Below are 115,343 nucleotides of genomic sequence, written 5' to 3' on the forward strand. Positions count from 1 at the left end.
CTACACCGACCTCGGCCGCCCGTGGCCCGCCCTGGTCAACTTCGGCCAGGCCCTCCGGATCCGTCGGGAGCTGGGCGACCGCGTCGGCCACGCGTGGAGTCGCGTGGGGATGGCCCGTGCTTTCCAGGCGCTTGGGGAGGTCACCCGCGCGGCCCAGGAGATGTGCAGCGCCATGACCGAGTTCGACGCCCTCGACGACCGTCTCGGTTGGGCCATCACCATCTCCTACCTCGGGGACATGTGCATCGCCATGGGCAGACCGGATATCGCGGTGACCTACTCCGAGCAGGCCGCCGACACGCTGCACGACCTCGGTGACTTCACCGCCGAGGGCTGCGCCCGCGACACCCTCGCCGAAGCGCACCGCAGCCAAGGCGACCTCACCGAGACCATCGCCGAGCTGCTCCGCGCGCTGGCTGTCCGACGCCACCTCGGCGACATCCGCGAGCAGGCCCGCACCCTGACCCGGCTCGGCGAGGTCCACCACGCCCGCCGCGACCACGACGCCGCCTTCCGCGCCTGGCGGGAGGCGCTCACCCTCTACGCCCGCGTGGGTGACCCCGCCGCCGCGGACCTGTCCGGCCTGCTGGAGAACGAGGAAGGTGGACGCCATGCTCTCCCAGAACCCCGAAGCGACTCCAGCGTCCTGCGCTGAGCCCCGGCTCCTCACCGCCGAGGACGACCTCGCGGCCATCGCCGACGACTTCGGCCACCTGGTCCACCACCGCCCCCGCGCCATCGCCCCCATCACCAGCACCACCGACGCCGCCACCGCGATCCGCTACGCCCGGCGCCACAACCTACCCGCGGTGCCCCGAGGAACCGGCCACTCCACCGCCGGACAAAGCCAGGCCCGCGACGGCCTCATCCTCGACATGCGCCCCCTCAACACCATCGGCGAACCCCAGGACATGCGGATCACCGTCGGCGCCGGAGCCACCTGGCACGACCTCACCCTCGCCACCCTCCGCCACGGCCTGGCCCCACCCGTGCTCACCGACTACATCGACATCACCGTCGGCGGCACCCTCTCCGTCGGCGGCATCAGCGGCACCACCCACCACCACGGCCTGCAGACCGACAACGTCCACACCCTCGAGGTCATCACCCCCGACGGCGAAACCACCACCTGCAGCCGCGAGACCCGCCCCGACCTCTTCGACGCCATCCGCGCAGGCCGAGGCCGCAACGGCGTCATCACCCACGCCACCCTCACCCTCATCCCCGCCCACCACCGCACCCGCCTCCACCACGCCTACTACCGCGACCCCCACACCTTCCTGCAAGACCAACACGACCTCATGACCAGCGGCACCGCCCACTACATCGAAGGCCACGCCAAACCCACCCCCACCGGAACCTGGCGCTACCGCATCGAAGCCGCCTACCACCACAACCCACCCACCCCACCCGACGACGCCCTACTCCACACCCTCGACCACGACGAACTCGACACCACCGACATCACCTACTGGGACTTCACCAACCGCCTAGCCGAAGGCGAACGCCTCCTCCGCGCGATCGGCCACTGGACCGCACCCCACATCTGGGCCAACCACCTCCTCCCCCACCACCAAGCCGCCCACATCATCACCACCGTCATGGCCGAACTCACCACCGACGACATCAGCGAATCCGGAACCGTGATCATCTACCCCTTCCCCACCACAAAGATCCACACACCCGCCTTCCCACTACCCGCGGCGACGGACACCACCACCCTCTTCGCCATCCTCCGCACCATCCCCGACGCAGACCCCGCCACCATCCACACAATGACCACCGCAAACGACTCCATCACCCAGCTCGTCACCGAACTGGGCGGAACCCTCTACCTAGATTCCCTAGACACCACGCCGTAGGCAGCGGCTCGGTACCGCGATCCCTGACCCAGATGTGCCGTCAGCTGTTGAAATCCTCAACCCGGGTGGGTCACTGGTGCTGGAGGGCAGTCCGACCTCGCGAGCCTCTTCCTCGGTGTTGAGAGCCTCACCGACCCCGGGTGGGTCGGTGCTGCCGGCGACCCAGTGCCCGAGGATGAACCGCTTGTAGTTGAGATCCTCACCGACCCGGTGGGTCGGTGCGGCCAGGTCGACCAGCTCCGGCGTGTCGTCGCCGGGCAGTTGAGATCCTCACCGACCCAGGTGGGTCGGTGCTGCCCGGCCGACGTCGGCACGAGTGCGCCATACAGCGAGTTGAGATTCTCACCGACTCGGGTGGGTCGGTGCTGCGACAACGCACGCCGGATCACCGGCGTGCAGTCCCAGTTGAGATCCTCACCGACCCGGGTGGGTCGGTGCTGCTCCCCGATGAGGCGCGCACCCACTAGGCGGGCACTAGTTGAGATCCTCACCGACCCGGGTGGGTCGGTGCTGCCAGCGACGGCGCGCCGCTGACCGAGGGCTGGTTGAAGTTGAGATCCTCACCGACCCGGGTGGGTGGGTGCTGCTCTCGGATGACCGGGGAGACCCACGACATGCCGCGGTTGAGATCCTCACCGACCCGGGTGGGTCGGTGCTGCCGCCCGGGCGTGACATCGCGGAGTGGCTGGCCGCCGTTGAGATCCTCACCGACCCGGGTGGGTCGGTGCTGCCCCCGCCCCACACCGAACCGAGCACAAACCGAGGGTTGAGATCCTCACCGACCCGGGTGGGTCGGTGCTGCCGGTGAGCAACGCGCGGGAAACCCCGGTCACATAGTTGAGATCCTCACCGACCCGGGTGGGTCGGTGCTGCCACCGCGAAACCCGGACCACAACCCGACCCAGGGAGTTGAGATCCTCACCGACCCGGGTGGGTCGGTGCTGCCGGCCAGCGCCATCTCGTTGCCGTCCACCGCCCAGTTGAGATCCTCACCGACCCGGGTGGGTCGGTGCTGCCTCCAACCCGGTGCCCGAGAACGAGATCGTGAGCGAGTTGAGATCCTCACCGACCCGGGTGGGTCGGTGCTGCCGCATCGTCGGCACCGAGCTGGAGATCGCCGCCCAGTTGAGATCCTCACCGACCCGGGTGGGTCGGTGCTGCCACCGACGCGATGAACTCGGTGGTGACGTGGGAGTGGTTGAGATCCTCACCGACCCGGGTGGGTCGGTGCTGCCGGTCGTCCGGGTCGTAGGTCTGGGGCACCTCGGCGTTGAGATCCTCACCGACCCGGGTGGGTCGGTGCTGCCGCCGCCCCTTCCCCGTCGACCCCCGACCCCGAGGTTGAGATCCTCACCGACCCGGGTGGGTCGGTGCTGCGCTCTTGTTCATCAGCGAACCGAGCGCGTCCCGGTGTTGAGATCCTCACCGACCCGGGTGGGTCGGTGCTGCCCCAGTAGACCAAGCCCTCGACCGGCCCGCCCGAGAGGTTGAGATCCTCACCGACCCGGGTGGGTCGGTGCTGCGGTTGAGCCGCTCGGTCACGTACGCGTGGCCCACGTTGAGATCCTCACCGACCCGGGTGGGTCGGTGCTGCTGCGGCACCGGGGCCACGACCTGCTGGCGGACGAAGTTGAGATCCTCACCGACCCGGGTGGGTCGGTGCTGCCGGTGGCGTCCGCCTCCAGCGAGGCGTACACCTCGTTGAGATCCTCACCGACCCGGGTGGGTCGGTGCTGCCCGACTTCCTGCCCCAGTGGGGCGGCAAGGCCGAGTTGAGATCCTCACCGACCCGGGTGGGTCGGTGCTGCCCGCCTGGCCCTGCTGGAGGGCGGGGCCAAGCTGACGTTGAGATCCTCACCGACCCGGGTGGGTCGGTGCTGCGATCACCCGATGGTGCGCCTGCTGACCGACGAGGCGTTGAGATCCTCACCGACCCGGGTGGGTCGGTGCTGCCCTGCTTTAGCTGGGCAAATGAAAGGTTACCCGCTCCTGGGCAGGCCGAGTTCGGCCCCGCAGGTCGCGACTCGCCGTCGTTTGGTTCGGAACCTCCCGGCGTGTTTGGTCGCACTTGGGGTTCCGAACCTAGGGAGAAGACCTGAGTAGGCCCGCCGCGACCTTCACCAGCAGTCCCGTGCAGCGGTCGTGCTCGGACGTGCCGCGAGGCATCGGTGGCCATTCCTTTGCCATGCCCGAGGCAGTCGACGCATAGCACCTCCAGGCCCTCTGTGATGGCCATCCGCTTGTTTACGCCTTGCGACTGGCCTCCTCGACCAGTTAGTTCGTAAGCGCGACAGAGCCAGGTATACCCGGGCCTTGCCCTGGATGGACCTCAGCGTGCTCGCGGGCGGCACTACGACCAAGGTGAGCGGGGAGGACGCCGCATCACCGAAGGCACACCATTAGCCTGTGCCGCGCAATGGACGCCCTCCGCTCTCACCTCGGCACTACCGATCACCTGGTCAGCATCTCGAACGCACGCTGCTTGATGTCTCGTACGGTGGTGCTGGCGATGACCCGTCGTGCGCGGATGTCGCGGTTCTTCGCGGGCTGGTAGTGGTCGAGGTACTCGGTGAGCGCCATCAATCCGGCCCACCGGGAGCCGCGGATGGGGGCTTGAGTCTCCGCGCTGGTCCACAGGCGGATCAGGTCTCCGCGGCGGCGTTCGGCGTTCGCGCGGGCTCGGGTCGGGGCGTCTTCCTTCACCGGCCACAGTTCGGATACGACGTCCGTGAACTCCGTGGTGGTCATCGGGGTGTTCAGCAGCCTCCGCGCTTGTTCCTCGAAGGCGTCGGCTCGCCGATACAGCAGGCCCAGCTTGCTGCGGATCTCGCTGACGTTGATCCCGCCCTTGCTGGTGTGCCTGATCGACACCGACGACAACGCCTCGCGGCCCGCCAACGGGAGTTGGTTCGCGCAGAACGGCCTGAACGGGATCACCATCACCCGGAACTTGCCCGAGCCGTCATGCGAGTTGAACACCACCAAGTAGAGATCCACCTGGTCGACGCCAGCCAGACACATCGTCTGGGGCATCCGCATGCTGACGAACGTCACCCTGCCGTCGTTGATCGATCCCGCGTCCGAGAACCCCGCGGCACCCGACTCGGCCACCAAAGCGTCGAGCACGGCCGCCTGGTCCTCATTCTGGTAGATCCCGTAGTTGCGCCCGACCGTGCTCAGGTACCGCGTGCGCCCGGTGGCCGGGTCGGTCCGTACCAGCATCACCGACTCCGGATTGTCGAGCCGCGTCGCGCCCTGCTCGGTGATCTCCGTGGCCGACTGCTCCAGCTTCCTCACGTTCCACCCCGCCAAACCAGCAGCCACGAGAGCGTCATGCGCACTGCCGCAACCCTCGATGCCCGTGCCGAGCTGACGCCACGGACGCTGACGGGTCGGGTCGAGCGGCATCGCCTGGAGTTCATAGGACATCGCAGAACCTGCCTTCGGTTAGGAGACGATATGGCCCGTCACGACCGAACTGACTGGTCTCGGTCGTGGACAGCACTCGTCAGCCCTGGTCACGTTCCTTTGTCCAGCCACGTTTTCCAGGCTGGACAAAGGAACGTGACCAGGGCAGAGTGCGGTGGCCACGACCGAGGCCATCCGGCAGACCTGATCAACCTGCCCTAAAATGGGGCTCCCGACCGGTGGCAAGGAGCACGGGAATGCCAGCGAAGCAACCGACCATTCTGGCGACATCGATGGGATTCAACCGGGCGCGGGATCCATGGCAGCCGTCACCAGTCTTCCAGTACGCCTTCGACTTGGCGGGCACTAACCGCGCACGGCTGTGCTTCATCTCCACCGGCACTGGCGACCGGCCTGACTCGATCGCCAACTTCACGTCGGCCTTCGAAGGCACGGACGTCCAGTCCAGCCACCTCACCCTGTTCGACAAGCCCAACGTGGCAGACATCGCAGAACATCTGCACCAGCAGGACGTCATTTGGATCGACCGCGGCAGCTTGGCGAACCTGCTGGCAGTTTGGCGAGTTCACAAGGTAGACACCATCCTGCGCGAGTGCTGGGAGCGTGGAGTCGTGCTGGCAGGAGAATCGGCTGGCTCGCTGTGTTGGTTCTCCGGCGGCACGACCGACTCATTCGGCGAGGTCTCCGTGCTGAACGACGGACTCGCGCTCCTGCCGTACAGCAACGCGGTGCATTACAGTGATCGCCGCGAACAGTTCCAGGCAGCAATAAAGCGCGACGAACTACCCGATGGTTACGCCACGGACGCTGGCGCCGGACTGCATTTCGAGGGCACGCAGTTGGTGGCAGCAATCTCTGACAGGGCGAATGCGGGCGCTTATCACGTCAAGCGGACGACGCGCGACGAGATTGAGGAGACGCCGCTGCCTGTCGAACGGCTCAAACGATCGGCTTGAGCCTGTCGAGGACCATTTGAACATCCTCGCGACCATGCCAATAGCTGAGCACGGGAACCGCGCGCCGTAGCTCGCTGCGGGCCGACAAGGAACCGACGCGCTCGATGTCGTCCAGCACGGCCAGGGACATTCGGCTCGCTTCTTCGGGTTGACCTGCGTTCGCGTAGGCCCGGGCCAGCTTGGCGCGGGTGATGGTGGCCGTGCGAGCCGAGGACGACGACAGCGACGGGAGGCGCGGTTCGAGCACCGGAACGACCCGCTCGCCGCGGCCCAGATAGACGTCGCAGGTGGCCTGGAAGATCGTGAAGAGATCGTCGTTGACCACACTGCGCTGCCCCAGCACGGCGTCATCCTCGCGACTGTCCTCAGAAAGCAGTCGCATAGCGTCATCAAGGGCCCTGTTACTGTTCGCCTCGTCACCAGCCAGGGCATGCCCGAAAGCCATCTGCTTGGCCGCTAGGCCCCGAATTCTTGGCGAGACGTCCGTCATCGCGAAGACCGCCGAAGCGTTATCCACCGCCCGCTTTCCGTCCCCGGAGAAACTCACCACCATCATAGAACGACGAACGAATCCGTAGGCCGCCATCGCATTCCAATCACCGGCCTGCGCCCACTGACTGGCTCGGTCGATCCAGTACATCGCTCCCGTCAGATCGCCAGCCTCTTCGCTGAGCCAACTGAGCGTCTCGGCGTACCGTGCCTGCATATGGCAATATCGCGGACGGACACCGGCGCCCGCACGCCGACGCAACCCATCTAGCACGGCAACATTGCCAGTGAGGGAATCGATGAGTCGTGACGGCGGCAGGGTGCGCGCTGCGGTCTGATAGCCCGCGTATGCGTCCTCAAAAGCCTTCAGCGTGTCGTCGCCGATCCGGACGGCGTCCAACGCTTGTTCGAAGTGTCGATACAAAGGGCCGCCCGCGATGCCGACTCCAAGCGCGGTGAATAGTTCACGCCGTGACAGCGGCATCGAAACACCTCCTTGGGGAAGCTCCACTACCACTGTGTCCCTAGAAGCTACCCCCTCCTGACCGTTCTCAACCTCTTGATCCACCCCATGCAGGAGCGATGCGATCACAGCGCCGGTTTGGTATATCCCGTCCAGTTTGCTGGCGAGCCATGGGTGGAGCTGGCGCTTACCGGATTCCACGTAGGAGATGAGCGACTCAGCGCAGCCCGCCTGACGGGCCACGGCGGCGAGGGTCATGCCCCGCGCCTTCCGCAGTTCCCGCAGAACCGCGCCCAACTCCCTGTTTCCTGGCACTGCCGTTGCCCCTTGACACTTCTTCACAACTGCCTGCGAGCGGTCGACCACAACCAGTGAAGCACAGCACGCTAGTCCCAGGCACCCGGCGTCGGAAGGTCCGAACTCGCCTCCTCCGACGGGCTTCCCGTGGCAGTGCGGACCGCGTCCGGCGTCGGGTGTCATCCAAACGGTCCGAACGGATCTGGAGGTTTGCGTGCCTGCGCCGGTGGTCTACGGCTACGTCCGGGCCTTGGTCGAGGACGACGCCTACGTACGGGATTGCAAGGAGCAACTGGCGACCTGGTGCGCCCGGGAAGGATGGGCGCTCCAGGCGGTGTTCACCGACTGCGGCGGAGCCTTGGACGATGACCGCGTCGGCTTCCGAGGGTTGCTGAACGCACTGGCCATGCCGGATTCGTCGGCGGCTGTGGTCCTAGGGAGTTTGCACCTGTCACCTCGTGCCGACGTGGTTGCCCGCCTCGTGCGAGCAGTTCGGCGCACTGGCTGCACGCTCGAAGTTCGCGACAAGGACCTACCGGAGATCGCTCGGAGACTGTGCCTGGCCCGGCCCTGAGGCTGTCTCCCCTCTGTCCCTGAACTTTCCGCAGCAGGAATCCAGGCTGCGGCACAAACCACGACGTCGTCTTGGCCGTACGGTCGCCCTTCCCCACCGTCGCGCGCCTGGCCGGTTCGGCGTCCTCCAGCCGGTTCGTGCGGCGCCTCTCGCGCTGTCCCGCTCGATGGGACGGGCGCCGCACGAACCGGCCCTGGCGAAGGGAACCGCTCATGCCTCATCGAGGCACCGAAGTCACACCGCACTACGACGCGCTCGGCTGGTTCATTCCACCCGCAACTGCCGTCATCGCTGCCGTTCGCCGCGCCCTGCACGCGAGGAAGCGATGACGGTCGACGGCATCAACCGCTCCCTCGCGTGGGCCCTCACCCTGCGCCGAACCGCCCGAGGTGGCTTGACCATGCACGGTGACGGCCGCGTCAGCGACCACGGTTTCCCCGTCCCCCGCTACGTCCAACGCAGCGCTCAGGAGTTGGCCCAGCTCGATCTGGTACGCCCTGGGCAGGAGATCGGGTGGCAGCAGCGGCGCCTCCGCCTGACCACGAGCGGCCATGACGTCCTGGTCGACCTCATCATCCAGCACCCGAAACTCGCCCTCGACCCACCGAACGTCATCGGCGAACGCATCATCTCCTGCCTCCGCGACCTCCCCGGACGACCTTGATGGACACTCTCCTGACCTTCGTGTGGGCCATCAGCGACTACTACCCCCGACGGGCGCACCTGATCGTCCGAGGGCATCGCTTGTCGCTCTGCGGCATGCAGGTCCATCACTTCCTGTCCGACCGCCCCATGACGGCCCTGGTCTGCCCGGAGTGCGCCATCTCCTACACCTGCACCATGTTCCCCGCCGGGACACCTCAAGGATGAACTCCATGCCACCCCGGGGAAGCGCGGCCTTTGGCGCGTTTGTCGCCGAGTTGCGGGCGACCGGATGGATTCCCCTGCCCATCGGCCCGCCCTTCGCCCTGTTTGTCGCCGTGAGGTTCGGCGTAGATGGTTCGCAGGACTCCTTCATCGTCTACGACCTGGACCACGTCGTGTCGCAGCGCCAGTACGCCGACGGCTCGAGCGGGTGGAGTGTCGTCGGTGATCTGCCCACAGTGGTAGCACGACTGATTGGTGATCAATGAGGCGAGTGGACCGTAAGACACCGCATTCTCGGGACCGGATGTTGGGCGCGCACCTTCGAGCCCTCCGGGTAAGGCATGCGGGCTTGACCCTGGAGCAAGCGGCAGAGCTGGCACAGGTCTCCCTGGCGTCCATGAGCCGAACCGAGAACGGCAGACGACGGATCACCAGCGAGGAACTCGCCGGGCTGTTGGCGTTGTACGGCGCGCCAGCGCGACTCCGCAAGGTCCTCCTCGCGATGGCCCGGTTCGACGAACAGGCGGGTTGGTGGCATCAGGAACTGGACGACGAACTGCCTGCGGCGGACGCTCTCGACAGCTACGGGAGCAACGCCCACACGGCCACGGAGTGGGCGATCACGTGCGCGCCAACGCTGCTGCAGACAAGGGCCTACGCCCTTGCCCGCATGCACGCCGACGGCCTCACCCGGGAAGCCGCAGCAGCAAAGTGGAAAGGGCAACGACAGAGGCAGCGGCTTCTCCATCGGGTGGATCACACAGCGTTCATCCACGAATTCGTACTCCGGACACCCTTCGGCGGCGCAGCCGTGTTCAAGGAACAACTCGAGCACCTGATCGGCGCGCCTGATCGAGGAGTGGGCGTCCGACTGGTGCCTGCGGGAGCGCCGCTAAGCGCACTCACCCACTCGTGGTTGATGCTCGACTTCCCGAAGGACCCGTCCGTCGTGTACCTGGAACTTCACGGCAGCAGCGTCTACCTCCACGAGCCCGCGGTCGACCTCTACGCCCGAGTGCGGGAGGAACTGCGCCGGGCGGCCTGTTCGGTCGCCGACACCCGCAGCGTGTTGAAGAGGTTCGTCGGACAGCTCTGACCCATGACCTTCAACCCTCAGCTGAGAGGGAGGTCCCACTTGGTCGTAACGGAAAGCGGGGTGGCGATGATGGTCTATTAACCCTTGTCGAAGGGAGCAGCATGCGTGCCGCACATGTCATGGTCGATCACCCGGCTTGGCAGACCGCCGAGGACGGAACCGCGTGGCGGGCGGTTCGCCACCGCGACGAAGTCCTCGCGGTCGTCGCCCGACCAAGCGCGGATGGTGTCTCGGTGAATTCTCTGCCCGACGCGCCGCAGCTGTTCCACCTAGCCGATCCTGGCCGCTTGGTCGGCGAGCCCGCGTTGCTGGATCCGCTGCGGACCAATGGAACCGTGATGCGGCTGGCCAACCCCGATCTCTGGGATGCGCTCGCCACCGGGATCGTACGGCAGGTGATCCGTGCCGGGCAGGCACGGCTGCTGTACCGGGAGTTCTGCCGCGCACACGGCGATAGCGTCGAGACTCCGGCGGGACCAGCGTGGCTGTTCCCGTCCCCGGACACCGTGTTGGCGCTGCCAGACGCCGAGTTCACCCGACTGGGTATGTCCTTCAAACGCGCTCCCTTGCGCGCGGCAGCCGATGCCTACCTGGCTCGACATCGTGATTGGGCCGCTTTGACCGCCTCCGACCTGGTGGCCGCAGTGCAGGACGTGCCGCGCATCGGACCGTGGACCGCGGGCGCCGCCGTCGCGGACGCGACCAACGACTTCAGCCTGTATCCGTTCGCCGACCTCGCCGTGCGTACTTGGGCGCGACGGCTCGCCCCGGCCTACCAGTGGCCGCAGAGCGAGCCCGAGTTCGCCGCCGTGTGGCGCGGGTTGGCCGGTGAGCAGCTCTCCGACTGGACGCTGCTCACCCTCGCGTGGGGAGTACGCCATGCCCAAGCCCAAGGAGCCGCCGCGCTCTGACGCCCTCATCGCCGGAGCGGACCTGACGCGCCCGGTGGACGCGGTCTTCGTCAACGCCCCGCTTCGCGACTACGCCTCGCGACCGCGAGTCAACGACTTCACCCTGCCGGTCCTCGGCCTCGCCTACATCGCCACCTACGCCGCCCATCAGGGATTCAATGTCGGCGTCCTCGACGCCGAGGCACACGGGCTGGGGGTCGAACAGACCGTCGCCCTCGTCAACCAGGCCCGGCCGCGCTGGGCAGGGTTCAACCTGCTCGCCCCGACCTACCACCTCAGCGCCCACGTGGCCGAGGGCCTAGACCCCGAGATCAAGGTCATGCTGGGCGGCCATCACGCCAAGGCCATGCCCGTGGAGGTCCTCACCGACCCGCGCATGTCCCGCTGCGCCGCGCTGGTGCTCGGCGAAGGCGAGACCCGCGTCGCCGAACTCCTCGCCGACCACCGCAGCCGAGCCAATCTGCCGGGCGTGATGTGGATCGACCCGATCCTGCGCACCCCGGTCACGGGCGGCACGCCTGGCAACAGCCACCACCTCGCGCCCGACATCGACGCCCTGCCCTTCGTCGATCGCGTGTTCCTCGCCCAAGACCCCTACCTCGCTCCGGACGGCAGGCTGGAAGCGAACATGGTCGGAGCCCGCGGCTGCCCGTACGACTGCTCCTTCTGCGGGGCAGCGGTATCGGCCAACCCGGACGTCACCATCCGCACGCGCGACCCGTACAACATCATCGCCGAGATGCGTCAGCTCCAGGCTGACGGCGTGGAGGCGTTCCGGTTCGTCGACGACCTCTTCCTGGGCGCCCGTCGCGTCATCGATCGGATGATGACCGCGTTCACGGCCGAGCAGGTCGGTTCGTGGGCGCGGTGGGACGCGACTGGGCGGATCAACGTCTTGCACCGCTGCCCTGACACGCTCCTGGACACCCTCGCTACGAACGGGCTGCGCGAGGTCGCTCTCGGCATCGAGTCCGGAAGCCCTCGGATGCTCGAACTCATCGACAAGCGCATCACCCCGGACATGGCCGCCGACGTCGTTCGGCGGCTGACGGAACGCGGGATCGACGTCAAGGGCTACTTCATCCTCGGTTTCCCCAGCGAGACCGCGGCCGAGATCGACTCGACGGTGGACCTCGTCCATCGCCTCTGGAATCTGTCCGACCATCAGCCAGGCCGCTTCCGGGCCAGCGTGTTCGAGTACCGGCCCTACCCCGGCACCCCTGACTGGCACCGTCTGATCGCCACCGGGCGATACCGGCCTGAACAGCTGCTCGACTACCAACCGGTCGACCTCACCGACCAGGGCCTGAACGAGGCGATGCGCGAGCGCGACGAGTTCAACTTCTCCGTCAACCTTCCCCTGGCCGACGCCCCGATCGACTACATCCGTGACCGCCTCACGCACCTCACCCAGGCCCAACACGATCGGAGGACCTCGGCATGAACGGCCTCGGCCTGCTGATCACCCTCGACGGCCCCGGCGGAGCGGGCAAGACCACCACGTCCCGCCACCTGGCCCGCCTCCTCGCCGACCGCGGGCACCACGTCCACGCCATCGCGCAACCCTCCACCGACGAGCTCGGCCGCATCGCCCGCGCCCACAGCGACCGCTACTCCGGTTACGCCCTGGCCTGCCTGGTCGCCGCCGACCGTTACCACCAGCAACTCACCGAGATCCGACCCCACCGCGCCGCGGGACATACCGTCGTCTGCGACCGGTACGTCGCCTCCAGCCTCGTCCTGCAGCACATCGACGGCGTCCCCCTCGACTTCCTCACCGCCCTCAACGCCGCCGTCGACCCACCGGACCTCTCCGTCATCCTCACCACCACCCCCGATACCGCCGCCGCCCGCGTCGCCCAACGCGGAACCCACCACCGCTTCCACAACGGCCCCGCCTCGGCCGCCCGCGAGATGGACCTCTACCTCCTGGCCCGCCACCGCCTGAACCACGCGACCCTGCTCGTCGACACCACCCAGCAGGACCCCGAGCGCGTCGCCGAGATCATCGCCAGCCGGGTCGCCGAACCCCGAACACCTGTCGAGCCCGGCCCGGCGACTGCGTAAGGTTCCGGGCTGAGTCACCGGCGATTAGGCCGTTTGGCTCAGTCCGCACCTCGCAGCCCGGAAGGCCCGCCCACATGGCTGACCGCCACTTCATCGACGTCCACGTCCTCCTCCTGCGCGACGACCACGTCCTCCTGTCCCAACGCAAAGGCGGCGCCTGGGACGGCATGTGGCACCTCCCCTCCGGCAAACTCGACGCAGACGAACCCGCCACCACCGCCGCCGCCCGAGAAGCCGCCGAGGAGATCGGCGTGCTCATCGCCCCCACCGACCTCACCTGCGTCCACACCATCCACGTCAACGGCTCCGGCCCCGAACCCCGCCTCGGCCTGTTCTTCACCACCAGTCGCTGGATCGGCGAACCCACCAACCAGGAACCCGACAAGTGCTCGGCCCTCGCCTGGTTCCCGCTCCACGACCTCCCCCACGACACCATCGACTACCCCGCCCAGGGCATCCACGCCTACCGCGACGGCACCACCTTCAGCGAACACGGCTGGCTCCCCCAGCACGCCCACGTCGGATAACGCCCCGCCTCTACCCATACCCCGAGTCACTCGAACGTGTGTGCGAGACGCGAGGTAGTGTCCCGCCCATGTTCGACGATCGGGAACCAGACGGCGAAGTCCGCTACCACCGCGACAGCATCGGCGCACGGGTAGGCGTCCTCCCCGCGACCTGCAAAGTCGGCATCCACAGCGTCAGCAAGACCGGCTACCGCGCCATCGAACGCAACGGCGTCCTCTACCTGTCCTGCACCGCGTGCTCCGAAGACCTCGACCCCGACCACTTCTGGGCCCTACGCACCGACGGCCCGTCCCCGAGCCGCATAGAACTCGACGATGCCCCCTACCTAGCCATGACCCGCAACATGGTTGTTCCTGACAGAAGGCGCCTCTAGCGTCTCGCCTCTAGGGAGCAAGAGCGGCGCTAGCGTCTGTTGAAGCCTGAGCAGACCAGGAAGATCATTTACAATCGGGATGCGTGATCGTGCCGCCGAGGCACCTGGAGCAGGCACGGTCCCGGGGTTGAGGTCCTTACCGACCCGGGTGTGTTGGTGCTGCCACGTCGATGAAGTCGAGCGCCTGCGCGCGCCGCGTGTTGAGACTCTCGATCTACGTTGACCGGTACTGCGGCCGACCGCCCGATTGGCGTAGTGCACGCCACCGCGTTGATCTCGCCGACCCAGGTGCGCCGATGCTACTCCTGCACCTCCGCGACACCAGGCAAGCGGACAAGTTGAAGATCCTCACCGGCCTGGGTGGGCCGGTGCTTCTCGGCCACCGCGGGCAGCCGGTGGTGGGCGGCCTTGCCGTTGAGATCCTCACCGGCCCAGTGGGCCGGTGCTGCCTCCTTGGGCGGTCACATCGTCGTCATGCCGCACGTGTTGAGGTCCTCACCGGCCCGGGTGGGCCGGTGCTGCCCGCGGTCGAGCTCGACAACCTGACCACCGGCGAAGTTGAGATCCTCACCGGCCCGGGTGGGCCGGTGCTGCGCAACCGCCGCCGGGCCGGGCTCCCCTCATCCCAGGTTGAGATCCTCACCGGCCCGGGTGGGCCGGTGCTGCTCGTGGCCGGACACCTGCCACCCGGCGGGCTCCGGCGTTGAGATCCTCACCGGCCCGGGTGGGCCGGTGCTGCCAGGAACGTCGACCCCGGGAGCTCGCAAGGGCTGTCGTTGAGATCCTCACCGGCCTGGGTGGGCCGGTGCTGCCTCCCGCTTCAACGAGTACGCCGAGTGCGGGGAGTTGAGATCCTCACCGGCCCGGGTGGGCCGGTGCTGCCGGCACGACACCACCGGGTCGGGGATCTCCACCGTGTTGAGATCCTCACCGGGCCGGGTGGGCCGGTGCTGCCGCCCTCCCTCTCGGAGCCTCATCGTGACCATCCCGTTGAGATCCTCACCGGCCCGGGTGGGCCGGTGCTGCATGCGCGCTTCGGGGTTGTCGACGGAGTGGCGGTAGTTGAGATCCTCACCGGCCCGGGTGGGCCGGTGCTGCCCTGCTTGAGCTGGCAAAACTGCCTAGCCAGGTTGAACGACGGCCATGAGGAGGCTCGACGAGCGTGAACACGCCCGGGAGCTGGTTCGGAACCTACCGGCCGTCGAGCCGCACTTGAGGTTCCGAACCTGCGGCCAGAGTGCTCAGGCGGGTCGAACGGCCCATGGTTCGAGAGGGAGCCCTTCACAGATCATGCTGAGAGAGCGGTCGCGGTAGCAGATCGGCGGGCGAGCGTCTGCTGCGGGCGAGTCAAAGGATGAGCGGGCCGTGGTGGGGCGGAGTGTGGGCGTTGCCAAGGTGCACCGTGCTGGCAAAGGTACCTCGGTCAAGGTGATAGATGCGGATGCTGTCGGTGGCGTGGTCGATGAGGTCATTGAGGGTGGCTTGGAGGGTTAGGCGTTGAGCGGGAGTGCACACAACCTCGAAGACGGACTTCTGGACGCGATGTCCGTAGCCCTCGCAGGTATTGGCAACACGGCGGAGGCGACGTTCGCCTTGTGGGGTCGTGGTGTCAATGTCGTAGGTGACGAGAAGTTCCATGGGTCAGGTGAGGGTCCAGGGGTGGTAGGTGGGGGTATCGCCGCGGAGGTGCCGTGCGAGAAGGCGGGCTTGGAGCAAGGGAAGCAGTCCGGCCGGGACGTCACGATTAAGTGCTGCGTGGTGCCACGTGCGTTCCCTGGCCGTTGACCAATGCTGAAGAAAGGCTTTGCGACCGTCGTCGGTGAGGGTTACGGCGCCGCCGGGTTCGGCCTGGGTGTGGCGGTGGTTGAGTTGGCCGCGGTTGAGCAGGGTGAAGACGAGACGGTCCACGAGGAGGGGACGTAGTTCTTCCATCAGGTCGAGGGCGAGGGCGGGTTTCGCGGGGCGGATGCCGTGGAGGTACCCGATATGGGGGTCGAGGCCGACCTGCTCGCAGGCTCCGTGGACTGCGATCCGGAGCATGGCGTAGCCGAAGGAGAGCAGGCAGTTGACCGGGTCGAGGGGCGGTCGCCGAGTTCGTCCCGGCGGGGCGCCGGCCGCGAGATGTGGCAGGGCTTGAAAGTAGTCGCGGGCGGCGCGGCCTTCGATTCCGAGGATGGTCTCGGGGCTGTTGGCGTTGGGAAGTTCGAGTAGTGCGGTGGCATGGCGTTCCGCCACGTCGCGGAGCGTCGTCTGGCGTGGCCCGGTCGCGTCGCGTGCCGTGCGGAGCAGGAGCTGCCGGTAGTTGTGCAGCTTTCCGGCGACGAAAGCGCGGGAGAGGGCAGCTCGATGATCGGGATCGTCATGCGCGCGGGCTTGTGCCAGGCGCAGTAGGCCATTGCCGTTGTGTGGGCCGTGCGCACGTGCAAGGAAGCGGCCGTTGCGAGTAACCCAGGTGACCGGCCGGGTGTCAGCGGCGCAGCGGTGCAGCAGGTCGTCGGTGACAGTAACCCCGTTGAAGGCGACAATGTCGCTGAGTCGCACCAAGGGCAGAAGGTGGCGACCGGGTTTGTCGGGGTGGACGACGCGGACGGTGTCACCCTCGAGGTGCAGGCTCGTGCCTGGCGTGGTGACGTAGAGGGTGCGCAGCAGCTCGTTCATCAATCCTCGTCGGGCCAGTCCGCAGCGGTGCGCGGGCTGAACAGGTCGGCAGGCCCGGTCGGGATGTCCGGCACGCAGCCAGCCTGCAGGGAGCAGCGGACACAGCGACGGTCGTTGACCGGCGCGGGTAACTCGGTGCGTTGGAGCGCCGCACGCAGCCGGTTGACGATGTCCGTGAGTCGGTCGACCATGTCAGCGTCGACAACCACCGGATAGCGGCGCCGGGTACGTCCTGAGTACACCTCGCCGTGGTCGACATCGGTTCCGTGCATCTCCCGCAGACACACCACCTGGGCGGCGACCTGCAGGTCAGCTGGCCCTCCGGGCCTGTAGGTACCCGACTTGTGCTCGACCGGCACAAGCAGGCCATCGCGCACGTGCACGGTGTCGCATACTCCGTGCAGGCCAAGGGTGGCGCTCCACACCTGCACCGATCGCCAGACGGTGGCGTCGCGGCCCACAATGGCACCGCCGCGGTCAACGGCCGCGTGGGCGAGGTCGCCTCGAACGGTGTCGACGTTGGCGTCGAAGTAGTTCTCTTGGTGGATGAGCAGGGCTTGGCGAGGGCAGTAGGCGAAGTGCTCGATGGCTGAGATCGGGATGCTGCCCGGCGGGGTGAGCGTCGTCCAGCCCTGCTCATCCGTCACGTCAGACCATCAAGCTGGTCAGAGTGACCCCGTCGGGAAGGCTCGTGTCGTCCACGGTCACCTTGTAGTCGGTGAAGGCGCGAGCCGGAAGGTCCGTACCGCCATTCTCCGTGGTCGCTTCGGAGGGGCGGCTGGTCGCCCGTTCGACGCGGACGCGGTCGATCAAGCGGTGTGCGGGTGCTGAGCCGAAGGCGTCTCGGTGGGTGAACACGTAGAGGCCGCGGGGGCAGAGCTTGCCACGGGTCGCGGAGCGGTCGTGGTCGAACATCATCTCCAAGGCGCGGTAGAACAGCTCGAAGTCACGCGTGTCGACGCCGGTCTGCGAGCCGCGGTTGGCGGAGTAGTAGATCTCGGCCTTGTAGAGGCCGTAGGGGACCGTCCACTTACCGCCCATCTCGGTGCTTTCGCCCTTGTCGATGTCCTCCTGCTTGGTCTGGGTCACGCGCGTGATCGCGTGGTCGGTGGGATAGACGGGGTCGATGCTGCGTGCGATGCCGATCTGCAGGGGGCCGCGGACCTGGCCGAGGGCGCCGGTCTTGCCCACGGAGAGGACTGCCCCGAAGAGGCGGATGTCGACGTAGTGGTCGCAGAGCCAGGCGCGGGCCGCCTTGGCCTGCTCGGGGGTGATCTTCTTGTCGCCGAGGGTGAGGCCGGTGGCCGCGTAGGAGGCTTCGAGGCGCGGGTTGAGCGCGTGCCCGGCCTGGACGAACACCCCGTACCGGGAGTCGTCGCCCGCGGCGAGGGCGAGGGTGTCGCGAATCTTGCGCTTGAGGGCGACGTCGGTGACCAGGCCGTGCCCTGTCTCGTCGTCGGTGCGCGGCCGGTTTCCCGCGTCGGGGTCGCCGTTGGGGTTGCCGTCGGTGACGTCGAAGAGGAAGACCATGTCGTGGCGGACGGTCGGGTCGAGGTGGCTGGTCATGCGGTCGGGTCCTCCGAGGCGTTGCCGGTCGAGGGGTCGGGGGTGCTGGAGCGGATCTCGGCGAAGGTGTGAGCACGCTGGTGGTGGTAGCCGAGCAAGAAGGTCGCTTGCTGAGCGATGCTGGTACGAGCGGGAATCCCTCCAGCGACGGTCAGCAGGTTGAACAGCTCATCGAGCGCCTTGTCGAGCTTGACCGCGGCACCACGGTTGATGCGGCGGAGCTTGCGCAGCCAGGCGTTGGCGTCCTTACGGCCGTTGACGAGGGCAGCGCGAGGGTTGCTGATCGCGCCTGCGAAGTAGCGGTCGCCGTAGGTGGTGTTGAGCTTTCCGCCCAGAGCCGAGTACTGCAACGACTCCAGGGTGGCGAAGATACGTCCGGCGACGTACGACGAATCTCGGTTCGTGGTGTCCAGCGATGGCATGGGTTTCTCCGCAGACAAGGGGAAGCGGGTGAGCAGCAGACGGATGAGCGAGGATCGGGCAGTGTCGAGGTGACCGTCGGTGCGGACCCGGTTGACCATGTGGGCAAGCAGCGCCGGGGGCAGCGGGGTCTTGCGGAGCAGGGCGCGCAGCAGATCGCGTTGCACCGCTTCCGGTCGATCCGCGGCCTTGGCTCCAAGGAAGGCGTACCGCTTCTCCTGGCGCAGCCATCGACCGGTGACCAGGACCAGCCGAGGCAGGGACTGCCACGGGCTGTCGGTGGCCCACAGGGGGGCGATCCGCTGGTCGTCGAACCAGGCGATGATATTGGCGTCGAGAGCGTGCAGGGGCATGTCGATCCAGTCCCGCACCATGATCCGGGCGACGTTGCCGCCCACGCTGAGGGCGCAGAACCGGGTGAGGTCGGTCGTTCCGCGCAGCTGGTGGAAGCCTGCACGATCACCGCGGCGGGCCGCCTCAACGTACTTTTCGATCTTGCTCGGGTCACCCTCGAAGACGAGGTTCATCGGGTCGAACGCCGCGGGCTCGGTAAGCCACCAGGCCAATCGGCTGTCCTGACCGCCGTAGTTGACTGCCTGGTCAGAGGTCAGGACGCGGACAAGGCCATTGGACGCGGCCTCGCCACAACCGACACAAATGGGGCTGCACACCAGTTTTGTGGTCAGGCCGTAGCCGAAGACGCGCTCGTTCACGCTGACGAGCGCGGCGTCGTTGCTTGCTCCGGGCACCCAACGCGCGGGCACCTTGCTGGGGATGGTGTCCAGCAGCGGGCCGATCTGCCCGCAGACCAGGCACAGGCCGCTGCTCGTGCCGCCCTTGCGTCTGCCGACTTCCCGAGCCCAGAAATCGGGCGCCGACGGGGAGCGGTAGGCCGCGTCGCCTGCCACCGTGACCAACACTCGGTCCTTGCTCGCGACGCCCTCGGTTTGCTGGATGAGCTCTGGCCCGTTCTGCCGGTAGAAGGCTGCCAGCGCGCGCGCCGCCGGATCGTCGGGATGTTCGTCGTGCCACCGCCTCGTCAGGTCAACGAACGCTTTATGGCACTGGTCGACCCGCTCGGGCTTGCTCTCTTCATCCGACCAGCCCAGCACGTACTGCACGTCGTCGGCGGCGAGGTTCGCCGCCACCCCAAACGCGCGCACTGCGGCGGGGACGGTGTGCTCGGCGGGTCGTGAACGGCCCTTCTCGTCGGACTCGACCAGGCTCTCCAGCTCCGTGGACATCGGCGTCCCGTCGGCGTCCAGCCGCAGCTCCCACCGGAACGCGAGCTTGCGGTGGAACGGCTTGCCCTCCGGGTCCTGACGGGCGTGCTCTGCCAAACGCTGCAAGAGCATCAGTCCAGCACCCCGGCCCGGATCCCCGTTGCCGGGACGTGCAGGACGCCCTGGTCCAGCCGGGCGGTGAACCACGTGAAGGACGGCGGCGAGGTCGTGTAGTCGATCCCGTGCAGCATGATCCCCAGGTCTTCGGTGACCTTGATGGCTTCCTTGTCGTCCGGTGGTCCGAAGGATGCCGGGAACTCCTTCACACCGAGAAACGGTTGGGAGAAGCAGCTTCCCCGGGTCACCCTGCGCCGGAACTGGTCGCGATAGGCGGACTCGGGCTTGTTCGCATGCTCGCGAAGCCGCACATGGGCGTGGATGCGGTAGGCGACATCACGCAGGCACACGGCGTTACGCTGCACTCGGTTGGCCACGGTGTTCACCCGGCGGCGTCCGGACGCGGCGTCGGCGAGCGAAACCAAGTCCGTGGTCTCGTTGCGGCGCTGGGTGAACTGCCGAATCTCGCGCAGTACCTCAATGGCCACCACCTGCCAGGTGAACTCCGGCTTCCAGAAGATCGCCTCCAGGACGCCCATCGCGGCGGTCGGCGTCATCACCGGATAGGACACCCGCTCGGCCTTCAGCTCAGGCCGGGTGAACAGCGCCCCTTCCCCTTCCACCTGCACCACTACCGGCGGCGCGCCCGCCGAGGTCGGTAGATTCAAGCTCACCAGATCGTCTCCTCACCGATCGCGTCGACATCGATGCCGACCTGCTCGTCGTACTCGCCGAGCCACTCCCACACCTGCCGCTGGCCCGACACCAGCGGCCTGCACAGGGCCGCAACAGCGGAATCCCCGGTGGCCATGCGACGCGGCAGCCGCACCATGTGCCCCCTCAGTTCGCGGAAGACCTCCCGCAGCGGCCCTTCACTCGCCGCCACGCGGCGGATTAACTCGCGAATCCGGTCGGTGTCCCCGAAGTCCGTCACGACCACGGGCACGGAGTCGTCGTCGATCATCCTGAACGCGAGGCTGCTATCCCGGGTCTGGGTGGCTCTCTCGCGGTCATCCTTGATCACTGGCCCATCGGCGACGACGCGGAAGTCCAAGTCACTGCGGGCCTGAGCGATCGTCTGCGGGCGCTTCTGCTCCTCGGGGTTGAGTCCGGTGAAGAAGGCTCGGTAGTAGCTCTCCAGCACCACCGGGTCGTCTGGATCGACATCCGGCCCGAAAAACGAAAGCGTCTTAGCCACGCCTGCCCGGTAGAACTGAGGGGTCGTCGCGTCCGCGGCGTCGAACACCACGACGCGACCGGGCTCCGGCAGCCGACCTTCCCGATTCGCGCGCCCTGCGGCCTGCTGCAGCGACTCCGCGGGAGCCAACGCCCGGAATACGACGGGGAAGTCGAGGTCAACTCCGCACTCCACCAACTGCGTGGAGACCACGACGACTGGCTTCCCGTCGCCCAGCAGGCTCCCGACCTCCTTCAGAACGTCGCGCCGATGCCGGGGCACCATCCGGGTGGACAGGTGGAACACCGCTGCCTTCGGGTCTGCCTCCTCGACCAGGCGGAACAGCACACGCGCGTTGTCGACGGTGTTAACCACCACCAGCGCCTGGTTCTGCCGCGCCACCTCATCGGCGATTTGGGCCAGCGTCGGTTTCGGATCCACTCGCCACTCATACCGAACCCGCTTGAGCGAGCCATACAAGCGCACCGGATCAACCACCAACGGCTTGATCTGAGCCTTCTCCCCGGCCTTGAAGTACTCGAACGCGGGCTGAGTCGCCGAGGCCAGCACGACGCTGGCGCCGAAGTAGCGGACAAGCAGTCGAAGGCCGTCCAGGATCGGCTCCAGCAGCGGCACCGGCAGCGTGTGCACCTCGTCCAGCACGATCACCGAGTTCGCCAAGCGGTGCAGCTTCCGCGAACGCGCAGGCTTCCGACCAAACAACGAGTCGAACAACTGCACCGTCGTGGTTACCACGAACGGCGCGTCCCAGTTCTCCGCCCCCAGCGCCACACCGCGCCGACCGAACCCGCACTCGCTGCCTTCATCCACCTCAGTGTTTGAGTGGTGCTCCAAGACGATGTCCGACCCCAGCAACCGTCGATATACCGCAGCGTTCTGTTCAGTGACCGTCGTGAACGGCACTGCCACCACTACACGGGACATCCGATGATGCGCAGCGTGCCGCAGCGCGAACGCGCCTGCGGTCAACGTCTTGCCAGATCCAGTGGGAGCAGGCAAGCGGTAGACGCCGCGCTCACACTTAGCCGAGCCCATGACCTCGTCGAACAAGGCTCCGCGGACGGCGTCGACCTTTGACGACCCGCGCCCCTCCAACAACTGTCGGCGCCCCGCGTCAAACCGCGCCATCAGGTCGCGCATGTCCACAGGTGGTCGAAGCCGCACCGGCACCCCATCGAAGTGGGCGGCAGTGTCCAGGTGGTCGGCGTCGACCAACGCCGAGAAGGCCATCCTGATGCCGAACTCCTGGGCGCCGCGCTCGGCACTCCATGCCTCGGGCACCAGCGAGGGACCGTCCACCAGCGCCTCGGCCTCAGGAACGATCGCGAAGAACCGCCTCAAGTCCCCCTGCACATCCCCGTCGTGAACCACAGTCTGCAGATCACGCGCGTCGACCAAACCACCGTGGTGTCCCCACACCGCCAACGACGCGCCCAACGCGCGCTTGAACAGCAACTGTGTGCCCAACGCCTTGTGGTCCGAGCCAACCGAGCTGCCTGACGCGGCGACCTCGCTCAGCCGCCTTTGCCAAGCGTCCCTCACTTTCCCGGCATCGTGGGCAATCCCCAGCGCCCACGTCAGATCACCCGCGCCGAACGCCTCACCAAAACTCCGCGCCAGATCCGCCGTGGCACGCACATGAGCAGCCAACGGATGCCAGGCACCAGCACGACCAGGACTATGCGCCCACAAACAACTAACTCCTTCAGCAACGTCTCCCCGACGAGCACCGCGACCTTAAGCCCACCCACCGACAAGACGTCGCCACAGGGGTTTCCAATCGATTCGATTCACCCGAGTAGCCGAGCCTCTCAGTCCTCAGGAGGTTGAAGAGCTCTCGGCTTGCAACCGGAGGGCAGGAGATGTTCACACGAACGGTTGATAACCGTTGAGTTTCTCACGAGCCAGGAACGAGTGCCAGTCCCGCCTGGCCGGTGCTGCACGCCCACGGGAGTCTTACGGCCCCAGCGGGCCGAGGTTGACATCCCGCCGTTCTGGCTGGCCGGTCCTGCCGCCGCGCCCAGACGGCAACCGCCCACACTTGGGGTTGAGATCCTCACCCGCCTGGTGGGCAGATACCCTGCTACACCTCCGAAGACTAGTCAATTCGCACACACTCATCGTAGCCGACCGTGACCAGCCAGCTACGAATCGGCATCACCGTGAATGCGCGCTCTCACCTAGTGGAGGAAAGCGGCCTGTCTGGTTGGCGGGTCAGCTCGTGATAGAACGAGCGCTGAGGGACCGGGCGCTATAATGGTTGATTAGAACTGCAATGAGCACACAAGGCCGTCTTGGCGCCGGAGGTGTCTGTGAGTCCACGCCGTGGCGGCGAGTCCGATAAGCTAGGGAATTACTACGAAACTCTTTGGACCGCTCGCCAGATGCTGGAGGTCATCGCCGGAAAGGCGGACTCCATTACCGTCGAGCCGCTTGGAGAGCTAGGCGAAGGCGCGGAATTCGCCGTACGACGAGGCGGCGGTGTAGAACTTCATCAGGTCAAACGCCAGATTCGGAACGCGAACGAGTGGACACTTGGCTCTCTTAGGGAAAAGGGCGTTCTGCGTCACGCCTCCCGCCACACCGCCATGAGACGAGACTTTCACTTCGCATCAATGGTTCCTTCCCAGGTTCTGAAGGAGCTCGCTGACCGTGCTCGCGGTTCGACGGATGTCACCTCATTTGCTGCGGATTTGGCGGCAAACAAGAAGCTACACAGCGAATTCAAGGGCCTGAGCGCGGACGTGGACTTCGGGTCCGAGCTGGCAGCTTGGGAGTCCTTGCGCAGGGTATGGGTGCACTGGCCCGACGAGCAAGTGCTGCTGGAGCTCAACGCGGCGCTAGCCGCAGCGCATCTAGAAGGGCTACCGCCGGAAGCGGCGATCCTTGCGTTGGGCGAGATTGCCAGTACCAATCTCGGTCGCGAGCTTGACGTGGCAGCACTCGATGTTGAACTTGCAAAATTGAATCTGCACCGCATCAAGGCCGAGAGGCGCGCGGCCGCGCGGGACAAGGTGGACGCGCTAGTCGCTACCTGGACGGCGGGCGTTGAGGCCGAGCTGCTTGACCCGGCGATTCCGCGGCTGGCCTCCGGATCGATCACCGAAGCACTCGGCAGTGATGGGCACCGCGTTGTCTTCGTCGCCGGTCACGCAGGGAGCGGGAAGACAGCGGTGCTGTACCAAGTGGCCACGCAGCTCCAGTGCGACGGCTGGATTATCGCCCCCATCCGGCTCGACCGACTGGAGCCGTTCGCTTCGACGGCACAACTGGGTGCTCTGGTCGATCTTGGCGCTTCACCAGTGGTTACCCTGGCGAGAGCGGCGGCCGGTGGTAAGTGCGTGCTGATCATCGACCAACTCGACGCCGTCAGCAGAGCCTCGGGCCGGGCCCCCGGTGCGATGGATGTGATCGCCGCGCTCGTGCAGGAGGCCGAGGCGTTCCCGGAGATGCGCGTTGTTCTCGCCTGTCGCAAATTCGATATTGACAATGACGCCCGCATTCGTCACGTCTCCAGCGACGCCCGCGCACGGCAGATCGACGTTCCGCAACTTGCCGACGACGATGTAGCGTGGGCATTGGAGGCTATCGGCACCACCGCCGAAACCCTGGAACCCCGGCAGAGACAACTGCTGCGCACGCCGCTCAATCTGAAGCTGTTCTGTGATCTGACACGCCATGCTGACGCACCGCTGTTCAACACCTCGAAAGACCTTCTCGATGCCTACTGGGAGCGGAAGCTTGAAGACTGTAAAGCGCGATACGGCCCATCGTTTCCTTTCGTCGAGATAATCGACGCGCTCGTCGAAAGTTTGAATGCCCGACAGCACCTATCGACACCCATTAGCGTTCTTGACACGCAAGACCTGTTGCTAGCCTCCCAACAGTTGACGTCGGAGAATATTCTTGTACGCACCGGTGGCCAGGTGGCGTTCTTCCACGAGTCATTTTTCGACTACGCGTTCGCTCGGAGGTGGTTGGCACGTAACGTCGGTCTCGTTGATTTTCTCGTTGCAGGCGAGCAAGAGCTCTTTCGACGGACACAGGTCCGACAAGTGCTCCTTCACCTTCGAGACTTTGACCTACAACGCTTCGTCGGCGAAGTCGAAAGGCTGCTCGACAGCCCGCAGGTTCGGTTCCACATCAAGGATGTGGTTGTTAGCCTGCTGCGGCTGATCGAGCAGCCGACAGCGGCTGAGTCCAGCATGATCGCACGGCTCGTAGATCAGAATCCGACCTATCTCAGGCAACTTGGTCAAGGTTTGCGGAATGCAGGTTGGTTCACCGCGCTCGACGCTGAAGGCGCACTGGAGGACTGGCTGGCGAGCGACGAAGACCAAGTGCGGGCAACCGGTTTCTTCGTGCTTACCGAAGGAGTGTCCGCTAACCCGGACCGCGCTGCAGAAATCTTGACACCATATCTAGACCGGGAGACCCATCGCGCTCAGATCACTTGGGTTCTGCACTTTTCAAATGTTGGCGATTCGCGAGCACTTTTCGAGTTCGTCCTCCAGATGGTGCAGCGTGGACACTACGACACCAGCGAACACGATCTGTGGTTGCTCGCGGCCCACCTGCCAGCGCAACAACCGTCCTGGGTGATCGAACTGCTGGACATCTGGCTCACCCGGTGCGTCGCGCGGATGGACCCGATGGAAGGAGTCGTCGTAACGGCGTTGAAGACACGTGATGGCCAAGCGACCGAGGTGGCGATGGCCAGCGCACAAGCCGACCCCATCCGGTTCTGCAGAGTAGTTGTCCCGCACCTGCTCGGAATTATGGCTCGCACGGCCTACCCGAGAGACCATCCGCCGTACGCGGATCGGCACTTCGCTCATTGGCGCCCAGGCGGCGAGGTCCACGACGTGGACGATGGGCTCATCGAGGCAGCGGTGGTGGCGGTTCGACTGGGCGCGCGTCAGGACGCGGAAGCGTTGCGTCCAGTCCTCGAACTGTTGGAGGCCGACGACCACGCCGCAGCGCAGATGTTGCTGTACCAAGCGTTTGCCGCCGCGCCGGAGCAGTTCGCCGATTGGGCCGGTAAGACGCTGCTGCAGGGCGATCATCGGTTGGAATGCGGATACGACGGGGCCTCGATGTGGCTTACGCGTGAGCTGCTGCTCGCCGTGAGCCCGTTCATGGCCGACACATCGTTCACTGCCATTGAGGAGCGGGTTCGAGACCTGCGCTTTCCGTGGGAAGGACGCCCTGGCCCTCCTGCCGGGTTCTATGCCTTCACGCTCCTCACCGGGTTGGCCGCGGAGCGCTTGTCCGAGCAGGGTCGTCGACGGCTCGAAGAGCTACGCAGGTTGTTCGGCGCGAAGGAGCCCACCGAACCGTTGTCGACGCATGTCAGCACCATCGTCTCACCCATTCCACCGTCTGCTGTACGGCACATGTCGAACGCCAACTGGCTCCAGGCGATAGCGAAGTACGACGCTGACCGTGCGGACTACACCACACACGTCGGAGGCGCCGTCGAACTCGCCCACATGTTGAAGGGCGAAACAACCAGCCATCCTGATCGCTTTGCCAAGCTGGCGCTACTCCTGACCCCGGACCATCACCCTGCTTACGCTGAAAATCTGCTCATAGGTCTCGCGGATGCAACCAAACCCGTGGATATCTCGGTCGTCTGCGACGCGATCCGGCACATCGCTTCACTCGCACAACCGTCGACGGAACGCTGGCTCGCCTACCCGCTTCGCCGCCATCTGGACGGGGACATCCCGGATGACATCATCGAACTGGTACTTGACCGCGCCCTGCACGCCCCCGACCCGACAACAGATGTCTGGTCGAGATCGACCTCGTCCGATGACCGGCGAAGCGTGGGAGAGACCATCTACGGCAACGGCATCAACGTCGCTCGCGGCCAAGCGGTCGAGATGCTGGGTGACCTGCTCGTGCACGATGCGGACGGTCACCGCACGGCCCTCATCGAGCCTCACCTCCTACAGCTCGCTGCCGACCCCTCAGTCGCCGTTCGCTCATGCACCGCTCATCTGATCGGCGCATCCCTTCGCCACGCGCGACCTCGCGCAATTGAAGCCTTCGCAGTACTCGTCGAGACCGACGACCGCCTACTCGCAACACACACCGTCGAGCGCCTCACCCTCTACATCACCAACGGCGACGGCTCGGACCTGACCATGCCCGTGATCAGGCGCATGCTGACATCCCCGCAGGGCGATGTCCGAAAGGTAGGAGGCCGATTCTCGGCCTACCTTGCCCTCAGAAACGATGAAGACGAGCTACTCCAGCAGCACAGGTCAGGACCCGATCCGGCCATCCGACGCGGCATTGCGGAAGTCACTGCAGACTTGCTGACAAGAAACCTCAACGTCCCACTTGCCATGGACGTTCTCAGCCAGCTGTTCAACGACGCCGACGCGACAGTAAGAGAGGCAGCAGCTGGGGTTGCCGCAGCCCTCCGGGGCCAGCGTCTAAGGCCCTTCAGACCAGTACTCACCGGGCTGATCGACTCAGCCGCCCTCGTTGACGCTCAAGCCCAGCTGCTCATCACACTGGGCCGCGCGCCGGACCGGGTGGACGACCTCGTCATGCACTACGCTCAGCGGTTCGTGGCACTCCATGGTGACGAGCTCGCCAGCTTCGCGCTCACTTCGGCCAGCGACACACAGCAACTCGCCACCCTGCTCGTCCGTGCCTACGCCCAAAGCGCCAACACCCAGATACGCCGACAAGCACTTGACCTCTTCGATCAACTGCTCCTGCTCGGCGTATACGGCGTCCAGGAGACGATGGACACCGTAGAACGCGACTGTTGAGCCATCCCGCTGTCCCCGGTTAACTGGCAACAGCCGAAGCCCGGCCAGCAGCGTCGCGCCACCCTCTCGGCTCACGGCTCCGGCGCCGTTCGACGAGCTGTGCCGTCGGGTCGGCGTCGGCGGCACCCCCGACTCCGCGGCCGGAGCGGGGCACGCGGAGCCTGGCGAGTAGGCATACCCGCTTCCGGCCGCGGAGCTGCGCCTAAGCCGGCGGCGCCATGCCCCGTCATACCTCCGCTTCGGCCATGTCGCCGAGTACACGGTGGAGTCCTCCGCCTGCCAGCGGAGCGGTGACGTTCTCCACGAAGACGAGCGCGGGTCGTAGTAGGCGAATGCCCACCACGATGTCGGCTCTGAGACCACTGCGGCCTCCCTTCTCGTTTCCCGCGCTTCCCGCGGAGATGCCCCGGTACGGGACCGGCGACGAGCATGTCGACCGGCCCGAGCGCACGCCAGGCGATGTGCTGCTAGATGGAGACGTAGGGGGTCGGCGACGTTGAGGCGGTTGAGATCCTCACCGGCCTCGGTGGGCGGGCGCTGCCTTCTGGTTAGGCTTCTGTTCGGTGTTCTTAATGATTGAGATCCTCACCGGCCTCCATGAGCCGGTGCTGCCCATTTAGCGGGCCGTCTGCCCGCCGACCAGGTCGTTGAGATCCTCACCGGCCTCAGTGGGCCGGTACTGCCCTGCTCCACCTGCGAAGACTAGTCAACCGCCTTGCCTGGCCCGCGCCGAAATCGCACCAGAACGGCCGCACCGCGTGACGATCGTCCTCGCACCTCCGGCCTAAGCAAGACGCCAGCCGCTGGGGTCTTCGGGTAGTGCTGCCCGGCGGCTCGGGCTTGCCGTTGTTGATCAACAGGTCATCTGGTTCCACCACCCACTCATGTGATCGTCTCGAGCGAACAGTCCCGTCGGTGTGGTAACTCGGCTTGGCTGGAATGGGCGATCTTTCGCTCGATCGTCGCTGCGCCGACACGATCGGTGTGGAAGCCGAGACGACCCGCCCAGCTTCGGCAGCGGGTGCTACCTTCTGGGCACTGGGGTACCGATGCAGGCGAACCGGCCGATCTGTGCGCTATCCAGTTTCCCGCTGATCATGGCTTGGGCAGTGAACCCAGCCCTGTAGGCGCCACCCCTCTGGATCCGGCAGTCCTGGGTCGCTTGGAGTAGGAGCGGGTGTGGGTCCGACTCGAATGATGACTGTCAAGGAGTTCTGCGAGGAGATGGGCGTTTCGCGCTCGACGTTCTACGAATGGCGGGCTAAGCGGCGCGCGCCGAAGTGCATCAAGTTGCCTAACAGCGAAATCCGTATTAGGAGGAGCGATTATGAGCGATGGCTTGAGCAGCGCGAAGAGGGGGTCTGATGAGCACGTCATTCGACGTGAAGATCTACTCCATTGAGAAGAGGGAAGGGAAACGGAAGTCCACTTACCGGTTGGTCTGGACGGTGGGCGGCAACAGGTATCGCCACAGTTTCGACACCGTGGCGTTGGCCGACAGCTTCCGGTCGGGGCTGGTGTCGGCGACGAGTAAGGGCGAGGCGTTCAGCATGGAGGACGGCCTTCCGGTCTCGCAGCGGCGCGCCAAGAAAGCGATGAGCTGGTACGACTTCATCGTTCACTATGCGGACATGAAGTGGGATCGGGCGGCGGCCAAGAGCCGGGCGGGCACTGCCGACGCCTTGGCCACCGCCACTCTCGCCATGCTCACCAGCGGGGACGGGCCGTTCGACACGCCGACGATCCGCAAAGCTCTGATCGGTTGGGCTCTGAACAAGAAGAACCGCGTTGAGCCTCCGTCCGATGAAGTCCACTCGACGATCCGCTGGTTGAGCGCCAACACACTAGCGGCCTCGCACTTGGAAGAGCTTCCGATCCTGCGAAAACTGATGGATCAACTGTCGAAGAAGATTGATGGTTCGCAAACAGCGGCGAAGACCTTCATGCGGAAGCGAGCCGTCATCTACAACCTCCTCGAGTACGGCGTCGAACTCGGAGTAATCGGAGCGAACAGGCTCGGAGAGTTGAAGTGGAAGTTGCCGAGGACCGTTCGGGCGATCGACAAGCGAGTGGTCGCGATCAACCCCGAACAGGGCGCGAGACTGCTGGCCGCGGTCGGCGACCAGAAGGTCGACGGGCAGCCGAGACGCTCGTCCGGGCCGATGCTGAAGGCGTACTTCGCGTGCATGTACTACGCCGCACTGAGGCCGGAGGAAGCGGCCATGCTCCGCAGGTCAGACCTGCTCCTCCCCTCCTCCGGGCACGGGTGGGGCGAACTCCTCCTCTCCGACACCGCGCCAATAGCAGGCGCCCGATGGACCGACTCCGGCACACGGCGCGACCACCGCCATCTCAAGCAGCGCGCCAAAGGAGAAGTCAGGCCCGTGCCATGCGCCCCTCCCCTGACGGCGATCCTGCAGGACCACCTCACCCGGTTCGGCGTCGCCGCCGACGGCAGGTTGTTCCGGAACCTGACCGGCGGTGAACTGGCCGAATCAACCGTCGGGCGGGTGTGGGACAAGGCGCGCAAAGCCGCGTTGACCGCGGAGGAGTACCGATCAGCGTTGGCGCGCAGACCCTACGACCTACGCCACGCCTGCGTCTCCACCTGGCTCGCCGCAGGCGTCTCCTCAGCGCAGTGCGCGGCCTGGGCCGGGCACTCGGTGCAGGTCCTCCACGAGATCTACGCCAAGGTGATCGCGGGCCTCGAGGGCATCGCCCTCGACCGCATCGCCACCGCGCTGGGCCTCGACCACACCGACGAGGCCCAGAACTCGGGGACAAATAGGGAACAGACACCCGGGGACGACCGGGGTCAACCGCTCACAGCCGGACAGCACTAGATCAACTATCAGAGGTGTTCGCGCAGGTCACGGCGGTTTTGAGCTGGTGCCCCCGGTGCGATTCGAACGCACACTGGACGGGTTTTGAATCCGTTGCCTCTGCCGATTGGGCTACGGGGGCCGTGGGGGTCACTCTACGGGATCGGGGTTGGGGTGGTGGTGGGGGGTCTGGGGTGGGGTGGGTGAGGGATTACCGGCAATTTCGTGTGTCAATCATGTGCCGGTTGAGCGGGGGTTCGGGGGTCGGTACCGTGCCCGTAAAAGGTCGTTCGGAGTGAGGAGTCGACATTAACCTGCCCAGGATAGCCAGCCGGGAGGAATGGTTGGTTGCGCGGATGGAATTGCTGGCCGCCGAGAAGGAGGCGACCAAGGCGCGGGATGCGCTCAATGCTCGTCGGCGGGATCTGCCGATGGTTGAGGTCGACAAGGAGTATGTGTTCGACTCGCCGGGTGGCAAGATTTCCTTGGCGGAGTTGTTCGACGGGCGGCGGCAGTTGCTCGTGTATCACTTCATGTTTGATCCCGAGTGGGAGGCGGGGTGCGTGGCCTGCTCGTTCCTGGCCGACAACCTGCCCCATCTCTCCCACCTGCGGTCGCGGGAGACGAACCTCGTGGTGGTCTCGCGGGCGCCTCTTGAGCGGATCACGAAGTTCAAGGAGCGGATGGAGTGGACCTTCCCGTGGGTGTCGTCCTACGGGTCGGACTTCAATTACGACTTCCACGCCACGCAGGACGAGTCGGTCGCTCCGGTGTTCTACAACTACCGCGACAAGACCGAATTGGAGGCGACCACGCCGTGGCACGCGCAAGGCGAGCAGCACGGGATGAGCGTCTTCTTCCGTGACGGCGAGCGGATCTTCCACACCTATTCCAGTTACGGCCGCGGCCCCGATCTGCTCCTGACCACCTACAACCTCCTGGACCTCACCCCGCTGGGCCGCCAGGAAGTGGGCACGGGGATCGCGAACTTCAAACACCACGACCAGTACTGATCAGCGCCGCAGCATCAGGAACAGCACGCGGAGGACCAGGACGCCGCAGAGGACCAGCAGGTTGTAGCCGAGGACCTGGAACAGGGTGACGTCGCGGGTGACCGACGGGCCGCCCGTGGTGCCCAGCAGCAGCACGGCCATGATGCCGGTCGTCCCGCCCAGGAACGCCGTGAGGACCTGGTCGAGCATCGCCGTCACGGCGCGGCGGTCGTCGCCGTCGGACAGCAGGCGGATGCGCATGGACAACTGGCCGCGTTCCAGGGCCCCTGTGATGCGGTCCAGCCTGCGCGGGAGGCGCCGCAGCATCGGCAGCACGGCCAGGGCCTCGTCGGCGGCCGAGCGCCGCAGGGACGTGGCGGTGAACTTGTCGGCGAGCAGGGCGAAGGCTCCGGTGCGGGAGCCTTCGACCAGGTCGAAGCCGGGGCTGATGGCGGTGAGCGTGCCGTCGAGGGTGACCAGGCAGCGGAACACGGCGGCGACCTCCGGCGGCACCGCCAGGTCGAAGCGCGCGGTCAGCCGCAGCAGCGCGGTGAACATCTCCAGGTCGGGCCCGGTGCCGCCCGCGCTCAGGTGCGCGGCGAGGTACTGGCCCAGCGCGCGTTCGAGTTTGGCCTCATCGATGTCGTGCGCGGGCACGACCAGTTCGAGCAGGGCGTCGCGGAGTGCGGCGGGGTCGCCGCTGTCGGCGGCCAGGAGGACCCGTTGCAGGGCGGCGCGGGTGGTGGCGTCCAGCCGTCCCACGGAGCCGTAGTCGAGCAGGGCGAGCCTGCCGTCGCTCAGCAGGAGGACGTTGCCGGGGTGCGGGTCGGCGTGGAAGACGCCGGTGACCATGATCTGGCGGAGCAGGCAGCGCAGCAGGGCGTCGGCCAGCCCGACGCGGGCGTCCGGCGGGACCACGGTCTGGCCGATGGGCACGCCGTCGAGGCGGTCGAGCACCAGGACGCGGGCCGATGACAGTCCCGGATGGACAGTGGGGATGACCACGTCCGGCTCCTCCCCCGCCGCCACGGCCAGGGTGTTGCGCAGCTCGACGCGGAAGTCCAGTTCCTCGCGGAGCGCGACGGCGAAGCCGTCGGCCAGTTCGCGGACGCCGATCGCGGCGCCCCAGCGGGTGCGGTTGTGCAGGGTGCGGGCCAGGCGGGACAGGATGTCGAGGTCGCGGACGACCTCGGTGCGGATGCCCGGGCGCTGGATCTTGATCACGACCTCGCTGCCGTCCAGCAGCCGGGCCCGGTGCACCTGGGCGATCGCGGCCGCGGCCATCGGCTCGGGGTCGACCTCGGCGAACACCTCCCCGATCGGCCTGCCCAGGTCCTCGGCGAGCACGTCGCGCACGCGCTCCCACGGAACGGGGGTGACCTGGCTGTGCAGGCGGGACAGCTCGTCGATGAAGTCTGCGGGGAGGAGGTCGCCGCGGGTGGCGACCAGCTGGCCGAGCTTGACGAACGTGACGCCGCCGTCCTCCAGCGCCATGCGCAGCGCGCGGGCGAGGCCGTCACCCGCGCGGCCGCGGCCCCACAGGTGCGGGCCGAGGCCGTGCCGGACCGCGATCTTGGTGATCTGGGAGTACCGGCGGGTCCTGGCGAGCCTGCGGCGGGCCGCGCGGAGCCAGTCGTTGGGCCAGCCGAGCGCGCCGGTCGGGACGACGGCCTCGGCGACGACCAGGAACACGACCGCGACGAGCAAAGCGACGCCGAACTGGATGGTCGCCAGCACCGGCTGCTTGACGGTGAGGGCGAACACGGTCTGCCCGACGAGGCCGAGCCCGCCAGCGACCAGGGTCCGCAGGACGCCGACGCGCAGGCCGAGCAGCTTGCGCGCGAGCGCGGCCAGCACCGCCACCGCGGCGAGTGTCCCCGCCACGAAGAGCAGCCCTGAGGTGAACGCGCTCATGCGTCAACTGTGACTCCGGGCGGCGGGGTTCGGGTGGGGGTAGCAGGTTCCGGCAGAGCGCTCCGGGGCGGTTCGCAGGCGTGGAACAATCGCTTGCCCGCGCGCGTCCAGGAGGGCGGAAGCCGCGAGCTCGTCGGAGAGGAGTTCGCGGGCTTCCGGCGCCGGACCTGCCACGTGATCGGACGGGGTCAGAGGGTCGCCCGATCGTATTTGCGTTCCACGTAGGACAAGGCGCTCAGCAGGTCGGCGCTGGGGGTGGATCGGCCTGGGCCGGGGTCTGGGGGACGGGGTAGGGGCATTCGGCCTACACGCGACCAGCGGAGTCTGCCGGAGTCGTCGAGAACCCCGCGGGACAGGCCCGCGTTGTCCGGGTGCAGGCAGTACGGGACGTCCAGGACGCCTCGGGCGAAGGCCAGGCGGAGCGCTCGGCCGATGTCGGGGCTGAGGTCCAGCACCGCGTCGACCAGGGTGCGGGCCTCGGCGTAGACGCCGGTGTCGACCAGGCGCTCGGTCTTCGGGTCGCCGCGGGCCACCTCGTCGGCCACGGCGGCGGCGTACTCCATCGCCGAGATGTTCTCCTCGATGGTCGGGATGCGAAACGCCTCGGCCGGGGTCTTGACGATGAGGCGGTCGGCGCCGCCGTGGACGGCCAGTTCGGCGGCGTCGCCGAGCAGGTCGAGGGCGCCGGAGCGGGTCCGGGGGAACACACCCATGTACGCGTACAGCACGATGTGCCAGTCCACATCGGACAACTCGACGGCGGCGATGCGGTGCATCGCGTCCATGGCCTCCATGTCCTGGCGCCGGTCCGTCTGCTGGGCGTAGCTCAGCGACACGCTGCGGAGGCCGTGCTGGCGGAAGAACATGGCCTCCAGCACCGAGATCGCCACCAGCAGGCTCGGCGGGCACAGCTGGCCGAGCATGCAGCCGCCGAAGCTCTCCAGGTGCGCCCCGGGCGCGCGCGCCAGCAGGTCGCAGGCGCGGGCCCAGTTGTCCACCGCCTGCGGCAGCGGCACGCGGCTGTAGGGCAGGCAGTACGACACCGGCCCGCCCTCGGTCGCGGCCAGCCCGCACTCGGCCAGCGCGGCGAAGATCTCCAGCGGCAGCGCCGACCCGTGCCGGACCTGGACCGGGATCCCGGCCGCGGCCAGCGGCTCGACCATGGCGCGGGTCACCGACGGCGGGTGGTTGAGGATCGGGTACCCGTTGAGCGGCACGCCGTCGCGCAGGGCCACCGCGGCGGCGGGCACGTCGTTGACCCGGGTGTAGCTGTCGAGGGTGATGGTGGCGACGGCGCGCGCGGACGCCTGCGCGACCGCCAGCAGGCCGCGGCGCATCAGGTCCGGGTCGCTGAACCCCATCCTGGGCTGCACCACCAGGACCCCGTCCTGGGCGATGAACTCGGATATCGTCACGTCACCAGCTCTCCCCCCGCCGAGGTGGGCACGAGGTCGCCGATGAACCGGCGCAGCTCCTCGGCCCCGGCGTCCGCCCCGAACACCGCGTCGAACCCGGCGGCGCGCAGCTCGTCGACCCGTTCGGGCTCCAGCGGGCCCGCGACGCCGAGCTTGCCCCCGATGACGACCGGCGTGTTCCGCAACGCCTGCTGCGCGCGCAGCGCGGTGATCACGCGCTTGCCGTCGCCGTAGCCGTGCCCGTTGACCGTGGACAGCACCACCAGGTCCGGCCCGTGCCGCAGCGCGGACTCGACCAGCAGCCCGTCGGGGACGCAGGCGCCGAGGTTGACCACGTCGTGGCCCAGTTCCTCGATGAGCAGCTGCAGGTAGACCAGGTTCCAGGTGTGCGCGTCGGAGGACACGCTGGACAGCAGGACTAAGCGCTTCATCACTGGCCTTTCAGCGGGTCGCGGCGGTGCGGTAGTTGCGGACGGCGGCGGGGACGACGACGGCGAGGATGAGCGCGAGCCAGAGCAGCGCCATCGGGACGGGGTTGCGGGCGGCGAAGCTGTCGCCCGCGGCCGCCGGGTTGCCCCACAGCTCGCGCAGCGCGCCCGCGACCGCGCTGATCGGGTTCCACTCGGCGATCGCGCGCAGCCAGCCGGGCAGGCCGCCGAGCGGGATGTAGGCGCTGGACAGGAACATCAGCGGCATCAGCAGGACCGACGGCATCGACGCCGCCGCCTCCGGGCTGCGCACCTTCATGCCGAGCAGCGCGCCGACCCAGGCCATGGTGAACCCGAACAGCAGCAGGATGCCGAACCCGGCCAGCGCCGCGCCGACGCCGGAGTCGATGCGCCAGCCGATCAGCAGGCCGACGGCGGTCATCGCCACGCAGGTGACCGCGCGCAGGGCCGTGTCGCCGACAGTGCGTCCGACCAGCACGGCGGACGGGGTCATGGGCAGCGAGCGGAACCGGTCGACCAGGCCGTTGCCCAGGTCCTCCAGCGTGCCGATCGCGGTGTTCGGCACGGCGGTGATCATGACCTGGGTGAAGATGCCCGCCATGATGAACTCGCGGTAGTCGCCGTTGGGGATGCTGATGGCGCTGCCGAAGAGCACGCCGAACAGCACCACGAACACCATCGGCAGGACGGTCGCGCTGACCAGCTTGTCCGGCATCCGGCGCAGGTGCAGCAGGTGGCGCCACACCAGGGCGCGCCAGTCCTCCAGGACCGTGGTCATGCGGCACTCCTCTCCATGGCGCGCGCACCGCCGGTGAGCGCGAGGAAGACGTCGTCGAGCGTGGGCCTGCGCACAGCGAGGTCGACGATCTCGACCCGGGCCTCGCCGAGGGCGGCCATGGCGGTGGGGATGCCGAGCATCCCGCCGGGGACGGTCATCGACACCGTGCGGCCGTCGGGGGTGACGGTGGGCGAGACGGTGGTGGCGCGGGCGAGCGCGGCGGCGACGGCGGGCGCGTCGGCGGCGTGGGCGACGGTGACGTCGAGGCGCTCCTCCCCCACCTTGCGCTTGAGCTCGTCGGGGGTCCCGTCGGCGATGACGTGGCCCTTGTCGATCACGGCGACGCGGTCGGCAAGTTGGTCGGCCTCTTCCAGGTACTGCGTGGTGAGCAGGACCGTCAGGCCGCCCGCGACCTCGGACCGGATCATCGCCCAGAGGTCGTTGCGGCTGGCCGGGTCGAGGCCGGTGGTGGGCTCGTCGAGGAACAGCACGGCCGGGTCGGCGAGCAGGCTGGCGGCGAGGTCGAGGCGCCTGCGCATGCCGCCGGAGTAGGTGCGGCTGAGCCGGTCGGCCGCCTCGGCGAGGCCGAAGCGCTCGATCATCTCGTCGGCCCTGGCCTTGGCGGCGCGGCGGCCCAGCCGGTGCAGGACGCCGATGAGGTAGAGGTTCTCGCGACCGGTGAGCCGCTGGTCGACGGCGGCGTACTGGCCGGTCAGGCCGATCTTGGTGCGCACCGCCTTGGGGTCCTTGGTGACGTCGTGCCCGGCGACCACGGCGTGGCCGTCGTCGGGGGGCAGCAGGGTGGCGAGCATGCGGACGGTGGTGGTCTTGCCCGCCCCGTTGGGGCCGAGCACGCCCAGGATCGTCCCGGCGGGCACGAGCAGGTCGACTCCGTCGACGGCCTGGTTGTCCCCGTAGCGCTTGCGGAGGCCTTCCGCGCGGATGGCGTGGTCCATCGGTCTCACCTCTCAGGAATGGGTTCGCACGGCAGACAGCAGGCCCGCGACGCGGGACAGCGGCTCCGGCAGGGTCATCTCGTCATGCGTGCACTCGATCGGGTGAACGTCGAGGTGTCCGCCGACGACGGGCTCCCACGCGGACACCTCCGGCGCCCCGGGGCCTCGGCCGAGGACCGCCTGGAAGTAGCGGACGTCGCCGTCGTAGTGGTCGGGGCGGTGGTCGGCCGCGATGCGGGCGTTGTTGGCGGCGACGCGCGCGACCCTGGCCATGGCCTCGTCGTCGAGGTCGGCGAAGGGGGTGTCGCGGAGCGCGTCGCGGAAGGACTCCGGGTTGTGGGCGGTGCGCCGGACGTGCGGGTAGGCGTCCATCAGGGACAGGTCCACCTCCGCGCCCGCCGCCCGCAGCCGGACGGCTATCGCGTGGGCGACGACACCGCCGAAGGACCAGCCGAGCAGTCGGTAGGGGCCGTCCGGGCGGGCCTGGCGGATCAGCGCGGCGTAGTCGTCGGCCATCTCGTCCAGCGACGCCGGGAGCGGTTCGTCGGCGTCAATGCCACGGGCCTGCAGGGCGTAGACCGGCTGGTCGGGCAGGTCCTTGAGGAGTCCGGAGTAGACCCAGCCGAGGCCCAGGCCGGGATGCACGCAGAACAGCGGCGGCAGGGTTCCGTCCGCGCGCAGCGGGATGAGCGGTCCGGTCTGCGGCGTCGACTCGTGGAGCCGGGCGGCCAGTTCGGCGACGGTCGGGGCCTGGAACAGCACCAGGATGCCGGGGTCGACGCCGAGGCGGTCGCGGATGAGGCCGACGAGCCGGACGGTGAGCAGGGAGTGGCCGCCGAGGTCGAAGAAGTTGTCGTCGACGCCGACGCCCTCGACGGCGAGGACTTCGCCGAACAGGCCGCAGAGGGTGTGTTCCAGCGGCGTTCGCGGCGCTCGGCCCTCGGCGCGGAAGTCCGGTGCGGGCAGGGCCGCGCGGTTCAGCTTGCCGTTGCCGGTCAGCGGGAGCGCGTCGAGGGCGACGACGGCCGCCGGGAGCATGGAGTCGGGCAGGCTGCGGGCGGCATCGGCCTTGACGGCGTCGACGTCGGACGTGCCGGTGACGTAGCCGACCAGGCGCTCGTCCCGGACGGTGACGGCGGCGTCGCGGACCCCGGGCGCGGCGCGCAGCACGGCCTCGATCTCGCCGAGCTCGATGCGGTGGCCGCGGATCTTGACCTGGTCGTCGGCGCGGCCGAGGTAGACCAGGTCGCCGCTCGGGAGCCTGCGGGCGACGTCGCCCGTCCGGTACATGCGGGCGCCGGGCGGGCCGTAGGGGTCGGCGGTGAAGCGCTCCGCGGTGAGGCCCGGTCGGTTGAGGTAGCCGCGGGCCAGGGACGCGCCCGCGATGTAGAGCTCGCCGGGGACGCCGGTCGGGACCGGGCGCAGGCGGGCGTCGAGGACGTAGGCGCGGGTGCCCGCGAACGGCTTGCCGATCGGCACGGGGCCGGGGTCCAGCGGCGCGCCCGCGGGGATCCGGTACTGGGTGCAGTTGACCGTGGCCTCGGTGGGTCCGTAGACGTTGAGGACGTCGGCGTCCGGGTGCTCGCGCCGCCACCGGGCGACCGCCTCGCCGAGCAGGGCCTCGCCGCCGAGGAGCAGTTCGCGCGCCGGGGAGTACGCGGCGGGCAGCTCGGTGAGCAGGGGCAGGTGGCTCGGGGTGGCCTTGAGGAACGTGCAGGGACGCGCGCTCAGGGCCTTGTCGGTGTCGGCGGACTCGGCGAGCGGGGCGACGTGGACGCAGCCGCCGGAGACCAGCGGGGTGTAGAGCGCGGTGACGGTGAGGTCGAACGACACCGGGGAGTGCAGGAGCGCCGCGCCGCTCGCGCTCGGGTAGGCGGCCGTGGTCCAGCCGAGGTAGTCGGCGACGGACCGGTGCTCGACCACGACGCCCTTGGGGCGGCCGGTGGAGCCGGAGGTGTAGATGACGTACGCGGGGTGCCCGGGGCGCAGGCCGCTGCGGGTCAGGCCGAGGTCGCGGGCGTGCTCGACCAGGAGGCGGGGGACGCCCGTCTCGGGGAGGTCGATCCCGGCCGTGGTGAGGATCAGGGCGGGTCGGGCGTCGGTGAGCACATAGGACAATCGGTCGGCCGGGTGGTCCGGGTCGACGGGGAGGTAGGCGGCGCCGGACTTGAGGACGCCGAGGAGGGCGACGACCAGGTCCACGCCGCGCGGGAGGGCCAGGGCGACGATGTCGCCTGGACGGGCGCCGTGCTCGATGAGCGTGCTGGCGACGGCGTTGGCGCGGTCGTCGAGCTGGCGGTAGGTGAGGGTTCGGCCGTCGCCGGTGACCGCGGGGGCGTCCGGGGTGCGGGCGACCTGGGCCTCGATGAGGTCGGGGACCGGGACGACGGGGACGTCGTGCGGGAGGTCGTCGCCCAGGGCGGCCGTGTGCTCGGCGGGGTCGAGGAGGGGGAGGTCGGTGATGGGGCGGTCGGGGTCGGCGACGGCAGCGGCGAGCAGCCGGGCGTACCAGGCGGCGATGCGGGCGGCGGTGTCCTCGTCGAACAGGTCGGCGCGGTAGGACAGGATGCCGTCGATGCCGTGCGCGGTCTCGGCCAGGCTCATCGACAGGTCGAACTTCACCGAACCGGTGGGGACCGGGTAGGGCGTGGCGGTGAGGCCGGGGAGGTCGAGGGCGGCCTGGGCGTTGTTCTGCAGGGTCAGCATCACCTGGAACAGCGGGTGCCGGGCGAGCGACCGGGGCGGGTTCAGGACCTCGACCAGGCGCTCGAAGGGGACGTCCTGGTTGGCGTACGCGGCCAGGTCGTTGTCGGCGACGCGGGCGACGAGCTCGCGGAAGGTGGGGTCGCCGGAGGTGTCGGTGCGCAGGACGAGGGTGTTGACGAAGAAGCCGATGAGCTCGTCCAGCGCGGGATCGGTGCGGCCCGCGATGGGCGCGCCGATGGGGATGTCGGTCCCGGCGCCGATGCGGGTGAGCAGGGCGGCGAAGGCGGCGCGCAGCAGCATGAACGGGCTGGCGTTGGCGGCCTTGGCGAGCGCGGCGAGGCGTGTCTGGGTGTCCTTGTCGATGGCGACGGGGACGCGTCCGCCGGTCGAGCTCGGGACCGCGGGACGGGGGCGGTCGGTGGGGAGGGAGAGCTGGTCGGGGATGCCGCGCAGGCGGTCGGTCCAGTAGGCGAGCTGGCGGGCGATGGTGCTCTCCGGGTCGTCCTCACTGCCGAGGACGTCGCGGTGCCAGAGGGTGTAGTCGGCGTACTGGACGGGCAGGTCCGTCCACTGTGGCTGGTTGTTGCGCGCGCGGGCGGTGTAGGCGTGGGCGAGGTCGCGGGCGAGGGGGGCCATGGACCAGCCGTCGGCGGCTATGTGGTGGAGGACGAGGACGAGCACGTGGTCGTCGGGGGCGATGGTGAGGAGGTGGGCGCGGAGGGGCGGGTCGGTGGTGAGGTCGAAGGCGGTGGTGGCAAGGTCTTTGATGGCGTTGTGGATGGTTTCGTCGGTTATCCACAGGGGCTGCGGCTTGCCCTCTTGACAGGGCTGATCCGGCGTATTCTGGAAAGAAGAGGGCGGTTTGCCCCCGGTTGGGGCGGGGCGTGTCCCAGTGGGGGTGTGGGGGTTAGCAGGGTTGGGGTGGGAGGTTGTGGGAGTGGTGGGGTGGGGTGGGTTTGCGTTGTGGTGGGTGGTGTCCGGTGGTTGGGGGGTGGTGCGGTCTCCTTGGGCGAGGGCGGGTGTGTTGGTGCGGTCAGCGCACGTTGCGGGGGAGTTGCGGGCGGACGTGGGTGCGGGGGTGATGCGGGCGGACGGGGGTGCGGGGGTGCTGCCGTTGGGGGCGGTGTGAGCGGACACGGGGGTGCTGCCGTGGTCGGCAGGGGTTGCGGGTGCGGGGGTGCCAGCGAGGTGGGTGTGGGCCAGTTCGACCTCGTGGGCGGCGAGGATCAGTTGGTGGGGGGTGCCGTTGTGGTCCGGGTAGATGGTGCGCAGGGATTCGTGGCGGGCCACTACGTCGGAGAGGGCTTGGCGGAGGGTGGTGGGGTTGAGGGGGCCGGTCAGGCGTAGGGCTACCGGCATGGTGTACGCGGCTCCGCCCATGCGGTTGAGGAACCACAGTCTGCGTTGGGCGTCCGACAACGGGATGGGAGTCGGGCGGACGCGGGGGGTCAGGGCTGGGCGGGTGGGGTCTTGGGGGGTGGTGAGGCGGGTTGCCAGGGATTCGACGGTGGGGGACTCGAAGAGGGTGCGGACGGTCAGGTCGACGTCCAGGGCCGCTCGGATTCGGCCTACCAGGCGGGTGGCCAGGAGGGAGTGGCCGCCTAGGTCGAAGAAGCTCTGGGCGACGCCGACCGACTCCACGGACAGGACTTCGGCGAAGAGGGCGCACAGGGTGCGTTCCGCGTCCGTCTCCGGGCCTCGGCCCGTCGCCGTGAGGTCGGGGGCGGGGAGGGCTTTGCGGTCGAGTTTGCCGTTCGGGGTGACGGGGAGTTCATCGAGGACGACGATGGCGGCGGGGACCATGTAGTCCGGCAGGCGCTCGGCGACGCGGGCCCTGGCCGCCGCCGGATCGACGGCGCCGACCACGTACCCGACCAGGCGGCGGTCGCCGGGGCGGTCCTCGCGGGCGATCACGGCGGCCTGGGCGACGCCGGGCGCGGACAGCAGCGCCGACTCGATCTCGCCGAGTTCCACGCGGAAGCCGCGGATCTTGACCTGCTCGTCCGCCCGGCCGACGAAGACCAGCTCGCCGTCGGGCGTCCAGCGCACCAGGTCGCCCGTGCGGTACATCCGGGCGCCGGGCTCGAAGGGGTTCGCCACGAACCGCTGGGCGGTGAGGGATGGGCGGCGGAGGTAGCCGCGGGCCAGGCCGTCGCCCGCGACGTACAGCTCGCCCGGGACGTTGGGGGGCACCGGGCGCAGGGCGGCGTCGAGGACGTAGCAGCGCAGGTTGGTGACCGGCCTGCCGATCGGCGGGATGCCGCCGGGGCTGAGCGGGCCGCTCACCGAGGTGGCGACCGTGGTCTCCGTCGGGCCGTAGCCGTTGATCATGCGCCGGTCGGACGACCAGCGGGCGACCAGGTCCGGCGAGCACGCCTCCCCCGCCGTCACCAGCATCGACGGGACGAGGTCCGGTGCCGGGTCGGTGGCGGCGAGCACGACCGGGGGCAGGGTGGCGTGGGTGACGCGGTGCGCGCGCAGGACGGCGGTCAGCGGCTCGCCGGGCAGCATTGCCTCGGGGTCGGCCATGACCAGGGTGCCGCCGGAGAACAGCGCCATCGCGATCTCCCAGAACGCCGCGTCGAAGCTGGGTGAGGCGAACTGGAGCACCCGGGCGTCCGAACCGACGTCCAGCCCGGCGTGCGTGCGGACCATGGCGGGCACCCCGGCATGGGTCACGACGACGCCCTTCGGCTTGCCCGTCGACCCGGAGGTGTAGATGACGTACGCGGGATGCGCGGGCAGCGCCCGCTCCCCCGGCGATTCCGCCGGGCACTCGGAGAAGTCGCCCAGCACCAGCCGGGGGACGTCGGGGATGACGGCGTCCGCGCGGGCGTCCACCAGCGCCAGGACGGGCCGGGCGTCGTCGAGCATGTACCGGATGCGGTCGGCCGGGTAGTCGGCGTCGACCGGCAGGTACGCCGCGCCCGCCTTCGACACCGCGAGCAGCGCGACGATCAGCTCGACCGAGCGGGCCGCCGACACCGCGACGATGTCCTCCGGCCCGACGCCGCGCTCGATCAGCGCGTGCGCCAGCCGGTTCGCCCGCGCGTCCAGCTCGGCGTAGCAGACCACGGTGTCGCCGAACTCCAGGGCGGGCGCGTCCGGGCGCTCCCGCACGTGCTTCTCGAACAGCCGGGGGATCGTCGCCGGGGCGACCTCCGCCGCGCTGGCGTTCCACTCCCCCAGGACGCGGCGGCGCTCGACGGAGGACAGCGGGTCCACCCGGCCCACCGCGCGGTCGGGGTTCGCCGCGATCGCCGACAGCAGCCGCACCAGACGGTCCATCGTGGACTCGATCTGCGCGTCGCCGAAGACGTCCGCACGGTAGGACAGGCGCAGTTGCAGGTCGGGTCCGGCGGTCCCGGCGGCGAAGCTCAGCGGGTAGTGCGTGCCGTCGGTCGTCGGGACGCCGCTGACGCGCAGCCCGGCGACGGTCAGCGTGTCGTCGTCGGAGTCCACCGGGTAGTTCTGGAACACCGTGACGGTGTCGAACAGCTTCTGGTGGCCCGCCAGCCGCTGCACCTCGGCGAGGTGGGTGTGCTGGTAGGGCATCAGGTCCGACTGCGCGACCTGCAGCCGCTCCAGCATGACGGCCAGCGGCTCGGCCCAGTCCCAGGAGACGCGCACGGGCAGGGTGTTGATGAACAGCCCGACCATGGACTCGATGCCCGGGATCTCCGGCGGCCTGCCCGACACGGTCGCCCCGAACACGACGTCGGAGCGCCCGGTGAGCGCGCCGCACAGCAGGCCCCACGCGCCCTGGGTGAGGGTGCTCATCGTCAGCCCGCGCTCGCGTCCGCGCCGGTGCAGCGCGGCGGCGAGTTCGGTCGGGACGACCCGGATCAGCGTCCTCGGCCGGGCGGGCGCCGGGTCGAGGTCGGCGGGCGCCAGCAGCGTCGGCTCGTCGAGGCGCGCCATCGCCCGCCGCCACGCGTCCTCGGCCGCCGACGCGTCCTGGGCGGCGATCCAGGCGAGGTAGTCGCGGTACGGCGTCACGGGCGGCAGGTCGCCGCCCTGGTAGAGGGTGAACAGCTCGCGCACCAGGATCGGCATGGACCAGCCGTCGAGCAGCAGGTGGTGCTTGGTCATCGCCAGCCGGAAGCGCCCGGGGGCCAGCCGGTAGACCGCGAACCGCAGCAGCGGCGGCGTCGCGAGGTCGAACCGGGTGGCCCGGTCGGCGGCGTGGCGGGAGGCCAGCTCGGCCTCGCGCGCCACCGGGTCCAATGCGGACAGGTCGACCTGCGTCCACGGCACCGCTACCGAGCGCGGGATCACCTGCACCGGCTCGGGGAGACCGGCGTGCTGGAAGCCCGCGCGCAGGTTGGCGTGCCGGTCCAGCAGGGCGTTCGCCGCTGCCCGCAGGGCCTTCACGTCCAGCCTGCCCTCGATGTCGACCAGCAGCTGGGAGACGTAGAGGTCCTCGCCCCGGTCGTCGAGCAGCGTCTGGAACAGCAGCCCCTCCTGCAGCGGGGACAGGGGCAGCACGTCGGAGATCTTCGACTTCACTGGACCATCTCCCACTCGTCCTCGGGCTCCTCGGCCCGCTCCTGGTCGTTCGCGGCCGTCTCGAACCGGTCGAGCTGGTCCTGGGTGAGCGCGACCAGGCCGGTGTCGGACGGCGTCAGCCCGCCCACCGCGTCGCCGGACGCGTGGGCGACCAGGCCGCGCAGCGCGTCGGTGAAGCGGGCCATGAGCACGCGCACGTCGGCCTCGGCGAGCAGGGTGCGCGGCCACGACCACACGACGACGAGCCTCGGCCCGTCCGGGTGGTCCTCGGTCACCGCGTTCACCGACAGCACGTGGGTGAGCGGGGTGGCCGGGTCCGGCCTGCTGCCGGTGAGGTCGGCGCCGCCGACCGTGCCCTCGTCGGTGACCGCGGACCAGGCCATCGTCGTGCCCGATGAGGCGTAGCGGCCGAGGTAGTTGAAGCTGATCTGCGGGTCGAGCAGGTCGGCGAGGGTGTCGCGGGTGTCGTGGTTGAGGTGGCGCAGCAGGCCGTAGCCGATGCCGTTGTCCGGCACGGCGCGCAGCTGCTCCTTGACCCGCTTCAACGCCGCGCCCACGCCGGGGCCGCCGGTGTCGAGGTCGGGCACCTCGCCGGGATCGATGCGGACCGGGTAGCGGCTGGTGAACCAGCCGACCGTGCGGGCCAGGTCGACCGGTGCTACCGAGTCCTCGCGGCCGTGGCCCTCCAGGTCGACCATGACCGAGGTCGTGTCGTCGTCATCGATCCCCCGCTCGCCGCGCCAGCGGGCGACGGCGAGCGCGAGCCCGGTCAGCAGCACGTCGTTGACGCCCGCCTGGTACAGGTTCGGGACCGTGGTCAGCAGCGGGCCGGTCAGGGCGGCGGGAAGGGTCTCGGTGGCGTAGGCGACGGCGCCGACGGTGTCCTGGGTCGGGTCCAGCGGCCGGTCGCCCAGCAGCGGGTCGTACTCGTCCAGCACCTCGGTCCAGAAGTCCAGTTCGGACACCCGCTGCTCGGTGTGGGCGTGTGCCGTCAGGTGTTCGGCCCAGCGGCGGAAGGACGTCCCGACCTCGGGCAGCTCGGGCGCGCGGCCCTCGGCGACGGCCGACCACGCCGCGGCCAGGTCGTCGGTGATGATCCGCCACGAGACGCCGTCCACGACCAGGTGGTGGGCCACGACCAGCACGCGGCCCGGGTCGAACCAGACGACCTGGAGCATGCGGCCCGCCGCCGGGTCGGTGCGGTCCCACGCCTCGTCGCTGTGCGCGGCCATGGTCTTGGCCAGCGCCTCGCCGCTCAGCCCGGTTAGGTCGACACGGCGCACGCACTCCTCGGCGGGCACCGCGCCCGGCTCGGGCACCTCCAGCACCCACTCCGCGCCGGTGGCGTCGCGGTCGAGCCGCATGCGGAGCACATCGTGCCGGTCGAGCACGGCCTGCACGGCCGCGACCAGGCCCGCCAGGTGCAGGCCGTCGGGCGCGTGCAGCAGCATCGACTGGTTGAACCGGGTGATCGGGCCGCCGCGCTCGCGGAAGCGCTGCACGGCGGGGGTCAGCGGCACGCGCCCGGTCCCGACGTCGGGGGTGGCCTCGACCGGGGTGTCCAGGGCGCCCGCGAGCGCGGCCAGGGCGGCGACCGTCTTGGCCTCGAACACGTTGCGCGGGGTCAGCACGAGCCCGGCCTTGCGGGCCCGGCTGACGAGCTGGATGGAGACGATGCTGTCGCCGCCGAGCTCGAAGAAGTTGTCGGCGATCCCGACCTCGGGCACGCCGAGCAGCTCGGCGAACAGCCCGCACAGGATCTCCTCGGCCCGGTCGCGCGGGCCGCCGCCGCCCCCGGACGCCGCGGCGACCGGCGCGGGCAGCGCCTTGCGGTCGAGCTTGCCGTTCGGGGTGAGCGGCAGCGCGTCCAGCGGCACGACGGCGGAGGGGACCATGTGCTCGGGCAGCGTGCGCGCGGTGTGGGCGAGCACGTCCTCGGGGTCGCCGCCGACGACGTAGGCGACGATGCGCTTGTCCCCCGGCTTGTCCTCGCGGACGACGACCGCGGCCCGCAGCACGTCCGGGTGGCCGAGCACGGTGGACTCGATCTCGCCCAGCTCGATGCGGAACCCGCGCACCTTGACCTGGTCGTCGACGCGGCCGACGAACACCAGGTCGCCGTCGGCGCGGCGCTTGGCCAGGTCGCCGGAGCGGTACATGCGCGAGCCGGGCGGGCCGAACGGGTTGGCCACGAACCGCTCCGCGGTGAGCGCGAACCGGTTGAGGTAGCCGCGGCCGGTCTGGCTGCCCGCGACGTACACCTCCCCCGCGACGCCCGGCGGGACCGGGCGCAGGCGCTCGTCGAGGACGTAGACGTCGATGTTGTCGAACGGCCTGCCGACCGGCAGCGCGCCCGGGGGCAGCTCGACGCCGGGGTGGATGCGGTACTCGGCGCAGTTGACCGTCGTCTCGGTCTGGCCGTAGACGTTGAGCACGGTCAGGTCGGGCTTGGCCGCGCGCACCCGCGCCAGGTTCTCGCCGACCAGCGTCTCGCCGCCGAGCAGCAGGTGCCCGCTCGGGGAGAACTCGTCGGGCAGCGCGTCCAGCAGCGCCACGTGGCTCGGGGTCGCCTTGAGGAACGTGCACTCGGCGCGGGCGAGGTCGGCGCGCACCCGGTCGTCGTCCTCCAGCGCGGCCAGCAGGACCGTGCCGCCGGAGACCAGCGGGGTGTAGAGGCCGGTGACGGTGAGGTCGAAGGAGATCGGCGAGTGCAGGACGGTGACGCCGGTGGTGCTCGGGTAATGCGCCGACGTCCAGGCCAGGTAGGCCGAGAGGGCGGCGTGCTCGATGATCACGCCCTTCGGGCGGCCGGTGGAGCCGGAGGTGTAGATGACGTAGGCGGGGCTGCCCGGCTGGGCGCGGTTGATGTCGGCGCTGTCGTGGCCGGAGAGGTCGACCTGGTCGAGCAGGACGGCCGGGCCGTCCACATCGACGCCGGTCGCGCTGATCAGCAGCTCCGGCGCGGTGTCGGAGAGCATGAAGCGGATGCGCTCGGCCGGGTACTCCGGGTCGATCGGCAGGTAGGCCGCGCCGGACTTGAGCACCGCGAGCAGCGCGACGACCAGGTCGATCGAGCGCGGCAGGGCGATCGCGACGTAGCGCTCGGGCCCGGCGCCGCGCTCGACCAGCAGGCGGGCGAGGCGGTTGGCGCGGGCGTCGAGGTCGGCGTAGGTCACCCGGACGCCGTCGTGGATGAGCGCGACCGCGTCCGGCCGCGCCTCGGCCATCGCCCGCACGCGCTCCGGCAGCGTCACGACCGGGACGTCGCGGCGGGCGCCGTTCCACTCGACGAGCAGCCGCTCGCGCTCGCCGTCGTCGAGGAGGTCGACGTCGCCGACGCGGGTCTTCTGATTGGCGGCCATGGCGGCCAGGACGCGGGTCAGCCGGGTGGCCAGGGCCTTCACGGTCGCGGCGTCGAACAGGTCGTGCGCGAAGTCGATGGCGCCGTGCAGGCCGTCCGCGCGCTCCTCGAACACCAGGGACAGGTCGAACTTGGCCGACTCGACGCCGGGCGCGACCAGCTCGACGTCGACGCCGGGCAGGGCGAAGTCCGGCTCGGGGTTGTTCTGCAGCGTCAGCAGCACCTGGAACAGCGGGTGCCTGGCCAGCGAGCGGTCCGGGGCGAGCGCGTCGACCAGCCGCTCGAAGGGCACGTCGGAGTTGGCGAACGCGGCGAGGTCCGTGCGCCGGACGCGGTCGAGCAGCTCGGCGAAGGTGGGGTCGCCCGCGGTGTCGGTGCGCAGGACCAGGGTGTTGACGAAGAACCCGACGAGGTCATCGACCGCCTGGTCCGCCCGGCCCGCGACGACGGTGCCGATCGGGATGTCGTCGCCGGAGCCCAGGCGGGTCAGCAGCGCGGCGAGTCCGGCCTGCAGGACCATGAACAGGCTGGTCCTGCTCTGCTTGGCGACGGCGGTCAACGCCCGGTGCAGGTCGGGGTCGATCGTGAACTCGACGCACCCGCCGCGGCCGGAGGCGACCGCGGGCCGGGAGCGGTCGGCGGGCAGCGTCAGCTCCTCCGGCGCGCCCGCCATCGTCTCCGACCAGAAGGCGAGCTGCCTGGCCAGCAGGCTCTCCGGGTCAGCCGCGTCACCGAGCAGGTCGCGCTGCCAGATGGCGTAGTCGGCGTACTGGACCGGCAGCGGTGTCCACTCCGGACTCTCACCGCGCAGGCGGGCGGTGTAGGCGGTGGACAGGTCGCGGGCCAGCGGGGCCATGGACCAGCCGTCGGCGGCGATGTGGTGCATGACCAGGAGCAGGACGTGCTCCTGCGGCCCCTCGGTGATCAGGTGCGCGCGGACGGGCAGGTCGACGGCCAGGTCGAAGCCGCCGCCAGCCGGGTCGGTGAAGCGGATGTCCGCCTCGACGACCTCCTGGCGCGGGGTGCCGTCGTCGTCGGGGAAGACGGTGCGCAGCGCCTCATGGCGGGCGACCACGTCGTTGACGGCCGCCTCCAGCGCCTTGACGTCGAGCGGACCGCGCAGGCGCAGGGTGAGCGGCATGTTGTACGCGGTGGAGTCGTCCTCGAACCGGTTGAGGAACCACAGCCTGCGCTGGCCGTACGACAGCGGCACCACCTCGGGGCGCGCCACCGGGACGATCGCGGGCCGCGCGGCGTCGGCGCCGCCGAGCTGCTGGGCGAGCGCGCCCGGGGTCGGGGCCTCGAAGAGGGCGCGGATGGGCAGCTCCACGCCGAACGCCGCGCGGACGCGGCTGATCAGGCGGGTGGCCAGCAGCGAGTGGCCGCCGAGGTCGAAGAAGCCGTCCTCCACGCCCACCGCAGGCACGCCCAGCACCTCGGCGAACATCCCGCACAGCAGTTCCTCCGCCGGGGTGCGCGCGGTCCGGGTGCGGGTCCGCGAGTACTCCGGCGCGGGCAGCGCCTTGCGGTCGAGCTTGCCGTTCGCGGTCAGCGGGAGCGCGTCGAGCAGGACGAACGCCGAGGGCACCATGTGCTCGGGCAGGACGGCGGAGACGTGCTCGCGCAGGCCGTCGGCGCTCGGCGCGACGACGTAGGCGACCAGGCGCCTGTCCCCCGGCTGGTCCTCGCGGACGATCACGGCGACGTCGCCGACGGCGGGGTGGCCGCCGATGGCGGACTCGATCTCGCCCAGCTCGATCCGGAAGCCGCGGATCTTGACCTGGCTGTCGGCGCGGCCGATGAACTCCAGGTTCCCCTCGACCCAGCGGGCCAGGTCGCCCGAGCGGTACATCCGCGCGCCGGGCCCGCCGAACGGGTCGGCGACGAACCGGCCCGCGGTCAGCGCGGGCTTGCCGTGGTAGCCGCGGGCCAGACCCGCGCCCGCGACGTACATCTCGCCGACGACGCCGGGCGGGCAGGGCCGCAGGCCGCGGTCGAGGACGTACACGCGCAGGTCGGGGATGGCGCAGCCGATCATGCTGCCCGGACCGGCCGCCGCGGACGGCGCGTCTAGGGCCAGGTAGCTGACGTGGACCGTGGTCTCGGTGATCCCGTACATGTTGACCAGGACAGGGGCCTGGTCGTCGTGGCGGGAGTACCAGTCGGCCAGCCGCCACAGGTCCAGCGCCTCGCCGCCGAACACGACGTACCGCAGCGCGAGGTCGGTGGCGGGGTTCTCCCGGTCGGCCTGCATGAGCTGGGAGAACGCCGAGGGCGTCTGGTTGAGCACGGTGACCCGCTCGCGGGCGAGCAGCCGAAGGAACTCCTCCGGCGACCGGCTGACCGCGTACGGCACCACGACGAGCTTGCCGCCGTGCAGCAGCGGCCCCCAGATCTCCCAGACGGAGAAGTCGAAGGCGTAGGAGTGGAACAGCGTCCAGGCGTCGTCGGGTCCGAAGTGGAACCAGTGGTCGGTCGCCGAGAACAGGCGCAGGACGTTGCCGTGCGGGATCACCACGCCCTTGGGGCGGCCGGTGGAGCCGGAGGTGTAGATGACGTAGGCCGGGTGCTCGGGCCGCAGGTCGATCTCGGGCGCGGTGGCGGGCTGGGTGATCAGCAGCTCGGCGACGTCGTCGAGGAGCAGGCAGTCGACGCCCGCCGCGGCGGTGCCGATGACCAGCGCGGGCTTCGCGTCCTCGATCATGTAGGCCAGCCGGTCCGCCGGGTACTCCGGGTCCAGCGGCAGGTAGGCGGCGCCGGACTTGATGACCGCGAGCAGCGCGACGACCATGTCCGCCGAGCGGGGCAGGGCGAGCGCGACGAACCGCTCGGGGCCCGCGCCGCGCTGGATGAGCAGGTGCGCGAGGCGGTTGGCGGCCTCGTCCAGCTCCCGATAGGACAGTCGGACGCCCTCGCAGACCACGGCGGTCGCGTCCGGCGTGCGGGCGGCCTGCTCGGCGAAGGCCTCCGCGATCGAGGCGTGCCGGGCGGGCTCGCCTGTGCTCGACTGGTCGATGACCTGGCGCAGTTCCGCCGGGGTGATGGCGTCCGCGCGGCCGGTGGGCTCGTCGAGGTCCACGGTCTCGAAGAGGTGGACCAGGCGGGCGGCGAGGGTGTCGGCGTCGGCGACGGCCTCCGGGCGGTGGTCCAGGCGCAGGGTGAGGCGGTCGTCCTCGATGCCCGCGATCAGGCCGAGCGGGTAGTGCGTGGCGTCGGTGGCGCGGACGCCGGTCAGGGTGATCCCGCCCGCGGTGGCGCGCAGCTCGGCGGGGTCGAGCGGGTAGTTCTCGAAGACGGCGATCGTGTCGAACAGCCTGGGGTGGCCCGCGATGCGCTGCACGTCCGTCAGGCCGATGTGCTGGTGGGCCATGAGCCGGGCCTGCTCGTCCTGCACGCGGCGCAGGGCGTCGGCGAGGGTGTCGGCCGGGTTCAGCCGCACGCGCACGGGCAGGGTGTTGATGAACAGGCCGACCATGTCCTCGATGCCCGGGATCTCCGGCGGGCGGCCGTTGACCGTGGCGCCGAAGACGATGTCGTCGCGGCCGGTGTGCCGGGCGAGCATGAGCGCCCAGACGCCCTGCACGACGGTGTTCAGGGTGAGGCCGTGCCTGCGGGCCTGGTCCCTGAGCCTGCCGGTGGCCTCCTCGGACAGCGCGACGGTCACGTGCCCGGGGGCGGCCCCGGTGGGCTCGGGGGCGTCCGGGGCGAAGAGGGTGGGCTCGTCGAGACCGGCCATGGCCTCGCCCCACGCCTGCTCCGCCGCCGCACTGTCCTGCTTGGACAGCCAGGCGAGGTAGTTCTTGTACGGGGTGGCGGCGGGCAGGGAGGCGCCCGCGTAGAGCTGGAACAGCTCGCGCACCATGATCGGCATCGACCAGCCGTCCACCAGGATGTGGTGGTTGGTCATGACCAGCGTGTGTCTGCCCGGGCCGCGCTTGACCAGGGTGAAGCGGATCAGCGGCGGGCGGGTGAGGTCGAACCGCTCGGCGCGGTCGGCGGCGACGGCCGCGGCGAACTCGTCCTCGTCGGGCAGGTCGAGGTACCGCCACGGCGGGTCGACCTCGTGCGGGATGATCTGCACGGGCTTGCTGAGCTTCTCGTAGCGGAACGCCGCGCGCAGGTTGGGGTGCCTGCGCAGCAGGCCGCGGGCGGCGGCGCGCAGGGCGTCGGGGTCAAGCTCGCCGTCGATGTCGAACAGCAGCTGCACGGTGTAGACGTCCATGCCCTGCTGGTCGTACAGCGAGTGGAACAGCAGACCTTCCTGCAGCGGCGAGAGCGGCAGCACGTCCGCGAGGCCGGGCTTGGTCATCTTCTACAGCCTCCAGTCAGCTTCCAGCAGGTCGATCTCGTCCTGGGTCAGCGTGACCAGAGCGAGGTCGGACGGGGTGTAACCGCCGGTGTCCTTGGCCGAGGCGATCGCGGTCAGCGCGCGGAACCAGGTCTCGGCGATGTCGCGCACGTCGGTCTCGGCGAGCAGGGCGGCGGGCCAGGTCCAGGTGGCGACCAGGCCGTCGTCGGTGTGCGCGTTCAGCTCCAGCGCGTGGCCGAACGGCGCGTCGGGGTCGGTGCCGCCGCCGATGCCGTCCTCGGCTGGCGACCACGGGCCGTCGCCGCGTTCGAGCCTGCCCAGGTAGTTGAACGCCAGGCGGGGCGCGGGGAGGGCGGCGAGCACGCGGGACGTCTCGGGGTTGAGGTGGCGCAGCAGGCCGTGGCTCAGCGCGGGCAGGGCGCGGATCTGCTCCTTGACCGCCTTGATGGCCTGGCCCGCCTGGGCGACGTCGACGACGCCCGGGTCGAGGCGCAGCGGGTGCAGCGTGGTGAACCAGCCGACCGTGCGCGACAGGTCCTGTCCCTCGCTCTCCTCGCGGCCGTGGCCTTCGAGGTCCAGCAGCAGGTCGGTGCGCCGGGAGCCGGTGCGGCGCCTGCGCCAGTCGGAGACGGCGACGGCCAGGCCGGTGAGCAGGACGTCGTTGACCCCGGCGTGGTGGGCGGCGGGGACCGTGGTCAGCAGCGCCTGGGTGGTGTCGGCGTCGAGGGTCAGCGTGATGGCCCGCTCGGTGGCGCGGGTGTGGCCGGTGGGGTCGGCGCTGTCCAGCGGGTCGGGGCTGGGGTCCTTCGCCAGGACCTCCGTCCACAGTGGCAGCTCGGCGACGCGGTTGGGCAGGGTGGCCTGCTCGCGCAGGTGCTCCGCCCAGCCGCGCAGCGAGGTCTGGACGGGCTCCAGCGGCTCCCCGGCGTAGGCCTTGGCCAGGTCGTCGATCAGGACGCGCCAGGAGACGCCGTCGACGACGAGGTGGTGCACGCGGATGCGGACGTGCCCGTCGACCAGGGCGACGTCGACCATGCGGCCCGCGTCGGGGTCGAGGCCGCTGTGCAGGTCGGCCTTGCTACCGGGCGGGTCGATGCGCAGGTGCCACTCGCGGCCGCGCACCAGCCGGGCGCGAAGGGCGTCGTGGTGGTCGATCAGGCGTTGGACGGCCTGGTCGAGCTTCTCCGGGGTGATGTCGTCGGGAGCGCGCAGAAGCATGGACTGGTGGAACTCGCCGATGGGCCCGCCCTGCTCGCGCAGCCACTCGATGATCGGGGTGCCGGGGACGCGGCCGACGCCGTTGTCCGCCTTGACGGCCTGGGTGAGCGGCCGGGCCACCCTGGCCAGCGCCTCCACCGTCTTGTGCTCGAACACCTCGCGCGGGGTGATCGCCAGCCCGGCGGCGCGGGCGCGGCTGACCAGCTGGATGGAGACGATGCTGTCGCCGCCGAGGTCGAAGAAGCTCTGGTCGGCCGCGACGTCGGACAGGTTCAGCACCTCGGCGAAGAGGCCGCAGAGCAGCTGCTCGACGTCGGTCTCGGCGTCCCGTCCGTCGGCGGTGTACTCCGGGGCGGGCAGGGCGCGGCGGTCGAGCTTGCCGTTGGGGGTCACCGGGAACTCGTCCATGACGACGAACGCCGCGGGGACCATGTACTCGGGCAGCTTGTCCTGGGCGTGCGCCCTGAGGTCGGCGGGGGCGTCGAGGACGACATAGGCGACGAGCTGGCGGACGCCGGGACGGTCCTCGCGGGCGAGCACGGCGGCCTGGCGCACGTTCGGGTGGGCGGCGAGCACGGCCTCCACCTCGCCGGGCTCGATCCGGAAGCCGCGGATCTTGACCTGGTCGTCGGCGCGGCCGACGAAGCGCAGCTGGCCGTCCTTGGTCCACTTGGCCAGGTCGCCCGTGCGGTACATCCGGGTCCCGGCGTCGAACGGATTGGCCACGAACCGCGCGGCGGTGAGCGCGGGACGGTTGAGGTAGCCGCGGGCGAGGCCGTCACCGGCGACGTAGAGCTCGCCGGCGACCCCGGGCGGGACCGGGCGCAGGCTGGCGTCGAGCACGTAGTTGCGCGTGGCGATGACCGAGGTGCCGATGGGCGGAACGTCGTCCGCGGCGTGCAGGGGGTCGCTCATGGAGGTGCAGACCGTGGACTCGGTCGGACCGTACGCGTTGATCATGCTGCGGTTCCGCGACCAGCGGGCGACGAGCTCGGCGGAGCAGGCCTCGCCCGCGGAGACGATGGTCCCCGTCGGGATGTCCACTTCAGACATAGCCGCGAGGGCGACCGGCGGGATGGTCGCGTGGGTGATCCCGTGCTGGTTGAGGACCTCGGCGAGCGGGGCGCCGGGCAGCAGCCGCTCCTTGGGCGCCAGCACCAGGGTCGCCCCGGTCAGGAGCGCTTGGGCGATCTCCCAGAAGGCGGCGTCGAAACTCGCCGAGGCGAACTGCAACACCCGCTTCCCCGGCCCGACCCCCAGCCGCTGCCGTTGCGTGGCCACCAGAGCGGCGACGCCTTGGTGAGTGACGACGACCCCCTTGGGGCGGCCGGTGGAGCCGGAGGTGTAGATGAGGTAGGCGGGGTGGGCTACTTGGGGCTGTGCGGTTGCTCTAGAGGCTGCGGTTTCCCCTTGCTGGGGGGTCTGGGTTTCCCTGGCTGTGCCCGGGACCGCGGCTTGGGCAGGGTGGCCTCCTTGGGGCTCTTCAGCTGTCCCCAAAGCCGAGGTTCCCTCTTGCTGGCGGGCGGGGCGGTCTGTCTGCATTTCCCCGGCTGTCGCCGGGACCACGCTTTCCCCTTGACCGGCAGGGTGGCCTGCTTGGAGCCCCCCGGCTGTCCCCAAGACCGCACTTTCCCCTTGACGACGGGCCGGTTGTTCCTCACTCGGAGCGTGCGGCGTGGCCAGGGAGCGCGATTGAGTGGCGACCTTCGCGTCATTCCCGCTACCACCCTGTACTTCCGCGATCACCTGCGGCCCGGTTATCCACAGCCGCGGCTGCTCCCCCTCTTGACAGACTCCGAATCCCGTACCCTGGAAAGAAAGGGCCGGATTGCCCCCGGTTGGGGCGGGGCGTGTCCACGTGTGTGGGGCGGAGGGAGGCGTCGCTGTGTGGGGGGTGGCGGGAAGCGTCCACCTGTGGGGGGTGGAGGGGGGCGCAGTGATGGTGAGGATCGGGCGGGCGTCGTCCAGCATGTAGGTGATGCGGTCGGGGGGATAGTCGGGGTCTACCGGGAGGTAGGCGGCGCCGGATTTGAGGACGGCCAGGAGGGCTACCACCATCTCGGGGGAGCGGGGGACGGCTACCGCCACGAAGTGTTCGGGGGTGGCGCCGTGGGTGCGGAGGACTTCGGCCAGGGCGGTTGAGCGGTGGTCCAGTTCGGCGTAGGTGAGGGATTCATCCTCGTAGCGCACGGCTTCGGTGTCTGGGGTGGCGGCTGCCTGGGCGGCGAAGAGGGCTGGGACGGTGGTGGGGGTGGGGTGGGGCCCGGTGGCGTTCCAGGTGGTGAGGACCGTCCGTTGTTCCTCGGGGGTGAGGATGGCGGCGGAGCTGATGGGGGCCGTGGGGTCGGTGGTCACGGACTCCAGGAGGCGGACGTAGCGGGCGGCGATAGTGCGCACGGTGTCCGGGTCGAACAGGTCAGTGCGGTACTCGATGAGGCCGTCGATGCCGTGGGCGGTCTCGGTCAGCTCGACGGCCAGGTCGAAGCGGGCGGCTCCGGTGTCCACTCGGGACATGGTGACGTCGAGGCCGGGGAGGCCGAAGGTGCTCGCGGCGTTGTTCTGCAGGATCAGCATGACCTGGAACAGCGGGTGCCGCGACAGCGACCGGTCCGGGGCCAGGGCGTCGACCAGGCGCTCGAAGGGGACGTCGGCGTTGGCGAATGCGGCGAGGTCGGTGTGGCGGACGCGGGCCAGCAGGTCGGCGAAGGCGGGGTCGCCGGAGGTGTCCGTGCGGAAGACGAGGGTGTTGACGAAGAAGCCGATCAGGTCCGACAGCGACTCGTCGGTGCGGCCCGCCACCACGCTGCCGATGGGGATGTCGACGCCCGCGCCCAGTCGGGTGAGCAGGGCGGCGAGACCGGCGCGCAGGACCATGAACAGGCTGGCGTTGTGGTCGCCCGCCAGCGCCCGCAGCCGGTCGCACAGCTCGGCGGGGATGGCGAACGCGCACGTGGCGCCGCTGTGGTCGGCGACCGCCGGGCGCGGGCGGTCGGTCGGGAGGTCGAGCTGGTCGGGTATGCCCGCCAGCTCCCGCGACCAGTGCGCGAGCTGGCGCGAGACCAGCGTGTCGTCGAGCAGGTCGCGCTGCCAGAGGGCGTAGTCGGCGTACTGGACCGGCAGCGGCGACCACTGCGGCTCCCGGCCCGCCGCCCTGGCCCCGTACGCGGTGGCGAGGTCGGCCGCCAGCGGGACCAGCGACCAGCCGTCACCGGCGATGTGGTGCAGGACAAGCACCAGGACGTGCCGGTCCGGGCCGACGGACGTCAGATGCGCGCGCAGCGGCAGGTCGGCGGCGAGGTCGAACGGCGCGCCCACCCCGCCGTCGCCGATGATCAGTTCCGGGGACCGGTCGGTGATCGCCTGGTACGGGACCCCGTCGTGCTCGGCGATGACGGTCCGCAGCACCTCGTGGCGCCGGGCCAGGTCCGCCAGCGCCAACCGCAGCGCGGGGACGTGCAGCCTGCCGTTGATCTCCAGCGCGTACGGCAGGTGGTAGGCCGCGTTCGGGCCGTTGAGCCGGTCCAGGAACCACAGCGAGCGCTGCGCCGCCGACAGCGGCACGCGCTCGGGCCGGGGGCGCGGCCGCAGCGCCGGACGGGCGGGCGGCGCGGTCTCCACGGCCTCGGCCAGCGCCGCGGGGGTCGGCGCGTCGAACACCGCGCGCACGGTCAGCTCGCGCCCGAGCCCGGCGCGGACACGGCTGGTCAGCCGGGTCGCCAGCAGCGAGTGCCCGCCCAGGGCGAAGAAGTCGTCGTCGACGCCCACGTCGGCGACACCCAGCAGCTCACCGAAGAGTCCACAGAGGACCCGCTCGGTCTCGGTGCGCGCCGCCCCGCCCGCCCCGGAGACGACGACCGGGTCCGGGAGGGCCGCGCGGTCGAGCTTGCCGTTCGGGGTCAGCGGGAACGCCGAGAGCGCCACGAACGCGGCCGGGACCATGTACTCGGGCAGCTTCGCCGCGACGTGCTCGCGCAGGTCGGCGGGCGGCTCCGGGGTCACGCACGGCGTGTTGTGCGCGGGCCGGTCCGCCCGCGGCAGGCGGGAGAAGGGCCGGGCCCCGATCAGGACGTCGAACGACCCGCGCGGGTCATCGGCGCAGAACGTGGCGGTCGCGCGGTGGCCGAGGCCTTCGACGAACGCCAGCACGTCCTCCGGGTCCACGCCCGGGTCGGGGTTCACCAGCGCGTCCAGGACGTCGACGAGCTCGGCGCCCCCGGCCAGCGCGGACGCGGCGGCCACCTCGCCCGCCGCCCGGGCGTTCGGCACGCCGGTCACCCGGACCGGCCCCGCGATCGCCCGCAGGTCGTCCAGACCCGTCCACGGCACGGTCGCCACGTCGTCGGGCGATTCGGGGCGGGTGTGCAGGATGACGTCGTAGCGGAAGCGGCTCAGCTCGTTGTCGTACCGGCCGCGCTTGAGCCGGACCTCGGCCCCGGTGATCCCCGGGACGGCCAGCCCGGTGAAGAACGCCGGGTCGAGCAGCAGTTCCTCCTCGGCGGCGGCGGCCGCGCGGGCGTCGGCCAGCAGCCGGTCCGCGCCGCGGTTGCCGTCGCCGCGCCGCAGCCGGACGGCCACGTGCAGCTCGGTCAGCAGCGCGAGGTTGCGCACGTCGCCCAGGAAGACCGTCCCGCCGGGGACGAGCAGGCGCGCGGCCTTGGCGAGCACGTCCAGCAGGTAGTCCGCGCTCGGGAAGTACTGCGCGACGGAGTTGATCACGACGGTGTCGTAGCCCGGCGCCAGCCGGTCGATCTCGTGCGCGGCGCCGACGTGCAGCTCGACGTTCTCCGACGCGCGCAGGCGGCTGATCGCGACCGGGGAGATGTCGATGCCCGCGTAGTGCTCGCAGTGCGGGGCCAGCTCGCTGAGCAGCAGCCCGTTGCCGACGCCGATCTCCAGCACGCGGCTGGGCGCGGTCTCCAGGATGGCCGCGACGGTGGCCGCGCGCCACTGCCGCATCTCCTCGACGGGGATCGGCTGACCGTCCTCCTGCGACGTCCACGCGGAGAAGTCGTCACCGGGTCGCTGCGCCTCATAGACGTGGTCGTAGACCTCGCGCCACTGGTCCACTCCCCCGTGCTCGGGCACGACGTACCCGACGAGGCTCGTGGCGCCGGACGCGTCGGCGCGGGCGGTGACGACCGCCTGGGAGACCTCGGGGTGCGCGGCGATGACCGCCTCGATCTCGCCCAGCTCGACCCGGTGCCCTCGGATCTTGACCTGGTGGTCGGCACGGCCGAGGAACTCCAGCTCCCCGTCCGGCGACCAGCGGACGACATCGCCCGTGCGGTACATCCGCGCGCCGGGCCCGCCGAACGGGTCGGCGACGAAGCGTTCCGCGGTGAGCGCGGGCCTGCGGTGGTAGCCGCGGGCCAGTCCCGCGCCCGCGATGTAGAGGTCGCCGGGCTCGCCGGGGCCGACCGGCCGCAGGTCGGCGTCCAGGACGTGCACCTGGGTGTTGGCGACGGGAGCGCCGATGGTCAGCGGCCCGTCCGCGCTCAACCGGGTCACGGTGGACCACACGGTCGTCTCGGTGGGGCCGTACAGGTGGGTGACGGACGCGCCGAGGTCGCACAGGCGGGCCGCGAGCGCGGGTGGCAGCGCCTCCGCGCCGACGAACACGCGCAGCCCGCGCACGGCGTCGGGGTCGTGGGCGACGATGGCCTGCCACAGGCTCGGCGTGGCCTGCAGCGCGGTGGCTCCGGTGGTCGCGATGAGCCGGGTGAGCGCGGCCGGGTCGCGCACGTCCTGCTTGTCGACCAGGACCAGCCGGGCGCCCGCGATCAGCGGCAGGTACAGCTCCGGCACGGCCATGTCGAAGGCGATGGTCGTGGGCGAGAGCAGCCGGTCGTCCGGGCCGAACCCGAACCACGGGCCGAGGGCGGCGACGAAGTTGGCCAGGGCCCCGCGCGGGATGACCACGCCCTTGGGGCGGCCGGTGGAGCCGGAGGTGTAGATGACGTAGGCGGGGTGGCGCTGGTCCACCGTCGCCGGGATGTCCATATCGGACGCCTCGATCGGCTGGTCCAGCCGGATGGCGGCGCCTGCGGCCAGGTGCGCGGTCTCCTCGGTCACCACGGAGAGCGCGGGCCGGGCGTCGTCGAGCATGAGCGCGACGCGGTCGGCGGGCTGCGCGGGGTCGAGCGGCAGGTAGGCGGCGCCGGACTTGAGCACGCCCAGGACGGCGACCAGCATGTCGACGCAGCGCGGCAGGGCGATCGCCACGAACGTCTCCGGCGCGGCGCCCCTGGCGACCAGCAGCCGGGCCAGGCGGTCGGCGCGGGCGTCGAGTTCGGCGTAGGTCAGCCGCTCGGCGCCGAGTTCGACGGCGATCGCGTCCGGGGTGGCCGCCGCCCGCCGCGCCACGAGCACGGACACGTCCACGTCCGGCACCTCGCGCGCGGTGTCGTTGCGCAGCGCGAGCAGTTCGAGCCACTCCGGCATCGTTGTCACCCTCTGGTCGTCGCTTTCGGACTGGGAGGTCGGGGCAGGCTCCGGCTCGCCCGGGGCCTGCCCCGCTCGGGCGGGCTACCAGCCCGCGGCCTCGCCCACCACCTGGTAGACACCCCGCAGGTTGACCATCCGGCCGAGCTCGGCCTGGTCGATGACGGTGGAGAACTGCTTCTCCAGCGAGGCGAGGATCTCGATGGCGCGCAGCGAGTCGGCGCCGTGGTCCTCCTTGAACAGGCTGGTCTCGGTGACCTCGTCGGCGTCGATCTCCAGGATCTCGCAGACGATTTCCTTGATCTGGTCCATGCGCTCGTCGACAGCGGCAGTCATTTTTCCATTCCCTTTCGGATCGGCGGAGCTATTACCAGTGTGTTGGTTTTCGTCGCGGTGGTGCCACCGCGTTTCCGGATGCTGCAGAATCAGGAGCCGATGAGGCTCTTGGGCCGCATGTCGGTCCAGTTCGCCTCGATGTATGCCACGCAGGACGCCCGGCCGGCCTCGCCGTGCACAACGGTCCAACCTGCGGGAACGGCCACGAACGACGGCCAGAGCGAGTGCTGGTTCTCGGCGTTGACCAGCACGAGGAAGGTGCCTTCTTCGTTGTCGAACGGGTTGGTCATGACATTTCTCCCTGGGATGTGCCGCGCAATTCGGCGGACAGGATGGCGCCGATCTCGGCGAGCGGGCCGGGTTTCATGAGGTCGTTGTGCTTGCGGTCGACGCGGCGGGTGATGATCCGGCCGTCGACATAGGGCCGCCAGGTTTCCGGGGTCGGCGAGATATCGATTTTGTCGAGCGTCGCGACGATCACGGTGGCATCGCCGCGGTACACCGGGGGCGCGCTTTCGTGCACCAGGTCGCGGTTGTTGGCGTAGATGCGGCCGATGGCCTCGATGTGCCGCTGCTCCAGGCTGGCCAGGGAGCTGCCGAGCTTGCGCAGGGTCGCCGACACCTTCTCGTGGGTCAGCGGCTTGCGGCCCAGGTGCCTGCGGTCGAAGCCGACCCAGCTCAGCAGGTCGGCCAGCACCTCCTGCTCGCCGATCTCGGCCAGCGTCTGCCCCGGGTAGGTGTCCAGGATGGCCAGCAGGCCGACATCGTCGCCCAGCCGCGCGGCCATGGAGTGCGCGAGCAGGCCGCCGGAGGAGTAGCCGAGCAGGTGGTAGGGGCCGTGCGGCTGGACCTCGCGGATCACCCGCAGGTAGTGCTCGGCGGCCTCGTCGAGGGACGCGGGCAGCGGCGCGGTGTCGTCGTCGAGGCCGACGGCCTGCAGCCCGTAGACCGGGTGGCCGCCCTCGATGTGCTTGATCAGCCCGGCGTAGCACCAGGCCAGGCCGCCCGCCGGGTGCACGCAGAACACCGCGGGCTTGTCCCCGTACGGGCGCAGCGGCAGGAGCACGTCGAGCGCGTCGCCGGTGCGGGCGTCGGCGTCGAGCCGGTCGACCAGGGTGGCCACGGTCGGCGCCTCGAAGACCGTGCGGATGGTGAGCGTGACGCCGAACGTCTCGCGGACCCGGCCGATGAGCCGGGTGGCCAGCAGTGAATGGCCGCCCAGGTCGAAGAAGTTGTCCTCGACACCGACCCGGGGCAGCCCGAGCACCTCGGCGAACAGCCCGGCCAGGATCTCCTCGCGCGGGGTCCTCGGCGCGCGGCCCGCGGTGGCCTTGACCTCGGGCGCGGGCAGGGCCTTGCGGTCGAGCTTGCCGTTGGGGCCGACCGGGAGCGCGGGCAGCGTGATGACCGCCGAGGGCACCATGTAGTCCGGCAGGGTCTCGGCGAGCGCGGCGCGGACGGCGGCCGCGTCGATGCCCGTGCCCGCGAGGTAGGCGACGATGCGCTGGTCGCCGGGCCGGTCCTCGCGGACCAGGACGGCGGCGGCGGCGACGCCGGGCTGCTTGGCCGCCACGGCCTCGATCTCGCCCAGCTCGATGCGCAGGCCGCGGATCTTGACCTGGTGGTCGGCGCGGCCGACGTAGTCGAGCTGGCCGTCGTCGGTCCAGCGGGCGAGGTCGCCGGTGCGGTACATCCGGCCGCCGGGCGGGCCGAACGGGTCGGCGACGAAGCGCTCGGCGGTCAGGGCGTGGCGGTCGTGGTAGCCGCGGGCCAGCTGCACGCCCGCCAGGTACAGCTCGCCGGTCGCGCCGACGGGCAGCGGGTTGAGCGCGGCGTCGAGCACGTAGGTGCGCGTGTTCCAGACCGGCGCGCCGATGTGCACGTCATTGCCCGCGCACTCCCAGGCGGTGACGTCGACGGACGCCTCCGTCGGGCCGTAGAGGTTGTGCAGCTCGACGCCGGGAAGCGTGCGGTGGAACCGCTCGACGGCGTCGGTCGGCAGGGCCTCGCCGCTGCAGACCACCCTGCGCAGCCCGGTGCACGCGGCCGCGCCCGGGTCGGCGAGGAACGCCTGGAGCATCGACGGGACGAAGTGGACGGTCGTCACCCCGCTGCCGACGATCAGCTCGGCGAGGTAGGCCGGGTCCTTGTGCCCCTCCGGCCGCGCCACGACGAGCGTCGCGCCCTGGATCAGCGGCCAGAAGAACTCCCAGACCGACACGTCGAAGCCCGACGGCGTCTTCTGGAGCACCCGGTCGCCCGGGGTGAGCCCGTAGCGGTGCTGCATCCACAGCAGGCGGTTGACGATGCCCTCGTGCGGGACCAGGACGCCCTTGGGGCGGCCGGTCGAGCCGGAGGTGTAGATGACGTACGCCGGGTTGGCGGGCTTCGGCGGCGTCAGGGCGGCGGTCGCTTCGGGGATGTCCTGATCGATGAGCAGGGTGGAGATCTCGTCGGGCAGGTCCGCGGCGGTGGCCGTGGTCGCGAGCAGCAGCGCGGGCCGGGCGTCGGCCAGGGTGAAGGCGATGCGGTCGCGCGGGTAGTCCGGGTCGATCGGGAGGTAGGCCGCGCCCGCCTTGAGCACGGCGAGCAGGCCGACGACGAGTTCCAGCGAGCGGGGGACGGCCAGCGCCACGATCCGCTCCGGACCGGCGCCGCGCTCGGCGAGGACCGCGGCCAGGCGGTCGGCGCGGGCGTGGAGTTCGGCGTAGGTGAGGGTCCGGCCCTCGAACTCGACGGCGACGGCGTCGTGGGTGTGGCGGTTCAGCAGGTCGGTGAGCGTGGCGGGCTCGACGTCGGCGTCCGTGCGGTTGAACGCCTCGACGACCTGCTCGCGCTCGCCCGGGAGGAGCGCGGGGACCGCGCCCACGGGGACGTCCGGGCCCGCCGCGGCCAGGTTGGCCAGGAACCGCACGAAACGGCGCTGGTGGGCGACGATCTCCCGCTCGGTGTAGAGGTCGGGGTTGGCGTCGAAGTCGATCTGCAGGCCCCGGCCGTCGCCGCGGTCGTACACGTTGACGGACAGGTCGTCGGACGGGCCGATGGACAGGTTGTGCACCAGGGCGCGGTGCTCGCCGAACTTGAGGTCGTAGTCGAAGATCATGACGTTGACCTCGGGCCCGACCAGGCGCTGGTCGCGGCTGCGGTCGCGGCGCAGGTCCTCGTAGCGGTAGCGCTGGTGGCGCATCGCGGCCTTCAGCCGGGCCGACGTGTGCCGCAGCAGCTCGCCCACGGTGGCCTCCGGGGCCGCGGCGATGCGCAGCGGGACCACATTGGACACCATGCCGGGGATCGACCTCGCCTTGCCGGTGCGCGTGGTGACCGGGAGGCCGAGGACCACCTCCGGCACGGAGGTGAACCGCTGCAGGTAGGCGGCGGTCGCGGCCATGACGACGCTCGGCCAGGTGACGCCGCACTCGCGCGCGAGGTCCTTGAGCGCGTCGGGCTCGTCGAGGTACTCGGTGTGCCGGACCAGGCCGTGCGCCATGCGCGGTGTGCGCGCGGCGAGGCTGGCGGGCTCGGGCGCGCCCTGGAGGGCCGCCGCCCAGTAGTCGCGGTCCTGCGCGAACCGGGCGGAGGCGCGGTACTCCGCGTCGAGTTCCAGGAGGGCGTCGAGCGGGAGGAACGGCGTCGGGCTCGGCGTCTCGCCGTTGATCAGCGCGGTGTAGACCTCCGCGATCCGCTGCGCGACGAGGGCGACGGTGTACCCGTCGACGACGACGTGGTGGTAGCGGTAGTAGAGGAGGTCGGCGTCGGGGAGCCGGTAGAGGGCGAAGTGATGCAGCGGCCCGGTCGCCGGGTCCACGGGCGTGCGGAGGTCGTCCCGCATGGCCCGCATGGCGGCGCGCTCATCGGTGTGGTGGGTGTGGAGCACGGTGTCGGGGACCGGCCGGATCACCTGCCGGGGCCCGTCGGCGTGCTCGATGACGCTCGCCCGCAGCGTCTCCGCCTCGCCGAGGACCCGCGTGATCGCCTTGTCCAGCACAGCGGCGTCCACACGGCCCGGGATGCGCAGATACTCCCCCGCGTTGTAGATCGGGTTGTCGGGATCGAGCTGCTGCGCGTACCAGATCCCCGCCTGAGCGGCGGTCAGCGCGCGTGGCCCGGTGTCGGACATGGCGGTTCACCTTCTGGGTTGGTTGTCCACGGCTCAGCCGCAGCCGCCCGCGTGGCCGAGGTCGCCGGTGGCGGCGAGGGCCGGGGTGTGGGCTTCGGCGGGGGTGGTGGGGTAGGCGGTGGCGCGGAGGGTGTCGATGAAGGCGGGCAGGCGGTCCAGGCCCCAGAACTTGTCGAAGCCGGTGGCGAAGAACGGGACGCCGAAGACGCCGTCCTGGGAGATGTCCAGCAGCGCGGCCAGCCCCCGCTCGCGGATCGCCGGGTCGTCCACGGCGTCGGCGAGGCCCCGGGGGTCGGTGTCGAGCTCCGCGGCGATCGTGGTGATCGTCAGCGGGTCGGAGATGTCCAGACCGAGCTCCCAGCGGGCGCGGTAGACCTCGGCGACGTACTCGCGGGCCAGGCCGCGGTCCGCGGCCACCAGGTAGCCCAGGTGGGCGACCTCCCAGCGCGGGGCGCGGTCGACCGGCCACGCGAAGGACAGGCCGCGGTCGGCGGCCAGGCGGCGCACGTCCTGGAGGATGTAGCGGTGCTTCTCCCGCGACATCGGGACGTACGGGAAGTCCCCGCCCGCCTCGGCCAGGACGTCGGCCATGGCGGGCTCCGGCTCCCAGAACGGCCGCCACTGCAGGGTGTCGGCGACGTCCGGGTGGTGGTCCATGAGGTCGCGGTACGCCAGCCACGAGTACGGGCTGCGGAACGAGAAGTACCAGCGGGGCGGTTTCCTGGCCATCGGCCCTCCTAGATGGTGATGCCGCCGTCGATCTGGAAGACCGCGCCGGTGATGTAGGCGGCGCGGTCGGACACCAGGTAGCCGACCAGGTCGGCGACCTCGCCCGGGGTGCCGAGGCGCCCGAGCGGGATGGACGCGACGGCCTTGTCCTTGACCTTGTCGGCGAGGACGGAGGTCATGTCGGTGTCGATGAAGCCGGGCGCGACGGTGTTGACCCGGATGCCGTAGCGGCCGACCTCCTTGGCCAGCGCGCGGCTGAAGCCGATCAGCCCGGCCTTGGTCGCCGAGTAGTTGGTCTGCGTCGGGTTCCCGTACACGCCCGCGACGGACGACAGCGTGACGACGCAGCCCTTGCGGCGCTTCATCATGTCGAACACCGCCGCCCGGCACACGTTGTACGTGCCGGTGAGGTTGGTGTCGACAACGTCGTGCCAGTCGTCGTCGCTCATCATCAGCAGCGGGTTGTCGCGGGTGATGCCCGCGGACGTGACCACGGTGTCCACCGGGCCCAGCTCGTCGGCGACCTCGGTCAGCATCGCCTTGACGGACGCGCCGTCGGCCACGTCCGCGCGCACGGCCCGCACGCGCGCCCCCAGCTCGCCTGCGTGCTTCTCCAGCTCGCGGGCGGCGTCGGCGTCGGAGCGGTAGCAGAACCCGACGTCGAAGCCGTCGGCGGCCAGCTTCAGCACGCACGCGCGGCCGATGCCCCGCGAGCCGCCGGTCACCAGTGCGACCCTGCTCATCATTTCCTCCCAAGGGAATCCGGCAGCAGCACCGACGCGGGGCGGAACGCCATGACGATGCGCGAGACGGTCAGCGCCGCCTCCCCGTCGACGGTGGAGCGGCCGGTGAACATGACGGTGTCGGTTAGCGCGCGGAACACCTCGACGTGGTGCTCGACGACGTCGCCGGGCATGACCGGGCGGTGGAACTCGATGCCGCTGATGCCGCCGAACAGCATCACCGTGCCGGTGAGCACGTCCGGGTTCGGCGACTCGCAGGTCGCCAGCACGCCCGCGGCCTGGCACCACGACTCGACCAGCAGCACCTGCGGGTAGGCCAGCTGCTCGGCGCGCAGGTCGTCGGGCAGGTCGGCGTACCAGGGCTCGTTGGCGGTGACCGCCTTGCGCGCGGTCAGCCGCTCCCCCGGCACCAGCTCGGTGACGGCGTCGACCAGCAGCATCGGGTACCGGTGCGGCAGGACGCGGCGGATGTCGGTGATCACGAAGGCACCTCCTGGTAGCGGAGCCGGACGGTGGCGGCGTCCCCGCGCGGGGAGGCGACCTCGGCTGCGCACCGCCACCCGCCGTCCACTTCGGACCACTTGATCGTCACCGTCAGCTCGTCGCCGGGGAACGTGGGGCCGGTGAACCGGGTCGACTCGATCGCGGCCAGCCGCAGCTCCCCCGGCGCGCTCGCCTGGGCGCTGCGGTGCACGCACTCGATGAGCCCCACGCCGGGGAAGATCGGGAAGCCCGGGTAGTGCCCGGCGAAGATCGGGTCGTCCGGGTCGAGCCGGATCAGCGCGCGTCCGTCGGCGGCCACGTGGATCGGCCCGCGGACCGGCGTGGTCATCGCAGCTTCTCCATCATGACCTCGTACGCGGCGTCGAGGCAGCTGATCCGCTTCAGCTCGCCCTCGCGCAGCCGCACGCCGTACTTCTTCTCCAGCACGACGACGACCTCCAGGGCCATCAGCGAGTCGACCTCGAGGTCGTCGACGAACGACGCCTCGTCGGTGACGTCGGCGGCGTCGAGCTCGAGCACGTCGGCGACGGTCTGACGCAGATCCTCTTTGTCCAGTGCGGTCGCGGTCATCGGTCTCTCCTTCTCCGGTTGGTTCAGTGCAGGCGCAGGACGGTGCAGCCGACGACGCCCTCCTGGTCGACCGCGGTCACCAGGGCGGTGCGCCCGGCGGCGGCGCGGTCGCGCTCGGCGAGGGCGAGCACGGCGGCGATCTGCATGGCCGCTGCCGCCCCCGCCGTGTCGCCGATGCCGGACAGGTCGGGCCGCACGCCGCCGTACCCGGCCAGCACCTCGGCCTCGCCGGGACCGGCGGTGCCGCAGGGCGAGACGGCCCAGACGTCGGCGGCCGTGGTGCCGGAGCGGTCCAGGGCGCGGCGGACGCAGGCGCGCAGGGCGTCGCGGTAGTCGGTGGCGAAGGCGCCGAACTCGACGGAGAGCACGTCGGCCAGGGCCCGGTCGGACCCGCCGTGCTCCACCTGCAGCATGGCGCAGCCCTCGCCGAGGACGGCGGTGTCGGTCGTCGCGCCGATGCGGTGCAGCCAGGCGCGGGCGGCGGAGTACTCCTCGACGGCCCCGCACAGCGCGGTGTTCGCGCGGCCGGTCAGCAGCAGCCTGCGGCCGTAGTTCAGCGCGTGCAGACCGGCGACCCGGCCGCCCGCGACGGTCGCGTTCGGACCGCGCAGCTGGTGCCAGATCGCGCACTGGCCCGCCGCGCAGTTCATCACCGTGTTCGGGAACCGGGACGGGTCGACGAAGAACGGCTTCTCGCTGGTCAATGAGTCCCGGGTGAAGTCCATCATGGACTGCGCGCTGCCGGTGGTGGTGCCGAGCACGAGCGCGGCGTGGTCGCCGGTCGCGGTCTCCCGGCCCGCGGGCTGGTCGTCGAGCATGCGCCCGACGGCGGCCACTGCCAGGCCGGTGGCGCGGTCCATCGAGCGGGTGCCCTTCTTACCGAGCGCGCCCGCCGCGGTGAAGTCGGGGACCAGGCAGGCGGTGTCGTCCGGGCCCGCCCACACCTGCTTGTCCAGCTCGGTGGCGGTGGCCGTGCGGGCGTGCAGGCCGTCGACGAAGGCGGCGCGGCCGACGCCGTACGGCGAGACCGCCGACCACGCGGTGATCACGGGGGCAGTGGCAGTGCTCACGGCCGGTTCTCCATTCGGGTCAGAGGAAACAGACTCGGGCGTAGTCGCCCCAGCGCCGGGCGAACTCCCCCGGCTCGGCGACGCCCACCCCGGGCAGCAGCGCGCCCACGCCGAAGGCGGCGATGTCGGGCCGCTCGACCCACACGGCGACGCCCTCGTCCTGCAGCCGCCGCAGGTCGCGGCCCGGGTCGGTGAGGGTGTCGAGCACGCGCCCGCCGAGCTTGATCGGCTCGACGCGCGCGTCGGCGGCGGCGTAGCCGACGGCGGGGCCGCGCAGCAGCAGGTCCATGCCCCCGAGCTGGCGGTGCAGTTCGACGGCGAGGTAGAGCGCGTCGAAGAACTGCTTCTCGACCGCACCCCGGTAGGCGCGCTCCATGATCGCCAGGGTCTCGCTCACAGCACACCCACCAGCACGGTCTTGGCCGCCGCGGCGACGTTGTCGGCGTAGCGGGCGGGGGCGCGCAGCGTGACCTGGGGCAGGTGGTCGACCGCGCCCCGGTCGTCGCTGCAGAAGCGGCAGCCGTACCAGAACAGCGTGTCCGGGTAGGCGGCGAGCAGGTCGGCGACCAGCGTCGCGGTGGTCGGGTAGTCGACCTCCCACTCGGCCAGGTTGCGCGGCTTGTGCTCGCCCAGGCCGCGCTGGGTCAGCAGGGTCGCGTAGCCGCACGTCCACACCTGCACCGAGCCGCCGCGCTCCAGCATCGCCTGCACCAGGCGCAGCGCCGTGGTGACGGTGTCGTCGGCGTGCGGGGCGCCCATCAGGGTCACCAGCACGTCCGTGCGGGGGACAGCGCGCATCAGTGCCACACCACCTTCACGGCGGGGTCGAGGAACAGCTCGGCGGGCTCGGTCAGATCGGCCCAGCGGGCGCCGTCCGGGAGGGGGAGCCCGGCGACGCCGCGCTGGGCCGCGGCGAAGCGGTCCACCAGGACCTCGGCACCCGCGGCCAGCAGCTCGGCCATGCCGCCCGCGATGAGCGGGACGGCGTCGGCGACGAGCAGCACCGTCACCGGCGCGCCCGTCCCGGCCAGCGCGGCGGCGTCGGCCAGGAACCGGTCGACGCCGGGTCCCGACCACGCCCCGCGCGAGGCGACCAGCAGGTGCCGGGTCATCACGCGCCCCGGAAGGCGTCCAGGACGCGCTGGTCGAAGGGCACCAGCTTCCAGTCGCGGCGGTTCTCGATCACCGCGTAGCCGTGGGTGATCGTGCCGGTGGAGGTCTGCACCAGGCGGCCGTCGCGCACGACGTAGGTGTCCATGCGGGAGCGGTAGGTGAAGTCCTTGAAGATCTCCTCGACGGTGTAGACGGTGTAGAGGTCCTCCTCCATCAGCGCCTCGTCCAGGAACTCGATCTTCGAGTGCGGCACGACCGGGATCCACCTGCGGTCGTCGAGCAGCGTCTTGATGGAGATGCCGCGCGCGGCCAGGAACAGGTCGACGACCTCCTCCATCTGCCGCAGGTAACCCGACATCTGCAGGCGCTCGTTGTTGTGGCAGTAGGGGTAGGGGATGCGCCACTTCCACCCGAAGGAGTTGCTGCCCTCGGTCAGGTGCGCGAGCACCGGGTCGTCCGAGGTGCCCCGGCCCAAGGCCAGCGCGGTCGTCTGCGCGGGCGTCACCTCGGCGCCGGGCTCGGCGGTGGCGATCCGGTCGACGGCGAGGGCCGCCAGGTCGGCGGGGAGGTCGTCGGTCGGGTCGATGTAGGTGTCCTTGCGCAGGGCCACCCGCACCTTCGAGGTGACGTCCTTGGTGGCGCCGCCCTCCTTGACGATGGTGACGGCGAAGCGCAGGTCGCCCAGCGGCTCCACGGTCGCGACGCCCACGTCGTCGAGGTGGAAGGCGTTGAGGATGCGGGTGTCGATGGCGACGATGTCCACCCCGAGCCCGAACTCCTCGTACAGCCGCCTGCTGGAGAGCCCCGACTGCCGGAAGTGCTCCAGCACGGCCTCCTCGACCAGGTAGTTGACGTGCTTGAAGCCGATCCAGGTGCAGATGTTGTTGCCCTCGTACCGGGGGCGCAGCGCCACCGTGGTGGGCTGCGAGAGCAGCGCCTGGGTGACGGACTCGGCTACGGCGGTCATCGGGTGGTCTCCCCTACTGGTAGTGAGTGGACGAATCGGGTGATCTCGGCGGCGAAGCGCTCGGGGCGCTCGGCCATCAGGAAGTGGCCGCAGTCGGGCAGCACCCGGGCCCTGGCGTTCGGCAGCGCCGCCGCCAGCGCGCGGGCCTCGGCGGGCAGGGCGGCGAAGTCGTTCTCCCCGGACAGCACCAGAACGGGCGTGGTCACCCGGTCGAGGCGCAGCCAGGGGGTGGCCAGGTAGGTCTGGAAGAACCGGGTCCAGCCGTAGGGGCCGACCAGGTCGCGCACCCGCAGCGCCAACTCCCGCCGCACACCCGGGCTGAGCCGCTGCCCGCCCTGCGCGCGGATGCCGTCCTCCATGATCAGGTGGAAGTCGTTGAGGTAGCGGGCGATGTCGGCCCACTCGAAGCCCTCCGGCTCGGCCCGGTAGAACGGCGACACCAGCACGATGCCGCCGACGCCGAGCTCCGGCGTGCGGTCGAGGAGCGAGAGCAGCAGGTTCGCCGAGAACGAATGCGCCACGACAACCAGATCGCCCCGACCAGGGCTTTTCACGCCCGTGGAATATTCGTTTGCCACCCCGAACGCCTGTTCGATAGCGTTGTTCTCGTGGGGGCTCGCCCCCGGTGCGGGTGGGGACTGTCCTGGGGCCGTGTCGATCAGGTGGGGTGTGGGGCTCGCGAAGTGGTCGGCGACGGGGTCGGGCGCGGGAGTCGCGAGGGCGTTGACTGCTTGGGCTATCCAGTCGGTGAGGTCGCCTCGGTGCGACCAGCCTGCGACGCCCTCGCCGCGCCACGGGAGGTCGGCGGCCCAGGTGGCGCAGCCGGTGTCGTGGTCGGTGAAGTTCTGCCAGACGGTGGCGCTGTTGGCCAGGCCGTGCAGGAGCAGGAGCCTGCCGTGCTCGCCGTGCCGGACGCGGCGGAGCACGATCGGGAGGTCCAGCGTGGTCGTCATGGCCGCAGCACCAGGCCCGCGGTGGCCTCGGCCGCGCCCGCCAGGGCGTACACCGGGCCCGTGCCGCCGCCCTCGAACCAGCCGATCGCGGCCGCGCACTGGAGCACGCCGTGGGCGCCGGAGGTGACGCCCCAGGTCTTGGCCAGGTCGTAGCGGGGCACGCCGGGCAGCGCCGTGCTCTCCCCCTCGGGCGCGTGCCACAGCGCCGGGGTGTCGCCGTCGGCGAGCTTGGCCAGGGTCCGGTCGATCGCACCCGTGCGCGCGTAGCGGCCGATGGTGGCGCGCACGACCGCTCCCCGCTCAGCCGCGGCGTCGGCGTCCTCCAGGAGAACGCCCACCGCGCCGTCGATCGCGCGCCTGCCGCCGAGCAGCTTGCGGACCGGCTCGTTGTCCGGCTCGACGCCGACCACCAGCATCCGGGGCGCGCGACCGGCGGCGATCATCGTGGTGGCCCAGTGGATGGCGTCCAACCCGGACGTGGCCCCGTTGCACACCATCAGGTTCGGCCCGCGCAGCCCGAAGCGGATCGCGATCGAGGTGGCGATGACGTTGCTGGACGCGTTCGGCAGCCCCATCGGGCTGGTGCCCATCGTGGACTCCGCCGCGATGGTGTCCAGCGCCTCCACGACGGTGTCCACGTTGCCCAGGTTCGAGCTGGCGACGACACCGACCGTGCGGTCGGCGACGGTCAGCTCCTTCTCGCGCAGCAGACCCGCGTCGCGCAGCGTCGCGTCGGCGGCGCAGTAGCCGAGCTGGGTCGCGCGGTCCTTGTAGCGCAGGCCCTTCTTGCCGATCCGCGTCTCCGGGTTCACCGGCTCCGCGGTGTGGGCGACCGCGGTGAGCAGGCTCTGCGGCGAGCTCGCCCTCGGCAGGGTCACGCCCACCCCGGTCACGACAACCCGCCTCATCGAACCGCCTCCACGATCGCCACCGCGTTGATGCCCCCGAACCCGAAGGCGTTGAGCTGGGCCACGGCCAGGTCGGCCTGCTCGGCAGCGCCGCGCACGAACCGGAACCGCGCGGCCTCGTCCACCGGCTCGGTGAGCCCGACGGTCGGCGGCACGATCCCCGCCGCCAGCGCCTCGAGGCCGACCACCAGGCCCATCAGCCCGGACGCGCCCGAGGTGTGGCCGGTCATCGACTTGATCGCGGTCATCAGCGGCCCGTTGACTTGCTCGCCGTAGACCTCGCCCATCGCGGTCGCCTCGACCTCGTCGTTGAGCAGCGTCCCGGTGCCGTGCAGCATCACCAGGTCCACGTCCTCCGGCTTGACGCCAGCGAGCTCGTGCGCGGCGCGCATGGCGGTCGCGATGCCCTGCGGGTCGGGCGCGGTCACGTGGTAGGCGTCGCAGTTGGCCGACACGCCGCGCAGCAGGCCGCGCACGCGGCCGGTCGCCTCGCGCCGCACGACGATCGCGGCGGCGCCGTCGCCCATGAGCACGCCGGTGCGGTTGCGGTCGAACGGGCGCACCCGGTCCGGCGGGACTGCGTGCACGCGCTCCAGGAGGCCGTGCATGCTCTCGGTCAGCACGTCGACCCCGGCCACGATGACCGTGTCCGCGGCGTCCAGCGCCATCAGGTCGGTGCCCATGGCCAGCGCGTAGAGCGAGGCCGCGCAGGCGTTGGAGAAGGTGTAGGTGACCTCGGCGCCCAGCTCGGCCCGCAGCGCGGTGCCGAAGTGCAGGTCGTCGGCGCTGAACGGCACGCCGTCGCGCCACCACAGCTCCAGCGAGCGCAGCTCGCGCAGGCCGGTGCCGACCAGAATCGGGATGTCGGTGAGGTCGTCGATGCCCGCGTCGGCGGCGGCCTCGCGGATCGCGGCGACGAGGATGTCGGTGGCCCGGTGCGGGACGTCGACGCCGGGGGCGGGCCGGTCGTCGATCTCGTAGGCGCTCTTGGCCCGGTACGGCCCCGGGTCGAACCCGCGCAGCGGGTGCAGCCCGGTCGTGCCCGCGCAGAGCGACCTGAACAGCTCGTCGACGCCGCGGCCCACGCTCGCGACCGCGCCGGAACCGGTGATGTACCAGCTCATGATGTGCGCTCCTGGTGCTTGCCGAGGATGATGACGGCGTTGTTGCCGCCGAACGCCAGTCCGTTGTTCTGCACGATCCGCAGGTCGGCGGGCACCGCGTGGTTGGGAACGCAGTCCACGTCGCACTCGGGGTCGGTCTCGGTGTGGTTGATCGTCGGCGGGATGAAGCCCTCGGTGATGGCCAGCGCGCACGCGATCGCGGCCAGCGCGCTCGCCGCGCCCATGGTGTGGCCGATCATCGACTTGATGGAGATCGTGCGCGGCGGCGCGTCGCCGAAGACCTGCCGGATGGCGCGGGACTCGGTGACGTCGTTGGCCTTGGTGCCGGTGCCGTGCGCGGAGACGAGGTCCACCTCCTCCGGCTTGACGCCCGCGTTGGCCAGCGCGCGGCGCATGCACTCGGCGACGCTGTCCTGCTTGGGCGCGACCTGGTGGTAGGCGTCGCAGTTGAGGCCGTAGCCCAGGACCTCGGCGTAGATGCGCGCGCCGCGGGCCAGCGCGGACTCCAGCGGCTCCAGCACGAGGATGCCCGCGCCCTCGCCGGTGAGGATGCCCTTGCGGTCGACGTCGAAGGGCTGGCAGCGCTCGGGGGCGATGGTGCCCAGCCGGTAGAAGCCGGTGAACGTCTTGCGGCACATGGCGTCCGCGCCGCCGCAGAGCGCGAACTCCGCCTCGCCGGAGCGGACCGCGTCGAAGCCGTAGCCGATGGCGTAGTTGCCCGCCGCGCACGCGGTCGGTAGCGTCACCGCTTCCACATCGGACAGTCCCAGCTCCTGCGCGATGGCGGAGGACAGTCGGCCGGCGGGCACGCGCGCCACCTGCACCGGGTCCATCCGCTCCGCGCCGTGGCGCACCTCGGTCTCGACCAGCTGGTCGAGGTCGCGGGACTCGCCGTCGGTGGTGCCCACGGAGATGACGCCGTGGCGCCTGCGCAGCTCGGCCGGGTCGAGACCGGCGTCGCGCACGGCCATCCCGGCTGCGGCCACGGAGAACTGCGTCGCCCGGCCCAGCTCGCGCGGGTCGAGGACGTCCATCCAGCGCTCGGGCTCGAAGTCGGTCACCTCGCAGCCGCCCGCGTGCGCGTATCCGGTGGTGTCGAACATCGAGATCGGCCGCGCGCCGCTGCGGCCGCCGCGCAGGCCGTCGACGAACTCGGCCGCGCCGGTGCCGATGCTGGAGAACACACCGAGTCCGGTGATCACCACCCGGCGGCTGTCCTTGTCGGACGAAGCTGGTGTCATGGGGATGCTCCGCGGTGTCGGTTGCTTGGGTTCACCTACTACTTCACCGCGCCGCGGGACGCGCTTCAACGCGCTTGCATCATGCTGCACTGGTCCGAAAAGGACAAAGCCGCGACCGGGAGTCCCGGTCGCGGCTTCAGGCAGGGGTGTCTCAGATAAGTCCAAGTTGGACAGCACGCACGCCAGCCTGGAAACGGCTGCGCGCCTTGAGCTTCGCCATCGTCCCGGCGACATCGTTGCGCACTGTCCGAACGCTCACGCCGATGCGCCGGGCGATGGCGTCGTCTGTCAGGCCGTCGGCGAGCAGACGCAGGACCAGCTCGTTGCGCGCGTCGGCGGGCGGTGTCTCGGGTTTGGTGCGCGCCGCGGTCACCTCGACCCCGCGCGCCCACAGCCGTTCGGCGGCACGGCTGAGGGAGTCCAGGGCGCGGGCGCCGCGGATGACCCCCGCGTGCCCCTGTTCGTCGTGCAGGACGGCGGTGATCCCGTCGACCACTGTGGCGCGCATGGGGACGGCGTCGACAACGCGGGGGGCCGACCAGCGCGCGGCCAGCCACGCGGCATGCTCGGCGGCCCCGGGCTCCTCCAGGATGGCCGAGCTCCACACCGCGCGGAGCGTGGCGCCGCGGCGCAGCACGGCCTCGGCGACCTGGCGGGAGAACTCGAACGAGCCGGGGAGGTAGGCGGGCACCAGCTGGACGACCTCGCTCTTGACCGAGGCGGTGAGCCGCTCGACGTAGGCGACGGCGTCGTCCAGACCGGAGAAGGCCTTGGGGCGCTCGGTGGCGTAGCGGGCGACGTCGACCGCGCTCTGCGAGCCCCGCGAGCGCCGGGCCGCGAGCGCGGGCAGCGCAAGGGCCGGGTCGACGGCGCGCAGCGCGTCGGGCAGTTCCGCGGACGCGGCCACCAGGCCGTCGGCGATCAGCTCGGTCACCACCGCGTCGAGCTGGTCGACCGGCCAGCCGAGCCGGTCGGCGAGGTCTTCGCGGACCCAGTGGCGGGCCCGCAGCATCGTCCGGTAGACGGTGTCCGCGGCCTCGTCGAGGCCGGGCCCGGGCCGGATGGCCATCGCGGTCATCGCGGCTCACCGCCTCCGGTGGTTCGTAAGGACGCTGACTGCCGCTGCATTGGCGTACCCCTTCCCGCACCACAACCTTACAGCAGTCATGACTGTAAGAGCGACGTCAGCGGTTCGTCAATGACTACCGAGAAAACAATCAGGTACGGTAACCCGGCAACACGGTGGGTAACCACTTCAGTTTAGCCTGGTCATAACCCTGCGATTGGTTCAGATGGCCGCACAGGAACGCGGCGGATCGGCGCAGTCCAGGGTCAGTCATGATGACCGGGAGTAAACGTCAGGATGACCGGATCTCATCGATCTCGCGCCAGAGCTGCGTGGCCAGGCGGTAGGCGGACAGCTGCTCGCACAGCTCGGCGGCCGAGCGCAGCGCGTCGATGGCCTCATCGGTGCGGCCCAATGCGCGCAGGGCCCGGCCGCGGGTGCGACGCAGGCGGACACGGTCACCCGTGGAGAGCCCGTCGGGGATGTCCGCGGTCAGTTCCAGCGCCAGCTCGGGATTCCCGCAGAGCAGCGCGTAGCGCGCCTCGACGCTGATCGCGCGGTCGCGCTCGCCGGGGATGTCCATCAGCTCGAGGGCCGAGCGCATCCAGGCGACGTAGGTCTCGATCTCGGCGAGGTCGCCGTCGGCCTCCAGCAGCGCGGACGCCGCGGCGCCCGCGAAGCGGCCCCACTCGCGGATGGAGGTGTCCGGGTGGGCCAGCATCGTCTTGGCGTGGCGGATGTGGGCCTGCGCGCGCTCGCCGTCGCCGACGCGGGCGTAGGCGATGGACGCCGCCCAGTGCGATCGGCCGAGGACGGTGCGGTTGCCCAGCTTCTCCGCCACGGCGAGCATCCGGTCGACCAGGGCGTAGATGTCGCCGGTCTCGCCGGAGTCGACCCGCACCGACAGCAGGATGCCCAGCGCGCGCACGTGTTCGGGGCTGTCGGCCAGCTCCGTGCGCGGCAGCACCGCGACCGCGCTCTCGGCCAGACCGAGGGCCTCGCCGAGGTTGCCCCGGTCGCGGGCGGCGGTCGCCATGTCCAGGCGCAGCTTGACCAGCAGTTCCTCGACGCCGAAGTCCTCGGCGACCCGGACGAGGTCGGTCAGCAGGGTGTAGCGCGCCTGGTGGTCGGCGCGCTGGTGGAGCACGTCCTGCAGGGCGATCCCGTGCTCGAGGACGGCGGCCGGGGAGCCGTCGCGCACGGCCGCGGCGTAGACCTGCTCGTGGCGGGCCTGGGCCTCGTCCAGCGCGCCCACGTCGAGCGCGCTGCGCACGAGCACGTTGTGCACCAGCTCGCGGTTGCGCTCCGCGCGCCGGTCGGCGGTGTCGGCGCGGACGGGCACGGCCTCGCCCACGAGGTCCTCGACGGGCACGTCAAGGACCTGGGCGATCTCCAGCACCACTTCCAGGGTCGGCACCCGCGCGCCGGACTCCAGCAGGGAGATGTAGCTGGGATTGACCACGTTCCCCGCGACGTCGCGCTGCGACAGCCTGCGTTCCTGCCGCAGCTTCCGCAGCCGCTGCCCGAACTCCGGTTGCCGGATGCCGACGATGCTCACTCGACCGACTTTCTCTAGCCGTGACCCCGGGGGTCACCGGTATTACAGGTCATCAACCCGCCCTGTCAGGTTGTAAAGGCAACCATAACTGGAGTCGATCTCTCCGCACAAGCCCGGATCCGAAACGGTCTCACGGTTAGGCGGCCTGCGGCACCGGCTCAACCAGCCACGGCCAGTCGCTCGGGTCGGCCGTGGTCATCGTGGCCTCGGTTAACTTGCCCGGAACCTGGGCGAATTCGGCGGCGGCGGGCAGGACGCCGCCCAGCACGACGCCAGCAGCCAGCACGGCGCCCGCCACGAGGCGGCGGAGCTGGCGGACGCAGGGGTGGCGGACTTCGTTTACTGATGTCATAGCCACTGTCTAATCGACCAGCAGTAACGCGGACAACCGGAGGTGCAGGATGAGGCAACTACCAGTTAATGGGGTGACAAACGCTCAGATGTCCGTTTTGTGGTGCAACTAGCTGCACGGGACCCCGCACCCTGGGTCACCCCGCCCTACGCTGGCCGCAGAACACGTGACGAGAGGACCACGATGCTGGACCGTCCGGCCGCGCCCGAACGCACCGCCCGTCCCTGGTTCGGCTACGCGACGGCCGCCTGGGCCTTCGCCTTCGCGCTCATCCACCTCTACTGGGCGTTCGGCGGCGGGCTCGGCCTGCCAGCCGGGTTCTCGGTCCCGGACAACACCGCGCTGCTGATCATCGACATCGTGGCGGTCCCGCTGTGCGTGGCGGGCGGCCTGCTCGGCCTGGCGCTGGTGCGGCCGTGGGGCGCGCGCTTCCCGCGCAGGCTGCTGCTCGTCGCCGCGTGGGGGATGTGCGCGCTGTGCCTGGTGCACTCCGTGCCGACGGTCATCTCGGCGGCGATCGTGCTGGCGCGGGGCACGCAGGACACGCTGTCGCTGCCCGAGCAGTTCAGTTACTTCGGCTATGAGCCGTACTGGTTCGTCGGCGGGCTCGTCGTGGGCCTCGCCGCCCTGGTCTACCAGCGGGAGCGGTGACATGCGGCTGGACGACGTGCTTCCGCGCTGGCAGTTCGGCGAGCACCACGACATCGCGTTCAGCGGGTCGGTGGCGGCCGTCGAGCGGGTGACCTGGCGGGAGGTCCCGCTGTTCCGGGCCCTGCTGTTCGCCGGGTCCCTCGGCCGCACCCGCATGCCCGCCGACCGGCCGTTCCTGACCCAGCTGACCGCTGGCGGCTTCACCGTGCTGTCCCGGACCCCGGACGCGCTGGTCGTCGGGGCGGTCGTGCGGGTCGGCGACCAGACCGGCCCCGTGCCGCTCGGCGACGACCCGGCCGCGACCTTCCGCGCCGTCGACGAGCCCGGGCACTACAAGGTGGCGTTCGACTTCCGCGTCCAGGACGGCGTGCTGCGCACCGAGACCCGGGTCCTGGCCACCGACGAGGACACCCGCCGCCGTTTCCGCAGGTACTGGCGCCTCATCCGCATCCCCAGCGGCCTCATCCGCACGGAGTGGTTGCGCGCGGCGCGACGGAGGTCGGCATGAGCGGCTGCCCTCGACAGACCACCGAACCGGGACGGGCCGCGGTGCGACGGGGGTCGACATGAACGGACGGTTCCGACCGATCACTGGACCGAGACGGGGCCGCGGTGCGACGGGGGTCGACATGAACGGACGGTTCCGACGGACCACCGGACCGAGGCCAGTGGCGGCACGCCCCGCACCCGGGCGGCCCGGAGCGGCCGTGCCCGTCGCGGCGGAGGTCGGTTTGGGCGAATGGTTGCGAGAGATCACCGGGGCCAGGGAAGGCGCGGCACGCCTCCCGCACCCGGGCGGCGCGGAGTGGTTGCGGACGGTGCGACGGAGGTCGGTATGGGTGAGTGGTTCCGGCAGGTGACCGGGCCGCGGCGGGCGGCGGCGCGGCTGGTGTGTTTCCCGCACGCGGGCGGCACGGCGGCGGCCTTCCGGGGTTGGGGCGCGCATGTCCCGCCGGACGTCGAGGTGCTGGCGGTGCGCTACCCGGGACGTCAGGACCGGATCGCCGAGCCGTGTGTCGACACGATGGAGCCGCTGGTCGCGGCGGTCACCGCGGCGCTGCCGACCGACCTGCCGCTTGTCCTCTTCGGACACAGCATGGGCGCGTCCGTGGCGCACGAGGTCACCAGGGCGCTGCCGGTCCCGCCCGTCCTGCTGGCCGTGTCCGGCCGCCGCCCTCCCCACCTGCTGCGCATCCGCGACGTCCAGGGCGACAGCGCCATCATCGCCGACGTCAAGCGGCTCGGGGAGGCCAACGCGGAGGTGCTCGACCACCCGGAGCTGCGCGACCTCATCCTCCCGGCCATCCGCGCCGACTACCACCTCGTCCGCACGTACGAGCCCGGGCCGCTGCCGCCGGTCGCGGTCCCCATCGTCGCCCACACCGCCGAGGACGACCCGGAAGCCCCGGTGTCCGACATGCGCGGGTGGGCGGAGCTGACCACCGCGGAGTTCGACCTGACGGTGTGGTCGGGCGGGCACTTCTACCTGGCCGCGCATGAGGCGGAGCTGGTGTCGATGCTGTGCGCGCGGCTAGGGGAGCTGGTCTCGGCGGAATAGTGCCGTCCAGAGGAAGTCCTTGCCGAAGTGGGCGGTGTCCTCGCGCATGCGGCGCAGCTCGACCTCGGTCAGCCGCGAGAAGATCCACCGCAGGGACTCCGGGGAGTAGCCGAGCCCGCCCTCCAGCCCACCGCGCAGGTAGAAGTCGGCGTCGGAGAGTGCTGAGCCCTCGTCCTCGGTGAAGCAGGTGAGCCCGAAGTGGCCGCCGGGGGCGAGGACGCGGTCGAGGAGCGCCAGGTAACTGACCCGCCGGTGTGGCGGCAGGTGGTGGAAGCAGCCGGAGTCGTAGACCAGGTCGTAGGGTCCGGTGATGGGCAGCGCGAAGACGTCGCCCTGGTGGTAGGTGATCCGCGCGTCGGCAGCGTGTTCCCGCGCCCACGCGATGGCGGCGGGCGAGAGGTCCACCGCGTCCACGACGTATCCCGCCTCGGCGAGGTACCGGGAGTTGCGGCCTGCCCCGCACCCGATGTCGAGGGCGCGGCCGGGGGCGATCAGGCCACGGTCGAGATAGTCCACGAGGTTCTCGTCGGGCTTGTCCACGAAGAACGGGACGGCACGGTCGCGGTCGGCGTAGAAGGCGTCCCACCACTGGCTGCCCGCCCCTCCGGTCCAGCGATCGGCGTCCACCGGGAACAGCCGATCGAGCAGCCGCAGGACGTCGTCGCCATCGCGGATGTCTCGGTCCATCTCTGGAGCATACCGATTGAGGTTTTCCTCAATGGGAGATTGCGGTAAACCGCAGAAAAGCGGATGGATCTCCTCGTGGTGGGCGGCCTGTCGAGGTCATAGCCTGGTTTTCGTCAGCATTCGCATGTCCTTTGATTTGGGGGAAGCAGTGGCGCAGGAAAACCTCGACGGCCTGGCCGGGTGGGCCGTCGATCTGATGGACACCCTCGGCGGCGCGGGCGCGGCCGTCGTCGTCGGCCTGGACAACCTCTTCCCCCCGATCCCCAGCGAACTGGTCCTGCCGCTGGCGGGCTTCTCCGCCAGCAACGGAACGTTCACGCTGGCCGAGGCCCTGATCTGGACCACGGCGGGTTCGGTGGTCGGCGCGATCCTGGTGTACCTCGCAGGCGCACTCCTGGGCCGCGAACGCACCAGGGCGCTGGTGGCCAAGATCCCCCTGGTGAAGGTAACCGACTTCGACCGAACCGAACGCTGGTTCACCAAACACGGCACGAAGGCGGTCTTCTTCGGCCGGATGATCCCCCTGTTCCGCAGCCTGATCTCGCTACCGGCAGGCGTGGCCCGAATGAGCTTCCCTTTATTCCTAGCCCTTACGGCCCTGGGCAGCCTGATTTGGAACACGATATTCGTGACCGCAGGCTACTTACTCGGCGCCAACTGGCACGTAGTGGACGACTACGCGGGCCTGTTTCAGAAGGTCGTCCTGATCGGGGCGGGCATCGCGATCGCCCTGTTCGTGGTCATCCGCCTCCGCTCCCGCCGCGGGGACCCGGAGGCGACCCAGGTGCTCAGGCCCCTGGACCGCTGACCCACTCCACACCCTTACCCGCCGCCCTTGGTACGCAGCCCGCCCAGCGCAGTGGAAGAACCACGGGCGTAGGAGGCCCCGCCCGGCGGCAGAATCACGGCAGCAACGGCAACGGCACCACCTCCAACTCCACAGGCGCGTTCACCTCGCAGAACGCAGGGAACTCCAATGAAGCGCCATGCACGCGCCGGCCCCGCCGGGTCCCCAGGGCGCCAGAACCAGCGCGGCGGAAGAACCCGCCCCGCGACAGAACCAGCCCAACGACAAACCCCACCCGACGGCGAAACCAGCCCGGCGGCGGAACCAGCCCGGCGGCAAAGCCCGTCGGTGACAATCAGCCCAGCGACAAAACCCGTTCGGTGACAACCAGCCCAACGACAGAACCCGCCGGACGACAAACCCGCCAGCGACAGAACCCGCCTGACGGCAGAGCCAGCTCGGTGACAAGCCCATCCCAGCGGGCGAGCCTGCCCAGCGGGCGAGCCTGCCCAGCGACAGAACCGACCCGACGTCAGAACCCGTCCGGCGACAGTACCCACCCGGCGACAGAAACAGCGGAGGAAGGGACCAACCCAGTGACAGAGCCAGCGCGCCGGGAGAACTGGTGCGGTGGCAGGACCACGGCAGTGACAGGTCTGCCGTGGGGTGAGAACTAGACTGAATGGGTGCCGCTGGTGTCGGGTGAGATGGTTCGGGTGGCGGGGCGTCTGGTGGTGGGGGTGGCGGTCGGTGGGGTGGCGGCGGTCGGTGAGGTGGTGTTCCTGATCCTCGCCCTCCTCGGGATGGCGGTCGGGGGGCGGCCGTGGGTGTACGGGGTGGCGCGGGGGCTGGCGGAGTTCGAGCGGGGGCGGATCCTCCGGTTCTTCGGGCAGGCGTTCACCGGGGAGTTCAGCGGCGAGCGGGCCTTGCGGTACCTCGGGGTGCGGTGGCTGGTGGGCGGGTTGGGGCTCGGGGTGCTGCTGCTGATGCTCTTCGGCGCCGTCAACGCCGTGTTGATGTTGGTGCAGTTGGCCAGGGGCGGGTCCATCATCGAGTTCGACGCGCCGGAGGGGGTGAGTTGGTATGACCCGGTGACGTACGTCCTCTTCGGGGGGCTGCTGGCGTTCGTCACCATTCAGGGGATGTTGGGGGTCGTCGAGTTGGATCGGCGGTTGGCTCGGCACTTCCTCGGGCCGACGGTGCAGGAGCGGCTGCAGCGGCGGGTGTCGGAGTTGACCGTGAGCCGGGCCGAGGTGGTCGAGGCGATCGACGCCGAGCGCAGGCGGATCGAGCGGGATCTGCATGACGGGGTGCAGCAGCGGATCGTGGCGTTGGGGATGTTGCTCGGGCGGGCGCGGCGCACCGATGACTCCGGGCGGGCGGCGGAGTTGGTGCGGCAGGCGCACGACGAGGCCGGGCGGGCGCTGACCGACCTGCGCGGGGTGACCTGGCGGGTGTACCCGATCGCGCTGGACACCGATGGGTTGCGGGTGGCGTTGGAGTCGCTGGCCGAGATGGCGGTGATCCCGGTGCACCTGCGGTACACGCTCACCGAGCGGTACCCCAGCGCCGTCGAGGTGCCCGCCTACTTCGTCGCCTCCGAGGCGGTGACGAACGCGGTGAAGCACTCGGGTGCGAGCCGCATCGACCTGGCGGTGGAGCGGGTCGGGGCCGCCATCGTCGTCCGGGTGACGGACGACGGGGCCGGGGGCGCCGATCCGCGCGGCGGCGGGCTGTCCGGGCTCGCCCGGCGGGTCGCGGCCGTGGATGGCGTGTTCACTGTGGACAGTCCGCCCGCGGGGCCGACCGTGATCACCGCGAGGTTGCCGTGCGCATAGTCGTCGCCGAGGACTCGACGTTGCTGCGGGAAGGGCTGGTGCGGCTGCTGGCCGACGAGGGCCACGACGTGGTCGCCGCCGTCGGGGACGCCGCCGCGCTCCTGGTCGAGGCCGAGCGCCACCGCCCGGACGTCGTCGTCACCGATGTCCGGATGCCGCCCACCCACACCGACGACGGACTGCGCGCCGCCCTGGAGATCCGGCGGCGGTGGCCGGAGACCGCCGTGCTGGTGCTGTCGCAGTACGTGGAGAAGCGCTACGCCGCCGACCTGATCAGCGACGAGACCGGGCGGGTCGGCTACCTGCTCAAGGACCGGGTGATGGACGTCGGCGAGTTCCTGTCCGCGCTCGACCGGGTGCACGCGGGCGGCGCCGCGTTCGACCCGGAGGTGGTGCGCCGCCTCCTCGCCCGCACCAGCCACACCGACCCGCTGTCGCGGCTCACCGACCGGGAGCGGGACGTGCTGGAGAAGATGGCGCAGGGGCACAGCAACACCGGGATCGCCGACGCCATGGCGCTGTCGCGCAGCTCGGTGGAGAAGCACATCAACGCCATCTTCGACAAGCTCGGCCTGGTGCACACCGCCGCGTACAGCCGTCGAGTGCTGGCGATCGTGCGGTACCTGCGGGACTAGCTCTCATCTGATCGGGTGAACGTCCGTCATGCTCTTGACACCCCCCGCGATGGTTCGGGTACAGGAACAGCGCATCGGGGGTGACCGATGGGAACCCGACACCTGGCGTGGATACCGGTGGTTCTGCTCGCCGTGGCCTGCGGCTCGACGGCCGGGGTGGGCAAACCCGAGGACACGAGGCGGGCCGAGCCGACGTCGTTCGGCGCCGTGGACACCGAGGAGCCCACGGAGACCGGGCGCGGCGGCGGGAGCGGCCCCGACGAGCGCACGATCCTGGTCGGCGGGCCGCGGCTCGACGGCCGGACCGACAGCGCCGACTGGCCCGAGTTCTTCACCGACCTCGACGGCGAGTTCCGCCCGCAGTGCAAGGTGTTCCGGATCGGCGAGTCGCCCGCCGAGGTCCCCTCGGTGGCGGTCTCGGTGTCCGTCTCGCTCGGCGGCCCGTTCGCCTTCGCCTCCGACGCCGACTCGTGCGCAGGCGAGTTCGAGGCCGACTGCGCGGGCTACACCTTCCCAGCACAGGCCGACTGGTACCTGAACACCTGCGCGATCCAGGCGGTGCCCACCGGCGCGGGCACGGGCGCGCTGTCGGTCACGTTCACCGCGTCCTGTCCGTCGGCACGCGGGATCCCGTGCGACGACCCGGACGTGGCCGCCGCCGGGCCCTCCGCCGCCGACCCGGTGCCGGTGAGCTGGGGACAGACGATCGAGCTGACCGCGGCGCCCTGCCCGGAGGACGACTATGACTCCCCCAGCCGAACCTGCCGCGAGGGCCCGACGACGGAGCCGACCACGACCGGCCCCGACGAGACGACCACGACGACCGAGGTCACCACGGCTGAGCCCACGGCGACCGGCTGAGGCGGACCCGGAGCAGGCGCTCGGCCGCTGGCAGACCATCGCCGCCGTCGCCACCCCGACGACCCTGGCCTCGGCGCTGCTGTTCTACTTCGGCTACGTGTCCACCCTGGCCCGCTACGAGCACTTCGGCGTCGACCTCGCGGTGCTGGACCTGTCCACGACCGAGGTGCTGATGCTCGGCACCGAGGTGGTGTTCCCGCCGCTGGCCTTCCTGCTCGTGCTCATGCTGCTGGCGCTGGCCGCGCACCAGGCGGTGATCGTGTTGCTGCACCGGGGTAGGCGCACGGTCCCATATGTCATCGCGGTCGCGGCAGGACTGCTGGGCCTGGTGATGTTCGTGCGCGGCATGGTGGGTCTGCTGTGGGTGGAACTGTCCAAACGCGAGTTCCCCGGCCTGACGCCCATCTGCCACGGGCTCGGTCTCCCCTTGGTCGCCTACGGCCTGTGGATCGTGCGCGAGCTGCGCTCCCCCGGTAGGCACACGCGTGGTGTCAACGAGGTGCTGATCCTGGTCGGGCTGGCTGGGATGACGATCATCGGGCTGTTCTGGGCGACCAACGTCTTCGCGGGCGCCTACGGCCGGGGCCGGGCCGCAGAGGCCGCCGCCGAGCTGCACACCCGCCCGATGGTCGTGCTGGACCTGACCCAGCGGCTCTACCTGCCGGAGGACCTCGCCGGGGTCGACCAGTTCGCGCTCCACGACGGCGGCTCGTTCACCGTGCGCTGCCAGGGTCTGCGGCTGCTCACCGAGGCGGGCGGGCGGCTGTTCCTCGTGCCGCCTGACTGGGAGGGCGCGGGCAGGCGGACGATCGTCGTGCCGAACGACGACTCGGTGCGCGTGCAGTTCCTTCCGGACTGAACCTGTCCGCAGTGGTCCCTACGCTCGCCGCATGCTGACCACGCGCGCGCTGAACCGCGCCACCCTGCACCGCCAGTTGCTGCTGGAGCGGTCCGACATCTCGGCGCTGGCCGCGGTGGAGCACCTGGTGGGGATGCAGGCGCAGGAGCCGTTCTCGCCGTACTTCGGCCTGTGGTCGCGGCTGCGCGACTTCAAGGCAGGCGAGCTGGCCGACCTGGTCTCGTCCGGCGCCGTGCTGCGGTCGCACCTCTACCGGGCGACGATCCACCTGGTCAGCGCCGCCGACCACGGCCGCATCCAGCCGCTGGTGCGGTCGATGCTGTTCCGGCGGCTGGCGTCGTCGCCGTTCAAGTCCGCGGTCACCGACCTGGACCCCGCCGAATTGGTCGCGGCCGCCACGGAGGTCCTGGCGGAGAAGCCGCGCACCCGACGGGAGCTGTGCGACCTGCTCGGCGCGCGGTGGCCGTCGCTGGACGCGGAGTCGCTGGGCACGGCGGTCCCGTTCCTGGTCCCGCTCGTCCAGCTCCCGCCGCGCGCGGTGTGGGGCCAGAGCGGGCGGGCGGTGTGGGGGCTCGCGCCGCCGTCCTCGGAGGAGCCGATCGACCTGGTGTCGCGCTACCTCGCCGCGTTCGGGCCCGCGACGGTCGCCGACATCCAGGCGTGGTCGGGCCTGACCCGGCTCCGCGCGGTCGTCCGCGACCTCGACCTGCGCGTCCTGGTGGACGACACGGGCCGCGAACTGCTCGACATCCCCGACGGGCCGCTGCCGGACCCCGACACGCCCGCGCCGGTGCGGTTCCTGCCGGAGTTCGACAACCTGCTGCTGGCCCACCGCGACCGCACCCGCGTGATCTCCGACGAGGACTACCGGCGCGGCATCATCATCGGCGGCAAGCCGACGCTGCTGGTGGACGGCTTCGTCCACGGCATCTGGCGGATCGGCGAGACCGGGCTCGACGTCGAGGTGTTCCGCCCGCTGACCCCGGCGCAGCGCGACGACGTGCTCGCCGAGGGCGCGCGGCTGCTGGAGTTCGCCGAGGCGGACGGACGGGTGAGCATCACCTGAGATTCACTCAGAAGGGGTCGGCGACCACCGCGTTCAGCTCGCCCGCCAAGCCGGTCACGTCGACGACGCGCCAGACGATCGAGTGGTCGGCTATCAGCACCCGCCACCGGGTGTCCTGTCCGCACGCGGTCTCCCTGGCCGAGAGCAGCGCGCTCAGCCCGGCCGCGCCGAAGAAGCTCGCGGACCGCAGGTCGACGCAGAGCGCCGCAGGCCGGGCCCGCAGGGCGTCGGCCAGGGCCTCGACGAGTTCGATGACGGTCAGGGCGTCGACGTCGCCGGTGACCAGGACGCGCGGCTGGTCCGGCGTGCCCAGCACGTCCACGGCGATCGTGCTGGCGACGCATGACCTACTGACGTTTCCCATGAGAGCGTCCCTCACGTCGACGTCCGTGCAGGCCCGCTGTTAGACCTTCCCCCACGGGCCAGTATGGCCCCGCCCTATGGCAGCGGCAACAGGCTCACCCGTCAGGAGACCTCCTCGCCGGTGGCGATGACGTGGTCGGCGATGTCGCGCAGCTTGATGTTGCGGCGCTGCGACGCGGCACGGAGGCGCTCGAACGCGGCCGCCGCGGTGAGCCGGTGCCGCTCCATCAGGATGCCCACGGCCTGGCCGATGAACCGGTGGCTGTCGATCGCCGCGCGCAGGTTCTCCTCGGTGTTCGCCCGGCTGGCCTCGCGGGCCGCGCGGTCGATGCCGGTGGCCAGGACGTCGGCGAGCAGGTGGGCCAGCAGCAGTTCGTCAGCGCCGACCGGCCGGGGCGCCGGGAAGTGGACCCAGACGGTGTGGTCGGCCGCGGTGAGCAGCAGGCCGGGCGGCGGGTCGGTCCGGTCGCCGCCGCGGGCGGCGGTCAGCCCGTCGCGCACCGCCTCGGGCAGCGCCGTCCATCCGGTCGTGCCCTCGCCGGTGATCACGGTGTCGGGCGGCCATTGGCGGGTCGGCGGGATGACGAGCACCGTCCCGCCGAAGACGTCGGCGAAGCCGTGGATGGTGGCCGCGAGCAGTTCGGCCGGGCCGGGCGCGGCGGCGAGCACCGCGGCCAGTTCCGCCGCGGCCGTGCGGCGCTCGCGCAGGCCGCGCTCGCGGGTGATGTCGCGGACGGTGCCCACGACCAGGGTATCGCCGTCGCCCGCCTTGACGGCGCTCCAGGCGAGGGCGACCCACACGGTGTGGCCGTCGCGGTGGCGCAGGGGCAGCTCCACCTGGCCCGCCGGGTCGTCATGGACGACGAGCGCGGCGTCCTCAATCAGCGCCCACTCGGCCGGGTCGGCGTCCGGCCCGGGCAGCCACGGGTACGGCTGGGTGTAGGGCACGCCCTCCGGGCCGTAGCCGGTGATGCGGCCGAACGCCTCGTTGACCTCGATCACCACGCCGGAGCCGGTCGCGATGGCCACGCCGTCGTGCAGGCCGTGCACGATCGCCGCGCGCCACGCCGCGTCGCGGGAGCGGGCGGCGGCGCGGTCGAGGTTGGCCCGCAGCCGGGTGCGCAGGTCCACCGGGGAGAACGGCTTGACCAGGTAGTCGTCCGCGCCCGCGGCGAAGCCCTCCGCGGCGGCCTCCTCCCCGGCACGCGCGGAGAGCAGCACCACCGGCAGGTCGCGCAGGTCCGGGTCGGCGCGGATGGCGGCGAGCAGGCCGAAGCCGTCCAGCCGCGGCATCATCACGTCGGCGAGCACCATGTCCGGCCGCTGCGCGCGCAGCCGGACCAGCGCCTCCGCGCCGTCGGCGACGTCCTCGACGGCGTAGTGCGGTTCGAGCAGGTCGCGCAGGTAGTCGCGCAGGTCGCGGTTGTCCTCGGCGACCAGCAGCCGGGGCCGGTCGGAGAAGCGGTGCTCGTCCTGGCGGTCCAGCGGCGCCGTCCACGACAGCGCCTCCTCCACGTACGGCGTGACGACCTCGGCGTGCCCGCCGGGCCGGGCGCCGGACACGCCCGCGCTCGGCCGCCCGTACGGCACGCGGACGGTGAACGTCGTCCCCTCGCCCACGGTGGACTCGACCTCGACGGTCCCGTCGAGCAGGCGCAGCAGTTCGGCCACCATCGCCAGGCCGATGCCGCTGCCCTCGTGCGTGCGGCCCTCGACGCCGCGCACGCGGTGGAACCGCTCGAACAGCCGGGGCACCTCGTCGGCGGGGATGCCGACCCCGGTGTCGCGCACCCGCAGCTCCGCGGCGTCGCCGACGTCGCGGAGCTCGACGCGGATCTCGCCGTCCAGGGTGTACTTGACCGCGTTGGACAGCAGGTTGAGCACGACCCGGTCCCACATCTCGCGGTCCAGATAGGACAGCCGGGGCAGCCGGGGCGCGTCGACGACCAGGGTGAGCCCGGCCCGCTCGACGGCGGGGGCGAAGACGTGGGCCAGGGCGGTCGTGGCGCGGGCGAGGTCGACCGGGGCGGGCTCGGGGACCAGCCTGCCCGCCTCGATCCTGGCGAAGTCGAGCATCCCGTTGACCAGCTTGCGCAGCCGTCCCGCGCTGCGCGCGATCAGTTCGAGCCTGCTGCGCTGGCGCTCGGGCAGCGGCTCGTCGAGCGCGTCGGCGACCGGGCCGAGGATCAGGGTGAGCGGGGTGCGCAGCTCGTGGCTGATGTTGGAGAAGAACGTGGTCTTGGCAGCGTCGAGCTCGGCGAGGGCCTGCGCGCGGCGCTGCTGGGCGACGTAGGCGCGGGCGCCGCTGATGGCCGTGGCCAGGTGCCCGGCGCTGAGGTCGAGGAACGAGCGGTAGCCGTCGTCGAAGGGTCTGCGGTCGCTCACCCCGAAGACCAGCACGGCGGTGGGCTCGGTCGCCCCCGGCTCGATCACCGGGGCGGCGTAGTACCCGGGCGCGACGGTCCGGCCGTGCCGCCCGACGGCGACGTCGAGGCCGTCGGTGTCGCGCGCCTCGCCCGCCCTGATCCGCTCACCGCCCAGCCTGACCTCGGCGAACGGCACGTCGTCGCGGTTGGCGGTGAGCACGTCCACCGCCCGCGCGCACGCCTGCTCCGGGCTGACGGTGTCCACCAGACCGGCCGCGAGCCTGCCGAGCGTGGCCAGCCGCCGGGCGCCGACCAGCTTCTCGGTGGTCTCGGTGACCGCGCAGAACACCCCGCCGGTCGCGCCCGACTCGTCGACTATGGGGCTGTAGGAGAAGGTGAAGTAGCACTCCTCCAGGAAGCCGTTGCGGTCGAGCAGCAGGAGCTGGTCGTCGGACCAGGTGGCGCCCTCGCCCGCCATGACCCCGCGCAGCATGGGGCCGATGACGTCCCAGATCTCCGGCCAGATCGCCCGGCCGGGCGCGCCGAGCGCGACCGGGTGCTTGGAGGCGCCGAGGATCGGCCGGTAGGCGTCGTTGTAGATCATGACCAGCTCCGGGCCCCACCAGAGCAGGATGGGGAACCGGGAGGTCAAGCAGACGCTGACGGCGGTGCGCAGGCTCTGCGGCCAGTCGTCCATGGGCCCGAGCGGGGTCGCCGCCCAGTCGAACGCGCCGACGAGCGCGCCCATCTCGCCGCCCGCGTCGAGCACACCCGCTGCCCACCCGGCTGCCTTCATGTCCGCATTCTCGACCACGGGGGACCGCGATCGCTCATCAAGCGGGGACCATCCCCCGTCGTGACCACCAGTTTCGGTACGCGGGGATGCGGTCGACCATCGTCCGGTAGGCGTCGACGACAACGCGGCGCAGGATCTGCACCGGGACCGGGCACTGGTCGGTCCAGGCCAGATCGATGCGTCCGCGCACCGGGTCGCCGACCAGCGGGCGGAAGACGACGCCCCGGTTCTCCACCGACAGCGGGTCGGCGATGGCGACGCACTTGCCGGTGCCGACGAACTCGCGCGCGCCGGCGTTGTGGGTGGACTGGTAGCCGATGCGCGGCTCGAACCCCAGCTCGCGGCAGGCGGAGCGGAGCGCGGCCAGCCAGCCGGGGTTGTCGTGCGGGTTGACAATCCACGACTCGCCCGCGAGGTCGGCGAGGTCGATGGCCTCCCGGTCGGCGAGCGGGTGGCGGTCCCACAGGGCGACGAAGGCCGGTTCCAGCGGGACGACCGTCTCCATGCGGAGGTTGTGCACCTCGACGCTCTCGAAGCCGATCACGTCGCTGATGAGCGCGGCGTCCAGGCTGCCCGCGCGCAGCATCGTGACCAGCGCGTCCGGGGCGGTGTCGATGTGGGCCCGGACGGTGTAGCCGCGGTCGGCGGCGAACACCTCCTCCAGCCGGGGCACGATCTCCGACAGCAGCAGGCCGACGTCGCCGAGGACGATCTCCCGCCGCGTCGAGCGGGTGGAGATGACCATCAGGTCGTCCATCTCGCGGAGCACCGCGCGGGCCCTGGCCAGCAGGCCCCGGCCGAACGACGTGGTCACCACGCCCGTGCGGCCGCGCTCGAAGACCTTCTCGCCGATGGCGCGCTCGATGCGCTGCACCTGCGCGGTCAGCGACGGCTGGGCGAGGCCGAGCACGGCAGCGGCCTTGGTGATGCTGCCCTCGTCGGCGACCGTCACCAGCGCCCGGAGGTGCCGCACCTCGAGTTCCACGCGCTCATGCTACGCACGGGGGCAAGGGTTGTTGATCAATTTGCCCACCCTCTCGACGATCGAGATTCTCGATGAGTCCTCAAAGGACCACCAGCGCGTACCCACGCACGGCCGGATGAATCTTCCCGGCCGGGTGATTGAGCCTGACCCGGCCGGGGCACTCATCGCGTGACGGACTACGACAAAGGAGTGGCCGTGACGCAGTTCCAATCCGAGAAAGCCCAGCTCGTCGTGGGTTCGTACGCCAGCTACGCCGAGGCCGAGCGCGCCGTCGACCACCTGTCCGACCAGCGCTTCCCGGTCGAGCACGCGGCCATCGTCGGCCGGGGCCTCAGCACGTTCGAGCAGGTCACCGGCAGGCTGACGCTGTGGAAGTCGGCGGGGCAGTCCGCCATCTCCGGCGCGGTGCTGGGTGCGGTGTTCGGGTGGCTGTTCGGCATGTTCAACTGGATCAACCCGCTGATCTCCGGACTGCTGCTCGCCCTGTACGGCGCCATCCTGGGAGCGATCCTCGGCGGCGTCTTCGGCCTGCTCACGCACGCGATGGGCGGCGGCAACCGCGACTTCTCGTCGGTGTCGGGCATGCGGGCGGACAGTTACGACGTCCTCGTCGACGCGCCTTATGCCGAGCAGGCCGGTCAGCTGCTGGCGGGCATGCGCCGGTAATCCCCTATGGGCTCACCCCATGACGCCGTGGTGATCGGCAGCGGCCCCAACGGGCTGGTCGCGGCGAACGTGCTGGCCGACGCCGGGTGGGACGTCCTGGTCCTGGAGGGCCAGGACACCCCCGGCGGCGCCGTGCGCACCGCGGAGCTCACGGTCCCCGGCTTCCGACACGACCTCTACAGCGCCTTCTACCCCCTCGGCGTCGCCTCGCCCGTCCTCGCCGACCTGCGGCTGGAGGAGCACGGGCTGCGCTGGCGGCACGCGCCCGAGGTGCTCGCGCACGTGTTCCCGGACGACCGGGTGGCGCTGCTGTCGCGGGACGTCGACGTGACCGCCGAGTCGCTGTCGCGCTTCGCCCCGGGCGACGGGGACGCGTGGCGCCGGGAGTACGCGGTGTTCCGGGAGATCCGCGACGACCTGCTGGCCGCGCTGCTGCGCCCGTTCCCCCCGGTCCGAGCGGGGGTCCGGCTGGTCCGCCGGTCCGGCCTCGGCGCCGCGCTGCGGGCGGCCAGGGTGGCGACGCAGCCGGTGCGGCGCTTCGGCGAGGAGCGGTTCGCAGGCGAGGGCGCGCGGGCGCTGCTGGCGGGCAACGCGCTGCACACCGACCTGGGCCCGACGGCGGCGGGCAGCGCGCTGTTCGGGTGGCTGCTCGCCATGCTGGGCCAGGACGTGGGGTTCCCGGTGCCCGAGGGCGGGGCGAGCGCCATCACCGACGCCCTGGTCTCACGACTGCGCGCTCGGGGCGGACGGGTCGAGTGCGGCAGGCCGGTGACCGAGGTGGTCGTGCGCGGCGGGCGCGCGCTCGGGGTCATCGCGGGCGAGCCGGTGCGTGCGAGCAGGGCTGTGCTGGCCGACGTCCCCGCGCCCACCCTGTACCTCGACCTGGTCGGGGCGAACCGGCTGCCCACCCGGCTCCGCGACGACCTGAGCCGGTTCGACTGGGACGACGCGACGATCAAGATCGACTGGGCCCTGTCCGGGCCCATCCCGTGGAAGGCCGGGGATGCGGGCCGGGCTGGCACCGTGCACCTGGGCGTCGACCTCGACGGGTTCATCTCGGTGAACGCGGACCTCGCCCGCGGCCGTGTCCCGGAGCAGCCGTTCCTGCTGCTGGGCCAGATGACCACGGCCGACCCCACCCGCTCCCCCGCGGGCACCGAGTCCGCCTGGCTCTACACCCACGTTCCCCGGGGCGGCGAGTGGACCCGCCCCCGACTCGCCGCGTGGGCGGCGGAGATCGAGGCGATCATCGACCGCCACGCCCCCGGCTTCGCCGACCTCGTCATCGGCCGCGCGGTCGCGGGACCGGCGGACCTGCAGCGCGGCAACCAGTCGCTGGTCGACGGCGCGATCAACGCGGGCACGGCGAGCATCCACCAGCAGTTGGTCTTCCGCCCCACCCCGGGCCTGGGCCGGGCGGACACGGTCATCGACGGGCTGTACCTGGCAGGCGCGTCCGCCCACCCCGGCGGCGGGGTCCACGGCGCAGCGGGCGCCAACGCCGCCCGGGCCGCCCTCGCCGCGAACGGCTGGTACGGCCCGGCCTACCGCGCCCTCATCCACGGCCTGCACCGGGTGTTGGACTAGCGGATTCTCCTGCCATCACCGCCGCGGCTCGGGTCAGGCGGTGCCGGGCTTCGACAGCTTGCCGTGAACCGCGGCCAGGACCCTGTCGGGGAGCAGGCGGCTGCCGAGGGTCTGCAAGCGGTTGATGATGGTGCCGGGGATCACGCTGCTGCGGCCCTTCATCAGCGCCTCGAAGCCCTCGTGGGCGACGGTGGTCGCCGAGCCCTTGAGGGAGGTCGCGCCGAGCTTGGTGTCCAGCATGCCCGCGCGCTCGAAGAACCGGGTCTCGGTGAGGCCGGGCATCAGGGTGGTGATCGTGACGCCGGTGCCTTTCAGCTCTTGGCGCACGCCTTGGGCGAAGGAGCGCAGGAACGCCTTGGAGGCGTTGTAGACCGCCTGGTACGGGCCGGGCATGGCCGAGGCGATGGAGGAGGTGATCATGACCCGGCCGCTCTTGCGGTCGACCATGCCGGGGAGGACGCGTTTGGCCAGGTGCACGGCGGAACGGATGTTGAGGTCGACCGTGGCGAGCTGGTCCTCCAGGGTCGTCTCGTGCACGAACGCGCCGCCGACGCCGGTGCCCGCGTTGATGGCCACGGCGTCCGGGATGCCGACCTGGTCGATCAGCTCCTCCACCGCGGCCGGGTCGGTCAGGTCGAGTTGCAGCGGCCGCGCCTTGGGGCCGATCTCGGCCGCCGCGGTGTGGATGGCCGCCTCCTCGGCGACCATCACGACGTCGAAGCCGTGCTCGGCGAACTCCCGGGAGAGTTCGAGGCCGATCCCGGAGGACGCGCCGGTCACCATGGCCAGGGGCATTGGTTCTCCTCAGTCGGTCTTGCGGGCGGCCAGGGCGCACAGCCGCTCGAGCGATTCCTTGTTCCTGGGCACGAGCATGAGATCCTGCGCCCGCTCCGGCAGCGCGGCGGCGGGCCCGCTGCGCGCGTTCTCGGTCATCACGACGCGGGTGCCCGTGGCCGTGGGAAACAACTCCAGCCGCACGGTGGCCGCGCCGACCGGCCACAACCGCGCGTCCAGCTCCACCATCTCCCCGGGCCGGACCGCGCGAACCCGGGTGACGTCGTTGATGACCAGCGGCCAGAGACCCACGCTGTGGTGGATACCCGACCCCTCCGCGGGCCACGTCGAGTCCACCCGCCGGATGTGGGAGGCCCCCACAACCCAGCTCGCGTAGGTCCAGCCATCGGCCAACACGGCCCAGACGCGGTCGATGGGCACCGGAATTTCCTTGCTCACAGCCGCCATGGCGGCGGGGTACCCCGCACGGGCCCGCATACACCCGCCAGGCCGAGGCGGGTGCCGAAGTGGTGCCGCAAGGTCAGTCCGGGCTGGGGCGTGGACGTAGCCCCGGCGTAGACGTGGCGAGGCGGATCACGTCTAGGGCGGTGGGCAAGACGCGGGGTCGAGGCTGGTGAGGTGTGGCTGGCGGGGATCGCGGCCAGCAGGGGGACGTGGTCGGCAGGGACCGCGGCTGGCAAGGGACGCGGCCGGCAGAGAACGCGGCCAGCAGAGATCGCAGCCGGCGGGGGTCGTGGTCGGCGGGGTCGTGGATGGTGGGGCCGATGGGCCGTGGAGTTCGTTACCGTGACGGCCGCCCGTGGGCAGGCGATCACCTCCGACGCCAGCCCGGGTTGCCTACAGGGACGACGCCCAGGCCAGCCAGGCGGTTCGGCCCGGCGCTGCTCGACCCGGCCGTGCCCGAACTGGCCGCGCCTGAACTGGCCGCGGTGGAGAACGGTGCCCGCGTGATCGTGGGCAGCGGCATGGTCGTGTCGGGCGCCCAGGCACGCCGCCGCAGTGGAGCGCCCGGGCGGCGGCCTGCGGGGCAGCGAGTCGAGCAGCTCCCGCATCTGGTTGGCGGCGGGCTGGGCACCATCACGAACCGGCGGGTGGCCGGAGTGACGGCGGCGACCAGGGTGCTCGGCCGGTCAGCGGCCGTCAGCCGGGGGCACGCTGCGGCGGGGTGTTCGGGCGGTAGGCGGGGTGTCCGGGCGTTGGGTGGGGTCAGCGGTCGAGTAGTTCCTGTACGTGGTCGGCGGCGTGTTGGGCGTTTTCGATGACTTGGTGGGTGTCGGCGGTGAGGGTGCCGTTGCGCTTGAGGGCGTCGCCGTTGACGAAGACCCATTTGACGTTGGTGGGTTGGCCGTTGAAGACCAACTGGCTGATCCAGTCGCCGCGGGGGGCGAAGTTGAGCATGTGGGGGTCGACGACCAGCAGGTCCGCTCGCTTGCCCGGCGTCAGTGAGCCGATCTCGTCGGCCAGGCCCAGTGCCTCCGCGCCGCCGAGTGTGGCCATGCGGAGGGCGTCCTCGGGGCGGGGGTAGCGGGTCGGGTCGGCGGCGGTGGCGCGCTGGAGGCCGACGGCGGTGCGCATGACGTTGAACATGTCGGTGGTGTCGTTGGTGCCGCCGTCGAGGCCGAGCCCGACCGCGATGCCGCGGGCCTCCATGTCCGGCAGGCGGATGACGCCGGACGCCAACCGCATGTTGGACAGCGGGTTGTGGGCGACCCGGACCCCGGCCGCCGCCAGCTCGTCGAGTTCGGCGTCGGTGAGGTGGATGGCGTGGTTGGCGATCAGCCCCGGCCGCAGCGCGCCCGCCCGCCGCAACGCCTCCAGCTGGCCGGTGGCCGGGTCGGCCTTGGACTCGTGCAGGTGGATGTTCAGCGGGACGCCCAGCTCGCGGGCCAGTTGCTCGGAGGCGGCCAGGTTCGGGTAGTTCTCGGTGGTCGGGTGCGAGCCGATCTGCAGGGACGCCAACGGGTCCTTCTCGATGACCTCGCGCTTGACCCGCCGGATCTCCTCCAGCGTCGCCGGGTCGGCGTTGGCTCCGTACACGTAGACGTACCGCATCCCGGACTCGTCGAGCGCGCGCAGGTTGCCGAGGGCGAAGTCGGCGTTGAACGCGTGCGACCAGTCGGTCATCGTCGTGATGCCCGCGCTGATCGAGTCCAACGTGGACAGTCTGGCCCCGGCGTACGCGTCGGCCCCGGTGATGGGCGCGCCGTAGAGCGGCAGCACACAGTCGGCGAGCCACCCGTTGAGCTCCTGATCGGTGGCGCAGCCCCGGATCAGCGACTGCCAGGCGTGCGTGTGCAGGTCGACGAACCCGGGCAGGACGATCCGCCCCCGCCCGTCGACCACCCGCGCCCCGCGCTCGACCGCCAGGTCGACCCCGACGGCCTCGATCCGCGACCCCGCCAGCACGACGTCGGCGTTCTCCAGCATCCCCAGCGGTCCCGAGCCCACGGCCGGGTCCATGGTGAGCACGAGGGCGGCATCGCGGATCACCACCCGGCCGCCGCCGGAGCCCGCGGGCCCGCCCACCAGCACGGTGACGCCGAGCAACAGCGCGCACGTCACCACGAACAGATTCAGCGCACGAAAACGCCGCATGTCATTACCCCCCAAGGTCTCCCTTCGAGGGTATCGCGTCGAGACCGACCGGGCGCCGGTCTCACGAGCGCCTGTGGATAACTCTCATCCCACCGCCGTCAGCTCGTCCACATCACCCGCCCGGGTGTACTCGACGGCGAACCGGTCGCCCAGCGCCGAGCGCAGGCGGGCCTCGATCCGGTCGACGTCGGCGCGTTCGCCCGAGGGCAGCGGCGCGTCGACCGACTCCCGCAGCGCCGCGGCCGCGCCGAGCAGGCGCGCGGCGCGGACCGGCTCCCCGCCGATCGAGCACGCGCCCGCCAGCCCCTCCACGGCGAACGCCACCGAGCGCGGATCGCCCGCCTCGCGCGCGGAGGCGAGCGCGGCGCGGTGCCACTTCGCGGACTCTGCCGGGTCGCCGCGGAGCTCGGCGACGAAGCCGAGTTCGGTCTCCAGCAGGGACAGGCCGTAGGCGGAGCCGAGCGAGCGGTTCCAGTCCAGCCAGCGCAGCAGGTGGCGCTCGGCGTCGTCGAGGCGGCCGGTCCTGCGGGCGACGAGGGCGAGGCCGACCTCGGCGCACTCCTCGCCGAAGGTGTCGGACTGCTCGACGGCCAGCCGCATCGCGCGGTGGTGGAACTCCACGGCGGTGGCGTGGTCGCCGGTCAGCATGGCGACCCGGCCCTGGCCGGACAGGTGGTACGCGACGTCGTTCCACAGCCGCAGGTCCTCGGCGATCCGCGTGGATTCCCGGTGCAGGCGGGCGGCGGTCGGGTAGTCGCCGCGGATCTGGGCGAGCACGGCCAGGCTCTCCAGCGCCCGCAGCCTGCCCCAGCCGTCGCCGTGGGCGGCGAACAGCTCGTGCGCGGCCAGCGCGTCGCGCTCGGCTGCCGGGAGGTCGCTGCGGAGCAGGGCGACGGAGGCCCGCGCGGCCAGCAGGAGGGCGCGGTTCCAGTCGTCGTCCGGCTCCACCCCGTCCAGCAGCGCGGCCCCGGTCGCCGCGTCGCCGAGGAGCACGTGCACATACGACAGGAACAGCGCCATCTGCGCGCGGTCGTCCGGCGAGTCGAGGGCGTCGAGCGCCTGCCGGACGTCGCGGTCGGCCTCGAGCAGCACCGCGAACCCGGTCAGCCAGGCGCGGACGCGGGCGCGGGCGAGCGCGGACCCGCCGGGCACGGCCAGGGCGGCCTCGAGGAAGCGGTGGGCCACGCGGTGCCTGCCGCGCAGGAACCACGACCAGGCCAGCGCGTCGACCAGGCGCAGGGCGGTGTCGGCGTCGCCGCGCTCGACGGCGTCGTCGAAGGCGCGGGCCAGGTTGGCGGACTCGGCCTCCAGCCGCAGCAGCCAGGCGCGCTGCTCGCGGCCGCACACCTCGGCGGTCTCGGCCAGCTCGGTGAAGTACGCCGAGTACCGGGCGGCCACCTCGTCCGCCTCGCCCGCGGCGCGCAGGCGCTCCAGCCCGTACGCCGCGACGGACTCCAGCAGGCGGTACCGGGTGCCGTCCGGGTCGTCGACCACGACCAGGAAGGAGCGGTCGACCAGCCGCACGATCACGTCGAGCGCGTCCGGCATGCCGGTGACGGCCGCCGCGCTGTCGGCGGTGCAGCCGTCGGCGTGCCACGCGATGCGCCGCAGCACCGTGCGCTCGGTGTCGGTGAGCAGGTCCCAGCTCCAGTCGATGGCCGCGCGCAGCGTGCGCTGGCGGGCCGGGGCGTCGCGGCCCCCGCCGCCGAGCAGGTGGAACCGGTCGCCCAGGCGGCGGGCCAGGCCGTGCACGCCGAACGCGCGCACCCGGGCCGCCGCCAGCTCCAGGGCCAGCGGGATGCCGTCGAGGCCCCGGCAGATCGCGGCGACGGCGGCGGCGTTGTCCTCGTCGAGCGTGAGCCCGGACCGGGCGAGGAACAGCCGCACCGCGTCGTCGTCGACCGACAGCGGCGCGACGGCGTAGGCCAGCTCTCCTGAGATGGCCAGCGGCTCCCGGCTCGTGGCGAGCACGCGCAGGCCGGGCACCTCGCGCAGCAGCACCGACGCCAGCTTGGCCACCGACTCCACGACGTGCTCGCAGTTGTCGAGCACCAGCAGCAGCTCCCGGCCGCGCAGCGCCTCCGTCAGGTGCTCGACCGGCTCGCGCGCCCGCCCGCCCTCGTCGCGCATCCCGAGCGCAGCGGCGATCGCCTCGGCGGGCGCGGGCGACGCGGCGTCCGGCGACGGCCGGATCGCGGCCAGCTCCACCAGCCACACGCCGTCGGGATACGACAGCTCGTGCGCGACGGCGAGCGCGAGGCGGGTCTTGCCCACGCCGCCCGGTCCGGTGAGCGTGACCAGCCTGTCCCTGGTCAGCGCGGCGCGCACGGCTTGCACGTCGGCGTCGCGGCCGATCAGCTCGCCGACGGGCGCGGGCAGGTTGGTCCTCGGCCGGGGCGCGGGGGCCAGGGCCGGGTCGTGGTTCAGGATGGCCCGGTGCACGGCGACCAGCTCGGGCCCCGGGTCGGCGCCCAGCTCGTCGGCGAGCCGTTTGCGCAGGTCCTCGTAGCTGTCGAGGGCCTCGCCCTGCCTGCCGGAGCGGTAGAGCGCGCGCAGGTGCGCCGCGCGCAGCCGCTCCCGCAGCGGGTGCTGGTCGATCAGCTCGGCGAGGTCGTCGGCCAGCGCGGTGTGCTCGCCGAGGTCCAGCCTGGCCAGCGCGTGGTCCTCCAGCGCGCTGAGCCGCGCCTCGGTGAGCCGGGTGACCGGGGCGCGGGCGAAGTCGGCGTCGGCGACGTCGGCGAACGCGGGGCCGCGCCACAGCGCCAGGGCGTCGGACAGCAGGGCGGCCTTCTCCCCCGGGTCGGCGACCGACCCGGCGCGGGCGACCAGCTCGGTGAAGCGGGTCGCGTCGAGGTCGTCGACCCTCAACCGGTAGCCCGCCGGTTCGTAGGTCAGCAGGTCGCGCGCGCCCGGCTCGGCCAGCTCCAGCGCGCGGCGCAGCTGCGACACCTTGGTCTGCAGCGAGTTGGCCGGGTTGCCCGGCGGCGCGTCGCCCCACAGGTCCTCGACGAGCCGGTCGACGGAGACGGCCTCGCCAGCACGCGCCACCAGGGCGCCGAGCAGCGCGCGCACCTTCGCCTCGGGGACCCGCACCGCTCGCCCGTCGGCGGTCCAGACGGCCAGCGGGCCGAGCACCCCGAAACGCATGCCCCCACCGTAGCGACGGCGACCGACAGCCGTTCGTGCGCGGACCGTGCGCGCGGCGGTCCAGCATCGCGGCCGTGACGACGACCGAACTGCGGGCGGGCCCGCGCCAGTGGCTGGGCCTGGCCGTGCTCGCCCTGCCGACCCTGCTGCTCGCCCTGGACATCACCGTGCTGCACCTCGCCGTGCCGCACCTGAGCGCCGACCTGCGCCCGTCCGGGTCGCAGCTGCTGTGGATCGTGGACATCTACGGCTTCATGATCGCCGGGTTCCTGGTCACCATGGGGACCCTCGGCGACCGCGTGGGCCGACGGCGGCTGCTGCTGATCGGGGCGGCGGCCTTCGGCGTCGCGTCGGTGCTCGCGGCCTACGCGACCAGCCCCGAGCTGCTGATCGCCGCCCGCACGGCGCTGGGTGTCGCGGGCGCGACGCTCATGCCCTCGACGCTGGCGCTGATCAGCAACATGTTCCGCGACCCCGGCCAGCGCGGGGTGGCGATCGGCATCTGGGCGACGATGTTCTCCGTCGGCGTGGCCATCGGCCCGATCGTCGGCGGCGCGCTGCTCGCGGCGTTCTGGTGGGGCTCGGTGTTCCTGCTCGGCGTGCCGATCATGCTCCTGCTGCTGGTCGCGGGCCCGGTGCTGCTGCCGGAGTTCCGCGACCGCGCCGCGGGCAGGCCGGACCTGGCCAGCGTGGCGCTGTCCCTGGCCGCGATGCTGCCGATCACCTTCGGCATCAAGGAGCTGGCGGACCCGGTGGTCGCCGTCCCGGCGATCGTGGTCGGGCTCGTCATGGGGGCACTGTTCGTGCGCAGGCAGCGCCGCCTGGCCGACCCGCTGCTGGACCTGGGCCTGTTCGGCGCCCGGGCGGTGCGGGCCGCGCTGGTGATCCTGCTCGTGGCCACCGCGACCATCAGCGGCGCCTACCTGTTCATCACGCAGTACCTGCAACTGGTGGTCGGCCTCTCGCCGCTGATGGCGGGCCTGTGGCTGCTGCCCGCGGCGACGGTCCTGGTCATGGCGTCCATGGCCGCGCCGCTGCTGGCCCGGCGGTTCGGGGCGGGCCGGGTCGTGGCCGTCGCGCTCGTGGTGTCCTCGGCCGGGTTCGTGGTGCTGACCGCCGCCGACGGCCTCACGACGGTGGTCGTCGGGTTCGTGGTGGCCTACTCGGGCATCGGCCCGGTGTTCGCGCTGGGCACCGACCTGGTCGTGGGCTCGGCGGACCCGGCCAAGGCGGGCGCGGCGTCCGCGCTGAGCGAGACCAGCACCGAGCTGGGGGTGTCGATCGGCATCGCGACCCTGGGCAGCATCGGCACCGCCGTCTACCGCGCCGGGTCGGGCGGCTCCGACACCCTGGCGGAGGCGGTCGCCGCCGCCGAGGCGCTGCCCGCGGCCGAGGGCGACGCGCTCCTGCGGATGGCGGGCGATGCGTTCACCGCGGGTCTGGTCACGATCGCGTGGGTGTCGGCCGCCCTGCTCGCGGCCGTCGCGGCCGTGGCGCTGGTCGCGCTACGGGACCGGGTCGGCTGACGGTCCGGGCTCGGCAGGCGGTCCGGGCTTGGCCGAGGGTCCCGGCTCGGCAGGCGGTCCCGGCTCGGCGCTGCGGTCGTCGATCTGTTCGCCGATGTACCGCAGCACCACCGCCAGCGCTGCCGCGACCGGGACGGCGAGGAACGCGCCCGCGATGCCGAACACGCTCCCGCCCACGGTGACCGCGAGCAGGACGACGGCGGCGTGCAGCCGCAGGCTCCGCGACTGCAGGATCGGCTGCAGCACGTTGCCCTCCAGCTGCTGCACGCCGATCACGATGCCCAGCGCGATGAGCGCGGCCGTGAGCCCGTTGCTGACAAGCGCGACCAGCACGGCCAGCGCCCCGGCGACGAACGCCCCGACGATCGGGACGAAGCCGCCGAGGAAGGTGAGCGCGGCCAGCGGGACGGCCAGCGGGACGCCGAGGATCACCAGCCCGAGCCCGATGAAGACCGCGTCGATGAGGCTGACCACGGCCTGCGTGCGGATGAAGCTGCCCAGGGTCTCCCAGATCCGGTCGAGCACCGCGGCGAGGTGGCCGCCAGCGCGCTCGCCGACGACGCCGCGCAGCCACGGGATGAACCGCGGCCCGTCCTTGACGAACAGGAACGCCAGGATGATCGCCAGCACCCCGGTGACGACGCCGGACGTCACCGTCCCGACGCCGGTGATCAGGCTGTTGGCGATGGAGCCGAAGCTCGACTGGAGCTGCTGCACCCCCTGCTGGATCATGCGGTCCAGCTCGCTGTCGGCGAGGTTGAGCGGCGGCCCGGCCATCCAGTCGCGCAGGTTCTGGATCGCCTGGCCCGCGCTCTCGGCGATCTGCGGTACGCCGGAGGCGATGGTGATCGCGATCAGCGTGATGAACCCGCCGAGGACGGCCAGGCCCGCGAGCAGGACGATCGAGGCGGCCAGGCCCGGGTTCACGCCCCTGGCCCGCAGCCACCGCACCGGCGGCCACAGGACGGTGGCGATGACCAGGGCGAGCAGCACCGGGAAGACCGCAACCCACAGCCGGGCGACGAGCATCCAGACGAGGATCGCGCCCGCGGCGATGAGGACCAGCCGCAGGCTCCACCGGGCCATCCAGGCGACACCGTGGCCGATGACGCGCGCGCGGTCGGGGTCGGTCATGGACCAGCACCTCCTCGGGGGATCATGCTGCCAGAGCCGGGCCGATCACGCCGATCGCCACTGTGGACGGTGCGTCAGCGCCTGCTCGTCACCCAGACGGCCAGCTGCGCGCGGTTGGCCAGGTTCAGCTTCGTCAGGATGTGCCCGACGTGGGTCTCCGCGGTCCGCCTGGCGATCGACAGCCGTTCGGCGATCTCGCGGTTCGTCATGCCCTCGGCGACCAGCTCGGCGATCTCCTGCTCGCGCCGGGTCAGGCCGACGATCTCCGGGGGCGGGCGGTGCTTGCCCAGCGCGTAGTCCACGGCGGCGGCGACGGACATCGCCCGGCCCCGGGAGTACGTGCGGTCGTAGGCCGTGGCGCCCAGCGCCTCCTTGGTCAGCGCCTCGTGCCGGTCGAGGCGCGCCACCCAGATCGGGAACGAGCGGGCCTGCAGGTCGATGGACGCCCAGATCACGTCCGCCGCGCCGAACAGGGTCACCGCGCGGTCGAACATCCGGCCGCGGGCCGCGTTCCAGGCGAGCATGTGGATCGAGGCGGCCACGATGAACCACGCCTCGGTGGTCGAGCCGTGGCGCACGGCGAGCCTGCCGTAGCGCTCCGCCTCGGCGAGGTCGTCCGCCTCCAGGTGGATGTAGCCCAGGGCGCACATCGCCCAGCTGCGGAAGTAGATCTCCCCGGCGTCCTCGCTCATCGCCACGCACTCGTCCAGCAGCGCGCGGGCGGCGGCGTAGTCGCCGTTGTAGCCGTGGGCGAAGCCGCCGAAGCACAGGGCGTTGATGATGCCCTCGGGGAAGCCCGCCGCCCGGTATCCCACGAGCGCCTGTTCCAGCAGGGGGATCGCCTGGGCGGTGTGGTCGGCCAGGAACATCCCCATGCCCGCGCTGAACGCCACGTCCGCGCTCAGCTCGTCGTCGGCTGCGGCCGTCGCCAGCTCCGCCGCCCGGAACAGGCCCTTCGCGGCCAGTTCGGCGTCGCCGCGCAGCGCGGCGAGGAAGCCCTCGATCCAGACGGCCACGCGGTACTCGCGGGAGTCCTCGGTCAGCTGGGCCGCTGCCTGGCAGGCGTAGTGGCGGACCTCGTTCATGTGCCCGAAGACCGACCAGTACGGCCGGATGCGGTCCAGCATCCGCACCGCCACCGCGGCCTCGCCGGGCGTGCGGACGCAGAACTCCAGCGCCACCCAGATGTTGGTCAGCTCGCGGGGCAGCCGGTCCAGCCAGGCCAGCTGCTCGGCGGTGAGCCAGCGATCGGCGAAGCACGCCGTCAGGTGGTCGTACCAGTCCCGGTGACGGCGGGCCACCCGGTCGGCGTCGGCGCCCAGCTTCTCGTGACCGTACTGGCGCAGCGTCTCCAGCATCCGGTAGCGCAACAGACCCGAATGGTCTTCACGAATGAGGACTGACTTGTCCAGCAACCCGTCCACGAGATCGAGCACGTCCGCCCGGTCGACCCCGTCGCCGCCGCACACCGCCTCCGCGGCCTCCAGGTCGAAGGAGCCGCTGAACACCGACGCCCTGCGCCAGACCAGCCGTTCGGGCTCGGTGCAGAGGTCGTGGCTCCAGTCGATGGTGGCCCGCAGCGACCGCTGCCGCTGCGGGCCCGCGTCGCGGCTGAGGATGCGCAGGTCGAGCCGGGCGACGATCTGCGCGGGGGTCAGCGCGCGGACGCGGGCGGCGGCCAGCTCGATGGCCAGCGGCACGCCCTCCAGCCGCCGGACCAGGGCGACGACGTCGGCGCGGTTGTCGTCGGTGACCTCGAAGTCGGGCGCGACGGCCCGCGCGCGGTCGGCGAACAGCCGCACGGACTCGTTCTCGTCAGCGCCGTCGACGTCCTCGGGGACCGACAGCGGCGGGACGGACAGGACGTGTTCGCCTTCCGCGCCGAGCGACTGCCTGCTCGTGGCCAGGACGCCGACCCGGGGGCAGCCCGCCAGCACCGCGACCGCCAGCTCGGCGCACGCGTCCAACACGTGCTCGCAGTTGTCCAGCAGCAGCAGGACCTCGCGGTCGGCAAGGTGGTCGACGACCAGCGACAACCCGGGCCTGCCCGACAGCGCGCGCAGCCCGAGCGCGCCCGCGACCGCGCCCGCCACCAGGGCCGGATCGCGCAGGTCGGCCAGCTCGACGAACACCGTGCCGTCGGCGTACCGGGCCGACCGCGCGACCCGCAGCGCCAGCCGGGTCTTGCCCACTCCCCCGGGTCCGGTCAGCGTCACCAGCCTGCCCCTGTTGAGCAGCCGCCTGGCCTGCGCGATCTCCCGCGCCCGGCCGACGTAGCTGGTGCGCTCCGCCTTCACCCCGCCGCCTGCCGTCGCCACGCCGGGCCACCTCCCTGTCGGCGAAGGTATCAGGCGATCCCGTGCAGTATCGCGGTGACGACCGCGTCCGGGGACACCTCGGACGCGGCGGCGTGCGGGAACATAGTGGACAGAACCACCTCGTGGCAGAGGCCGACCAGCAGCGCGGCCGCGGCGTCCACTGTGGCGGGTCCGGGCAGCCTGCCCAGCTCGCGCTCGGCGCGCAGGTAGGCCACGAGCCTGCTCCGCCAGTCCCCGTCCTGGTCGCCGAGTCCGGCGAAGCGGGCGAGAACGGCGGGCGTGCCGATCAGGCCGGTGAACGCGGGCAGGATCGCCCGGTGCAGCGCGAGGCCGTGGTCCAGGTGCGCGCGCAGGTTGGCCTCGACGGTGCCCGTGCCCGGCTCCGGCAGCGCGGGCAGGTTCCGCTCGACGCTGTCGACGTGCGCGCGCAGGGCGGCGGCGAGGAGTTCCTCCTTGTCGGCGAAATGGTTGTAGAGGACACCGTCGGCGACGCCCGCCTCCCGGGCGATCGCCCGGACGGTGAGCCCGGCCGCGCCCTGGGCGGCGATCATCCGCTCGGCCGTGGCGATCAGGTGCTCGCGCAGACTCCGCTCGTCGTGGCGCAGGACCGCGGCTTTTCTGGGTGCCATCGGCTCCGATGCTATCGGGTCGCGGGGTTATCGGGTCGCCGTGACCAGCCATGCGGTTCCGCGCATGCGGACGCCCTCCGACGTCGCGTGCCGCGTCAACGCCTCCGCGAGCGCCACGCGGGCGCGGGCCGCCGCGTCCGGTGTCACCTGGTCCATGTGGTGCTTGACCGGCCCCCACGCGCCCATGAACGCCGCCGCGTCGGCCACGTCGGCGCCCCACACCTGGTCGGCCTCGACGTGCTCGCAGGCGATGTCGACGAAGCCTGCGGCGCCGAGGACGGCGTGGACGCGCTCGGGGTCGGCGAGCGAGGTGGGACCGGCGCCGTCGGCGCCGGTCGGGAACGGCAGGTGCGGGACGAGCGCTCCCAGCACCGCGCCGAGGTCGGTGCCTGCGAGCGCGGTCATGCAGAGGAACGCCAGCCTCCCCCCGGGCGCGAGCGCGCGCCGGACGTTGGCGAACGCGGCCACCGGGTCGGCGTAGAACATCACGCCGAACCGGCTGAGCGCGAGATCGAAGGCGCCGGTCTCGAAGGGGTGGACCTGCACATCCCCCTGAATGAACCGCACGTCGGTCGCACCCTCGCGCGCCCGCGCCAGCATCGGTTCCGAGAGGTCTATTCCGACCGTGTGCGCGGCTTTCCCCGCCGCCAGCCGGGTGAGCTGCCCGTTTCCGCAGCCCAGGTCGAGCACCCGGTCGCCCTCGCCGACCCGGTCGAGCAGGTAATGGTTGAAACCGCTGTTCACCGCGTCGTAGCGGTCGGCGTGTTCGGCCCAATGCCTGCCCTCGTACCCGTTCCACGCCGCCGCCTGCGCGGTGTTGACCACCTCGGGCATCCCGTCCTCCTCGTGAACGTACGTTCATGAACTTGCGTTCATACTGCTCCGACCTGCCGGTGATCGTCAAGCCCTCCCCCGCCGGGGTGACAACCTCCGGCCCGCCGTTCATCACCGGCCTTATATAACGGGAATTATGAAATCGGTCGGTTGTTTCCCGGACGAACGGCTTTCGGCAGCGCTCCCCGTCACCGCCGGACAGTCCGGCCGTAATGTTTTCCGCCACCCTTGATTCGGCCGTAAAACAGCCGTTAATTTCGCTGGCATCCGTTCTTTGAAAGGAGAACAGGGGTGCGAACAAGAATCTGGCGATCACGCAAGGGCGCCGTGGTCGCGGCGGCGCTGGCGGTGCTGGTCCCGATCGCCGTGTCGGGGGCGTTCAGCGCCCAGGCCGACGAGGCCGCCGTCCAGACGCCCACGGCGTCGCCCGCGATGTCGGCGGGCGACTTCCCGCTCACGCCGGTCGGCACGCGGAAGATCGCCGAGCGGAAGCTGGCCAACGGCGTCACCGAGACCGTCACCCGGCTGGGCCCGTTCACCCTGAAGCCGCACGAGGACGGCCACGAGCACCCGCCGGGCACGCCGCCGGACCACCCGCACAGCGGTGACGTCGGCCCGATGCACGGTCCGCACGAGCCGCACCACGGCACCCACACCCGCGCGCTGGCGCTGCTGCTTCCGCCGTGCCACAACTGCTACGTCATCGGCGTGCAGCCGGGAATGACCAATCTCGACGGTTCGGTGGCGAACTACCACACCGGGACGATGCTGCACCACGCCGTGTTCTTCGACCGGTCCAAACACGACATCACCTGCCCCACCGGGTGGCCGGGCTTCGCCGGGCAGCGCATCTTCGCCTCCGGCAACGAGCGCACCGGCGGCACGCTGCCCGAGGGCTTCGGCGTCAAGTACGGCTGGCTCCCGCTGACCTACGCGATGCTCGAGTTCATGAACATGGACCAGGTGGAGCACAAGGTGTACTTCACCGTCACCTACCAGCACGTGCCCGCCAACACCGCGGGGATGCGCGAGGTGACCCCGGTCTGGCTGGACGCGGACAACTGCGGGATCTCCGAGCACCCGGTCCCCGAGGGCGAGTCGCACACCAAGTGGCAGTGGACGTCGTCCATCGAGGGCACCGTCGTCGGCGCGGGCGGGCACCTGCACGACGGCGGCGAGTCCATCACCCTGCGGAACCTGACCACGGGCGAGGACATCTGCGAGTCCCGCGCCGCCTATGAGCTGACACCGGAGTACCAGGGCCACATCGAGCAGATGAGCCGCTGTCTCGAACCGGACCTCGGGCGCATCGACAAGGGCGACAACGTGGAGATCCACAGCGTCTACCACACGCACTACGCCGACCCGCACGCGATGTCGATCATGATCGCGTTCGTCGCCGAGGACTGACCCGGCACACCACGCGCGGCCCGGCGGTCGGACCGCCGGGCCGCCGCGCGCCCGAGGAGTCGAGGATGACCAACGGCTCGGCGACACCGGCGACGAGACCGGTCAGAACCCCGCGCAGGCGGCGGCCTCCGCCGAGGACCCTTCTGCTGATGGCGGCCCGCCGGGTGCACTTCCTGGCCGGGATCGCGGTCGCCCCCTTCGTGTTCCTGCTGGCCGCCACCGGCCTCGGCCACACCGTCGCCCCACTGCTCGACGACCTGATCCACCCCACGGCCCTGTTCGTCGACGAGGTGGGCGCCCAGGCATTGCCGGTGTCCGAGCAGGTGTCCGCCGCGCTGATCGAGCACCGCGGCGCGCGGGTCACCTCGGTGACCGTGCCCGGTGATCCCGACCGCACCACCCGCGTCGCCCTGGACGTGCTGGGCGTCCCGCTCTCGGTGTACGTCGACCCGTACACCGCGGTCGTGCGCGGGACCCTGGAGTCGACGGGCACACCGACGCGGGAGTGGTTGGCGGAGGCGCACCGGAGCCTGCACCTGGGCGAGCCGGGACGGCTGTACGCGGAGTTCGCGGTCAGCTGGCTGCCGATCATCGTGCTGTTCGGCGTCTTCCTGCGCGTGTCCCAGCGGCGGCGGTCGGGCGCGCGCGCCTGGCACGGCGCGCTCGGTCTCGCGCTGGCCGCCGCGCTGCTGCTCATCGGCTTCTCCGGTGTGCAGCGGACGGTCCTGGCGGGCGAACGCGTGTCCGCGGTGCTGTCGACGGCTCCCCCGCGGCTGAATGCGCCCCCGGTGACGCCCGCTCCGGCGCGGGTCGGCGTGGACGACGTGGTGGCGCTGGCCCGCTCGGCCGGGTTGTCCGGGGCGCTGACGGTGGTGCCGCCGGAGCGCGGCGACCGGCCGTACGAGGTGGCCGAGTCCGGCGGTGGACCGTCCCAGGTGGACAAAGTCGCGGTGGACCCGTACCTGGGCCGGGTGACGGCGGCCGTCGGCTGGGCCGACTACTCCGCGACGGCCAAGGCGCGGGCCGTCGCCACCGCGTTCCACCACGGGCTGTTGTTCGGCTGGGCCAACCGGCTGGTGCTCGCGGGCGTCGCCCTGGGCACGATCGCGCTCCTCGCGCTCGGCTACCGGATGTGGTGGGCGCGCCGCGAGGCCCCGCCGCCGGTCTGGCGCTACCTGTCCACGCGCGCGCGGACGCTGCTCATCGTGGGGACGGCGGGCGTGTGCTGGCTGCTTCCGGTGCTCGGCGCGTCGCTGATCGCCTTCGCCGCGGTCGACGGGCTGGCCCGGCGCCGCTCACGGTGACGGGCGCAGCGGCGGGCTGGCAGGCACGCCCTCGCCCTCGGCCAGCCCGGCGAGCAGGTCGCCGAGCGTCTCCGTCGCGTTCCAGCGCGGCGACCAGTCCAGCTCCGCCCTGGCCAGGTCGGCGGACATGGTCGGCGCGCCCATGGCAAGGTCGAGCCAGCTCGCGGGCATCGGCAGCAGGCGGGCGCGCCACGCGCCCGCCATCAGCGCCCGCACCGCGCTCGGCGGGACGGTCAGCGGCCGCGCGCCGACGGCGGCGGCCAGCGCGCCGGAGTCCATGATCGGGTCGGCGGCCAGGTTCACCGCGCCGCGGTACTGCCGGTCGATGGCCGCCAGCGCGGCGGTTGCCACGTCGGCGGCGTGCACGAACTGCAGGGCCAGGCCCGAGGGCAGCGGCAGCGCGGGCAACCTGCCCGAGCGGACCAGCTTCCACAGCGCGCGCGGCACCAGGCGGCCGGTGAAGTAGCGGCGCAGTTCGGCGGCGGAGCGGCGCTGCAGCACCAGCGCGGGCCGCAGCCGGGTCACCGCGATCCCGGGCCGGGCCGCCTCGAACCGGTCCAGCATGGCCTCGACCTCGGCCTTGTCCCGGCTGTAGTCGGAGGTGTCGATCCCGGTGGTCGGCCAGCTCTCGGTGACCGGGCCGCCGCGGTCCTTGGGCGCGTACGCGCCGACGGAGGACAGGTACACCACGTGCGGCACCCCGGCGACGGCGACCGCGTCCAGCAGCACCCCGGTGCCCTCGACGTTGACCTTGTGCAGGTGGGCCCGCTCCCGGCTGGGCTGGATCAGCCACGCGGCGTGCACCACGGCGTCGGCCCCGTCGAACGCCTCCACGAGCCGGGTGAACGCGGTGCGCTCGGCGATGTCGATCGGGTGCCACTCCACGTCGGCGTACGGCGGGCCGGGGGCGGGCTCCCGCCGCGACACCCCGACCAGCTTGTGCCCGCGCACGGCCGCGACGTCCAGCAGCGCGGTGCCGATGCTGCCCGTCCCGCCAACCACCACGATCCGCATGTCAGCGCGATACCCGGGCCCGGGTCGGGCGAAACACGGTTCACCGGCGCGGACGCGGGTACCCAGCGCGGACCCGATCCGAAGGAGGAGGGCGCACATGGCCCCCAACCCGATCCAGATGCAGAAGTTCCTCTCCGGGGTCAACTACCCCTGTTCCAAGTCCGACCTGGTGGAGCACGCCCGGTCGAGCGGCGCCGACGACGACGTGGTGAACGGCCTCGAAGCGATGCCCGACCGCGAGTACGACGGCCCGAACGCGGTGAGCGAGGCGTTCACGTCGGCGACCCGGTAGCCGCGATGCCGACCCTGACCCGCCTGCTCGGCGCGGCGACCGCCGCCTACGGCGCCGCGATCGTCGTCAGACCAGCCCTGCTCGCCTCCCCCGCAGGCCTGACGAACGCCACCGGCGAGGTGCCGGGCGGCAGTCAGATCCTCGTGCGCGCCATCGGCGCCCGCGACGCCGCCGTCGGCGTGGCGATGCTCTGCGCGCCGCCCGGCCCGGCGCTGCGCACCGCGGTGGCCGCGCGGGTCGCCTGCGATCTCTCGGACGCGGCGGTGTTCGCCGCCCTGCCCGAGCCGGACAAGCGGCGCAAGGTCGTCGCGGTCGCGGTCGCCTGGGCCGTTCTCTGCGCCATCGCGGGGTCACGCGCGTCCTAGTTTGCCGAAGGTCAACCGGGGAACCCGGTCCGCCAGTTCCACGCGGGAAAGGCGGAGATCATGAGGCACCACGACACCGACGCGCTCGCCCGGGTCGGCAAGCCGGGTCAGGGCGCCGAGCCGTTCGGCAAGCCCCGGTTCGCCAAGGCGTACTCCTTCGCCCTGGTGACCGGGGTCTTCTTCCTGCTGTCCTGGGTCGGCCAGTTCGTCTTCCAGTACATCGCCTTCAGCCAGGAACAGCAGACGCACGGCCAGGAGGCGGCCTTCTCCGACTACTTCCCGCAGTTCGCCGCGTCCACCCTGGAGAACTGGCAGTCTGAGTTCCTGCAGCTGATCTGGCAGGCCGCGGGCCTGGCGCTGTTCTACTACTGGGGCTCCAGCCAGTCCAAGGAGTCCGACGAGCGCATCGAGGCCAAGCTGGACGCCCTGCTCGCCGAGCGCGGCATCGACCCGGGCGGTTCAGCGCAGCGATGACCGCCCGGACTCCCAGCAGGACAGCAGGTGCTCGCCCATCCGCTGCTCCATGAGGCCGGTGGCCTGGATGCCGAGCACGATCGTCGCGGCCTGGTCCGGCTCGTCCGCGACCAGGCCGCCGACCACGTCGTGGCGCATGATCTGCTCGTGCACGGCGTCGGCCTCGACGTGCTCGGCGAAGAACCGCCGCGTCGCCGGGCCCGCGCCGAGCCGGTCCAGCGCGGTGAGCACGCGCGCCGCGCTGGGCGGCGTGCCGATCTCGGCCGCGGCGAAGTGCCCGCACAGGGCGGCGCGCAGCGAGCGGTGCAGCCCGAACAGCGACATCATGTTGACCGTGGCGATCGCGGGCGCGGGCACGTCGTCGAGGTAGTGCAGGTACTCAGTGGACAGTCCGCACTCGTCGAGCAGGTCGGCGTAGAGCCGCGAGTGCATGTCCTCGGCGCGCCCGCCGCCGTACTCGTCGAACTCCACGGCCACGAGCGCCGCCTTGGCCCTGCCGCGCAGCCGGGGGATGACCCAGGCGTGCGGGTCGGCCTCCTTGAGGTGGTAGATCGACCGGTGGATGAAGTACTCGCGGACGTGCTCCCAGGTGCCGTGCTCGGCGAGGAAGTGCGAGACGCCCCGGCCGGGCACCTCCTCCACCAGCAGCTCGGCCAGCACCTCCTCGACGTCGCCGCCGGGGGTCTCGGCGCGCAGCGCGTCGAGGAACACCGCCTCCATGGCCCCGCGCAGGCGCAGCAGGTCCGGCTGCCACTCCCAGTCCGGGTCCGTGCCGGGGAACCCCTGGTAGTGCAGCTCGTAGCACAGGTGCAGGGCCAGGGTCAGGTCCTCGCCGTGCGGATCGGCGTCGACCGCGGGCGGGGACAGCTCGCGCACGGGACCGGACAGCACGTCGCGCACGTATTCCGACAGCGGACCGCGGGCCGCGGGCAGGCGCGTCGCCACGGCGGGCATGACCATGGGGTGACTCCTTCCGTCCGCGCCGAGATACCCCGATTGAGACCCACTCAACCGAGGTATCCCGTCGTCATGGCTGAGCGACCGACGCGCGTGCGGATCATCCCCCGCGGCCCGATACTGGTGGACGGCCCGGTCGAGGTGACCGGCGCGGACGGGCAGACCGCGCGGTCCTCACGCGTGGTGACCGCGCTGTGCGCGTGCCGTCGCAGCGCGCTCTACCCGTTGTGCGACACCAGCCACCGGCGCTGTCGGAAGGTCGAGTCCTGACGCGAGTTTGACCCGGGCGATCCGGGGCATTTCCCCGCCATGCTGCTTCGGATGCCCGGCGTCTACCGCCCCCAAGGAGACACCCGCCTGCTCTGCGCGGCGTTCCACGACGCGAACCTGCCGCCCGGCGGGACCGTGCTCGACATCGGCACCGGCACCGGCGCCGTGGCGCTCACCGCGGCCCGCGCGGGCGCGGCGTCGGTGACCGCGGTGGACATCGCGCGCCGCGCCGTCGTCACCGCCCGCGCCAACGCGTGGCTCAGCGGCCTGAACGTCGAGGTCCGCCAGGGCGACGCCCTGACGATAGCCGCGGGGAGACGCTTCGACATCGTCCTCGCCAACCCGCCGTACGTCCCGTCCGTGGTGGACGTCGACGCCCGGGGACCGGCCCGCGCGTGGGAGGGCGGCTGCGACGGCCGGGCCGTCCTCGACCGCCTGTGCGCCGCGGCCCGCGACCTGCTCACCCCGGGCGGCACGCTGCTCATGGTGCATTCGGCGCTGTGCGGCACCGAGGAGAGCCTGATCGCGCTGCGCGGCCTGGGGCTCAAGGCCGCCGTGGTGTCGCGTGCCCGTGAGCCCTTCGGCCCGGTGATGCGCGGGCGGGCCGACGCGCTGGTCCGCGCCGGGCTGCTGGAGCCCGGCGACACCGACGAGGAACTGGTCGTCATCCGCGCCGACCGCGCGATCACCGACCACTGACGCGCCGACTGGCGCGCTCCCGCCCGGGGAAGTAGAGACAGGGGTGGGATCGCGCGAGGAGGCGGCATGGTGGTGCGGGTGGCAGCGGTGGCGCTCGCCTTGGTCGCGGGCACGGCAGGGGTCGCGCACGGCGTCGACTACCCGGACCCGGCGGCGGTGACCGGCGACGTGAGCGTGCACGACCCGACGGTGGTCAAGACGCCGTCGGGCGCGTACCTGTTGGCCCACACCGGGGCGAACATCCTGCTCAAGACATCGGCCGACCGCGTCGCGTTCCAGAACGCGGGCCAGGTGTTCCCCGACGGCGCGCCGTGGACGGAGCCGTACACCGGCGGTGGCAACATCCTGTGGGCGCCGCATCTGTCCTATCTGAACGAGCGGTTCTACCTGTACTACTCGGCTTCCACGCTGGGCTCGCGGAAGTCGGCTATCTTCCTGGCGACCAGCCCGACCGGCGAGGCGGGCACGTGGACCGACGCCGGCCTGGTCGTCGAGACCGACGACGCCGACGACTACAACGCGATCGATCCCGACCTCACAGTGGACGACGACGGCCGCTGGTGGCTCACTTTCGGGTCGTATTGGTCGGGTATCAAGCAGATCGCGATCGACCCGGACACCGGCAAGCCGCTCGACAGCGCGATCCTGGACCTGGCGAGCCGCGGCGGGGACGCCATCGAGGCCGCGACGATCGCCAAACACGGCTCGTACTACTACCTCTACGTGTCGTTCGACCGGTGCTGCCAAGGCGCGAACAGCACCTACCGCGTGATGGTCGGGCGCTCGGACAGCATCAATGGCCCCTATGTCGACCGCGCGGGCGTGCCGATGCTGGACGGCGGCGGCACGGAGATCGTGGCCTCGCACGGCGCCATCCACGGCCCCGGCCACCAGGACGTCCTGACCGACGGCGACACCGACATCCTCGTCTACCACTACTACGCCGACAACGGGACGCCTCTGTTGGGGATCAACCCGCTCGCGTATGACGCGGAGGGGTGGCCTGCGCTGCAGAGCGCGGCGCGCATGGTGTGAGGTGCGGCTCGACCAGCTCCGCGTACCGGCGCGCCATCGTGGCGACGACCTCCTCCCCCGGCGCTGCCCACACGTCGGCGTTGAAGATCTCCACCTCGACGTCGCCGAGGTAGCCCGCCGCCGCGACCGCCCGGGTGAGCCGGGCGAAGTCGATGTGGCCGTCGCCGATCATGCCGCGGCTGAGCAGGGTGTCCGCGGGCAGCGGCGTGATCCAGTCGCTGACCTGGTAAGCCAGGATCCGCTCACCCGCGCGCGCGATCTGGTCCAGCACACCCGGTTCCCACCAGATGTGAAACGTGTCCACCACGACCCCCACCACATCGGATGGATGGGCCTCGGCGATGTCCACCGCCTGCGCGAGGGTCGAGATCACGCCGCGGTCGGCGGCGAAGATCGGGTGCATCGGCTCGATCGCCAGCCGCACGCCCCGGTCCCGCGCGGGCTCGACCAGGGCGGCCACGGCGTCGGACACCCGCTGCCGCGCGCCATCGATGTCGCGGTCGGCCAGTCCGCCGGGGACGAGCACGAGCACGTCGGCGCCCAGGGCGGCGGCCTCGTCGAGGGCGGCGACGTTGTCGGCGTGGTTGTCCCCCGAGGTGAAGAACCCGCCCCGGCACAGCGACGACACCCGCAGCCCGGCATCGCGCACCATCCGCGCGGCCGTCTCCAGCCCCACGTCGGCGACTGGTTCCCGCCACAGGCCGATCGCCCCGATCCCGGCCGCGACGCAGCCTGCGACGGCCTCCGGCAGGGTCCAGTTCGCCGTGGTCCGCTGGTTGAGCGAGAGCCTCACACCGCCACCCCCGCGGTCTCCAGCCACGCCCGCAGCCGGTGCGCGGCCAGGTCGGGATCGGGCAGCAGGCGCGCGGCGTCGGCCAGGACGAACACCCGGGCCAGGTGCGGCACGCTCCGCGCCGACTGCAGGCCGCCGAGCATGGTGAAGCCGGGCTGGTAACCGCACAGCCAGGCCAGGAACGCGATGCCGGTCTTGTAGTAGTAGGTCGGCGCGCTGAACAGGTGGCGGGACAGGGCCAGCGTGCCCGCCATCTCGGCGTCGTAGCCCGCCAGGTCGCCCCGGTCCAGCGCGGCCACCGCGGCGGACGCGGCGGGGGCGACCGCGGCGAACGCGCCCAGCAGGGCGTCGGAGTGGCGAACGCCGTCGCCTCTGATCAGCTCCGGATAGTGGAAGTCGTCTCCCGTGTAGAGCCGGACGCTGTCGGGGAGGGCGGCGCGCAGGGACACCTCGTGCTCGGCGGACAGCAGGGAGACCTTGACGCCGTCGATCGCCGCGGCGTGCTCGCCGACGAGGTCGAGGAACGTGGCGGTTGCGGTGGCGAGGTCCGTGGAGCCCCAGTAGCCCGTCAGGTGGGGGTCGAACGCCTCGCCCAGCCAGTGGAGGATCACGGGCTCGCGCACCTGGCGCAGGATCGTGCCGTAGACCTTGTGGTAGTCGTCGGCGGAGCGGGCGGTCCTGGCCAGGTGGCGCGAGGCCATGACGATCACCCGCGAGCCCGCGTCCTCCACGAACGCGACCTGCTCCTCGTACGCGGCGATGACGCCGTCGAGCGTGACGTCGTCCGGGGCGTGGTCGGTGCCCGCGCCCGAGGCGATCCGGGCGCCCTCCGCGTTCGCCTGCGCCGCGCTGCGGCTGATCAGCTCCCGTGCGGTCGGCCAGTCGAGGCCCATGTTGCGCTGCGCGGTGTCCATGGCCTCGGCGACACCCATGCCGTAGCG

The 115,343-nt window shown here is 71.2% G+C and carries 90 protein-coding genes, 1 tRNA gene and 2 CRISPR repeat arrays (2 of these 93 cut by a window edge); of the genes, 37 read left to right on the forward strand and 54 right to left on the reverse strand.

Annotation, left to right across the window (positions count from 1 at the left end; genetic code table 11):
* Together Actkin_RS21810 and Actkin_RS21815 are read left to right on the forward strand one after the other, a co-directional pair.
* Positions 1-655 carry the 3' portion of an ATP-binding protein gene (locus Actkin_RS21810; RefSeq protein WP_258904071.1) on the forward strand. Its footprint begins 1,859 nt before the window's first position, so the window shows 655 of its 2,514 coding nt (coding positions 1,860-2,514); its start codon lies off the left edge, out of view; it ends in the stop codon at positions 653-655.
* Entirely contained in the window at positions 612-1,862 is a 1,251-nt protein-coding gene (locus Actkin_RS21815; RefSeq protein ID WP_309569078.1) for an FAD-binding protein, read from the forward strand. Before Actkin_RS21810 ends, Actkin_RS21815 begins: the two co-directional genes overlap by 44 nt.
* Before the next feature lie 117 nt (positions 1,863-1,979).
* A CRISPR array of direct repeats spans positions 1,980-3,815; the repeat unit is 28 nt; unit sequence GTTGAGATCCTCACCGACCCGGGTGGGT.
* Positions 3,816-4,313: 498 nt separating this feature from the next.
* On the opposite strand, the gene Actkin_RS21820 is transcribed toward Actkin_RS21815, so the two are convergent.
* The gene (locus Actkin_RS21820; RefSeq protein WP_258904072.1) at positions 4,314-5,291 is read right to left on the reverse strand and encodes a DUF932 domain-containing protein; all 978 of its coding nucleotides are present in this window, start codon (positions 5,289-5,291) and stop codon (positions 4,314-4,316) included.
* 236 nt (positions 5,292-5,527) lie between these two features.
* Here Actkin_RS21820 and Actkin_RS21825 point away from each other — a divergent pair, with 236 nt between their 5' ends.
* Positions 5,528-6,247: a Type 1 glutamine amidotransferase-like domain-containing protein gene (locus tag Actkin_RS21825; RefSeq protein ID WP_258904073.1), complete on the forward strand. Its 720-nt coding sequence runs from the start codon at positions 5,528-5,530 to the stop codon at positions 6,245-6,247.
* On the opposite strand, the gene Actkin_RS21830 is transcribed toward Actkin_RS21825, so the two are convergent.
* The gene (locus Actkin_RS21830; protein ID WP_258904074.1) at positions 6,231-7,679 is read right to left on the reverse strand and encodes a helix-turn-helix transcriptional regulator; all 1,449 of its coding nucleotides are present in this window, start codon (positions 7,677-7,679) and stop codon (positions 6,231-6,233) included. The two genes, Actkin_RS21825 and Actkin_RS21830, sit on opposite strands and share 17 nt — an antisense overlap.
* Positions 7,680-7,710: 31 nt before the next feature.
* On the opposite strand from Actkin_RS21830, the gene Actkin_RS21835 reads away from it, so the two are divergent.
* From Actkin_RS21835 to Actkin_RS21880, 10 genes are all read left to right on the forward strand, one after another.
* Complete coding sequence (locus Actkin_RS21835) at positions 7,711-8,070, forward strand: recombinase family protein (protein WP_258904075.1); 360 nt, start codon at positions 7,711-7,713, stop codon at positions 8,068-8,070.
* A 325-nt stretch (positions 8,071-8,395) separates the two neighbouring features.
* Positions 8,396-8,734 carry a hypothetical protein gene (locus Actkin_RS21840; protein WP_258904076.1) on the forward strand — a complete coding sequence of 113 codons (339 nt, stop codon included), beginning with the start codon at positions 8,396-8,398 and terminating at the stop codon, positions 8,732-8,734.
* Positions 8,734-8,940 carry a hypothetical protein gene (locus Actkin_RS21845; protein ID WP_258904077.1) on the forward strand — a complete coding sequence of 69 codons (207 nt, stop codon included), beginning with the start codon at positions 8,734-8,736 and terminating at the stop codon, positions 8,938-8,940. Before Actkin_RS21840 ends, Actkin_RS21845 begins: the two co-directional genes overlap by 1 nt.
* Before the next feature lie 5 nt (positions 8,941-8,945).
* Positions 8,946-9,203 carry a hypothetical protein gene (locus Actkin_RS21850; protein ID WP_258904078.1) on the forward strand — a complete coding sequence of 86 codons (258 nt, stop codon included), beginning with the start codon at positions 8,946-8,948 and terminating at the stop codon, positions 9,201-9,203.
* A gap of 38 nt (positions 9,204-9,241) precedes the next feature.
* Complete coding sequence (locus Actkin_RS21855; protein ID WP_258907969.1) at positions 9,242-10,033, forward strand: helix-turn-helix domain-containing protein; 792 nt, start codon at positions 9,242-9,244, stop codon at positions 10,031-10,033.
* Positions 10,034-10,134: 101 nt separating this feature from the next.
* Positions 10,135-10,944 (forward strand): DNA glycosylase family protein, encoded by an 810-nt coding sequence (locus Actkin_RS21860; RefSeq protein ID WP_258904079.1) that lies wholly within the window; start codon positions 10,135-10,137, stop codon positions 10,942-10,944.
* Positions 10,913-12,388 (forward strand): B12-binding domain-containing radical SAM protein, encoded by a 1,476-nt coding sequence (locus Actkin_RS21865; RefSeq protein ID WP_258904080.1) that lies wholly within the window; start codon positions 10,913-10,915, stop codon positions 12,386-12,388. The genes Actkin_RS21860 and Actkin_RS21865 overlap by 32 nt, the downstream gene beginning before the upstream one ends.
* The gene (gene tmk, locus Actkin_RS21870) at positions 12,385-13,011 is read left to right on the forward strand and encodes a dTMP kinase (RefSeq protein WP_258904081.1); all 627 of its coding nucleotides are present in this window, start codon (positions 12,385-12,387) and stop codon (positions 13,009-13,011) included. Before Actkin_RS21865 ends, tmk begins: the two co-directional genes overlap by 4 nt.
* Before the next feature lie 74 nt (positions 13,012-13,085).
* Positions 13,086-13,538 carry an NUDIX hydrolase gene (locus Actkin_RS21875; protein WP_258904082.1) on the forward strand — a complete coding sequence of 151 codons (453 nt, stop codon included), beginning with the start codon at positions 13,086-13,088 and terminating at the stop codon, positions 13,536-13,538.
* 68 nt (positions 13,539-13,606) lie between these two features.
* Positions 13,607-13,912: a hypothetical protein gene (locus Actkin_RS21880; RefSeq protein WP_258904083.1), complete on the forward strand. Its 306-nt coding sequence runs from the start codon at positions 13,607-13,609 to the stop codon at positions 13,910-13,912.
* 338 nt (positions 13,913-14,250) lie between these two features.
* Positions 14,251-15,010: a CRISPR direct-repeat array (repeat unit 37 nt; unit sequence GTTGAGATCCTCACCGGCCCGGGTGGGCCGGTGCTGC).
* A gap of 249 nt (positions 15,011-15,259) precedes the next feature.
* Here the strand turns inward: Actkin_RS21880 and cas2 are convergent.
* Genes cas2 through cas3 form a run of 7 tightly spaced genes read right to left on the reverse strand, consistent with a single transcriptional unit; the run spans position 15,260 to position 22,732 of the window.
* The gene (gene cas2 / locus Actkin_RS21885; protein WP_258904084.1) at positions 15,260-15,550 is read right to left on the reverse strand and encodes a CRISPR-associated endonuclease Cas2; all 291 of its coding nucleotides are present in this window, start codon (positions 15,548-15,550) and stop codon (positions 15,260-15,262) included.
* Between the two features lie 3 nt (positions 15,551-15,553).
* Positions 15,554-16,570 (reverse strand): type I-C CRISPR-associated endonuclease Cas1c, encoded by a 1,017-nt coding sequence (cas1c, locus tag Actkin_RS21890; RefSeq protein ID WP_258904085.1) that lies wholly within the window; start codon positions 16,568-16,570, stop codon positions 15,554-15,556.
* The gene (cas4, locus tag Actkin_RS21895) at positions 16,570-17,217 is read right to left on the reverse strand and encodes a CRISPR-associated protein Cas4 (RefSeq protein WP_258904086.1); all 648 of its coding nucleotides are present in this window, start codon (positions 17,215-17,217) and stop codon (positions 16,570-16,572) included. Before cas4 ends, cas1c begins: the two co-directional genes overlap by 1 nt.
* Position 17,218: 1 nt before the next feature.
* On the reverse strand, positions 17,219-18,136 hold the full coding sequence (cas7c, locus tag Actkin_RS21900) for a type I-C CRISPR-associated protein Cas7/Csd2 (protein WP_258904087.1): 918 nt from the start codon (positions 18,134-18,136) through the stop codon (positions 17,219-17,221).
* Positions 18,133-19,911: a type I-C CRISPR-associated protein Cas8c/Csd1 gene (gene cas8c, locus Actkin_RS21905; protein WP_258904088.1), complete on the reverse strand. Its 1,779-nt coding sequence runs from the start codon at positions 19,909-19,911 to the stop codon at positions 18,133-18,135. Before cas8c ends, cas7c begins: the two co-directional genes overlap by 4 nt.
* The gene (gene cas5c / locus Actkin_RS21910; protein ID WP_258904089.1) at positions 19,911-20,570 is read right to left on the reverse strand and encodes a type I-C CRISPR-associated protein Cas5c; all 660 of its coding nucleotides are present in this window, start codon (positions 20,568-20,570) and stop codon (positions 19,911-19,913) included. The genes cas8c and cas5c overlap by 1 nt, the downstream gene beginning before the upstream one ends.
* A complete protein-coding gene (cas3, locus tag Actkin_RS21915) occupies positions 20,567-22,732 on the reverse strand; it encodes a CRISPR-associated helicase Cas3' (RefSeq protein ID WP_258904091.1) in 2,166 nt (721 codons plus the stop codon). Before cas3 ends, cas5c begins: the two co-directional genes overlap by 4 nt.
* 746 nt (positions 22,733-23,478) lie before the next feature.
* Between cas3 and Actkin_RS21920 the strand changes: the two genes are divergently transcribed.
* The 3 genes from Actkin_RS21920 to Actkin_RS21930 all read left to right on the forward strand — a co-directional run bounded on the left by Actkin_RS21920 (position 23,479) and on the right by Actkin_RS21930 (position 30,728).
* Positions 23,479-27,885 carry an AAA family ATPase gene (locus Actkin_RS21920; protein WP_258904093.1) on the forward strand — a complete coding sequence of 1,469 codons (4,407 nt, stop codon included), beginning with the start codon at positions 23,479-23,481 and terminating at the stop codon, positions 27,883-27,885.
* 1,197 nt (positions 27,886-29,082) lie between these two features.
* Positions 29,083-29,250, forward strand: coding sequence for a helix-turn-helix transcriptional regulator (locus Actkin_RS21925; protein WP_396122791.1), 168 nt, complete (start codon positions 29,083-29,085; stop codon positions 29,248-29,250).
* Positions 29,250-30,728, forward strand: coding sequence for a tyrosine-type recombinase/integrase (locus Actkin_RS21930; RefSeq protein WP_258904095.1), 1,479 nt, complete (start codon positions 29,250-29,252; stop codon positions 30,726-30,728). The genes Actkin_RS21925 and Actkin_RS21930 overlap by 1 nt, the downstream gene beginning before the upstream one ends.
* A gap of 44 nt (positions 30,729-30,772) precedes the next feature.
* Here the strand turns inward: Actkin_RS21930 and Actkin_RS21935 are convergent.
* Positions 30,773-30,849, reverse strand: a tRNA-Leu gene (locus Actkin_RS21935).
* A gap of 181 nt (positions 30,850-31,030) precedes the next feature.
* On the opposite strand from Actkin_RS21935, the gene Actkin_RS21940 reads away from it, so the two are divergent.
* Positions 31,031-31,720 (forward strand): DUF899 domain-containing protein, encoded by a 690-nt coding sequence (locus Actkin_RS21940; protein ID WP_258907970.1) that lies wholly within the window; start codon positions 31,031-31,033, stop codon positions 31,718-31,720.
* Here Actkin_RS21940 and Actkin_RS21945 read toward each other — a convergent pair whose 3' ends face one another.
* The 28 genes from Actkin_RS21945 to Actkin_RS22080 form a co-directional block, all read right to left on the reverse strand.
* On the reverse strand, positions 31,721-33,613 hold the full coding sequence (locus Actkin_RS21945) for an ABC1 kinase family protein (RefSeq protein ID WP_189211292.1): 1,893 nt from the start codon (positions 33,611-33,613) through the stop codon (positions 31,721-31,723).
* Between the two features lie 188 nt (positions 33,614-33,801).
* Complete coding sequence (locus tag Actkin_RS21950; protein ID WP_258904096.1) at positions 33,802-35,028, reverse strand: methylaspartate mutase; 1,227 nt, start codon at positions 35,026-35,028, stop codon at positions 33,802-33,804.
* Positions 35,025-35,459: a cobalamin B12-binding domain-containing protein gene (locus Actkin_RS21955; protein ID WP_258904097.1), complete on the reverse strand. Its 435-nt coding sequence runs from the start codon at positions 35,457-35,459 to the stop codon at positions 35,025-35,027. The genes Actkin_RS21950 and Actkin_RS21955 overlap by 4 nt, the downstream gene beginning before the upstream one ends.
* 10 nt (positions 35,460-35,469) lie before the next feature.
* Positions 35,470-36,255, reverse strand: coding sequence for an ABC transporter permease (locus Actkin_RS21960; RefSeq protein ID WP_189211295.1), 786 nt, complete (start codon positions 36,253-36,255; stop codon positions 35,470-35,472).
* Positions 36,252-37,211: an efflux ABC transporter ATPase subunit, DrrA-related gene (locus Actkin_RS21965; RefSeq protein WP_258904098.1), complete on the reverse strand. Its 960-nt coding sequence runs from the start codon at positions 37,209-37,211 to the stop codon at positions 36,252-36,254. Before Actkin_RS21965 ends, Actkin_RS21960 begins: the two co-directional genes overlap by 4 nt.
* A gap of 12 nt (positions 37,212-37,223) precedes the next feature.
* Positions 37,224-44,426: a non-ribosomal peptide synthetase gene (locus Actkin_RS21970; protein ID WP_258904099.1), complete on the reverse strand. Its 7,203-nt coding sequence runs from the start codon at positions 44,424-44,426 to the stop codon at positions 37,224-37,226.
* Positions 44,423-52,096, reverse strand: a complete 7,674-nt coding sequence (locus Actkin_RS21975) for a non-ribosomal peptide synthetase (protein WP_258904100.1) — start codon at positions 52,094-52,096, stop codon at positions 44,423-44,425. Before Actkin_RS21975 ends, Actkin_RS21970 begins: the two co-directional genes overlap by 4 nt.
* Before the next feature lie 3 nt (positions 52,097-52,099).
* Positions 52,100-59,755: a non-ribosomal peptide synthetase gene (locus Actkin_RS21980; RefSeq protein WP_258904101.1), complete on the reverse strand. Its 7,656-nt coding sequence runs from the start codon at positions 59,753-59,755 to the stop codon at positions 52,100-52,102.
* 84 nt (positions 59,756-59,839) lie between these two features.
* Positions 59,840-60,091, reverse strand: coding sequence for an acyl carrier protein (locus tag Actkin_RS21985; RefSeq protein ID WP_189211300.1), 252 nt, complete (start codon positions 60,089-60,091; stop codon positions 59,840-59,842).
* Positions 60,092-60,180: 89 nt separating this feature from the next.
* Positions 60,181-60,381, reverse strand: coding sequence for an MbtH family protein (locus tag Actkin_RS21990; RefSeq protein ID WP_258904102.1), 201 nt, complete (start codon positions 60,379-60,381; stop codon positions 60,181-60,183).
* Positions 60,378-64,208 carry a non-ribosomal peptide synthetase gene (locus Actkin_RS21995; RefSeq protein WP_258904103.1) on the reverse strand — a complete coding sequence of 1,277 codons (3,831 nt, stop codon included), beginning with the start codon at positions 64,206-64,208 and terminating at the stop codon, positions 60,378-60,380. Before Actkin_RS21995 ends, Actkin_RS21990 begins: the two co-directional genes overlap by 4 nt.
* 33 nt (positions 64,209-64,241) lie before the next feature.
* A complete protein-coding gene (locus Actkin_RS22000) occupies positions 64,242-64,937 on the reverse strand; it encodes a 2-hydroxychromene-2-carboxylate isomerase (RefSeq protein WP_258904104.1) in 696 nt (231 codons plus the stop codon).
* An 8-nt stretch (positions 64,938-64,945) separates the two neighbouring features.
* Complete coding sequence (gene fabG, locus Actkin_RS22005) at positions 64,946-65,680, reverse strand: 3-oxoacyl-[acyl-carrier-protein] reductase (RefSeq protein ID WP_189211304.1); 735 nt, start codon at positions 65,678-65,680, stop codon at positions 64,946-64,948.
* The gene (locus tag Actkin_RS22010) at positions 65,680-66,162 is read right to left on the reverse strand and encodes a 3-hydroxyacyl-ACP dehydratase FabZ family protein (protein ID WP_258904105.1); all 483 of its coding nucleotides are present in this window, start codon (positions 66,160-66,162) and stop codon (positions 65,680-65,682) included. The genes fabG and Actkin_RS22010 overlap by 1 nt, the downstream gene beginning before the upstream one ends.
* Positions 66,159-66,512 carry a 3-hydroxyacyl-ACP dehydratase FabZ family protein gene (locus Actkin_RS22015; protein WP_258904106.1) on the reverse strand — a complete coding sequence of 118 codons (354 nt, stop codon included), beginning with the start codon at positions 66,510-66,512 and terminating at the stop codon, positions 66,159-66,161. The genes Actkin_RS22010 and Actkin_RS22015 overlap by 4 nt, the downstream gene beginning before the upstream one ends.
* Positions 66,509-66,754 carry an acyl carrier protein gene (locus tag Actkin_RS22020; RefSeq protein WP_258904107.1) on the reverse strand — a complete coding sequence of 82 codons (246 nt, stop codon included), beginning with the start codon at positions 66,752-66,754 and terminating at the stop codon, positions 66,509-66,511. The genes Actkin_RS22015 and Actkin_RS22020 overlap by 4 nt, the downstream gene beginning before the upstream one ends.
* Positions 66,755-66,777: 23 nt before the next feature.
* A complete protein-coding gene (locus Actkin_RS22025; protein WP_258904108.1) occupies positions 66,778-67,824 on the reverse strand; it encodes a beta-ketoacyl synthase N-terminal-like domain-containing protein in 1,047 nt (348 codons plus the stop codon).
* A gap of 19 nt (positions 67,825-67,843) precedes the next feature.
* Positions 67,844-68,221, reverse strand: coding sequence for a hypothetical protein (locus tag Actkin_RS22030; RefSeq protein WP_229786969.1), 378 nt, complete (start codon positions 68,219-68,221; stop codon positions 67,844-67,846).
* Positions 68,218-68,622 (reverse strand): hypothetical protein, encoded by a 405-nt coding sequence (locus Actkin_RS22035; protein ID WP_258904109.1) that lies wholly within the window; start codon positions 68,620-68,622, stop codon positions 68,218-68,220. The genes Actkin_RS22030 and Actkin_RS22035 overlap by 4 nt, the downstream gene beginning before the upstream one ends.
* Positions 68,622-68,936: a hypothetical protein gene (locus Actkin_RS22040; protein WP_258904110.1), complete on the reverse strand. Its 315-nt coding sequence runs from the start codon at positions 68,934-68,936 to the stop codon at positions 68,622-68,624. The genes Actkin_RS22035 and Actkin_RS22040 overlap by 1 nt, the downstream gene beginning before the upstream one ends.
* Positions 68,936-69,904, reverse strand: coding sequence for a thioesterase family protein (locus tag Actkin_RS22045; RefSeq protein ID WP_189211309.1), 969 nt, complete (start codon positions 69,902-69,904; stop codon positions 68,936-68,938). Before Actkin_RS22045 ends, Actkin_RS22040 begins: the two co-directional genes overlap by 1 nt.
* On the reverse strand, positions 69,901-70,857 hold the full coding sequence (locus tag Actkin_RS22050) for an alpha/beta fold hydrolase (protein WP_258904111.1): 957 nt from the start codon (positions 70,855-70,857) through the stop codon (positions 69,901-69,903). Before Actkin_RS22050 ends, Actkin_RS22045 begins: the two co-directional genes overlap by 4 nt.
* Complete coding sequence (locus tag Actkin_RS22055) at positions 70,854-71,765, reverse strand: beta-ketoacyl synthase N-terminal-like domain-containing protein (protein WP_258904112.1); 912 nt, start codon at positions 71,763-71,765, stop codon at positions 70,854-70,856. Before Actkin_RS22055 ends, Actkin_RS22050 begins: the two co-directional genes overlap by 4 nt.
* Entirely contained in the window at positions 71,762-72,889 is a 1,128-nt protein-coding gene (locus Actkin_RS22060) for a beta-ketoacyl synthase N-terminal-like domain-containing protein (RefSeq protein WP_258904113.1), read from the reverse strand. Before Actkin_RS22060 ends, Actkin_RS22055 begins: the two co-directional genes overlap by 4 nt.
* Positions 72,886-74,130, reverse strand: coding sequence for a beta-ketoacyl-[acyl-carrier-protein] synthase family protein (locus tag Actkin_RS22065; RefSeq protein WP_189211313.1), 1,245 nt, complete (start codon positions 74,128-74,130; stop codon positions 72,886-72,888). Before Actkin_RS22065 ends, Actkin_RS22060 begins: the two co-directional genes overlap by 4 nt.
* Before the next feature lie 151 nt (positions 74,131-74,281).
* Entirely contained in the window at positions 74,282-75,208 is a 927-nt protein-coding gene (locus Actkin_RS22070) for a LuxR C-terminal-related transcriptional regulator (protein WP_258904114.1), read from the reverse strand.
* Positions 75,209-75,488: 280 nt separating this feature from the next.
* Positions 75,489-76,754 carry a helix-turn-helix domain-containing protein gene (locus Actkin_RS22075; protein WP_189211315.1) on the reverse strand — a complete coding sequence of 422 codons (1,266 nt, stop codon included), beginning with the start codon at positions 76,752-76,754 and terminating at the stop codon, positions 75,489-75,491.
* A gap of 136 nt (positions 76,755-76,890) precedes the next feature.
* Positions 76,891-77,106 carry a hypothetical protein gene (locus Actkin_RS22080; protein WP_258904115.1) on the reverse strand — a complete coding sequence of 72 codons (216 nt, stop codon included), beginning with the start codon at positions 77,104-77,106 and terminating at the stop codon, positions 76,891-76,893.
* 183 nt (positions 77,107-77,289) lie between these two features.
* Between Actkin_RS22080 and Actkin_RS22085 the strand changes: the two genes are divergently transcribed.
* The 3 genes from Actkin_RS22085 to Actkin_RS22095 all read left to right on the forward strand — a co-directional run bounded on the left by Actkin_RS22085 (position 77,290) and on the right by Actkin_RS22095 (position 79,315).
* A complete protein-coding gene (locus Actkin_RS22085) occupies positions 77,290-77,757 on the forward strand; it encodes a DUF3995 domain-containing protein (protein ID WP_189211317.1) in 468 nt (155 codons plus the stop codon).
* 1 nt (position 77,758) lies between these two features.
* The gene (locus Actkin_RS22090; RefSeq protein ID WP_258904116.1) at positions 77,759-78,265 is read left to right on the forward strand and encodes a hypothetical protein; all 507 of its coding nucleotides are present in this window, start codon (positions 77,759-77,761) and stop codon (positions 78,263-78,265) included.
* 327 nt (positions 78,266-78,592) lie between these two features.
* On the forward strand, positions 78,593-79,315 hold the full coding sequence (locus Actkin_RS22095; protein WP_258904117.1) for a thioesterase II family protein: 723 nt from the start codon (positions 78,593-78,595) through the stop codon (positions 79,313-79,315).
* On the opposite strand, the gene Actkin_RS22100 is transcribed toward Actkin_RS22095, so the two are convergent.
* Positions 79,289-80,002: a class I SAM-dependent methyltransferase gene (locus Actkin_RS22100; RefSeq protein ID WP_258904118.1), complete on the reverse strand. Its 714-nt coding sequence runs from the start codon at positions 80,000-80,002 to the stop codon at positions 79,289-79,291. The genes Actkin_RS22095 and Actkin_RS22100 overlap by 27 nt on opposite strands.
* 124 nt (positions 80,003-80,126) lie before the next feature.
* On the opposite strand from Actkin_RS22100, the gene Actkin_RS22105 reads away from it, so the two are divergent.
* The 6 genes from Actkin_RS22105 to Actkin_RS22130 all read left to right on the forward strand — a co-directional run bounded on the left by Actkin_RS22105 (position 80,127) and on the right by Actkin_RS22130 (position 86,048).
* Complete coding sequence (locus Actkin_RS22105; RefSeq protein ID WP_258904119.1) at positions 80,127-80,810, forward strand: DedA family protein; 684 nt, start codon at positions 80,127-80,129, stop codon at positions 80,808-80,810.
* A gap of 665 nt (positions 80,811-81,475) precedes the next feature.
* A complete protein-coding gene (locus Actkin_RS22110; RefSeq protein ID WP_258904120.1) occupies positions 81,476-82,627 on the forward strand; it encodes a sensor histidine kinase in 1,152 nt (383 codons plus the stop codon).
* Positions 82,618-83,262: a response regulator transcription factor gene (locus Actkin_RS22115; protein ID WP_189211321.1), complete on the forward strand. Its 645-nt coding sequence runs from the start codon at positions 82,618-82,620 to the stop codon at positions 83,260-83,262. Before Actkin_RS22110 ends, Actkin_RS22115 begins: the two co-directional genes overlap by 10 nt.
* Before the next feature lie 87 nt (positions 83,263-83,349).
* On the forward strand, positions 83,350-84,123 hold the full coding sequence (locus Actkin_RS22120; protein WP_258904121.1) for a hypothetical protein: 774 nt from the start codon (positions 83,350-83,352) through the stop codon (positions 84,121-84,123).
* Positions 84,124-84,220: 97 nt separating this feature from the next.
* Complete coding sequence (locus Actkin_RS22125) at positions 84,221-84,982, forward strand: hypothetical protein (protein ID WP_258904122.1); 762 nt, start codon at positions 84,221-84,223, stop codon at positions 84,980-84,982.
* Between the two features lie 31 nt (positions 84,983-85,013).
* Positions 85,014-86,048 carry a winged helix DNA-binding domain-containing protein gene (locus Actkin_RS22130; RefSeq protein ID WP_258904123.1) on the forward strand — a complete coding sequence of 345 codons (1,035 nt, stop codon included), beginning with the start codon at positions 85,014-85,016 and terminating at the stop codon, positions 86,046-86,048.
* Between the two features lie 7 nt (positions 86,049-86,055).
* Here the strand turns inward: Actkin_RS22130 and Actkin_RS22135 are convergent, their stop codons facing one another.
* From Actkin_RS22135 to Actkin_RS22145, 3 genes are all read right to left on the reverse strand, one after another.
* Complete coding sequence (locus Actkin_RS22135; protein WP_189211324.1) at positions 86,056-86,412, reverse strand: STAS domain-containing protein; 357 nt, start codon at positions 86,410-86,412, stop codon at positions 86,056-86,058.
* Positions 86,413-86,513: 101 nt separating this feature from the next.
* Complete coding sequence (locus tag Actkin_RS22140) at positions 86,514-89,573, reverse strand: ATP-binding protein (protein ID WP_258904124.1); 3,060 nt, start codon at positions 89,571-89,573, stop codon at positions 86,514-86,516.
* A gap of 37 nt (positions 89,574-89,610) precedes the next feature.
* A complete protein-coding gene (locus Actkin_RS22145) occupies positions 89,611-90,558 on the reverse strand; it encodes a LysR family transcriptional regulator (protein ID WP_189211326.1) in 948 nt (315 codons plus the stop codon).
* A gap of 195 nt (positions 90,559-90,753) precedes the next feature.
* Between Actkin_RS22145 and Actkin_RS22150 the strand changes: the two genes are divergently transcribed.
* Together Actkin_RS22150 and Actkin_RS22155 are read left to right on the forward strand one after the other, a co-directional pair.
* Entirely contained in the window at positions 90,754-91,224 is a 471-nt protein-coding gene (locus tag Actkin_RS22150; RefSeq protein ID WP_189211327.1) for a YflT domain-containing protein, read from the forward strand.
* 6 nt (positions 91,225-91,230) lie between these two features.
* Positions 91,231-92,811, forward strand: a complete 1,581-nt coding sequence (locus tag Actkin_RS22155) for a phytoene desaturase family protein (protein WP_258904125.1) — start codon at positions 91,231-91,233, stop codon at positions 92,809-92,811.
* A gap of 33 nt (positions 92,812-92,844) precedes the next feature.
* Here Actkin_RS22155 and Actkin_RS22160 read toward each other — a convergent pair whose 3' ends face one another.
* The 4 genes from Actkin_RS22160 to Actkin_RS22175 form a co-directional block, all read right to left on the reverse strand.
* Positions 92,845-93,606 (reverse strand): SDR family NAD(P)-dependent oxidoreductase, encoded by a 762-nt coding sequence (locus Actkin_RS22160; RefSeq protein WP_229786971.1) that lies wholly within the window; start codon positions 93,604-93,606, stop codon positions 92,845-92,847.
* Positions 93,607-93,615: 9 nt separating this feature from the next.
* A complete protein-coding gene (locus Actkin_RS22165; RefSeq protein ID WP_308425892.1) occupies positions 93,616-94,083 on the reverse strand; it encodes an SRPBCC family protein in 468 nt (155 codons plus the stop codon).
* 729 nt (positions 94,084-94,812) lie between these two features.
* Positions 94,813-96,201 carry an amidohydrolase family protein gene (locus Actkin_RS22170; protein WP_258904126.1) on the reverse strand — a complete coding sequence of 463 codons (1,389 nt, stop codon included), beginning with the start codon at positions 96,199-96,201 and terminating at the stop codon, positions 94,813-94,815.
* Between the two features lie 84 nt (positions 96,202-96,285).
* Positions 96,286-99,348 carry an AfsR/SARP family transcriptional regulator gene (locus tag Actkin_RS22175; protein WP_258904127.1) on the reverse strand — a complete coding sequence of 1,021 codons (3,063 nt, stop codon included), beginning with the start codon at positions 99,346-99,348 and terminating at the stop codon, positions 96,286-96,288.
* 65 nt (positions 99,349-99,413) lie between these two features.
* Here Actkin_RS22175 and Actkin_RS22180 point away from each other — a divergent pair, with 65 nt between their 5' ends.
* Positions 99,414-100,874 carry an MFS transporter gene (locus Actkin_RS22180; protein WP_396123003.1) on the forward strand — a complete coding sequence of 487 codons (1,461 nt, stop codon included), beginning with the start codon at positions 99,414-99,416 and terminating at the stop codon, positions 100,872-100,874.
* On the opposite strand, the gene Actkin_RS22185 is transcribed toward Actkin_RS22180, so the two are convergent.
* From Actkin_RS22185 to Actkin_RS22200, 4 genes are all read right to left on the reverse strand, one after another.
* Positions 100,854-102,008 (reverse strand): AI-2E family transporter, encoded by a 1,155-nt coding sequence (locus Actkin_RS22185; RefSeq protein ID WP_189211332.1) that lies wholly within the window; start codon positions 102,006-102,008, stop codon positions 100,854-100,856. The genes Actkin_RS22180 and Actkin_RS22185 overlap by 21 nt on opposite strands.
* A 74-nt stretch (positions 102,009-102,082) precedes the next feature.
* Positions 102,083-104,326: an ATP-binding protein gene (locus Actkin_RS22190; RefSeq protein ID WP_258904129.1), complete on the reverse strand. Its 2,244-nt coding sequence runs from the start codon at positions 104,324-104,326 to the stop codon at positions 102,083-102,085.
* A 29-nt stretch (positions 104,327-104,355) separates the two neighbouring features.
* Entirely contained in the window at positions 104,356-104,955 is a 600-nt protein-coding gene (locus Actkin_RS22195; RefSeq protein WP_258904130.1) for a TetR/AcrR family transcriptional regulator, read from the reverse strand.
* A 27-nt stretch (positions 104,956-104,982) separates the two neighbouring features.
* The gene (locus tag Actkin_RS22200; RefSeq protein WP_258904131.1) at positions 104,983-105,789 is read right to left on the reverse strand and encodes a class I SAM-dependent methyltransferase; all 807 of its coding nucleotides are present in this window, start codon (positions 105,787-105,789) and stop codon (positions 104,983-104,985) included.
* Positions 105,790-106,080: 291 nt separating this feature from the next.
* Here Actkin_RS22200 and Actkin_RS22205 point away from each other — a divergent pair, with 291 nt between their 5' ends.
* Positions 106,081-107,199 (forward strand): hypothetical protein, encoded by a 1,119-nt coding sequence (locus tag Actkin_RS22205; RefSeq protein WP_258904133.1) that lies wholly within the window; start codon positions 106,081-106,083, stop codon positions 107,197-107,199.
* Positions 107,200-107,348: 149 nt separating this feature from the next.
* On the forward strand, positions 107,349-108,503 hold the full coding sequence (locus tag Actkin_RS22210; protein ID WP_258904134.1) for a PepSY-associated TM helix domain-containing protein: 1,155 nt from the start codon (positions 107,349-107,351) through the stop codon (positions 108,501-108,503).
* On the opposite strand, the gene Actkin_RS22215 is transcribed toward Actkin_RS22210, so the two are convergent.
* Entirely contained in the window at positions 108,495-109,517 is a 1,023-nt protein-coding gene (locus Actkin_RS22215) for an NAD-dependent epimerase/dehydratase family protein (RefSeq protein WP_258904135.1), read from the reverse strand. The genes Actkin_RS22210 and Actkin_RS22215 overlap by 9 nt on opposite strands.
* A gap of 97 nt (positions 109,518-109,614) precedes the next feature.
* Here Actkin_RS22215 and Actkin_RS22220 point away from each other — a divergent pair, with 97 nt between their 5' ends.
* The 3 genes from Actkin_RS22220 to Actkin_RS22230 are packed head-to-tail and all read left to right on the forward strand — an operon-like array spanning position 109,615 to position 110,648.
* Entirely contained in the window at positions 109,615-109,809 is a 195-nt protein-coding gene (locus Actkin_RS22220) for a DUF2795 domain-containing protein (protein WP_189211339.1), read from the forward strand.
* A gap of 5 nt (positions 109,810-109,814) precedes the next feature.
* Complete coding sequence (locus tag Actkin_RS22225) at positions 109,815-110,174, forward strand: hypothetical protein (protein WP_189211340.1); 360 nt, start codon at positions 109,815-109,817, stop codon at positions 110,172-110,174.
* Positions 110,175-110,234: 60 nt separating this feature from the next.
* Positions 110,235-110,648 carry a DUF6766 family protein gene (locus Actkin_RS22230; RefSeq protein WP_258904136.1) on the forward strand — a complete coding sequence of 138 codons (414 nt, stop codon included), beginning with the start codon at positions 110,235-110,237 and terminating at the stop codon, positions 110,646-110,648.
* Here the strand turns inward: Actkin_RS22230 and Actkin_RS22235 are convergent.
* A complete protein-coding gene (locus tag Actkin_RS22235) occupies positions 110,634-111,608 on the reverse strand; it encodes an iron-containing redox enzyme family protein (RefSeq protein WP_189211342.1) in 975 nt (324 codons plus the stop codon). The two genes, Actkin_RS22230 and Actkin_RS22235, sit on opposite strands and share 15 nt — an antisense overlap.
* A 69-nt stretch (positions 111,609-111,677) precedes the next feature.
* On the opposite strand from Actkin_RS22235, the gene Actkin_RS22240 reads away from it, so the two are divergent.
* The 3 genes from Actkin_RS22240 to Actkin_RS22250 all read left to right on the forward strand — a co-directional run bounded on the left by Actkin_RS22240 (position 111,678) and on the right by Actkin_RS22250 (position 113,609).
* Positions 111,678-111,875: a CDGSH iron-sulfur domain-containing protein gene (locus Actkin_RS22240; protein WP_189211343.1), complete on the forward strand. Its 198-nt coding sequence runs from the start codon at positions 111,678-111,680 to the stop codon at positions 111,873-111,875.
* A 51-nt stretch (positions 111,876-111,926) separates the two neighbouring features.
* The gene (locus Actkin_RS22245) at positions 111,927-112,574 is read left to right on the forward strand and encodes a HemK2/MTQ2 family protein methyltransferase (protein ID WP_258904137.1); all 648 of its coding nucleotides are present in this window, start codon (positions 111,927-111,929) and stop codon (positions 112,572-112,574) included.
* A gap of 66 nt (positions 112,575-112,640) precedes the next feature.
* Positions 112,641-113,609, forward strand: a complete 969-nt coding sequence (locus tag Actkin_RS22250; RefSeq protein ID WP_258904138.1) for an arabinan endo-1,5-alpha-L-arabinosidase — start codon at positions 112,641-112,643, stop codon at positions 113,607-113,609.
* Here Actkin_RS22250 and Actkin_RS22255 read toward each other — a convergent pair.
* Complete coding sequence (locus tag Actkin_RS22255) at positions 113,545-114,402, reverse strand: sugar phosphate isomerase/epimerase family protein (protein ID WP_258904139.1); 858 nt, start codon at positions 114,400-114,402, stop codon at positions 113,545-113,547. The genes Actkin_RS22250 and Actkin_RS22255 overlap by 65 nt on opposite strands.
* Positions 114,399-115,343 carry the 3' portion of a dihydrodipicolinate synthase family protein gene (locus Actkin_RS22260; protein ID WP_258904140.1) on the reverse strand. The gene runs 189 nt beyond the window's last position, so 945 of the gene's 1,134 nt are visible here — the last part of the coding sequence; the start codon falls outside the window, past its right edge; it ends in the stop codon at positions 114,399-114,401. Before Actkin_RS22260 ends, Actkin_RS22255 begins: the two co-directional genes overlap by 4 nt.

Origin of the sequence: Actinokineospora sp. UTMC 2448, assembly GCF_024760565.1 — a bacterium.
GTDB classification, from domain to species: Bacteria; Actinomycetota; Actinomycetes; order Mycobacteriales; family Pseudonocardiaceae; genus Actinokineospora; species Actinokineospora fastidiosa.

Excerpts from the sequence above, each read along its gene's own strand:
- Actkin_RS22055 (WP_258904112.1), bottom strand. The coding sequence starts at position 71,765 with ATGAGGCGGGTTGTCGTGACCGGGGTGGGCGTGACCCTGCCGAGGGCG.
- Actkin_RS22050 (WP_258904111.1), bottom strand. The coding sequence starts at position 70,857 with ATGACGACCACGCTGGACCTCCCGATCGTGCTCCGCCGCGTCCGGCAC.
- tmk (WP_258904081.1), top strand. The coding sequence starts at position 12,385 with ATGAACGGCCTCGGCCTGCTGATCACCCTCGACGGCCCCGGCGGAGCG.
- Actkin_RS21855 (WP_258907969.1), top strand. The coding sequence starts at position 9,242 with ATGTTGGGCGCGCACCTTCGAGCCCTCCGGGTAAGGCATGCGGGCTTG.
- Actkin_RS21815 (WP_309569078.1), top strand. The coding sequence starts at position 612 with ATGCTCTCCCAGAACCCCGAAGCGACTCCAGCGTCCTGCGCTGAGCCC.
- Actkin_RS22060 (WP_258904113.1), bottom strand. The coding sequence starts at position 72,889 with ATGAGCTGGTACATCACCGGTTCCGGCGCGGTCGCGAGCGTGGGCCGC.
- Actkin_RS21945 (WP_189211292.1), bottom strand. The coding sequence starts at position 33,613 with ATGAGCGCGTTCACCTCAGGGCTGCTCTTCGTGGCGGGGACACTCGCC.
- Actkin_RS22245 (WP_258904137.1), top strand. The coding sequence starts at position 111,927 with ATGCCCGGCGTCTACCGCCCCCAAGGAGACACCCGCCTGCTCTGCGCG.
- Actkin_RS22185 (WP_189211332.1), bottom strand. The coding sequence starts at position 102,008 with ATGACCGACCCCGACCGCGCGCGCGTCATCGGCCACGGTGTCGCCTGG.
- cas8c (WP_258904088.1), bottom strand. The coding sequence starts at position 19,911 with ATGCTCTTGCAGCGTTTGGCAGAGCACGCCCGTCAGGACCCGGAGGGC.
- Actkin_RS21875 (WP_258904082.1), top strand. The coding sequence starts at position 13,086 with ATGGCTGACCGCCACTTCATCGACGTCCACGTCCTCCTCCTGCGCGAC.
- Actkin_RS22230 (WP_258904136.1), top strand. The coding sequence starts at position 110,235 with ATGAGGCACCACGACACCGACGCGCTCGCCCGGGTCGGCAAGCCGGGT.
- Actkin_RS21845 (WP_258904077.1), top strand. The coding sequence starts at position 8,734 with ATGGACACTCTCCTGACCTTCGTGTGGGCCATCAGCGACTACTACCCC.
- Actkin_RS22195 (WP_258904130.1), bottom strand. The coding sequence starts at position 104,955 with ATGGCACCCAGAAAAGCCGCGGTCCTGCGCCACGACGAGCGGAGTCTG.
- Actkin_RS22085 (WP_189211317.1), top strand. The coding sequence starts at position 77,290 with ATGCTGGACCGTCCGGCCGCGCCCGAACGCACCGCCCGTCCCTGGTTC.
- Actkin_RS22170 (WP_258904126.1), bottom strand. The coding sequence starts at position 96,201 with ATGCGGCGTTTTCGTGCGCTGAATCTGTTCGTGGTGACGTGCGCGCTG.
- Actkin_RS22090 (WP_258904116.1), top strand. The coding sequence starts at position 77,759 with ATGCGGCTGGACGACGTGCTTCCGCGCTGGCAGTTCGGCGAGCACCAC.
- Actkin_RS22065 (WP_189211313.1), bottom strand. The coding sequence starts at position 74,130 with ATGACACCAGCTTCGTCCGACAAGGACAGCCGCCGGGTGGTGATCACC.
- Actkin_RS22040 (WP_258904110.1), bottom strand. The coding sequence starts at position 68,936 with ATGACCCGGCACCTGCTGGTCGCCTCGCGCGGGGCGTGGTCGGGACCC.
- Actkin_RS22155 (WP_258904125.1), top strand. The coding sequence starts at position 91,231 with ATGGGCTCACCCCATGACGCCGTGGTGATCGGCAGCGGCCCCAACGGG.
- Actkin_RS22020 (WP_258904107.1), bottom strand. The coding sequence starts at position 66,754 with ATGACCGCGACCGCACTGGACAAAGAGGATCTGCGTCAGACCGTCGCC.
- Actkin_RS21865 (WP_258904080.1), top strand. The coding sequence starts at position 10,913 with ATGCCCAAGCCCAAGGAGCCGCCGCGCTCTGACGCCCTCATCGCCGGA.
- Actkin_RS21830 (WP_258904074.1), bottom strand. The coding sequence starts at position 7,679 with ATGACACCCGACGCCGGACGCGGTCCGCACTGCCACGGGAAGCCCGTC.
- Actkin_RS22105 (WP_258904119.1), top strand. The coding sequence starts at position 80,127 with ATGTCCTTTGATTTGGGGGAAGCAGTGGCGCAGGAAAACCTCGACGGC.
- Actkin_RS21880 (WP_258904083.1), top strand. The coding sequence starts at position 13,607 with ATGTTCGACGATCGGGAACCAGACGGCGAAGTCCGCTACCACCGCGAC.
- Actkin_RS22035 (WP_258904109.1), bottom strand. The coding sequence starts at position 68,622 with ATGCGCGCTGTCCCCCGCACGGACGTGCTGGTGACCCTGATGGGCGCC.
- Actkin_RS21825 (WP_258904073.1), top strand. The coding sequence starts at position 5,528 with ATGCCAGCGAAGCAACCGACCATTCTGGCGACATCGATGGGATTCAAC.
- Actkin_RS22165 (WP_308425892.1), bottom strand. The coding sequence starts at position 94,083 with ATGCGGGCCCGTGCGGGGTACCCCGCCGCCATGGCGGCTGTGAGCAAG.
- Actkin_RS22015 (WP_258904106.1), bottom strand. The coding sequence starts at position 66,512 with ATGACCACGCCGGTCCGCGGGCCGATCCACGTGGCCGCCGACGGACGC.
- Actkin_RS22215 (WP_258904135.1), bottom strand. The coding sequence starts at position 109,517 with ATGCGGATCGTGGTGGTTGGCGGGACGGGCAGCATCGGCACCGCGCTG.
- Actkin_RS22095 (WP_258904117.1), top strand. The coding sequence starts at position 78,593 with ATGGGTGAGTGGTTCCGGCAGGTGACCGGGCCGCGGCGGGCGGCGGCG.
- Actkin_RS22070 (WP_258904114.1), bottom strand. The coding sequence starts at position 75,208 with ATGACCGCGATGGCCATCCGGCCCGGGCCCGGCCTCGACGAGGCCGCG.
- Actkin_RS22160 (WP_229786971.1), bottom strand. The coding sequence starts at position 93,606 with ATGCCCCTGGCCATGGTGACCGGCGCGTCCTCCGGGATCGGCCTCGAA.
- Actkin_RS21860 (WP_258904079.1), top strand. The coding sequence starts at position 10,135 with ATGCGTGCCGCACATGTCATGGTCGATCACCCGGCTTGGCAGACCGCC.
- Actkin_RS22200 (WP_258904131.1), bottom strand. The coding sequence starts at position 105,789 with ATGCCCGAGGTGGTCAACACCGCGCAGGCGGCGGCGTGGAACGGGTAC.
- Actkin_RS21985 (WP_189211300.1), bottom strand. The coding sequence starts at position 60,091 with ATGACTGCCGCTGTCGACGAGCGCATGGACCAGATCAAGGAAATCGTC.
- Actkin_RS22045 (WP_189211309.1), bottom strand. The coding sequence starts at position 69,904 with ATGACCGCCGTAGCCGAGTCCGTCACCCAGGCGCTGCTCTCGCAGCCC.
- Actkin_RS22225 (WP_189211340.1), top strand. The coding sequence starts at position 109,815 with ATGCCGACCCTGACCCGCCTGCTCGGCGCGGCGACCGCCGCCTACGGC.
- Actkin_RS21820 (WP_258904072.1), bottom strand. The coding sequence starts at position 5,291 with ATGTCCTATGAACTCCAGGCGATGCCGCTCGACCCGACCCGTCAGCGT.
- Actkin_RS21850 (WP_258904078.1), top strand. The coding sequence starts at position 8,946 with ATGCCACCCCGGGGAAGCGCGGCCTTTGGCGCGTTTGTCGCCGAGTTG.
- Actkin_RS21990 (WP_258904102.1), bottom strand. The coding sequence starts at position 60,381 with ATGACCAACCCGTTCGACAACGAAGAAGGCACCTTCCTCGTGCTGGTC.
- Actkin_RS22130 (WP_258904123.1), top strand. The coding sequence starts at position 85,014 with ATGCTGACCACGCGCGCGCTGAACCGCGCCACCCTGCACCGCCAGTTG.
- Actkin_RS22140 (WP_258904124.1), bottom strand. The coding sequence starts at position 89,573 with ATGAAGGCAGCCGGGTGGGCAGCGGGTGTGCTCGACGCGGGCGGCGAG.
- Actkin_RS21955 (WP_258904097.1), bottom strand. The coding sequence starts at position 35,459 with ATGAAGCGCTTAGTCCTGCTGTCCAGCGTGTCCTCCGACGCGCACACC.
- fabG (WP_189211304.1), bottom strand. The coding sequence starts at position 65,680 with ATGAGCAGGGTCGCACTGGTGACCGGCGGCTCGCGGGGCATCGGCCGC.
- cas2 (WP_258904084.1), bottom strand. The coding sequence starts at position 15,550 with ATGGAACTTCTCGTCACCTACGACATTGACACCACGACCCCACAAGGC.
- Actkin_RS22210 (WP_258904134.1), top strand. The coding sequence starts at position 107,349 with ATGGCGGCCCGCCGGGTGCACTTCCTGGCCGGGATCGCGGTCGCCCCC.
- cas7c (WP_258904087.1), bottom strand. The coding sequence starts at position 18,136 with ATGACCAGCCACCTCGACCCGACCGTCCGCCACGACATGGTCTTCCTC.
- Actkin_RS21995 (WP_258904103.1), bottom strand. The coding sequence starts at position 64,208 with ATGTCCGACACCGGGCCACGCGCGCTGACCGCCGCTCAGGCGGGGATC.
- Actkin_RS22120 (WP_258904121.1), top strand. The coding sequence starts at position 83,350 with ATGGGAACCCGACACCTGGCGTGGATACCGGTGGTTCTGCTCGCCGTG.
- Actkin_RS21930 (WP_258904095.1), top strand. The coding sequence starts at position 29,250 with ATGAGCACGTCATTCGACGTGAAGATCTACTCCATTGAGAAGAGGGAA.
- Actkin_RS21925 (WP_396122791.1), top strand. The coding sequence starts at position 29,083 with ATGACTGTCAAGGAGTTCTGCGAGGAGATGGGCGTTTCGCGCTCGACG.
- Actkin_RS21920 (WP_258904093.1), top strand. The coding sequence starts at position 23,479 with ATGCTGGAGGTCATCGCCGGAAAGGCGGACTCCATTACCGTCGAGCCG.
- Actkin_RS21840 (WP_258904076.1), top strand. The coding sequence starts at position 8,396 with ATGACGGTCGACGGCATCAACCGCTCCCTCGCGTGGGCCCTCACCCTG.
- Actkin_RS21980 (WP_258904101.1), bottom strand. The coding sequence starts at position 59,755 with ATGCCGGAGTGGCTCGAACTGCTCGCGCTGCGCAACGACACCGCGCGC.
- Actkin_RS21975 (WP_258904100.1), bottom strand. The coding sequence starts at position 52,096 with ATGACCAAGCCCGGCCTCGCGGACGTGCTGCCGCTCTCGCCGCTGCAG.
- Actkin_RS22175 (WP_258904127.1), bottom strand. The coding sequence starts at position 99,348 with ATGCGTTTCGGGGTGCTCGGCCCGCTGGCCGTCTGGACCGCCGACGGG.
- Actkin_RS22250 (WP_258904138.1), top strand. The coding sequence starts at position 112,641 with ATGGTGGTGCGGGTGGCAGCGGTGGCGCTCGCCTTGGTCGCGGGCACG.
- Actkin_RS22135 (WP_189211324.1), bottom strand. The coding sequence starts at position 86,412 with ATGGGAAACGTCAGTAGGTCATGCGTCGCCAGCACGATCGCCGTGGAC.
- Actkin_RS21965 (WP_258904098.1), bottom strand. The coding sequence starts at position 37,211 with ATGGACCACGCCATCCGCGCGGAAGGCCTCCGCAAGCGCTACGGGGAC.
- Actkin_RS22240 (WP_189211343.1), top strand. The coding sequence starts at position 111,678 with ATGGCTGAGCGACCGACGCGCGTGCGGATCATCCCCCGCGGCCCGATA.
- Actkin_RS22080 (WP_258904115.1), bottom strand. The coding sequence starts at position 77,106 with ATGACATCAGTAAACGAAGTCCGCCACCCCTGCGTCCGCCAGCTCCGC.
- Actkin_RS22000 (WP_258904104.1), bottom strand. The coding sequence starts at position 64,937 with ATGGCCAGGAAACCGCCCCGCTGGTACTTCTCGTTCCGCAGCCCGTAC.
- Actkin_RS22220 (WP_189211339.1), top strand. The coding sequence starts at position 109,615 with ATGGCCCCCAACCCGATCCAGATGCAGAAGTTCCTCTCCGGGGTCAAC.
- Actkin_RS22100 (WP_258904118.1), bottom strand. The coding sequence starts at position 80,002 with ATGGACCGAGACATCCGCGATGGCGACGACGTCCTGCGGCTGCTCGAT.
- Actkin_RS22235 (WP_189211342.1), bottom strand. The coding sequence starts at position 111,608 with ATGGTCATGCCCGCCGTGGCGACGCGCCTGCCCGCGGCCCGCGGTCCG.
- Actkin_RS21960 (WP_189211295.1), bottom strand. The coding sequence starts at position 36,255 with ATGACCACGGTCCTGGAGGACTGGCGCGCCCTGGTGTGGCGCCACCTG.
- cas1c (WP_258904085.1), bottom strand. The coding sequence starts at position 16,570 with ATGAACGAGCTGCTGCGCACCCTCTACGTCACCACGCCAGGCACGAGC.